The organism is Microvirga medicaginis (assembly GCF_052658925.1).
Window position 1 is genome coordinate 282570 of record NZ_JBQWEL010000001.1, and the last position, 114169, is coordinate 396738.

General features: G+C 62.5%; 106 protein-coding genes and 1 tRNA gene (2 of these 107 only partly in view). 73 read left to right on the plus strand and 34 right to left on the minus strand.

Features of this window, described 5'->3' with window-relative positions:
- Positions 1–707: the 5' portion of a DNA topoisomerase IV subunit B gene (parE, locus tag ACUXUR_RS01350; RefSeq protein WP_445500531.1), read on the minus strand. The gene continues 1357 nt to the left of window position 1, outside the view; the window shows 707 of its 2064 coding nt (coding positions 1–707); the start codon lies at positions 705–707; its stop codon lies beyond the left edge, outside the window.
- Between the two features lie 250 nt (positions 708–957).
- Between parE and ACUXUR_RS01355 the strand changes: the two genes are divergently transcribed.
- Positions 958–1143: a hypothetical protein gene (locus ACUXUR_RS01355; RefSeq protein WP_445500532.1), complete on the plus strand. Its 186-nt coding sequence runs from the start codon at positions 958–960 to the stop codon at positions 1141–1143.
- Here ACUXUR_RS01355 and ACUXUR_RS01360 read toward each other — a convergent pair.
- The 3 genes from ACUXUR_RS01360 to ACUXUR_RS01370 all read right to left on the minus strand — a co-directional run bounded on the left by ACUXUR_RS01360 (position 1140) and on the right by ACUXUR_RS01370 (position 6127).
- Entirely contained in the window at positions 1140–1643 is a 504-nt protein-coding gene (locus ACUXUR_RS01360) for an MgtC/SapB family protein (protein WP_445500533.1), read from the minus strand. The two genes, ACUXUR_RS01355 and ACUXUR_RS01360, sit on opposite strands and share 4 nt — an antisense overlap.
- A gap of 1 nt (position 1644) precedes the next feature.
- Positions 1645–4350, minus strand: a complete 2706-nt coding sequence (topA, locus tag ACUXUR_RS01365; RefSeq protein ID WP_445500534.1) for a type I DNA topoisomerase — start codon at positions 4348–4350, stop codon at positions 1645–1647.
- A 136-nt stretch (positions 4351–4486) separates the two neighbouring features.
- Positions 4487–6127, minus strand: coding sequence for an isovaleryl-CoA dehydrogenase (locus ACUXUR_RS01370; protein WP_445500535.1), 1641 nt, complete (start codon positions 6125–6127; stop codon positions 4487–4489).
- Between the two features lie 108 nt (positions 6128–6235).
- Between ACUXUR_RS01370 and ACUXUR_RS01375 the strand changes: the two genes are divergently transcribed.
- From ACUXUR_RS01375 to dprA, 4 genes are read left to right on the plus strand one after another with little or no spacing between them, the layout of a single operon-like run.
- Positions 6236–7183: an aspartate carbamoyltransferase catalytic subunit gene (locus ACUXUR_RS01375; protein ID WP_445500536.1), complete on the plus strand. Its 948-nt coding sequence runs from the start codon at positions 6236–6238 to the stop codon at positions 7181–7183.
- Between the two features lie 8 nt (positions 7184–7191).
- A complete protein-coding gene (locus ACUXUR_RS01380) occupies positions 7192–8484 on the plus strand; it encodes a dihydroorotase (RefSeq protein WP_445500537.1) in 1293 nt (430 codons plus the stop codon).
- A 10-nt stretch (positions 8485–8494) separates the two neighbouring features.
- Positions 8495–9097: a glycerol-3-phosphate 1-O-acyltransferase PlsY gene (gene plsY / locus ACUXUR_RS01385; RefSeq protein ID WP_445500538.1), complete on the plus strand. Its 603-nt coding sequence runs from the start codon at positions 8495–8497 to the stop codon at positions 9095–9097.
- A 4-nt stretch (positions 9098–9101) separates the two neighbouring features.
- Positions 9102–10280, plus strand: a complete 1179-nt coding sequence (dprA, locus tag ACUXUR_RS01390; RefSeq protein WP_445500539.1) for a DNA-processing protein DprA — start codon at positions 9102–9104, stop codon at positions 10278–10280.
- A gap of 9 nt (positions 10281–10289) precedes the next feature.
- Here dprA and ACUXUR_RS01395 read toward each other — a convergent pair whose 3' ends face one another.
- Both ACUXUR_RS01395 and ACUXUR_RS01400 read right to left on the minus strand, forming a co-directional pair.
- A complete protein-coding gene (locus ACUXUR_RS01395; protein WP_445500540.1) occupies positions 10290–10445 on the minus strand; it encodes a hypothetical protein in 156 nt (51 codons plus the stop codon).
- A gap of 188 nt (positions 10446–10633) precedes the next feature.
- Positions 10634–11560, minus strand: a complete 927-nt coding sequence (locus ACUXUR_RS01400; RefSeq protein ID WP_445500541.1) for an AEC family transporter — start codon at positions 11558–11560, stop codon at positions 10634–10636.
- Between the two features lie 262 nt (positions 11561–11822).
- Here ACUXUR_RS01400 and arfB point away from each other — a divergent pair, with 262 nt between their 5' ends.
- Positions 11823–12245 (plus strand): alternative ribosome rescue aminoacyl-tRNA hydrolase ArfB, encoded by a 423-nt coding sequence (gene arfB / locus ACUXUR_RS01405; protein WP_445500542.1) that lies wholly within the window; start codon positions 11823–11825, stop codon positions 12243–12245.
- A 470-nt stretch (positions 12246–12715) separates the two neighbouring features.
- On the opposite strand, the gene ACUXUR_RS01410 is transcribed toward arfB, so the two are convergent.
- Positions 12716–13756 carry a lysine-2,3-aminomutase-like protein gene (locus ACUXUR_RS01410; protein ID WP_445500543.1) on the minus strand — a complete coding sequence of 347 codons (1041 nt, stop codon included), beginning with the start codon at positions 13754–13756 and terminating at the stop codon, positions 12716–12718.
- Positions 13753–14805: an EF-P lysine aminoacylase EpmA gene (gene epmA / locus ACUXUR_RS01415; RefSeq protein ID WP_445500544.1), complete on the minus strand. Its 1053-nt coding sequence runs from the start codon at positions 14803–14805 to the stop codon at positions 13753–13755. The genes ACUXUR_RS01410 and epmA overlap by 4 nt, the downstream gene beginning before the upstream one ends.
- 153 nt (positions 14806–14958) lie before the next feature.
- On the opposite strand from epmA, the gene efp reads away from it, so the two are divergent.
- From efp to ACUXUR_RS01440, 5 genes are all read left to right on the plus strand, one after another.
- Complete coding sequence (efp, locus tag ACUXUR_RS01420) at positions 14959–15525, plus strand: elongation factor P (protein ID WP_445500867.1); 567 nt, start codon at positions 14959–14961, stop codon at positions 15523–15525.
- A gap of 119 nt (positions 15526–15644) precedes the next feature.
- Complete coding sequence (locus tag ACUXUR_RS01425; protein WP_445500545.1) at positions 15645–16829, plus strand: aminotransferase; 1185 nt, start codon at positions 15645–15647, stop codon at positions 16827–16829.
- 145 nt (positions 16830–16974) lie between these two features.
- The gene (locus tag ACUXUR_RS01430; protein ID WP_445500868.1) at positions 16975–18066 is read left to right on the plus strand and encodes a Ppx/GppA phosphatase family protein; all 1092 of its coding nucleotides are present in this window, start codon (positions 16975–16977) and stop codon (positions 18064–18066) included.
- Positions 18063–18755: an RlmE family RNA methyltransferase gene (locus ACUXUR_RS01435; protein WP_445500546.1), complete on the plus strand. Its 693-nt coding sequence runs from the start codon at positions 18063–18065 to the stop codon at positions 18753–18755. The genes ACUXUR_RS01430 and ACUXUR_RS01435 overlap by 4 nt, the downstream gene beginning before the upstream one ends.
- Positions 18756–18802: 47 nt before the next feature.
- Positions 18803–19738, plus strand: coding sequence for a Gfo/Idh/MocA family protein (locus ACUXUR_RS01440; protein WP_445500547.1), 936 nt, complete (start codon positions 18803–18805; stop codon positions 19736–19738).
- 114 nt (positions 19739–19852) lie between these two features.
- Here the strand turns inward: ACUXUR_RS01440 and ACUXUR_RS01445 are convergent, their stop codons facing one another.
- Positions 19853–20710: a dienelactone hydrolase family protein gene (locus ACUXUR_RS01445; protein WP_445500548.1), complete on the minus strand. Its 858-nt coding sequence runs from the start codon at positions 20708–20710 to the stop codon at positions 19853–19855.
- Between the two features lie 40 nt (positions 20711–20750).
- Positions 20751–22208, minus strand: a complete 1458-nt coding sequence (locus ACUXUR_RS01450) for a DHA2 family efflux MFS transporter permease subunit (RefSeq protein WP_445500549.1) — start codon at positions 22206–22208, stop codon at positions 20751–20753.
- Between the two features lie 268 nt (positions 22209–22476).
- On the opposite strand from ACUXUR_RS01450, the gene guaB reads away from it, so the two are divergent.
- Together guaB and ACUXUR_RS01460 are read left to right on the plus strand one after the other, a co-directional pair.
- Complete coding sequence (guaB, locus tag ACUXUR_RS01455; protein ID WP_445500550.1) at positions 22477–23970, plus strand: IMP dehydrogenase; 1494 nt, start codon at positions 22477–22479, stop codon at positions 23968–23970.
- A gap of 21 nt (positions 23971–23991) precedes the next feature.
- Positions 23992–24423: an MAPEG family protein gene (locus ACUXUR_RS01460; RefSeq protein WP_445500551.1), complete on the plus strand. Its 432-nt coding sequence runs from the start codon at positions 23992–23994 to the stop codon at positions 24421–24423.
- A 40-nt stretch (positions 24424–24463) separates the two neighbouring features.
- Here the strand turns inward: ACUXUR_RS01460 and ACUXUR_RS01465 are convergent, their stop codons facing one another.
- The gene (locus tag ACUXUR_RS01465) at positions 24464–24607 is read right to left on the minus strand and encodes a hypothetical protein (RefSeq protein ID WP_445500552.1); all 144 of its coding nucleotides are present in this window, start codon (positions 24605–24607) and stop codon (positions 24464–24466) included.
- Positions 24608–24731: 124 nt separating this feature from the next.
- Here ACUXUR_RS01465 and ACUXUR_RS01470 point away from each other — a divergent pair, with 124 nt between their 5' ends.
- The 3 genes from ACUXUR_RS01470 (at position 24732) to ACUXUR_RS01480 (ending at position 28490) form a co-directional block, all read left to right on the plus strand.
- The gene (locus tag ACUXUR_RS01470) at positions 24732–26027 is read left to right on the plus strand and encodes an RsmB/NOP family class I SAM-dependent RNA methyltransferase (RefSeq protein WP_445500553.1); all 1296 of its coding nucleotides are present in this window, start codon (positions 24732–24734) and stop codon (positions 26025–26027) included.
- Positions 26028–26569: 542 nt separating this feature from the next.
- Entirely contained in the window at positions 26570–28126 is a 1557-nt protein-coding gene (gene guaA / locus ACUXUR_RS01475) for a glutamine-hydrolyzing GMP synthase (protein WP_445500554.1), read from the plus strand.
- Positions 28127–28130: 4 nt separating this feature from the next.
- Positions 28131–28490, plus strand: coding sequence for an ArsC family reductase (locus ACUXUR_RS01480; RefSeq protein WP_445500555.1), 360 nt, complete (start codon positions 28131–28133; stop codon positions 28488–28490).
- Between the two features lie 289 nt (positions 28491–28779).
- Here the strand turns inward: ACUXUR_RS01480 and ACUXUR_RS01485 are convergent, their stop codons facing one another.
- Both ACUXUR_RS01485 and ACUXUR_RS01490 read right to left on the minus strand, forming a co-directional pair.
- Complete coding sequence (locus ACUXUR_RS01485; RefSeq protein WP_445500556.1) at positions 28780–30669, minus strand: TRAP transporter large permease; 1890 nt, start codon at positions 30667–30669, stop codon at positions 28780–28782.
- Positions 30670–30707: 38 nt separating this feature from the next.
- Positions 30708–31340 (minus strand): TRAP transporter small permease subunit, encoded by a 633-nt coding sequence (locus ACUXUR_RS01490; protein WP_445500557.1) that lies wholly within the window; start codon positions 31338–31340, stop codon positions 30708–30710.
- 308 nt (positions 31341–31648) lie between these two features.
- Here ACUXUR_RS01490 and ACUXUR_RS01495 point away from each other — a divergent pair, with 308 nt between their 5' ends.
- From ACUXUR_RS01495 to der, 3 genes are all read left to right on the plus strand, one after another.
- Positions 31649–32239, plus strand: a complete 591-nt coding sequence (locus tag ACUXUR_RS01495; RefSeq protein WP_445500558.1) for an NnrU family protein — start codon at positions 31649–31651, stop codon at positions 32237–32239.
- An 81-nt stretch (positions 32240–32320) separates the two neighbouring features.
- Complete coding sequence (locus ACUXUR_RS01500) at positions 32321–32998, plus strand: tetratricopeptide repeat protein (RefSeq protein ID WP_445500559.1); 678 nt, start codon at positions 32321–32323, stop codon at positions 32996–32998.
- 18 nt (positions 32999–33016) lie between these two features.
- On the plus strand, positions 33017–34360 hold the full coding sequence (der, locus tag ACUXUR_RS01505; RefSeq protein WP_445500560.1) for a ribosome biogenesis GTPase Der: 1344 nt from the start codon (positions 33017–33019) through the stop codon (positions 34358–34360).
- Positions 34361–34486: 126 nt separating this feature from the next.
- Here the strand turns inward: der and ACUXUR_RS01510 are convergent, their stop codons facing one another.
- Positions 34487–36229, minus strand: a complete 1743-nt coding sequence (locus ACUXUR_RS01510) for an ABC transporter ATP-binding protein/permease (protein WP_445500561.1) — start codon at positions 36227–36229, stop codon at positions 34487–34489.
- A gap of 326 nt (positions 36230–36555) precedes the next feature.
- On the opposite strand from ACUXUR_RS01510, the gene ACUXUR_RS01515 reads away from it, so the two are divergent.
- A complete protein-coding gene (locus ACUXUR_RS01515; protein WP_445500562.1) occupies positions 36556–37185 on the plus strand; it encodes a Rossmann-fold NAD(P)-binding domain-containing protein in 630 nt (209 codons plus the stop codon).
- Positions 37186–37225: 40 nt separating this feature from the next.
- Here ACUXUR_RS01515 and ACUXUR_RS01520 read toward each other — a convergent pair whose 3' ends face one another.
- From ACUXUR_RS01520 to rpsF, 11 genes are all read right to left on the minus strand, one after another.
- The gene (locus ACUXUR_RS01520; protein WP_445500563.1) at positions 37226–37969 is read right to left on the minus strand and encodes an SDR family NAD(P)-dependent oxidoreductase; all 744 of its coding nucleotides are present in this window, start codon (positions 37967–37969) and stop codon (positions 37226–37228) included.
- Between the two features lie 101 nt (positions 37970–38070).
- On the minus strand, positions 38071–39558 hold the full coding sequence (purF, locus tag ACUXUR_RS01525) for an amidophosphoribosyltransferase (protein ID WP_445500869.1): 1488 nt from the start codon (positions 39556–39558) through the stop codon (positions 38071–38073).
- 114 nt (positions 39559–39672) lie between these two features.
- Entirely contained in the window at positions 39673–40284 is a 612-nt protein-coding gene (locus tag ACUXUR_RS01530; protein ID WP_445500564.1) for a CvpA family protein, read from the minus strand.
- Positions 40285–40465: 181 nt separating this feature from the next.
- Positions 40466–41635 carry a cadherin repeat domain-containing protein gene (locus ACUXUR_RS01535; protein ID WP_445500565.1) on the minus strand — a complete coding sequence of 390 codons (1170 nt, stop codon included), beginning with the start codon at positions 41633–41635 and terminating at the stop codon, positions 40466–40468.
- A 143-nt stretch (positions 41636–41778) separates the two neighbouring features.
- The gene (gene radA, locus ACUXUR_RS01540) at positions 41779–43182 is read right to left on the minus strand and encodes a DNA repair protein RadA (protein ID WP_445500566.1); all 1404 of its coding nucleotides are present in this window, start codon (positions 43180–43182) and stop codon (positions 41779–41781) included.
- Complete coding sequence (gene alr / locus ACUXUR_RS01545; protein WP_445500870.1) at positions 43182–44297, minus strand: alanine racemase; 1116 nt, start codon at positions 44295–44297, stop codon at positions 43182–43184. Before alr ends, radA begins: the two co-directional genes overlap by 1 nt.
- Positions 44298–44341: 44 nt before the next feature.
- A complete protein-coding gene (locus tag ACUXUR_RS01550) occupies positions 44342–45835 on the minus strand; it encodes a replicative DNA helicase (RefSeq protein WP_445500567.1) in 1494 nt (497 codons plus the stop codon).
- Positions 45836–46103: 268 nt separating this feature from the next.
- Positions 46104–46667 (minus strand): 50S ribosomal protein L9, encoded by a 564-nt coding sequence (rplI, locus tag ACUXUR_RS01555; protein WP_445500568.1) that lies wholly within the window; start codon positions 46665–46667, stop codon positions 46104–46106.
- A gap of 26 nt (positions 46668–46693) precedes the next feature.
- On the minus strand, positions 46694–47656 hold the full coding sequence (locus tag ACUXUR_RS01560; protein WP_445500569.1) for a DUF2232 domain-containing protein: 963 nt from the start codon (positions 47654–47656) through the stop codon (positions 46694–46696).
- A gap of 126 nt (positions 47657–47782) precedes the next feature.
- Positions 47783–48040, minus strand: coding sequence for a 30S ribosomal protein S18 (gene rpsR / locus ACUXUR_RS01565; RefSeq protein ID WP_047187140.1), 258 nt, complete (start codon positions 48038–48040; stop codon positions 47783–47785).
- Between the two features lie 2 nt (positions 48041–48042).
- The gene (gene rpsF, locus ACUXUR_RS01570) at positions 48043–48441 is read right to left on the minus strand and encodes a 30S ribosomal protein S6 (RefSeq protein ID WP_445500570.1); all 399 of its coding nucleotides are present in this window, start codon (positions 48439–48441) and stop codon (positions 48043–48045) included.
- A gap of 773 nt (positions 48442–49214) precedes the next feature.
- Between rpsF and ACUXUR_RS01575 the strand changes: the two genes are divergently transcribed.
- The 5 genes from ACUXUR_RS01575 (at position 49215) to era (ending at position 52963) form a co-directional block, all read left to right on the plus strand.
- Entirely contained in the window at positions 49215–49973 is a 759-nt protein-coding gene (locus tag ACUXUR_RS01575; RefSeq protein ID WP_445500571.1) for a pyridoxine 5'-phosphate synthase, read from the plus strand.
- On the plus strand, positions 49970–50401 hold the full coding sequence (gene acpS / locus ACUXUR_RS01580) for a holo-ACP synthase (RefSeq protein WP_445500572.1): 432 nt from the start codon (positions 49970–49972) through the stop codon (positions 50399–50401). Before ACUXUR_RS01575 ends, acpS begins: the two co-directional genes overlap by 4 nt.
- A 191-nt stretch (positions 50402–50592) precedes the next feature.
- Positions 50593–51348, plus strand: a complete 756-nt coding sequence (gene lepB, locus ACUXUR_RS01585) for a signal peptidase I (protein WP_445500871.1) — start codon at positions 50593–50595, stop codon at positions 51346–51348.
- Positions 51349–51351: 3 nt separating this feature from the next.
- Entirely contained in the window at positions 51352–52062 is a 711-nt protein-coding gene (gene rnc / locus ACUXUR_RS01590; protein WP_445500573.1) for a ribonuclease III, read from the plus strand.
- A complete protein-coding gene (gene era, locus ACUXUR_RS01595) occupies positions 52049–52963 on the plus strand; it encodes a GTPase Era (RefSeq protein ID WP_445500574.1) in 915 nt (304 codons plus the stop codon). The genes rnc and era overlap by 14 nt, the downstream gene beginning before the upstream one ends.
- A gap of 26 nt (positions 52964–52989) precedes the next feature.
- Here the strand turns inward: era and ACUXUR_RS01600 are convergent, their stop codons facing one another.
- Together ACUXUR_RS01600 and ACUXUR_RS01605 are read right to left on the minus strand one after the other, a co-directional pair.
- The gene (locus ACUXUR_RS01600) at positions 52990–54600 is read right to left on the minus strand and encodes a methyl-accepting chemotaxis protein (protein ID WP_445500575.1); all 1611 of its coding nucleotides are present in this window, start codon (positions 54598–54600) and stop codon (positions 52990–52992) included.
- A 292-nt stretch (positions 54601–54892) separates the two neighbouring features.
- Positions 54893–56713, minus strand: a complete 1821-nt coding sequence (locus ACUXUR_RS01605; RefSeq protein ID WP_445500576.1) for an OmpA family protein — start codon at positions 56711–56713, stop codon at positions 54893–54895.
- Positions 56714–56912: 199 nt separating this feature from the next.
- Here ACUXUR_RS01605 and recO point away from each other — a divergent pair, with 199 nt between their 5' ends.
- On the plus strand, positions 56913–57644 hold the full coding sequence (gene recO, locus ACUXUR_RS01610) for a DNA repair protein RecO (RefSeq protein WP_445500577.1): 732 nt from the start codon (positions 56913–56915) through the stop codon (positions 57642–57644).
- Positions 57645–57711: 67 nt separating this feature from the next.
- Entirely contained in the window at positions 57712–59958 is a 2247-nt protein-coding gene (gene parC / locus ACUXUR_RS01615) for a DNA topoisomerase IV subunit A (protein ID WP_445500578.1), read from the plus strand.
- Between the two features lie 200 nt (positions 59959–60158).
- Here parC and wrbA read toward each other — a convergent pair whose 3' ends face one another.
- The 6 genes from wrbA to hemB form a co-directional block, all read right to left on the minus strand.
- Positions 60159–60839: an NAD(P)H:quinone oxidoreductase gene (wrbA, locus tag ACUXUR_RS01620; protein WP_445500579.1), complete on the minus strand. Its 681-nt coding sequence runs from the start codon at positions 60837–60839 to the stop codon at positions 60159–60161.
- A 103-nt stretch (positions 60840–60942) separates the two neighbouring features.
- The gene (locus ACUXUR_RS01625) at positions 60943–61689 is read right to left on the minus strand and encodes an arginyltransferase (RefSeq protein ID WP_445500580.1); all 747 of its coding nucleotides are present in this window, start codon (positions 61687–61689) and stop codon (positions 60943–60945) included.
- Positions 61690–61792: 103 nt separating this feature from the next.
- Positions 61793–62278 (minus strand): RDD family protein, encoded by a 486-nt coding sequence (locus ACUXUR_RS01630; RefSeq protein WP_445500581.1) that lies wholly within the window; start codon positions 62276–62278, stop codon positions 61793–61795.
- A gap of 12 nt (positions 62279–62290) precedes the next feature.
- Complete coding sequence (locus tag ACUXUR_RS01635; protein WP_445500582.1) at positions 62291–63532, minus strand: threonine ammonia-lyase; 1242 nt, start codon at positions 63530–63532, stop codon at positions 62291–62293.
- A 27-nt stretch (positions 63533–63559) separates the two neighbouring features.
- Complete coding sequence (locus tag ACUXUR_RS01640; RefSeq protein ID WP_445500583.1) at positions 63560–64915, minus strand: branched-chain amino acid ABC transporter permease; 1356 nt, start codon at positions 64913–64915, stop codon at positions 63560–63562.
- A gap of 16 nt (positions 64916–64931) precedes the next feature.
- Entirely contained in the window at positions 64932–65972 is a 1041-nt protein-coding gene (gene hemB / locus ACUXUR_RS01645; protein WP_445500584.1) for a porphobilinogen synthase, read from the minus strand.
- 204 nt (positions 65973–66176) lie between these two features.
- Here hemB and ACUXUR_RS01650 point away from each other — a divergent pair, with 204 nt between their 5' ends.
- From ACUXUR_RS01650 to ACUXUR_RS01705, 12 genes are all read left to right on the plus strand, one after another.
- Positions 66177–67229 carry an enoyl-CoA hydratase/isomerase family protein gene (locus ACUXUR_RS01650; protein WP_445500585.1) on the plus strand — a complete coding sequence of 351 codons (1053 nt, stop codon included), beginning with the start codon at positions 66177–66179 and terminating at the stop codon, positions 67227–67229.
- The gene (locus ACUXUR_RS01655; protein WP_445500586.1) at positions 67229–67687 is read left to right on the plus strand and encodes a DUF6163 family protein; all 459 of its coding nucleotides are present in this window, start codon (positions 67229–67231) and stop codon (positions 67685–67687) included. The genes ACUXUR_RS01650 and ACUXUR_RS01655 overlap by 1 nt, the downstream gene beginning before the upstream one ends.
- A 308-nt stretch (positions 67688–67995) precedes the next feature.
- Positions 67996–69252, plus strand: coding sequence for a L,D-transpeptidase family protein (locus tag ACUXUR_RS01660; RefSeq protein ID WP_445500587.1), 1257 nt, complete (start codon positions 67996–67998; stop codon positions 69250–69252).
- A gap of 176 nt (positions 69253–69428) precedes the next feature.
- A complete protein-coding gene (glyA, locus tag ACUXUR_RS01665) occupies positions 69429–70733 on the plus strand; it encodes a serine hydroxymethyltransferase (RefSeq protein ID WP_445500588.1) in 1305 nt (434 codons plus the stop codon).
- Between the two features lie 15 nt (positions 70734–70748).
- Positions 70749–71255, plus strand: a complete 507-nt coding sequence (gene nrdR / locus ACUXUR_RS01670) for a transcriptional regulator NrdR (RefSeq protein WP_047187156.1) — start codon at positions 70749–70751, stop codon at positions 71253–71255.
- Positions 71252–72367: a bifunctional diaminohydroxyphosphoribosylaminopyrimidine deaminase/5-amino-6-(5-phosphoribosylamino)uracil reductase RibD gene (gene ribD, locus ACUXUR_RS01675; RefSeq protein WP_445500589.1), complete on the plus strand. Its 1116-nt coding sequence runs from the start codon at positions 71252–71254 to the stop codon at positions 72365–72367. The genes nrdR and ribD overlap by 4 nt, the downstream gene beginning before the upstream one ends.
- Positions 72367–73002: a riboflavin synthase gene (locus ACUXUR_RS01680; RefSeq protein WP_445500590.1), complete on the plus strand. Its 636-nt coding sequence runs from the start codon at positions 72367–72369 to the stop codon at positions 73000–73002. Before ribD ends, ACUXUR_RS01680 begins: the two co-directional genes overlap by 1 nt.
- A gap of 92 nt (positions 73003–73094) precedes the next feature.
- The gene (gene ribH / locus ACUXUR_RS01685; RefSeq protein ID WP_445500591.1) at positions 73095–73583 is read left to right on the plus strand and encodes a 6,7-dimethyl-8-ribityllumazine synthase; all 489 of its coding nucleotides are present in this window, start codon (positions 73095–73097) and stop codon (positions 73581–73583) included.
- Between the two features lie 5 nt (positions 73584–73588).
- Complete coding sequence (nusB, locus tag ACUXUR_RS01690; protein ID WP_445500592.1) at positions 73589–74071, plus strand: transcription antitermination factor NusB; 483 nt, start codon at positions 73589–73591, stop codon at positions 74069–74071.
- Between the two features lie 28 nt (positions 74072–74099).
- Entirely contained in the window at positions 74100–75089 is a 990-nt protein-coding gene (gene thiL, locus ACUXUR_RS01695; protein ID WP_445500593.1) for a thiamine-phosphate kinase, read from the plus strand.
- Positions 75064–76266, plus strand: a complete 1203-nt coding sequence (locus tag ACUXUR_RS01700; RefSeq protein WP_445500594.1) for an MFS transporter — start codon at positions 75064–75066, stop codon at positions 76264–76266. The genes thiL and ACUXUR_RS01700 overlap by 26 nt, the downstream gene beginning before the upstream one ends.
- A 157-nt stretch (positions 76267–76423) precedes the next feature.
- On the plus strand, positions 76424–78550 hold the full coding sequence (locus ACUXUR_RS01705) for a sodium-translocating pyrophosphatase (RefSeq protein ID WP_445500595.1): 2127 nt from the start codon (positions 76424–76426) through the stop codon (positions 78548–78550).
- 120 nt (positions 78551–78670) lie between these two features.
- Here ACUXUR_RS01705 and ACUXUR_RS01710 read toward each other — a convergent pair whose 3' ends face one another.
- Positions 78671–79126, minus strand: coding sequence for an outer membrane protein assembly factor BamE (locus tag ACUXUR_RS01710; RefSeq protein ID WP_445500596.1), 456 nt, complete (start codon positions 79124–79126; stop codon positions 78671–78673).
- 101 nt (positions 79127–79227) lie between these two features.
- Here ACUXUR_RS01710 and ACUXUR_RS01715 point away from each other — a divergent pair, with 101 nt between their 5' ends.
- The 34 genes from ACUXUR_RS01715 to ACUXUR_RS01880 all read left to right on the plus strand — a co-directional run.
- Positions 79228–79773 (plus strand): ubiquinol-cytochrome C chaperone family protein, encoded by a 546-nt coding sequence (locus tag ACUXUR_RS01715; protein ID WP_445500597.1) that lies wholly within the window; start codon positions 79228–79230, stop codon positions 79771–79773.
- Complete coding sequence (locus ACUXUR_RS01720; protein WP_445500598.1) at positions 79770–80285, plus strand: YceD family protein; 516 nt, start codon at positions 79770–79772, stop codon at positions 80283–80285. Before ACUXUR_RS01715 ends, ACUXUR_RS01720 begins: the two co-directional genes overlap by 4 nt.
- A 144-nt stretch (positions 80286–80429) precedes the next feature.
- Positions 80430–81464: a phosphate acyltransferase PlsX gene (gene plsX / locus ACUXUR_RS01725; RefSeq protein WP_445500599.1), complete on the plus strand. Its 1035-nt coding sequence runs from the start codon at positions 80430–80432 to the stop codon at positions 81462–81464.
- On the plus strand, positions 81439–82455 hold the full coding sequence (locus tag ACUXUR_RS01730) for a beta-ketoacyl-ACP synthase III (RefSeq protein WP_445500600.1): 1017 nt from the start codon (positions 81439–81441) through the stop codon (positions 82453–82455). The genes plsX and ACUXUR_RS01730 overlap by 26 nt, the downstream gene beginning before the upstream one ends.
- 127 nt (positions 82456–82582) lie before the next feature.
- A complete protein-coding gene (locus ACUXUR_RS01735) occupies positions 82583–82894 on the plus strand; it encodes an integration host factor subunit alpha (RefSeq protein WP_445500601.1) in 312 nt (103 codons plus the stop codon).
- 22 nt (positions 82895–82916) lie between these two features.
- Positions 82917–83411: a MerR family transcriptional regulator gene (locus ACUXUR_RS01740; RefSeq protein WP_445500872.1), complete on the plus strand. Its 495-nt coding sequence runs from the start codon at positions 82917–82919 to the stop codon at positions 83409–83411.
- Positions 83412–83574: 163 nt separating this feature from the next.
- Positions 83575–83651 (plus strand) — tRNA-Asp (locus ACUXUR_RS01745).
- Positions 83652–83838: 187 nt separating this feature from the next.
- Positions 83839–84264 carry a low affinity iron permease family protein gene (locus ACUXUR_RS01750; protein WP_445500602.1) on the plus strand — a complete coding sequence of 142 codons (426 nt, stop codon included), beginning with the start codon at positions 83839–83841 and terminating at the stop codon, positions 84262–84264.
- A 174-nt stretch (positions 84265–84438) separates the two neighbouring features.
- Positions 84439–84804, plus strand: a complete 366-nt coding sequence (locus tag ACUXUR_RS01755; protein WP_445500603.1) for an NADH-quinone oxidoreductase subunit A — start codon at positions 84439–84441, stop codon at positions 84802–84804.
- Positions 84795–85379, plus strand: coding sequence for a NuoB/complex I 20 kDa subunit family protein (locus tag ACUXUR_RS01760; protein ID WP_445500604.1), 585 nt, complete (start codon positions 84795–84797; stop codon positions 85377–85379). Before ACUXUR_RS01755 ends, ACUXUR_RS01760 begins: the two co-directional genes overlap by 10 nt.
- A 15-nt stretch (positions 85380–85394) precedes the next feature.
- Positions 85395–85997 carry an NADH-quinone oxidoreductase subunit C gene (locus ACUXUR_RS01765; protein WP_445500605.1) on the plus strand — a complete coding sequence of 201 codons (603 nt, stop codon included), beginning with the start codon at positions 85395–85397 and terminating at the stop codon, positions 85995–85997.
- Between the two features lie 18 nt (positions 85998–86015).
- On the plus strand, positions 86016–87206 hold the full coding sequence (locus tag ACUXUR_RS01770) for an NADH-quinone oxidoreductase subunit D (protein WP_445500606.1): 1191 nt from the start codon (positions 86016–86018) through the stop codon (positions 87204–87206).
- Positions 87207–87326: 120 nt separating this feature from the next.
- A complete protein-coding gene (nuoE, locus tag ACUXUR_RS01775) occupies positions 87327–88379 on the plus strand; it encodes an NADH-quinone oxidoreductase subunit NuoE (RefSeq protein ID WP_445500607.1) in 1053 nt (350 codons plus the stop codon).
- 16 nt (positions 88380–88395) lie between these two features.
- The gene (gene nuoF, locus ACUXUR_RS01780) at positions 88396–89697 is read left to right on the plus strand and encodes an NADH-quinone oxidoreductase subunit NuoF (RefSeq protein ID WP_445500608.1); all 1302 of its coding nucleotides are present in this window, start codon (positions 88396–88398) and stop codon (positions 89695–89697) included.
- 7 nt (positions 89698–89704) lie between these two features.
- Positions 89705–91783: an NADH-quinone oxidoreductase subunit NuoG gene (gene nuoG / locus ACUXUR_RS01785; protein ID WP_445500609.1), complete on the plus strand. Its 2079-nt coding sequence runs from the start codon at positions 89705–89707 to the stop codon at positions 91781–91783.
- 14 nt (positions 91784–91797) lie between these two features.
- Positions 91798–92823: an NADH-quinone oxidoreductase subunit NuoH gene (nuoH, locus tag ACUXUR_RS01790; protein ID WP_445500610.1), complete on the plus strand. Its 1026-nt coding sequence runs from the start codon at positions 91798–91800 to the stop codon at positions 92821–92823.
- Between the two features lie 14 nt (positions 92824–92837).
- Positions 92838–93326 carry an NADH-quinone oxidoreductase subunit NuoI gene (nuoI, locus tag ACUXUR_RS01795; RefSeq protein ID WP_445500611.1) on the plus strand — a complete coding sequence of 163 codons (489 nt, stop codon included), beginning with the start codon at positions 92838–92840 and terminating at the stop codon, positions 93324–93326.
- Between the two features lie 141 nt (positions 93327–93467).
- Entirely contained in the window at positions 93468–94082 is a 615-nt protein-coding gene (locus ACUXUR_RS01800) for an NADH-quinone oxidoreductase subunit J (RefSeq protein ID WP_445500612.1), read from the plus strand.
- Between the two features lie 11 nt (positions 94083–94093).
- Positions 94094–94402, plus strand: coding sequence for an NADH-quinone oxidoreductase subunit NuoK (gene nuoK / locus ACUXUR_RS01805; protein ID WP_116529820.1), 309 nt, complete (start codon positions 94094–94096; stop codon positions 94400–94402).
- A 24-nt stretch (positions 94403–94426) separates the two neighbouring features.
- On the plus strand, positions 94427–96460 hold the full coding sequence (gene nuoL, locus ACUXUR_RS01810) for an NADH-quinone oxidoreductase subunit L (protein ID WP_445500613.1): 2034 nt from the start codon (positions 94427–94429) through the stop codon (positions 96458–96460).
- The gene (locus ACUXUR_RS01815) at positions 96460–97971 is read left to right on the plus strand and encodes an NADH-quinone oxidoreductase subunit M (RefSeq protein ID WP_445500614.1); all 1512 of its coding nucleotides are present in this window, start codon (positions 96460–96462) and stop codon (positions 97969–97971) included. The genes nuoL and ACUXUR_RS01815 overlap by 1 nt, the downstream gene beginning before the upstream one ends.
- 7 nt (positions 97972–97978) lie before the next feature.
- Positions 97979–99418 (plus strand): NADH-quinone oxidoreductase subunit NuoN, encoded by a 1440-nt coding sequence (gene nuoN, locus ACUXUR_RS01820; RefSeq protein ID WP_445500873.1) that lies wholly within the window; start codon positions 97979–97981, stop codon positions 99416–99418.
- A complete protein-coding gene (locus ACUXUR_RS01825; protein WP_445500615.1) occupies positions 99418–100212 on the plus strand; it encodes a biotin--[acetyl-CoA-carboxylase] ligase in 795 nt (264 codons plus the stop codon). The genes nuoN and ACUXUR_RS01825 overlap by 1 nt, the downstream gene beginning before the upstream one ends.
- Before the next feature lie 39 nt (positions 100213–100251).
- The gene (locus ACUXUR_RS01830; protein ID WP_445500616.1) at positions 100252–101925 is read left to right on the plus strand and encodes a ribonuclease J; all 1674 of its coding nucleotides are present in this window, start codon (positions 100252–100254) and stop codon (positions 101923–101925) included.
- A 33-nt stretch (positions 101926–101958) separates the two neighbouring features.
- Complete coding sequence (gene mce / locus ACUXUR_RS01835) at positions 101959–102363, plus strand: methylmalonyl-CoA epimerase (protein ID WP_445500617.1); 405 nt, start codon at positions 101959–101961, stop codon at positions 102361–102363.
- A 10-nt stretch (positions 102364–102373) separates the two neighbouring features.
- Positions 102374–102709 (plus strand): DUF1467 family protein, encoded by a 336-nt coding sequence (locus ACUXUR_RS01840; RefSeq protein ID WP_445500618.1) that lies wholly within the window; start codon positions 102374–102376, stop codon positions 102707–102709.
- A 481-nt stretch (positions 102710–103190) separates the two neighbouring features.
- The gene (gene proS / locus ACUXUR_RS01845) at positions 103191–104519 is read left to right on the plus strand and encodes a proline--tRNA ligase (protein ID WP_445500619.1); all 1329 of its coding nucleotides are present in this window, start codon (positions 103191–103193) and stop codon (positions 104517–104519) included.
- Positions 104520–104525: 6 nt separating this feature from the next.
- Positions 104526–105800, plus strand: a complete 1275-nt coding sequence (locus ACUXUR_RS01850; RefSeq protein ID WP_445500620.1) for a lipoprotein-releasing ABC transporter permease subunit — start codon at positions 104526–104528, stop codon at positions 105798–105800.
- Between the two features lie 2 nt (positions 105801–105802).
- A complete protein-coding gene (locus ACUXUR_RS01855; RefSeq protein ID WP_445500621.1) occupies positions 105803–106498 on the plus strand; it encodes an ABC transporter ATP-binding protein in 696 nt (231 codons plus the stop codon).
- Between the two features lie 387 nt (positions 106499–106885).
- Entirely contained in the window at positions 106886–110359 is a 3474-nt protein-coding gene (gene dnaE, locus ACUXUR_RS01860; RefSeq protein ID WP_445500622.1) for a DNA polymerase III subunit alpha, read from the plus strand.
- 186 nt (positions 110360–110545) lie between these two features.
- A complete protein-coding gene (locus tag ACUXUR_RS01865) occupies positions 110546–111598 on the plus strand; it encodes a type III polyketide synthase (RefSeq protein WP_445500623.1) in 1053 nt (350 codons plus the stop codon).
- Complete coding sequence (locus ACUXUR_RS01870; RefSeq protein WP_445500624.1) at positions 111595–112101, plus strand: isoprenylcysteine carboxyl methyltransferase family protein; 507 nt, start codon at positions 111595–111597, stop codon at positions 112099–112101. The genes ACUXUR_RS01865 and ACUXUR_RS01870 overlap by 4 nt, the downstream gene beginning before the upstream one ends.
- Before the next feature lie 4 nt (positions 112102–112105).
- Positions 112106–113662, plus strand: coding sequence for a DHA2 family efflux MFS transporter permease subunit (locus tag ACUXUR_RS01875; protein WP_445500625.1), 1557 nt, complete (start codon positions 112106–112108; stop codon positions 113660–113662).
- Between the two features lie 385 nt (positions 113663–114047).
- A protein-coding gene (locus ACUXUR_RS01880; RefSeq protein WP_445500626.1) for a 30S ribosomal protein S2 crosses the window boundary here: on the plus strand, positions 114048–114169 show its 5' end (the start). 895 nt of this gene lie beyond the right edge of the window; 122 of the gene's 1017 nt are visible here — the first part of the coding sequence; its start codon is at positions 114048–114050; the stop codon falls past the right edge of the window.

The following is a 114169-nucleotide window of genomic DNA, read 5'->3' on the forward strand; positions in this document are numbered from 1 at the left end:
TAGGCCTTGGAACGGGCCATCTTAAACAGGCGGCGGGGCTGGAAATGGGCATCCTTGCCGAAGATCTGGTGATCGGGCTTGAAGCGCACCTTCGTGCCGCGCCGGTTGAGCACCCGGCCTACGGTTTCGAGCTTGCCCTGCGGGATTCCTCGGGAGAAGACCTGGCGATAGAGCTGCTGGCCGCGCGCGACCTCGACCTCAAGCGTTTCAGAGAGCGCGTTCACCACCGACACGCCGACGCCATGCAGGCCGCCGGAGGTCTCATAGACCTTCGAGTCGAACTTACCGCCCGCGTGCAGGGTGGTCATGATGACTTCAAGCGCGGACTTCTTCGGGAACTTGGGATGCGGATCGACCGGAATGCCGCGGCCGTTATCGGTGACGGACAGCCAGCCGCCTTCCTCCAGCTCCACCTCGATGAAGGTCGCATGGCCCGCGACCGCCTCGTCCATGGAGTTGTCGATCACCTCGGCGAAGAGGTGGTGCAGGGCCTTCTCGTCCGTGCCGCCGATATACATGCCCGGACGGCGGCGGACAGGCTCCAGCCCCTCGAGCACTTCGATGGCAGACGCGTCATAGCCAGCCTCGCCCGGCGTGCCTTGCTGCGGTGCAGGCGCGGCGCGGGAGGCTTTCACGGTAGCTGTTCTGGCCGTAGCAGGCGCCGCGCGCTTGGCAGCCGCGCCTCCGAAGAGATCGTCGTTATCCATTGGGACCTTGGCCCGTTTCAGTGATTCGCGTTTGTTTACACTATTTCTCATTCCGTTTTTATACGAGAACAAAACGGAAACTTGAAGGTGGCTTGGGGTCACAAGCCACAAAAACTAAGGCCTGGGAACCCCCATTCGGGCAGTATCCCAGCAGCCTCTAAAGGATGTCTTTCAACTGTCATCAGGAACTGTTTAGTTCCCATTCACGTTGGCTGGTTAAGCATGAGCTTAACGGAGATCGAGGGCGACGATGCGCACGACTGTAGGACCGGCACGGAAGCTCCACCTGGACCGCGCGGCGCGCATCGCCGGGGAAGCCTTCGCCTTCGACGAGCCGGACACCACCCCGGCCGTTAAGAGCAGTACCTTCGGGTCGAGCGTGCTCTGGCTCTCCATCGCTGCCGTTGCTATTCTGGGCCTCGGCTTCGCCTTCTAACCATCCTCGTCCTGCACAGTCTTGGGCCGGCCCGAGAACAGGCGGGTCAGCTTGGCTTCTAGCGGCTTGCCGAAAGTCAGCACGATCAGAGTCATCACGGTTCCGGCAACAGTGATGAACCAGGCGCCAAGCCCCGCCGTCACGCCGAGAGAGGCTGCAATCCAGACTGTCGCTGCCGTTGTCAGGCCATGGACCTCGCTGCCGTCCTTGCCCCTGATGATGGCCCCGGCACCCAGGAAGCCGAGGCCGGTCAGGATGCCCTGGACGACCCGACTCACCGCGTCCTGGCCGAAGTGTAATCCCTCGTAGACCGAGCCGGAGAGGATCACGGTCGCAGACCCAAGTGCGACAAGTCCCAGCGTCCTCATGCCGATGGGCTTGTTGTGGATGTCTCGGTTGAGTCCGACGGCCATGCCGGCGATCGCCGCTACGCAGAGGCGCACGGCAATCTCAACTTGATCGGCATGGTCCACCAGAATCCAGGACAACCACTCGCTCATTTCATTCAGCCGCCTTTGCCGCCTTCTTGGCTGCAGTCTTGGTCGTGGCCTTCTTGGCGGCAGGCTTTTTCGCTGCCGTTTTCTTGGTGGCTGTCTTGGCCGCGGTTTTGGTCGGCGCCTTCTTCGAGGCAGCGGCCTTCTTGGCCGGAGCCTTGCGGCCACGGGCGGGCTTCTTGGACGGACCGGCCGCGCGACGGGCTTTCAGCAGCGCGACGGCCTCATCCAGCGTCACCGCTTCCGCGGCCATGGCCCGTGGCAAGGTGGCGTTGGTCTCGCCGTCCGTCACGTAAGGCCCGAAACGCCCGGCCTTCACCACGATGGGCTTGCCGGATTCCGGATCGTCGCCCAGCGGGCGGCCCGGATCGGCTGCGCCACGACGCGCACCACCGCCGCTTTCCTTCGTGACGATGAGATCGATGGCGCGGTTCGCGCCGATCTCCAGCACGTCGTCGCCTGGACCGAGATTCGCGTAGGTCTTCCCATGCTGAACATAGGGTCCGTAGCGACCGATGCTGGCGAAGATCGGCTCGCCCGTTTCAGGATGCGTGGCGACCTGGCGTGGGAGCGAGAGGAGCTTGAGCGCCTTCTCCAGATCCACTTGCGACGGAGCCAAGCCCTTCGGCAGAGAGGAGCGCTTGGGTTTCTCGCCTTCGCCGAGCTGCACGAACGGGCCGAAGCGGCCGTCGCGCAGGGTGACCTGCTCGCCCGTGTCCGGATCGACGCCCAGCACCTTCACGCCAGGCTGGCCGCCATTCTCGGATGAGCCCTCACCGTCGCCCTCGGCGCCGGTCGCGGCGAGCTGGCGGGTATATTTGCACTCAGGATAATTCGAGCAGCCGATGAAAGCGCCGAACTTGCCGAGCTTGAGCGATAGCTGGCCCGTACCGCAGGTCGGGCAGGTGCGTGGATTCGAGCCGTCGCCCCTGTCCGGGAAGATGTGGGGCCCGAGCAGCTCGTTGAGCGCGTCGAGCACTTCTGCGGTGCGCAGCTCCTTCGTCTCGCCGATGGCGGCGGAGAAGTCGCGCCAGAAATCGCGCATCACCTGCTTCCAGTCGATCTCGTTGTTCGAGACACGGTCGAGCTGCTCTTCCAGGTCCGCCGTGAAATCGTATTCCACATAGCGGCGGAAGAAGCTCTCCAGGAACGCCGTGACGATGCGGCCCTTGTCCTCGGGTACGAGGCGCTTCTTCTCGATGCGCACGTATTCGCGGTCGCGCAGCGTCTGCAGCACGGCGGCATAAGTGGAAGGACGGCCGATGCCGAGTTCTTCCATACGCTTCACGAGCGAGGCTTCCGAATAGCGCGGCGGCGGCTCGGTGAAGTGCTGGGTCGCGTTGATGCGGCGGCGCTCGAGCGGGTCTCCCGCCTTCATGGGAGGCAGGCGGCCCTCGTCCTCGTCAGCCTCGTCATCCTTGCTCTCGTTGTAGAGCGTCAGGAAGCCGTCGAACTTGATCACCTGACCGGTGGCGCGAAGGTCGAGCTTGCGCGGGCCGACTTGGGCGGTGATGTCGGCGGTGGTGCGCTCGAGCTCGGCCGATTCCATCTGGCTCGCCACGGTGCGGGTCCAGATGAGGTCATAGAGACGGGCCTGCTCGGGCTCCAGATACTTCGCCACGTATTTCGGCAGGCGGCTCATATCCGTGGGGCGGATGGCCTCGTGCGCTTCCTGCGCATTCTTCGCCTTGGTCGAGTACTTGCGCGGTGCCGACGGCACATATTGATCGCCGTATTCCTTGCCGATCACGCGGCGGGCGGCCTGCACTGCTTCCGGCGCCATGTCGACGCCGTCCGTACGCATATAGGTGATGAGACCCACCGTCTCGCCGCCGATATCGACGCCTTCATAGAGACGCTGCGCGATGCGCATGGTCTGCGCGGGCGCGAGGCCCAGCTTGCGCGAGGCCTCCTGCTGCAGGGTCGAGGTGGTGAAGGGCGGATAGGGATGGCGCTTGGCGGGTTTCGCCTCGATATTCGCCACCGAGAAGGTCGCCAGCTCCAGGTCCTTCTTGAAGGCTTCGGCGTCCTTGCCGTTGCCGATATCGAGACGCTGGATCTTCTTGCCGTCCGCGCCGACGAGGCGCGCGTCGAACACCGCGCCTGCCTTCGTCGCGAGCGTCGCGATGAGCGACCAGTATTCGCGCGGCTTGAAGGTTTCGATCTCAAGCTCGCGGTCGCAGACGAGGCGAAGCGCCACAGACTGCACGCGGCCGGCCGAGCGCGCGCCGGGGAGTTTCCGCCAGAGAACGGGAGAAAGGGTGAAGCCCACGAGATAGTCGAGGGCGCGGCGGGCCATGTAGGCATCGACCAGCGCTTGGTCGATCTCGCGCGGCTGGCGCAAAGCCGTCTGCACCGCATCCTTGGTGATGGCGTTGAAGGTCACGCGCTCGATCGGCAGGTCCTTGAGCGCGCGCTTTTCGCGCAGGGCCTCGACGACGTGCCAGGAAATTGCCTCGCCCTCGCGATCCGGGTCGGTGGCAAGGATGAGCTTTTCGGCTCCCTTGATCGCCCTGGCGATCTCGGAGACCCGCTTCGAGCCCTTGTCCTCGAGCGTCCAGATCATGCGGAAATCGGCATCTGGGTCGACCGAGCCGTCCTTGGCGGGCAGATCGCGGATATGCCCGAAGGAGGCCAGAACCTCATAATCCTTGCCGAGATATTTGTTGATCGTCTTGGCCTTCGCAGGCGACTCGACGACGACGACTTTCATGAGCGACTTTCCCGTAGATGGCCGCGAGCAGATGCTCTTAATGTCAAGGTTGGAGGCGGTCAGCCCCCTGACAGCCAAGGCGCGATAAGTGGTGGATCACGGCGGACAAGTCAAATCGGCTCTTCCGCCTAGACCGTTATATGGTGACGAAAGCCCTATCCAACAAGGGTTTCACGGCTTGACCTAAATCGTTTGCCCCGGTCATCCGGGCGGGCTGAGCCAGTCGGGTGAGGGCATAGGCTTCAGTGATGGCAGACGGTGCGGAGCCGGCCAAGGCCGCCGCCGCTGCCAGGGTAAACAGCCGCTCGGCGATGAACCGGGCCTTGGCTTCTGCTTCGGGGGACTGGAGGGCGAGAACGATGTCCCTGGCCGTTTCCGAGGCTCCCGGCAAGTCGCCCGCATCGGCCATCAGACGCTCCAGGACGGAGGCGGCCAACTCCGGCTCACGGCTCTCCACGCGCAGGAGATCGAGGGCAATCACGTTGCCCGAGCCCTCCCAGATCGCGTTGACCGGGGCTTCGCGGTATAGCCGGGGCAGGGGGCTCTCCTCCACATAGCCGTTGCCGCCGAGGCTCTCCATGGCCTCATAGAGGAGCCGGGGCGCTGCCTTGCAGATGCCGAACTTGGCGGCGGGCGTCATTAATCGGGAATAGGCCGCCTCGTGCACATCTTGGGAGGCCAAGTCGAAGCTGCGAGCGGTGCGCAGGGCCAGGGTCGTCATGGCCTCGTTTTCGAGGGCAAGATCGGCCAGCACCATCCGCATGGCGGGCTGGTCGATGAGCTTCTTCTGAAAGACGCTGCGGTGATGGGCGTGATGCATGGCAAGCGTCAGCCCCATCCGCACGAGCCCGGCGGAGGCCACCGCGCAATCGAGGCGGGTGAGCTGCACCATAGTGATGATGGTCCGAACCCCAGCTCCTTCCTCGCCGATTCGCCAGCTGAGAGCCTCCACGAACTCGACCTCGGAGGAGGCGTTGGAGCGGTTCCCCAGCTTGTCCTTCAGGCGCTGCAGACGGAGCCCGTTGAGGGAGCCGTCAGGCCGGAAGCGGGGCACGAGAAAGCAGGTGAGGCCGCCCGGTGCCTGGGCAAGGACCAGGAAGGCATCGCACATGGGGGCGGACATGAACCATTTGTGCCCCGTGAGCGCATATTCATCCCCGTCTGTCGGCTTGGCGCGGGTGCTGTTGGCGCGCACATCCGTTCCGCCCTGCTTTTCCGTCATGCCCATGCCGACGGTGACGGAGCACTTTTCCCATGACGGGAGAAAACGGGAATCGTAGTCGCGCCACCGGATCTTCGGCAGCCACTCCTTCAGGCGGTTGGGGGCCGCCGAAAGCGCCGCCACGGAGGCGTGCGTCATGGTGATGGGACAGACATGGCCGCTTTCGACGCCCGCCACGGTATAGATCCGGGCTGCACGCGCCACATGTTCACGACCTGATTTCGGCTCGTCCCATGTCGAGCAATGGAGCCCGTCCGCCATGCTGGCCCGCAGGAGCGCATGATAGGCGGGGTGGAATTCCACAGCGTCGATTCGATAGCCCCGCGCATCGTGCGTGCGCAGCTTCGGCGGGTTCTCGTTGGCGAGCCGCCCGAGATCGAGCCGCTCCGCGCTGCCCCAGGCCTCGCCGAAGGCGATCAGCCCCTCGGCTTCGGGATCCACGCCGTTGCTCTTCAATGCATCGAGCAGAGGCCGGTCGCCCGCGATCAGGCTCACATCGCCGAAGGGCGGCGCTTGGTTGAAGACCTCATGGGTCTGGAATGCGGTCATGACCATCGACCCCCGGCAGCGCATCTTAAACCTTAAATCTAGGGTGAAAATGCATCCGGCGAAGACAGGCAGCTTGCTGCCCTTACGCAGACCGCCTATAGCGATGGCTTTAAGATGACAGATACCCCCCGATCCGTTTTTTCCCACCGGCATCTCCTCGGAATCGAGGGGCTGTCTCCTTTGGACATTCAGGCATTGCTCGATTTGGCCGACCAACAGGTCGAGGTGAGCCGCCAGATCGAGAAGCGGAAGACGACCCTTCGCGGCCGCACGCAGATCAATCTCTTCTTCGAGCCCTCCACCCGCACACAATCGTCCTTCGAGATCGCCGGCAAGCGCCTTGGCGCCGACGTGATGAACATGGCGGTGGCGTCTTCGTCCGTGAAGAAGGGCGAGACGCTCATCGATACGGCGGCGACGCTGAACGCCATGCGCCCCGACATCATCGTCGTGCGCCATCACGCGGCGGGCGCGGTGCATCTGCTGGCGCAGAAGGTCGATTGCGCCGTGGTGAATGCGGGCGACGGCGCGCACGAGCATCCGACCCAGGCGCTCCTCGACGCGCTCACCATCCGCCGCAACAAGGGACGGATCGAAGGCCTCACTGTCGCGATCTGCGGCGACATCCTGCATTCGCGCGTGGCACGCTCCAACATGATTTTGCTGGCTGCGATGGGCGCGCAAGTACGTCTGGTTGCGCCGACGAATCTCCTGCCGCCTGGCATTGAGCGTCTCGGCTTCCCGACCTTCACCGATATGCGCAAGGGCCTGGAAGGCGCGGATATCGTAATGATGTTGCGTCTGCAGCGGGAGCGCATGAACGGCTCCTTCGTGCCGTCCGTGAAGGAGTATTTCCGCTTCTACGGTCTCGATCAGGAAAAGCTCTCCTACGCCAAGCCGGATGCGCTCGTGATGCATCCGGGTCCGATGAACCGGGGCGTGGAGATTTCCTCCGATGTCGCGGATGGCGCGCAATCGCTGATCCGTGAACAGGTCGAGATGGGCGTGGCCGTCCGCATGGCGGTGCTCGAGGCTCTCGCGAGCCATCTGCCGAACGGGTGAGACGCGCGATGAGCACGAAACCTCTTCTTTTCAAGAACGCACGCCTCGTCGATCCCGAGACCGGACGCGAGGACAAGGGCGGCCTGCTGGTGCGCGAAGGCGTCATCCAGGATCTCGGCCCGCAACTGACGCAGGCCGCCGATGCGGATGTCGTCGATTGCGATGGGCAGGTGCTGTCTCCAGGTCTTATCGACATGCGCGCCTTCATCGGCGAGCCGGGCGGGCCCTACCGGGAGACGCTGAAGAGCGCCGGTGAGGCAGCGGCTGCGGGCGGCGTGACGACCGTCGTCTCCATGCCGGATACGAGCCCGGTCCTCGACGATCCGGCGGTCATCGATTTCATCGTGCGCCGGGCGCGCGATACCTCCATCGTCAATATCCTTCCCGCTGCCGCTCTCACCAAGGGGCTGAACGGCGAGGAGATGGCGGAGATCGGGCGGCTGAAGGAAGCCGGCGCGATCGCCTTCACCGATGGCGCGCGCTCCGTCACCAATGCGCAGGTGATGCGCCGGGCGCTCACTTATGCCCGCGATTTCGATGCGCTGATCGTCCACCACGTCGAGGATCCGGACCTCGTAGCGCAGGGGGTAATGAATGAGGGCGAGTTCGCCTCCCGCCTCGGGCTTCCGGGCATTCCGCGCGAGGCCGAGACAATCATGCTGGAGCGCGACATGCGCCTCGTGCGTCTCACGGGGGCGCGCTATCACGCCGCTATGATCTCCTGTGCCGATTCGGCGGAGATCGTGCGGAGCGCGAAGGCCAAGGGGCTTCCGGTCACCTGCGGCGTCTCCATCAATCACCTGTCTCTCAACGAAAACGACATCGGCGATTACCGCACCTTCCTGAAGCTCTCACCGCCTCTGCGGCACGAGGACGACCGGCAGGCGATGATCGAGGCGCTGGCTGACGGGACCATCGACGTGATCGTTTCGGACCATAATCCACAGGATGTCGAGAACAAGCGGCTGCCCTTCGCGGAGGCCGCCGACGGGGCTGTTGGGCTCGAAACGCTGCTCTCGGCGGCGCTGCGCCTCGTCCACTCGAACCGTATTTCACTGCCGAAGCTCCTGCGCGCTCTGTCCACGAAACCCGCGGAAATCCTGGGATTGCCGGCCGGGCGGCTAAAAATCGGCGCGCCTGCCGACCTGATCCTGTTCGATCCGGATGCGCCTTACGTGCTCGACAAGCGCCAGCTGAAATCCCTGTCCAAGAACACGCCCTTCGACGAAGCCCGTCTGGAAGGACAGGTGACGATCACGATGGTTGCGGGCAGGATCGTATTCGACCGCCGCTCAATGTGACGAGAAGCGAATGCCTGAAGAAGTGAATCTGCTTTACCTGCTCGGGGCGCTGGCCTTCGGCTATCTCCTGGGCTCCATCCCCTTCGGGGTGATCTTTACCCGCATGGCGGGGTTGGGCGACATCCGCAATGTCGGTTCCGGCAACATCGGCGCAACCAACGTTCTGCGCACCGGCCGAAAGGGCCTCGCTGCCGCGACCTTGGTCGGAGACGCCCTGAAGGGCACGGTCGCCGTGCTGGTCGCCGCCCGGTGGGGCGAGCATTTCGCGACTCTCGCCGCGCTTGGCGCTTTTCTCGGTCATCTCTATCCGGTCTGGCTCAAGTTCAAAGGCGGCAAGGGGGTTGCCACCTTCATCGGCGTGCTGATCGGCTTGAACTGGATCGCCGCGCTGATCTTTGCCGCCATCTGGCTCGCTGTGGCCTTCGCCTCGCGTTATTCGTCGCTTTCCGCTCTTGTCGCCAGCGCCGCGACGCCGGTTGTCTTGTGGCTACTCGGCCAGCCCGGCACGGCCGGCATGGCGGTGATTCTCGTCGCCCTGCTCTGGTGGAAGCACAGCGCCAATATCAGCCGCCTGCTTGCCGGAACGGAAGGCAAGATCGGCCAGAAGGGCTGAAGCCGTGAATCTGACGGACGAGCAACGCCTGGACTGGCTCCGGCTTATCCGTTCGGAGAATGTGGGGCCGCGCACGTTCCGCGCCCTCATCAACCAGTGCGGTGGAGCAGCCGCAGCGCTCGAGGCCTTGCCCGATCTCGCTCGCCGTGGCGGTCGTCTGATGCTCAAGGTCACGAGTCGGGCGGAGGCTGAGAAGGAAATGGCCGCCGCTGCGCGCCTCGGCGTGCATTTCATCGCCATGGGCGAGCCGGACTATCCGAAAACCCTGCAGGCCATCGACACCGCGCCACCGCTGATCGCGGTGCGTGGCTCCACGGAAGTGCTGGCCCGGCCTGCGGTCGCCATGGTCGGCTCCCGCAATGCGTCCGCATCTGGATTGACCTTCACCGAGCGCCTGTCGCGCCAGCTGGGCAAGGCGGGTTATGTGGTGGTTTCAGGGCTTGCCCGAGGCATCGATACGCGAGCCCACAAGGCGACGCTGGAGACAGGCACGATAGCCGTCCTCGCAGGCGGCCATGACAAGGTCTATCCCTCCGAGAACGAGCCGCTGCTGCGCGCCATCGTTGAACAGGGCGGCGCGGTGATCTCCGAAATGCCCATGGGCTGGGAGCCGCGCGGGCGCGATTTTCCGCGCCGAAATCGCATCGTCTCTGGCCTGTCCTATGGTGTCATTGTCGTGGAGGCTGCGCGCCGCTCCGGCTCGCTGATCACCGCGCGCTTTGCTCTGGAGCAAGGGCGGGAGGTCTTCGCCGTTCCAGGCTCACCGCTCGATCCCCGCGCCGAGGGCACGAACGATCTCATTCGCGAAGGGGCGACGCTCTGTGCAGGCTTGGAGCATGTGACAAGCGTGCTGGAGCCGCTGATTGCCTCTGGGCCTCGCCTCGACACGGGGGCAGAGGAGCCTCAGCACCTGTTGGGCACCGAGGAGCTGTGGGACGAACTGGATCTGCCGGATATTCCCCGGGCACCCTTGGGCTCTGTTCTGCCGAGTGCAGGCCTTGATGACGAGCGGATGGATTCCGCGTCCGGCCTGATTGAGCTTCTTGGGCCATCACCGATTGCTATCGATGATCTGGTGCGCCAGTCCGGGCTGTCGATCCGCGCCGTGCAGATGACCCTGCTGGAACTCGAAATCGCTGGGCGACTGGAGCGCCACGGCGGCAATGCCGTGTCCCTGATCTGAGGGCGCGGATCAGGGCTCGCGTTGTTTCGCTTGCAGCACGCGCGCCGCTTCGAGACGAGCCATATCAAGGAGATAGGCCAAGAGATCGAGCCTCGTCTGGCGGGCGAGGTAGGACAGCTCCGCCGTGAACTCAGCGATATACTGGGCCGTCTCGGCCGCGCTCATGCCTTTTTTGTCCTGGTTGGGGGCAACCTCCTGGTCGTGAGGTGAGGGAGCAGAGAGAGCGTGGCGCGGGGCTTTGGGCATGAAGATGAAGTTGTGTCTCAGTTTCGTTAGAGACAAATTAGCAGTGCAACCAAAAATAATACAAGAGCGCATCATATAACTTTAGGTTGTAAAAACATGCAGAGCCATCAACCCAGAAGGGTGATTACAAGCGGCATGGAGCCCAGCGCGATCAAAGTCTGAAGGGTCAGAATCTCGGCCATGAGAGGCGCATTCCCGCCCATCTGGCGCGCCAGCACATAAGCTGCGGAGGCTGAGGGAACGGAAGAGGCAATGATCGTGACGATCAGGTCATCGCCGCTCACGCCCGCAAAGCTCGCAAAGAGCACGGCCGTGACGGGCATCAGGAAGAGCTTGAGACCGACTGTCAGCACATGGGGCAATCCGGGCTTGGCGAGACGTCGGATATCAAGGCCCGCTCCCACGATCAGGAGACCTGCCGCAAGAGCAGCTCGCCCCATGAGATCGATATAGGCGGAGATCGGCTTAGGAAGAGGCGGAACGATCAGATTGAGTGCCAGACCGATGGCACAGGACCAGATGAAGGGATTGGTCGCGAAGGAGCGCAGGATGTCTTTCGGGCTCTGTCGCGGCCTGCCGGCAAAGCGGATGAATATGGAGAAGGCGAGCAGATTGAGAAGCGGCACCATGGCGGCAATCGCCACTGCGATCAGGGCGATGCCGCGCTGCCCGAAGAGGCTTCCCGCCACGGCAAGGGCGACGAAAGTATTCCAGCGTGTCGCTCCCTGAAAGATCGAGGTGAAGCTCGGGCCATCGATGCCCGCATAGCGCGCGAGCAGGGGCCTGAGCGCCAGCACGAGACCTGCCATGAACAGGATGGATCCGACAAGCGCACCCCCGACGCCAAGAACCGGCACGGATGAGAGATCTGCGTGGGCGAGCGTACTGATAATCAGTGCCGGAAAGAAGAGCACGTAAGTTGCGCGCTCAAGTCCGGCCCATTGCTGCTCGCTCACGAAATTGGTGGTCCGGCATAGCCAGCCGGTCGCAATGATCAGGAATGTCGGAATGAGGCTGGCGAAGACGGCGGACATGGAGGGCGCTTGAAAGGTCGGGCTCAAGCCCGGCAAAAGGGAGGGTACTAGGCGCTTAAGGCTTCTCGCCAAGCTCGACAAGCGCCGGTTATGCCCGCATGGACGGCGTCGGCCCCAAAAGTGGAATGGATTTTGGGATTCGATCCGATGCTTCTTCTTTGATGAGCGCATCGTTGATTGCGGAAAACCGGGTCCACTTTTCCGCACGATGCGCTAGAAGCGCTCACGCTCCACTTAATCTTTCCATCCTGCCCGAGGCCCCATGATCCAGGTGACGAACAGCATCGCGCTCGATGAAGCGGAGCTTCAGGAGAGCTTCATCCGCGCCTCTGGCCCTGGCGGACAGAACGTCAACAAGGTGGAATCCGCCGTTCAGCTGCGCTTCGACGTGCGCAACTCGCCGTCCCTGCCGGAGGACGTGAAGGCGCGGCTGGAGCGGATTGCGGGAAAGCGGCTGACGAACGAGGGCGTGCTCATCATTACGGCGCAGCGCTTCCGCACTCAGGAGCGCAACCGCGAGGATGCGGTGGATCGGCTTATCGAGCTGATCCGTCTGGCCACTGAGCGCCCGAAACCGCGAAGGCCCACGCGCCCAACGCTCGCCTCGAAGAAGCGCAGACTGGAGGCGAAGGGCCGGCGCTCGGAGATCAAGAAGGGACGCGGCGCGAAGCCGGGTTTCGATTAAGGTCGGATGCTGCTCTTAGCCCTGCAGGACGATGCCGCGAAATCCAAGAAGATCGGCAAAGATCGCGAGAATGACGCCCGATCCGACAAGGGTCAGGCCTGTCAGAAAGATCCAGATCGAACGGTTGTAGCGCTTGAGCTGCAGAGAGGAGAGCAGCAGCAGATCCGCAAGCGACTTGATCTGCAGAGAGAGCCCTAATGTGATCAGGACGACGGAAGCGAGATCGGAATGGGTCCATTCTCCGGGAAGCGCGGACCAGCGGCTTAAAAACCCAAGGAGAAGCCGACGACGACACCGATGGCCGTAATCGAGCCGTTCCGGAACGTGGCTTCGATGAGCTCCTGCTCCCTTGCCTTCCCGGGTTCTAACGGGTCATCCGCCATGGCCGGCCTTGCCTCTCGCCAGAAACGGCATTCTGACGCTGGATTAAGGCACAGTTTGTGTGGGCTCGAGAACTCTTTTGGAGGCTTTCAAGCCTCGGGCGGATAGGCGTGTTCGCCACCTCGGAAATCCGAGATCGTATAGCAGCCGCCTCGCTCACTGACCGTGTCGGGGGCGATGACCGCTTTGCCGTAGCCGCCCGGAATGTCGAGAACATAGGTTGGCTGGCAGAGCCCCGAGATGCGCCCGCGAAGACCTGCCACGAGCGCGCGACCTTCCTCGAGCGACAGGCGGAAATGGCTGGTGCCGGGGGCGAGGTCCGGGTGGTGCAGGTAATAAGGTTTGATGCGCGTCTCCACAAAGGCGCGCATGAGGGCGGCGAGCGTGTCCGGGTCGTCGTTGATGCCCTTGAGCAGCACCGATTGGCTGAGCATGACGATGCCCGCATCCACGAGCCGGGCGCAGGCGGCGCGGGCCATGGGCGTGAGTTCTCGCGGATGATTGGCGTGGAGCGCCACGTAGGCGGGCTTGCCGCTCGCCTTCAGAGCCTCGATCAGCGCCTCGTCGATCCGCTCCGGCTCCATCACGGGAACGCGCGTATGGAAGCGGACGATCTTCACGTGTTCGATGGCGGCAAGGCGCTGCATCAGCTCGGAGAGGCGTCTGGCCGAGAGCACCAGCGGGTCACCTCCGGTAAGGATCACCTCCCAGATCTCCGAATGCTCGGCGATATAGGCGAAGGCCTTGTCGAGGGCATCAGGCGTGAGCGTGCCGAGGCCCTGGGGGCCCACCATCTCGCGGCGGAAACAGAAGCGGCAATAGACCGGGCAGACATGCACGGCCTTCAGCAGCACCCGGTCGGGGTAGCGGTGCACGATGCCCTCGACCGGCGAATGCGCCAGATCGCCAATGGGGTCCTCGCGCTCCTCGGGCGTGGTTGTCAATTCGGCCGCTTGGGGCACGAATTGCAAAGCGATCGGATCGTTGGGATCGGCTCTGTCGATGAGATCAGCCATGGCGGTGCTGATCGCGATGGCATAGCGTTCAGCGACGCGCTCGATTTCAGCCAGGCCCTCAGGGGCGACCAGGCCGTTGTCGACCAGCTCTCTCGGGGTGCGAAGCGTGCTCAATGGCCTGTCTCCGGCACGGGAGCCCAGATCACCTGATTGATGCGCGATGCCCCTGTGGCGAGCATGATGAGGCGGTCGAAGCCCAACGCAATGCCGCTGGCCTCGGGCATATGCGCGAGCGCCGCCAGGAAATCCTCGTCCACGGGATAACTTTCTCCATAAACACGCATCTTTTCCGCCATTTCAGCCCCGAACCGGCGGCGCTGCTCCTGAGCGTCGGTCAGCTCGCCGAAGGCGTTCGCCAGTTCGACGCCGCAGGCATAGAGCTCGAACCGCTCGGCCACGCGCGGATCGCGGGCCGTGGGCCGGGCGAGCGCTGCCTCAGCCACCGGGTATTCATCGAGGATCGTGGCGCGCCCGAGGCCGAGATGGGGCTCGACCCGTTCCACGATGACGCGGCTGAAGAGGTCGGACCAGGTGTCGTCCTCCGCCACCCGCATGCCGGCTTGGCGAAGGCTCTCGGCCAGATGGTCCCGGTCCGTTTCGCCGCTTCGGTCGATGGAGGCGAGGAGGTCAATGCCCGCGAAGCGCTGGAAGGCCTCCGCTACGCTCAGGCGCTCCGGCTCCTGGAAGGGATCGGTCTCTTCTCCACGATAGGTAAGGGTGCGGGTGCCAGCCGTTTCGGCGGCGAGCGCCAGCAGGGCGGCGCAGTCCTTCATCAGGCTTTCGTAGCTTTCCCCAGTCCGGTACCATTCGAGCATCGTGAATTCCGGGTGGTGCAGGGGGCCGCGCTCCCGGTTGCGGTAGACATGGGCAAAGCAGAAAATCCGGGTCTCGCCTGCCGCTAAGAGCTTCTTGCAGGCGAATTCCGGGGAGGTGTGAAGGTAAAGCGGCGTCCGCGCCCCGCCGAGACCAATCGCTTCCGTGGCAAAAGCGTGCAGGTGCGCCTCGTTGCCGGGGGAGGTCTGGAGCGTGGCGGTATCCACTTCTACGAAGTCCTGCCCCGCGAAGAAGCTCCGGAATGCCGCCTGGATTCGATTGCGGCCTAGCAAAAAGGGTCGCCGGTCGGCATGGACATGCGGCATCCACCAGGGCGAGGGGGCGGGCATGGTGTTTTCCATTCCAAAAGCTTCCTGACAGGTGAGGCTGGCGATTTGCGCCAAGATAGGCTAGTTGCGGCAGCGAAACCGAATTTCGGCGTCGCCGGGGCTGGGCTGCCCGGCCCTCGCGGCGCGTCCTATCTGTCACAAGGAACGCTTCCCGTGAAGGTCATCGCCTCTACGCTCCGCAAAGGCAATGTCGTCGACATCGACGGCAGGCTCTATGTCGTGCTCACTGCCCAGAATATCCACCCCGGCAAGGGCACGCCGGTCACGCAGCTCGACATGCGCCGCATCTCCGACGGCGTGAAGGTGTCCGAGCGCTACCGCACGACCGAACAGGTCGAGCGTGCCTTCGTGGAAGACCGCGAGTACACCTTCCTTTACGAGGACGGCGAGGGCTTCCACTTCATGAACCCCGAGACCTACGAGCAGGTTGCGGTTCCGGAGGACATCATCGGCGACCAGAAGGCCTACCTGCAGGAAGGCATGGCCGTGATGCTCTCGACCCATAACGGCGTTCCGATCGCCATCGAGCTGCCTGCCCGCGTCACCCTGGAAATCACCGAGACTGAACCGGTCGTGAAAGGCCAGACGGCCTCGTCCTCCTACAAGCCCGCCATGCTCTCCAACGGCGTGCGCACCTTGGTGCCTCCGCACATCACGGCCGGCACCCGCGTCGTGATCATGACGGAAGACGGCTCCTATGTGGAGCGCGCGAAGGACTAAAGTCCTTCCATGCGGGTCAGGTCCTACCTGACCTGATCGATTAGCCTTGAAGGGCAGGGAATTTCGGTGGAGGCTCACCGGGTTTCCTGCCTTTTCCTTATCCAGAGCAGAATCGTCTCATGAGCAGCGGCCTCTTCAACCCCATCAATCCCCTCGTCGCCGATGTCGGCAGCCCTCCAATCCCGGAGGCGCAGAGCTGGACCAGGCGCTATGATGGGGCTTACGGGCCGCTGATCAATCTCTCCCAGGCCGTTCCGGGCAACGCTCCGCATGCGAGCTTCCTGGAGCGCCTAGCTTCCATGGCAGGCGAGGCTAAGACTGCCCAGTATGGGCCGATCAACGGCGATGCGACCTTGCGGCAGGCTTATGCGGACGAGATGTCGCGCCTCTACGAAGGCCGGGTCGAGGCCGCCGACACGGCGATCACCGCCGGATGCAACATGGCCTTCTTCATCGCCATGATGCTGCTCGCCCATCGCGGCGAGACGGTGCTGCTGCCGACGCCGTGGTATTTCAATCATCAGATGACGCTGGACATGCTGGGCATCGAGCCGCGCCCGCTGCCGTGCCGGGCGGAGAACGGATTCGTGCCGCGCATCGAGGATGCGGAGAGGTTGATCGACGAGAGGGTGCGCGCCATCGTTCTCGTGACGCCAAACAATCCGACCGGCGCCGTCTATCCGGCTCACGTCATCGAGGGGTTTGCGGAGCTGTGTGCCAAGCGCGGCATTTACCTCGTGATCGACGAAACTTACCGAGACTTCCTGCCACAGGGCATGAACCGCTCGCACGGGCTTTTTACGGGTGAGGAGTGGCGCAGGAACGTGATCCAGCTCTACTCCTTCTCGAAATCCTATGCGATTCCAGGGCATCGCATGGGAGCCGTGACGGCGGATGCGGGGCTCATCGAGCAGATTGCGAAGATTCTCGACTGTATCCAGATCTGCGCGCCTCGCACTGCTCAAGCTGTTCTGCCCTGGGCTATCGAGGCTCTGCGCGACTGGCGGGAGGAGAACCGGGCCGAGATCAACCAGCGTGCACAGGTTTTTCGGAATGCGCTCGCGCCGCTCCCCGAGTGGCGCATCGAGTCGGTCGGCGCCTATTTCGCCTATCTGCGACATCCTTTCGCGGGGGTAAAAGCACAGGCTGTCGCCGAGAAATTGGCGACTGAGCGTGGCGTTTTGTGCTTGCCCGGCAGCTATTTCGGCCCTGGTCAGGAAGGGCATCTGCGCGTGGCAGTCGCCAATGTGGGCGCTGATGTTCTGGCGACGCTCACAGAGAGGCTGAAGGGCGTGACGCTCTAATGCTTCAGTAGGGCTGGCGTCATAATCTGCGTTGCAACCCTTGGCAGAAGCAGGAAGCGGTTGTTACTCTAAACGTAACACCGGCATTCTCGCAGAATGCCCAAGGATTTAAGTTTTGACCGTGAAAGCCGATGCGACGACCGAAGTGAGAGATCGACGCGCGGACCCATCCCCTGGGGCCGAGAACGGCTCGTCGTGGCTTTCCGGAAACGCCGATGCATTGGTGCGAAAGGACGTGAGGCGCCGCGCAACGCGCAGCTACGCGGCGCTCGATCTCGGCACCAACAATTGCCGGCTTCTGATTGCGGAGCCCGCACATTACGGCTTTCGCGTCACCGATGCCTTTTCGCGAATCGTTCGCCTCGGCGAAGGTCTCGGTCTCGGTAATTCCCTTAGCGATGATGCGATCGAACGCACAATCGATGCGCTTCGTGTCTGCCGCGACAAGATGATCGCGAAGGAGGTCATCCGCGCCCGCCTCGTAGCGACGGAGGCCTGCCGTTTCGCCCAGAACGGGCCGTCCTTCATCGAGCGCGTGCGCAACGACCTTGACCTCGACCTTGAGATCGTCGACCGCAAGACGGAAGCCTACCTGGCTGTGACGGGCTGTGCTGCTCTTGCCGATCCGAAGGCCCAATCGGTGATCGTGTTCGATATCGGTGGCGGATCGACGGAGATTGCCTGGCTCGACGGTCAGGCGCCCCATGCCTTTGCGGATCCCTGCAAGCGTATCCGTGCGTGGGATTCGCTTCCCGTCGGGGTCGTGACGCTGGCAGAACGCCACGGCGGCGTGAATGTCACACCCGAGAGCTTCGAGGGGATGGTCGAAGAGGTCTCCGAGCTCCTCATGGATTTCGCTCTGGTGGCGGCGGAGGCGGGGCGCGCCAGGGATTTCCATCTGCTCGGCACCTCGGGAACTGTGACCACAGTCGGCGGCATTCACTTGGGGCTGGCCCGCTACGATCGCCGCAAGGTCGATGGGATGTGGATGCGCAATGGGGAGATCTCGACGGTGATGCATCGCCTGCTGCATTCCAATTTCCAGCAGCGGGCGGAAAATCCGTGTATCGGTAAGGAACGGGCCGATCTGGTCCTGGCCGGCTGCGCCATTCTCGAAGCGATCCGCCGGGCTTTTCCCTCGGATCGCCTGCGCATCGCGGACCGGGGTCTGCGTGAAGGAATTCTGATGAACATGATGAGAGAGGACAGCGTGTGGCGGGAGGGAAGCCAACGGTGAGCACCAAGTCCGGCTCGGGCGTCCGCAACCTCAAGCAGCGCGTGAAAACGGCTAACAAGCGGTCCCTCTCTTCGCAGAAATGGCTTGAGCGCCAGCTCAACGATCCTTACGTCGCCCGCGCCAAGCGCGAAGGCTATCGCTCGCGCGCGGCCTTCAAACTGCTTGAGATCGACGAGAAGTACCACATCCTCAAGCCCGGTCAGCGCATCGTGGACTTGGGCGCTGCGCCCGGCGGCTGGTCGCAGATCGCGGCCAAGAAGGTGGGGCCGAAGGGCAAGGTCGTCGGCATCGACCTTCTTCCCATCGATCCCATGGCCGGCGTGGAGTTCATTCAGCTCGATTTCCTGGACGAGAGTGCCCCAGGCAAGCTCATCGAGATGCTCGGCGGGCCTGCAGACGTGGTCATGTCCGACATGGCGGCCAACACGACCGGCCATAAGAAGACCGATCACCTGCGCATCATCGGCCTCGCGGAAGCGGCGATCTACTTCGCGAGGGAGATCCTGGCGCCCGGCGGCGTCTTCGTGGCCAAGGTGTTCCAGGGCGGTACGGAAAACCAGCTTCTCACCGACCTCAAGCGCGACTTCGCCGTGGTGCGCCATGTGAAGCCTGCGGCAAGCCGGGCCGACTCGGCGGAACTCTATGTGCTGGCGACCGGTTTTCGGGGTGCGACAGACCGGACATCTTAATCGCCACGCGTACGGCGTGGCCTTTTGCACATTGAAAGACCACGCCCATGACTCCGCACAAGATCGGCATTATCGGCCTCGGCAAGATCGCGCAGGACCAGCACCTGCCGGTGATCCGGGCCAACCCTCATTTCGAGCTTCTGGCGGTGTCGAGCCAGCGAGGTATCGCGCCGGAAGACGCCAAACACAGCTTTCAGAATTACCGCGATCTCCTGGGCCTCAAGGACGTGGAAGCGGTGGCGATCTGCACGCCGCCGCAGGTGCGCCATCACATTGCCCGCGAGGCGCTGCTGGCCGGAAAGAGCGTGCTTCTCGAAAAGCCGCCTGCCGCCACTTTGAGCGAGTTGGAGGATCTGCGCCAGCTTGCGGACAGGGTGGGCAAAACGCTCTTCACCACCTGGCATTCGCAATACAACAAGGCTGTCGAAGAGGCGAAGAAGGCGCTCGCGGGCTGGTCGATCAAGCGCCTTCAGGTGACCTGGAAGGAAGACGTGCGTCATTGGCATCCAGGGCAGCAATGGATCTGGGAGGCGGGCGGTTTCGGTGTGTTCGATCCCGGCATCAATGCGCTCTCCATCGTCACCCGCATCATGCCGGAGCCTGTCTTCATCAAGGCGGCCAATCTGGAGTTCCCCGCGAATAGGGACGCGCCAATTGCAGCCACCCTGCAGTTCCAGACCGGTCACACAGATGGCAATCTTCAGGCTGTGTTCGACTGGCGCCAGACCGGGCCGCAGAGCTGGGACATCGAGGTGGAGACGGAGGCAGGCTTCGCCCTCAAGCTCAGGCATGGTGGCTCTTGCCTCGAGATCGACGGTCGCCTCGTGGTGAAGGAGGAGCCCGCCGAGTACCAGGGCATCTACCGCCGCTTCGACGCGCTCCTCACCATCGGCCGCTCCGAGGTCGATGATGCCCCATTCCGCCTCGTGGCCGACGCCTTCATGGTCGGCAAGCGCGTGCAGGTGGAGGCGTTCGAGGATTGAGCGTCACTCGACACTCGTCATCCCGGGCTTGTCCCGGGGATCCGCGTCTTCAATGCGCAGCATTTCCAGGACGTGAATGGCCAAGCCAAGCCCGGCCATGACATTGGCGGTCGACTAACCCAAATGCGTCTTCAGGAAGCCCACCGTGCGGCTCCAGGCGAGATCGGCGGCAGCCTTGTTGTATCGGGCGGCATTCGTATCGTTGTTGAAGGCGTGGTTGGCCCCTTCGTAGACATAGATCTCGTATGTCTTGCCCGCCTGCTTCAGGGCCGCCTCGTAGGCCGGGATGCCGGCATTGATGCGCTCGTCGAGCGCGCCGTAATGCAGCATGAGCGCGGCCTGGATCTTCGGCGCGTCCTCAGCCTTCGGCTGGCCGCCGTAATAGGCGACGCCTGCGTTGAGGTTCGGCTCGTTGACGGCGAGGTTGTTCACCGCACCGCCGCCCCAGCAGAATCCCACAGCACCGACCTTGCCGTTGCTGTCGGGGCGGCCCTTCAGATAGGCCACGGCCGCCTTGCCGTAGGCGATCACATCGGGCTGCTTCAACTGGCCGATCATCTCGCGGCCCTTGTCCTCGTCGGTAGGCGTGCCGCCCATGGGCGAGAGATAGTCGAGGCCGAGCGCTAGGAAGCCCTCCGTCGCCATGCGGCGGGTCACGTCCTTGATGTGCGGGTTGAGGCCCCGGTTCTCGTGAATGACGATCACGGCGGGCAGTTTGTCGCCGCCTTCCTTCGGCTTCACGAGATAGCCCTTGAGACTCTGCGCACCCGGAATGTCGACAGTTTCCGTCGCGATCCGCGGGTCGCTCTCCGGCACCGTCTGCGCCATGGCGTAGTTGTTCTGCAGGATCGGCAGAAGGGCGCTTGCGGCGGCGGTGCTTCCGGCAAGCGCCGCAAGCTTGTCGAGGAAGGAGCGGCGGCTCATGCCGCCGTGAGTGAAGTCGTCGTAGAGGTCGATGATGCGTTGATCCATGGTGGCCTCCTGATCTAAGACCTAGCATGGTAACGCAGTCCTATCGGCGTTCTACCTCTTCACCGAGATTTGTAGTGCCGTCGCCGAGCCCGGTGGAGGGAGGCTTGCTCTCGACGGCGCGGTGACCCGACATCTCCGCGCCCGCTGTCGGTTCGAGATGTGCGAAGGCAAAACCGGCAAGGGCGGAAACCGCCGCCACGGCCCAGAAGGCGGGGCCGAAATCCTCTGCTGCGATGGCTGTTCGCCCATGCATGTGAGCGACCGCCTCAACCACGAAGGCGCCGAAGGCCACGCCAATGCTCAGCGCCACCTGCTGGGCCGCGCTCGACAGGCTCGTCGCATAGCTCATGTCGCGCTTCGACACTTCTGCAAAGGCGATGGCGTTAAGGCTCGTGAACTGGAGCGAGCGGAAGCAGCCGCCGATCAGGAGGATCGCCATGATCAGCCAATGGGGCGTCGAGGCCGTGAAGAGCCCGTTGAAGGCCACAAAGGCCGCTCCGATAAAGGCATTGATGGTCAGCACTTGGCGGAAGCCGAAGCGCTCCAGGATCCGCTTGGCCATGGTCTTCATGAACAGCGCGCCCACCGCCGCAATGAAAGTGAGCGATCCCGAAGCAACGGGGCTCAATCCGAAGCCAACCTGAAGCATCAGCGGCAGGAGGAAAGGAATTGCGCCGATGCCGATCCGGAACAGCGAGCCGCCGATAATGCTGATGCGGAAGGTCGGCACTTTGAGGAGATCGAGCCGCAGAACCGGGTGAGGCGTCCGCTTCGCGTGCCAAACATAGGCCGCCACACAGATGACGCCGACGATCACGCAGCCGAGCGAAACCTGCTCCGGGATGAGATGCCGTCCGCCGGAGGCCAGTCCCAGCATGAGAAGGGCGAGGCCGATGCCTGAGAGCAAGAATCCTGCGACATCGAGGGGTGGGGTATCATCTTCGCGGATGTTCGGAACGAACATCGTGGCGAGGACGATACCGAGGATGCCGATGGGGATATTGATGAAGAAGATCCAGCGCCAGTGGAAATAGGTGGTGATGAAGCCGCCGAGAGGCGGACCGACCACGGGGCCGATGAGGGCAGGAACGGTCAGCATCGCCATGGCCTGCACCACCTCGTTGCGGGAAACGCTGCGGAGGATCACAAGGCGCCCGACCGGCACCATCATGGCTCCGCCCATGCCCTGGACGAAGCGGGCAATGACGAAGCCTTCCAGCGAACCTGCTCCGGCACTGGCGAGCGAGCCGGCCATGAACACGCCGATGGCGGCGGTAAAGATGGTCCGCGCGCCATACTTGTCCGCCATCCAACCGGAAATCGGGATGAAGATCGCCAGGCTCACCAGATAGGAGGTCAGGGCCAGCTTCAGCGCGATGGGATCGGTGCCCAGGTCCAGTGCGATCATCGGAAGCGAGGTGGAAATCACCGTCGAATCCATGTTTTCCATGAAAAGGGCGGTGGCGATGATCAGGGGGAGAAGGCGGACCTGGCGCATGACTGGTGGGACTTAGCTCTGTCTCTCGCCATTGGCAAAGTATTTTGCCTCACAACCAGGCGAGGGACTAAGCCCCGCCTTTCCAATTGCACCTTCGGTTTTCCCTCCTCTTGTGTGGGGAGGGTTTGTGTCGGCGCTGATTGCACGGCACATCTTCTGTGAATGCGCCTCTCGCCCCTTTGCGAAAGCGAAAGCCCGTGCTACGGACCCGTGCCAACCCGACAAAGCGTTATCACTTCATCCGCCGCGCACATTCAAGGAGTTGGCCATGGCCTCAATCGTTACGGATAAGATCATCGAGGGATTGACCTTCGATGACGTGTTGCTCCGCCCCGGCCGCTCCGAGGTTCTGCCCGGCGATGTGAATGTCGCCACCCGGCTGACCCGCACCATCCATCTGAACATGCCGATCATCGCCTCCGCCATGGATACGGTGACGGAAGCACGCATGGCCATCGCCATGGCCCAGAACGGCGGCCTCGGCGTGATCCACCGCAATCTCGAGCCTGAAGCCCAGGCCGAGCAGGTGCGCCTCGTGAAACGCTATGAATCGGGCATGGTGATGAACCCCATTACCATCTATCCGGACGAGACGCTGGCCGATGCGCTGGCCATGATGAAGCATCACGGCATCTCCGGTATCCCGGTGGTCGAGCGCGGCCCCAGCGGAACCAAGGGCAAGCTTGTCGGCATCCTGACCAATCGTGACGTGCGCTTCGCCAATAATCCAGATCAGCTCGTCTCCGAGCTGATGACGAAGGACCGGCTCATCACCGTCCGCGAGGGTGTGAGCCAGGACGAAGCCCGCCGCCTGCTCCATCAATTCCGCATCGAGAAGCTTTTGGTCGTCGACGACCATTTCCGCTGCATCGGCCTCATCACCGTGAAGGACATCGAGAAGCAGGTGGCCTATCCGAATGCGGCCAAGGATGTTCAGGGCCGCCTTCTCGTGGCTGCCGCCACGACCACGGGCGAGCAGGGCTTCGAGCGTGCCGAGCGCCTCATCGATGCGGGCTGCGACGTGGTCGTGGTCGATACAGCTCACGGCCATTCCGTGAAGGTTCTGGAGAGCGTTACCCGCGTGAAGAAGCTCTCCAACGCCGTGCAGGTCGTGGCCGGTAACGTGGCAACGCGCGAAGGCGCTCAGGCGCTTATCGATGCCGGCGCGGATGCGATCAAGGTCGGTATTGGCCCGGGCTCCATCTGCACGACCCGCATCGTGGCGGGCGTCGGCGTGCCCCAGCTCACGGCCATCATGGAGGCGGTCGAGGCCGCTCACGCGGCGGACATTCCGGTGATCGCCGACGGCGGCATCAAGTTCTCGGGCGATCTCGCCAAGGCGCTGGCCGCCGGCGCATCCTGCGCCATGGTGGGCTCGCTGCTCGCCGGCACCGACGAGACCCCCGGCGAGGTATTCCTCTACCAGGGCCGTTCCTACAAGGCCTATCGCGGCATGGGCTCGGTGGGCGCCATGGCCCGCGGCTCGGCGGATCGGTACTTCCAGGCGGAAGTGCGCGACACCCTCAAGCTCGTGCCGGAAGGCGTCGAGGGCCAAGTGGCCTATAAGGGCCCGGTCTCGGGCGTGCTGCACCAGCTCACCGGCGGCCTTCGTGCCTCCATGGGCTATGTGGGCGCGGCGAACCTGGAGGAGTTCCGCGAGAAGGCCCGGTTCATCCGCATCTCCAGTGCGGGCCTTCGCGAGAGCCACGTCCATGACGTGACGATCACCCGCGAGAGCCCTAACTACCCGACGCGTAGCTAAGGTTCGCACGAGTCCTCGCCCATGAGCATCACCGCCGTTCTCCTGCCCGTCTTTGTGCAAGTCGGGCTCACCTTCGTTCTGCTTCTCTGGCTAGGACGTTCGCGCGTCGCGTCTCTCAAGGCGGGCGAGGTGAAGATGGGGGACATCGCTCTGGGCGAGCGCAACTGGCCCAAGCGTCTGCTGCAGATCCAGAACGCGTATCACAATCAGTTCGAGCTGCCGGTGCTGTTCTATGTGCTGGTGGTTCTGGCGCTGATCACCCGGAAGGCGGATATGGTCTTCGTGGTGCTGGCGTGGATGTTCGTGGCAAGCCGCCTGGTCCACGCCTACATCCATACCACGTCCAACAAGGTGCTCCGGCGCTTTCAGGCGTTTGTCGTCGGAGTGCTGATCCTCGCCGTCATGTGGATCATCTTCGGTCTTCGCGTCTTCTCTTCGGAAGTCGGAATTTAAAAGGCGGGACGGGCGCACTCGCCCATCCCGCTCTTTTCGATTAGTACTTCCTGCCGCTTTCGAGCTGGGTCTTGGCGTCGGTCATCTTGCGCGGGGGTGGGGTCAGGTCGGCAGCCGGGGCCGTGGCGCAAGCGGCAATGGCGAGGGTGAGGCCGAGGGCCACGAGGCGAGAGAGAAACGACATCGTCAGAAGCTCCGAGAGAGAAACCGTGCGGAACTGCACGTGCTTCTTGAATCCACTTCTGAACGAGTCGGAAAATAGGAAATAATGTGCCGTTTATACGGCCAAGCTTAAGTGTGCTTTTTCGATGACACCTGCAGCCCGCATCTCCGCCGCTATCGAGGTCCTCGGTGACATCGAGGCCCGCCGTCGCCCGGCCGCGGACGCCCTCAAGGATTGGGGGCTCTCGCATCGCTTTGCCGGCTCGAAGGACCGAGCTGCGATCGCGAGCCTTGTCTACGACGCCTTGCGCCGCAAAGCCTCCGCGACCTGGATCATGGGGGAGGGTATGCCCCGCGCCGTGGTTCTCGGCATGCTGCGGCTCCAGCGCGGTATGACGCCTGATGCCATTGCGGCTCTCTGCTCGGGCGAGCGCTTCGCACCAGAGCCGCTGTCGGATACCGAGCGTCAGAAACTGGCAGATGCCAGCCTTGAGGATGCTCCTGCCCATGTGGCGGGCGATTTCCCTGAATGGATCGAACCCTCGCTCCAACGCCTCTTTAGGGAGGATCTGATCCCGGAGATGCGGGCTCTGACCACCCGCGCGCCGCTGGACCTGCGGGTGAACACCCTGAAGGTGGCCTCCCGCGAGGAGGCCCACGATGCCTTGCCGCATCTCGGTGCTGTCGAGACGCCTCTCTCGCCTTTGGGCCTTCGCATCGCGCCGAGCGAGGACGGGCGCGGGCCGGCCGTTCAGTCGGAGCCCGAGTTCATCAAGGGCTGGATCGAGATCCAGGACGAGGGCTCGCAATTGGCGGCTCTGCTCTCCGCCGTGAAGCCCGGCGAGCAGGTGGTCGATCTCTGCGCGGGCGGCGGCGGCAAGACGCTGGCCCTTGCCGCCATGATGGAAAACCACGGGCAGATCTACGCCACCGACGGCGATGCGCGACGGCTTGCTCCCATTCATGATCGTTTGACCCGGGCGGGCGCGCGCAATGTCCAGGTTCGGACGCCGAGGGGCGGCGCAGATGCGGTCTCCGACCTCGATGGCAGGATCGACTGCGTATTGGTGGACGCGCCTTGCACGGGCATCGGCACTTGGCGACGGAATCCTGATGCGAAATGGCGCCTGCGTCCCGGCAGCCTGGAGGTACGCCGCAAGGAACAGACGACCGTTCTCGACCGTGCCGCAGCCTTGGTGAAGCTTGGCGGGCGTATCGTTTACATCACCTGCTCGATCCTGCCGGAGGAGAACGACGAGGCTCTCGACAGCCTGCTCCAGCGCAATCCCGGCTTTGAGGTCATGAAGGCGAATGAGCTGCTGGCCGCAGCGGGGCTGTCGAACTTGCGCCCTTTCGTGCGCGTGACGAAGAACGGGCTTCAGCTGACACCCAAGACAACCGGCACGGACGGCTTCTTCGTCTCCTGCCTGAAGCGCCGTTGAACACAAACCGTAGCCCAGGGGTAAAAACTAAAACCCGGCATCCGCCGGGGCCGGCCGCTGGTTGGGTTTGCCGGCGCTAGGAACGTATGGAGCTGTCGCGCCGGAGGCAGAAACCATCATCCCGCTGGCCGCATCGAGAGCATTGATGGAGGCCCTGTGCCCTGAGTAAGCCTTGCGCAGGAAAGCCTCGTTCTCTTCGAGCGTGCTGCATCTTAGATGTTTGACCGCTCGCTTCACTTCTGCGGTTTGGAGCCTCTCCCGATTAGTCACGGTTTCCCAATGGGAGCATCCGAGCTTTCGCGTAATGAATTCGCGGATCTCGGGGAGGGCGCCTTGGCTGAGCGCCTCAATCTTTTCCAGAGACAGCCCCTGTGCCATGCCTGCAATCGGAAACGAGAGCGCAAGGGTTGAGAAAAGCGTTATAAACCCGTAACGCAGCATGGCAGCCCCATCAAAGGGCATGACACCTCGGCAGGGTTGACGGTAAAGCACCTGTGAAGACCCCAGCTCGAGATCTGCCCTCCTACCTGTCGAGATATGAAATGGCCCAGACGCACGACAAGATACTCATTGTGGACTTCGGCTCTCAGGTAACCCAGTTGATCGCCCGCCGGGTGCGTGAAGATGGTGTTTATTCGGAGGTAGTCCCTTTTCAGAAAGCGGCTGAAGCCATTCGGACCATGAAGCCGAAGGGCGTGATCCTCTCCGGCGGCCCTGAATCGGTGACGACCGATACGTCGCCTCGTGCTCCCAAGGAGCTGTTCGAGACAGGCCTTCCGATCTTCGGCATCTGCTACGGTCAGCAGACCATGGCGGCGCAGCTCGGCGGTGAGGTCGAGGGCGGGCATCATTCCGAGTTCGGTCGCGCGGAAATCGAGATTTACACTGAAAGCCCGCTCTTTCAGGGCGTGTGGCAGGTCGGCAAGAAATATCCCGTGTGGATGAGCCATGGCGACCGGGTCACCAAGCTCCCGGAGGGCTTCCAGGTGCTGGCGGCATCCGAGAACGCGCCCTTCGCCGTTGTCGCTGACGAGGAGCACAAGTTCTACGGCGTCCAGTTCCACCCGGAGGTGGTGCACACACCTCAAGGCGCGCAGCTGATCCGCAACTTCGTGCGCGACATTGCGGGCTGCAAAGGCGACTGGACCATGAAGGCCTTCCGTGAGGAGGCCATCGAGCGCATCCGCGCCCAGGTAGGCCAAGGCCGTGTGATCTGCGGCCTCTCCGGCGGCGTCGACTCTGCTGTCGCTGCGGTGCTCATCCACGAGGCCATCGGCGACCAGCTCACCTGCGTCTTCGTCGATCACGGCCTGCTGCGCGCCTCGGAGGCCGAGCAGGTGGTGACTCTCTTCCGCGATCACTACAATATCCCGCTCGTTCACGTGCAGGCGCAGGATCTCTTCATCGGTGCGCTGGAAGGCGTGTCCGACCCGGAGGTCAAGCGCAAGACCATCGGCAGGCTCTTCATCGACGTGTTCGACGAGGAAGCGAAGAAGATCGGCGGCGCTGACTTCCTGGCGCAAGGCACGCTCTATCCCGACGTGATCGAGAGCGTGTCCTTCACCGGTGGGCCTTCCGTCACCATCAAGAGCCACCACAATGTGGGCGGTCTCCCCGAGCGCATGAAGATGAAGCTCGTGGAGCCGTTGCGCGAGCTGTTCAAGGACGAGGTGCGCGTGCTCGGCCGCGAGCTTGGCCTGCCGGATGCCTTCGTCGGCCGCCACCCATTCCCGGGTCCGGGCCTCGCCATCCGCGTGCCGGGCGAGATTACCCGTGAGAAGCTCGAGATCCTGCGCAAGGCCGATGCGATCTACCTCGAAGAGATCCGCAATGCCGGCCTCTACGACGAGATCTGGCAGGCCTTCGCTGTGCTGCTCCCGGTGAAGACCGTCGGCGTCATGGGCGATGCCCGCACCTACGATCACGTGTGTGCGCTCCGCGCCGTCACCTCGATCGACGGCATGACGGCGGATTTCTACCCCTTCGACATGACATTCCTCGGCCGCGTTGCCACCCGCATCATCAATGAGGTGAAGGGCATCAACCGCGTGACCTACGACATTACGTCGAAGCCGCCAGGCACCATCGAGTGGGAGTAAGAGAATGGCGTCGAAGCCGGCTGTCACTCTCTACGGCATCAAGAACTGCGACACGATGAAGAAGGCGCGCGCCTGGCTCGATGCCAACGGCGTCGCCTACTCGTTTCATGACTACAAGACCCAGGGAATCGATCGCGCGCGGCTCGAGGGCTGGGCTCGCGGTGTCGGTTGGGAGACGCTTCTCAACCGCTCCGGCACGACCTTCCGCAAGCTGCCGGAAGCGGAGAGGATCGATCTCGACGAGAGCAAGGCCATTGCGTTGATGCTCGACCAACCTTCGATGATCAAGCGTCCTGTCCTCGACCTCGACGGTCGCCTGATTGTCGGGTTCAAGGCGGATCAATATGAAGAGGCGGTCGGTTAAGGCCGAAAACCTCGATCCAAGTGCTCTGCTTCGTCATGGCCGTCCTCGGACTTGATCCAGGGACGGCCATCTCGTTTTGTGTTCTTCATCGCTTCCTCGTCATGGCCGCACTCGTTGCGGCCATCCACGTCTTAAACCCCGCGTGTAAAAAGACGTGGATCCCCGGCACAAGGCCGGGGATGACGGCGGGCGTGGTGGCTGAGGCAGCAGCTGAGTGAGTGTGCGTCTTCTGCGCAAAACAAAAGACGGGCTGTTTGGCCCGCCTTTTGTCGTTGTAGCGTGATCCGCCTTACTGGATCTTCGGCGGATCGCCGAAGTTCAGGTCGGGCAGGCCGCCGTCCCCAGGGCCACCAAGGCCGGGGACGAGGAGCTCGTCGAGCTTCTTCTGCACCGCGGCCGGATCGACGGCCGGGCCTGCGGCCTTGTAGTGCATCACGATCTGCGGGAACAGCACCACGATGGCGACCATGATCAGCTGGATGATCACGAACGGAATGGCGCCCCAGTAAATCTGGCCGGTGGTGACTGGCTCCATCGTCTTCCCCGTCACACGGTCGATATAGGCCTGCTTGGGCGCGACCGAGCGCAGGAAGAACAGGGCAAAGCCGAAGGGCGGGTGCATGAACGAGGTCTGCATGTTCACGCCCAGAATCACGCCGAACCAGATCAGGTCGATACCCAGCTTCTCCGCCGCGGGGCCGAGCAGAGGCACCACGATGAAGGCCAGCTCGAAGAAGTCGAGGAAGAAGGCCAGGAAGAAGACCAGGACGTTCACCACAATCAGGAAGCCGACCTGGCCGCCGGGAAGCGACGTCAGCAGGTGCTCCACCCACACGTGGCCGTTCACGCCATAGAAAGTCAGCGAGAACACGCGTGCACCGATCAGGATGAAGAGAACGAAGGCGGAGAGTTTCGCTGTCGCTTCCGTCGCCTGGCGGACGATGGTGAAATTGAAACGGCTCGGGTTGTTGTCGAGCTTGCGCTTGATGGCTGCGAGGATCACCGAGCCGAGCGCGCCCATGGCGCCGCCTTCCGTCGGCGTGGCAAGACCGATGAAGATGGTGCCGAGCACGAGGAAGATGAGCAGCAGCGGGGGCACCATGACGAAGGTGGTCTGCTGCGCCATGTTCGACATGAGGCGAAGACCCGTGAAGCGCTCCATGATGCCGACCACCAGCGCATAGATCGCGCCCGCGAGCACCATCTCCATGCTCAGCGCGAAGCCTTCATGGCCCTGGTTGTGCAGGACGACATAAACGCCCACGAGCACGGCAACGACAGCCGCCGAGATTGCGATGCGCTTAGCGCCGAGAAGCTTATTCATGACGGCGCAGATGAGCGCCACGACGGTCGCCACGCAGATCGTGAGGATGACGAAGTCCGCGCCGGCCTTGGTATTGGTCTGCGAGAGAACGTAGTAGCCGACGAGGCCGGAGAACACGACCAGGATGCCGAGCTGCCACACGCCGCGCGAGCCATTGGGTTCACGATAGCCGACAGCGTCCAGCGGAAGACCGGGAGCGGCCTTGGGGTCGATGAGCGAGGCCAAAAGCACCCAGCCGGCATAGAGGCCGGAGAGGATCAGACCTGGGAGGAACGCGCCCTCGTACATGTCGCCCACCGAGCGGCCGAGCTGGTCGGCCATCACGATGAGAACGAGCGAGGGCGGAATGATCTGGGCGAGCGTTCCGGATGCCGCGATCACGCCCGAGGCGAGACGGCGGTCATAGCCGTAGCGAAGCATGATCGGCAGGGAGATCAGGCCCATCGAGATCACGGAAGCAGCCACGACACCCGTGGTGGCGGCGAGCAGCGCGCCCACGAAGATCACCGCATAAGCGAGACCGCCGCGCAGGGGACCGAAGAGCTGGCCGATAGTGTCGAGCAGGTCTTCCGCCATGCCCGACCGTTCAAGGACATAGCCCATGAAGGTGAAGAACGGGATGGCGAGCAGCACCTCGTTTGACATGGTGCCGTAGATGCGGTCGGGCAGCGCCTGAAGGAGAGGCCAGGAGAGGTTGATGCTCTCAGGAGCCAGAGGAGCAAGCTCCACCGCGATGAAGAAGAACAGCAGGCCGTTCGCCGCCAGCGAGAAGGCAACCGGGTAGCCGAGGAGAAGAAATACCACCAGCGCCGCGAACATGATCGGCGCGAGGTTCTGGGCAATCAATGCAGCCATGGACGAAAACTCCGAAATTCAGATCTGGGCGATGGGGATCAGCGGATGCCGTCACCCGGAGGTTCGCCGCCCGTGGTGGCATTGGTATCGACCAGCTCTGCGATGAGACGCTCGGCCTCGGCCTCGGCTGCACCATGCCCGCCGACGACATGATCGTGCTCGTCGGTGAGCTTGCCCTGCATGATGGCCACGCGCTTGATGAGTTCGCTCAGCCACTGGAAGGCCATGGAGATGAAGCCCAGCAGGATCAGGCCCTTCGCCGGCCAGATCAGCAGGCCGCCGGCATTGGAGGAGACTTCGCCCGAAGCATAGGACTTCTCGAAATAGGGTACGGAGAGCCACAGCATCAGAGCCACGAAGGGGAAGAGGAAGAGCAAGTGGCCCATCAGGTCGATCCGGTCACGCCCGCGCTTCGTGAGCCTGCTGGAGATGATGTCGATGCGGATATGCTCGTTGGCCTTCAGCGTCCAGGCGGCGCAGAGCATGAACACGGCACCGAAGAGATACCATTGCAGTTCGAGCCAGGCATTGGACGAGACGCCGAAGATCCGGCGGATGATGGCATTGATGGCGGAAACCAGGATGGCCACCACGATGGCCCAGGCCGCGACTTTGCCGATGCGTTCGTTGATCGAGTCGATGACACGAGATAGCTTGATGAGCGCCGTCACCTGTCTGTCTCCCCCTTGAAAACCATTGTTGGCTGAATGTGGCGGCGTAGCTATCGGGTTCGAAACCCTTTCACCATCCCGCCTTAGTCTATAGCGACGTTTACCGGGTCACTACCCGGGAAATTTTCGTGCTGCAAGATACCATAATGTTAAAAGTTTAGGCAGTTCAGGCCCTTGCTGACAGTCTGAAACTTGCCGCATGGGAACTCCGGGCTTCGAGGGAGCTTGCCCCTATCCTTTTGAACGGTCTCCGAGTGGCCAGGAAGGAATGGCGCGGCTATACTTTCCTATCCCTTAGGAGAGTAAACGTGACGCTGCTTGTTCTGGGCCTTATCCTGTTTCTCGGAACGCATTCCTTCCGCATGGCCCGCAAGAGCCGCTCGAACCTTGTCGAGCGGATCGGCGAGGGGCCTTACAAGGGGCTCTATTCGCTTCTGGCGCTTGCCGGAATCGTGCTGATCTCCATCGGCTACGGACAATACCGGGCCAATGGCTATATTCCGGTCTGGGATCCGCCAGTCTGGACCCGGCATCTCTCGCTTCTTCTCGTGCTCATCGCCTTCATCTGCATCGTGGCGGCTTATCTCCCGGGGCACATCAAGTATCGCCTGAAGCATCCCATGCTGGCGGGCGTGAAGATCTGGGCCTTCGCGCATCTGATCGCCAATGGGGACTTGGGTTCCATTCTGCTCTTCGGCGCGGTCCTGGCCTGGGCGGTGGTGGCGCGCATCAGCGTGAAGCGCCGGGATGTGGCGGCCCAGCATGGCGGAACGGCCGCGCCCGCTGGCTGGCGCAACGACATTCTGGCCGTCGTGATCGGCACTGCCGTCTATCTGGCCTTCGCTTTCTGGCTCCATCCGCTGCTGATCGGCGTTTCCGTCCTGCCCACAAGAGCGTGAAACCTCTCGCCTTAGGCGGGGGTGTATGCTAGGCGACCCACTTCTATTGAAGGAGGCGGCCCTCGGGCCGCATGAGGGACGATGGCTACGAACCAGAACGACGAGTTCATTCGCGAAGTCGATGAGGAATACCGCCGCGACCAGCTGGCGAAGATTTGGGCCCGGTATAATGGCCTCATCATTGCCGTCGTCGTCCTCGTCGTCGGTGGCATTGGCGGCTGGCGTTATTGGGAGCACGTACAGGAGACCCGCGCACAGGCTGCCGCCGCCCGCTATGAGGCTGCCCTGAAGCTCTCCGACGAGACCAAGACCCAGGAAGCGGAGGCCGCCCTCGAGGCTCTCGCGAAGGAAGGCGACACCGGCTACGGCCTGCTCGCCCGTTTCCGCGTCGCGGCCGAGCGCGGCCAGCAAAACGCGGAGCAGGGCGCCGCGGCCTATGATGCCTTGGCGAACGATTCCGGGATCGCGCCGCTCTGGCGCGACTTGGCCCGTCTGCGCGCTGCATGGCTGCGCCTCGACACGGCCGAGCCCGCCAAGATCCGCCAGGCTCTCGAGCCCATGGCTGCACCCTCGAATGCATGGCGTCATTCGGCTCGGGAACTCTTAGGGTTGTCGGGCCTTAAGGCAGGCGACATGGATTATGCCGGGCGCTGGTTCGACCAGATCGCGGCTGACCGTGAAACGCCTCCCGCCCTGAGGCAGCGGCTTGCCATTTATACCGCTCTCGTGGCGGGCGGGCCTGTTCAAGTCACTCAGTAAAGGCGGAGTACCAGGGACATGACGCCTACCGTCGCCATTGTCGGGCGGCCGAATGTCGGCAAGTCGACTCTCTTCAATCGTCTCGTGGGCAAGAAGCTCGCCCTCGTGGACGACCGTCCGGGCGTGACCCGCGACCGGCGCGAAGGCGAGGCGCGTCTCGGCGATTTGGAATTCCGCATCATCGACACCGCAGGCCTCGAGGAGGCGACGGAAGAGTCGCTGCTCGGCCGGATGCGCGCGCAGACGGAAGCGGCTATTGAGGATGCTGATGTCATCCTCTTCGTGGTCGATGCCCGCGTGGGCGTATTGCCTGCCGACCGGCCCTTCGCCGAGATGGTGCGCCGCTCCGGCAAGCCCGTGATCCTCATCGCCAACAAGGCGGAAGGCGGTGCCGGCATGGCCGGCGCCTACGACGCCTTCTCGCTCGGTCTCGGCGAGCCGATTCCGCTCTCCGCAGAGCACGGCGAGGGCATGGCCGATCTCTTCGAGGCCCTGATGCCTCTCTTCCCCGAGCCGGGAGAGGAAGAGGAAGAGGAAGACCCCAACAAGCCGCTTCAGGTCGCCATTGTCGGCCGTCCCAATGCGGGCAAATCGACGCTGATCAACCGCATGGTCGGCGAGGATCGCCTGCTCACGGGTCCGGAAGCCGGCATCACCCGCGATTCCATCTCTCTCGATTGGGAATGGCGCGGTCGCCTGGTGAAGCTGTTCGACACGGCTGGCCTGCGCAAGCGAGCCCGCGTCGAGGACAAGCTCGAAAAGCTCTCCGTGGCCGATGCGCTGCGCGCCGTGCGCTTTGCCGAAGTCGTGGTGGTGCTGCTCGATGCCACAATTCCGTTCGAGAAGCAGGACCTCTCCATCGTCGATCTGGTGGAGCAGGAGGGCCGCGCCCTCGTCATCGGCCTCAATAAGTGGGACCTCGTCGCCGACAAGCCGGGCCTGCTGGCGGAGCTGAAGGAAAAGGCTGCACGCCTGCTGCCGCAGGTGAAGGGCGCGCCCGTGGTGCCGCTCTCGGGCCTTGCCGGCAGCGGCATCGATCCGCTCATGAAGGCGGTGTTCCAGGTCTATGAAACCTGGAACCGGCGCATCTCCACCGCGAAGCTCAATCAGTGGCTTCAGGAGGCGATCGACGCCAACCCGCCGCCCGCGGTCTCAGGGCGCCGCATCAAGATCCGCTATATGACGCAGGTGAAATCGCGCCCGCCTCATTTCGCCATCTTCGGGAACCAGCTCGACGCCCTGCCGAAGAGCTACACCCGCTACCTCGTCAACAATATCCGCGAGGCCTTCGACTTGCCCGGCGTACCGATCCGCGTGTCGCTTCGCATGGGGCAGAACCCATACGACAAGGAACGGAAGTAAGGCGTTTCTCCCGGGGCATCGTCACATCGTGGCCGTATTTGTTGCGGCCATCACGTCTTGCAAACACCGCACCAAAAGGCGTGGATGCCCGGGACAAGCCCGGGCATGACGCGTCACCAAAAGCATTCAAGCCGCCGTTTTCATCACGAACGTGGTGTCATGAAACTGCGCCAGGGTCGAGCGGTGACCGATGCTGAGGATGGTGGGCTTCCACTCGGCCTCCCGTAAAAGCGTATAGACCTGCCGCTCGGTGTCTTCGTCGAGCGCGGAGGTCGCCTCGTCGAGGAAGATTGTGCGGGGTTTGGCCAGCAGCACGCGGGCAAAGCCGAGGCGCTGCTGCTCGCCGCCGGAGAGGCGGTGGCTCCATTGATCCACCTCGTCGAGACGCACGATAAGATGGCCGAGGCGCACGGCTTCGAGAACACGTGCGATCTCCGCATCGTCTGTCGAAGGTGCTGCCGGATAGAAAGCCGCCTGACGCAGAGTGCCGAGTGGGAGGTAAGGCTTCTGCGGCACGAAGAACACGTCGCCTTCAGGGAATGAGACCTGGCCTTTCGCGTGAGGCCAGATGCCTGCCACGGCGCGCAGCAGGGTGCTCTTGCCGGCACCTGACGGTCCCTTGATGAGAACTGCCTCGCCGGAGGCCGCCTCCATGTTCAGGCCGGCCGTGATCGTGCGCTGATCGGGCAGTGAAAGTTCGAGATCGCGCACGATGAAAGCCTCGCCCTTGCGCTGCGCCTCGATGGAGGAGGTGGCCGTTGTCTTCAGAATATCGATCTGATCGCGGAAGCTCCTGAGGCGCTCTGTCGTTGCGCGCCATTGCGCGATCTGCCCGTAGCTCGTGATGAAGAAGTTCAGGCAGGCCTGCACGGCTCCGCAAGCCGCTGCGATCTGCATCACTTGCGCAAATCCGATCTGTCCGTAGAAATAGCGAGGTGAAGCGAGCAGGAAGGGCAGGATGATGCTGAACTGGCCATGCGCATGGGCGAAGAGACCGATGGCGCGCTCGCGGCGCATGATGCCCCAGAAATTCTGCACCACCTTCGCCCAACGCTCGTCGATGACCGCTGCCTCACGCTCCTCGCCGCGATAGAACGCGATGGTCTCGGCATTCTCACGCAGACGCACCAGGCTGTAGCGGAAATCGCTTTCCAGGTTCTGGTTCTTGGTGTGCAGCTTCGCGAGCGGATGGCCGATGAGATGCGTGAACCAGCTCGCGAGGAACGTATAGCCGAACACGGCAAAGACCATGTAACCGGCGATCGAATAGCCCGCGATGGTGACTGTGCCGCTCAAGGACCAGAGAATGGCGGTGAAGGCGACAAGGCTCACCGCCACATCGAGGAAGCCGACGACGAGATTGATCGTCTGCCCGGCAAAAAGGCCGAGATCTTCCACGATCCGCTGATCGGGATTGACGGCAGGTGCATCACTGATCTGCAGGCGGTAATAGGCGCGGTCGTCCAACCAGTCCTTTGTATAGCGGCGCACGAGCCAGTCGCGCCACCGCAGTTTCAGGCTCTCTGCAATCCAGTGGGAATAGACGAGGGTGGCGACGAAGCTGCCGGCGATCAGCGCGAAAATGCTGACCTGCTTGAAGAATTCCGTGATTTCATGATGCTCGATGGCGGCATAAAAGCCCGCATACCAGTTGTTCTGCTGCACGCAGATCCAGATGGTGGTGAACTTGATGGCGAGCAGCAGCGCGAACATGCGCCGTGCGTAGGATTTTTCTTCCGATTGCCAGTAGGGACGAGCGAGCGCCCAGACATCCCCGAAGAAGGCGTTGCGCTGCGTCAGGTGAAAGAGGAGAGCGGCCAGCCGCCCCCGTTGCGCCGCAGGTGCCGGCGCTACCGCTTGGATAAACATGGTCTGCCCCACGCAACCCGCAGCGTCGGAACTCTTTTCGGCCCTGTACGCAGCGTGTCGCTTTAGACCTTATCCGAACGCCGCATTTTGCGTGTCTGTCCGGACAAGGGCTTTTGATGTATTTTGAATAAATTCCGATGGTGAGAAGGCGTTCTCTCAAGAATTCGCTGGTGAGGCAAGGTCTTGATGAAGAAATCGATTATCGCTTCCAATATGAACTTCTGCTGAAACGACTAGTGTAATATTGCAACACACGCTAAACTTAGGAAGTAAACTGGTGTTTTCAGCATTGTCCGGACGTGATCCGGAAATCGAGAGGGCTGTCAATGAAGCTTCTTCTTGTGGGGGCGACAGGACTCGTGGGGCACAGCGTTCTCAATCTGGCGCTCGCCGATCCACGCATTTACGGTGTCGTCGCTCCAGTGCGGCGCCGTCTGCCGGAGCATCCGAAACTGATCGCACCGATCGTCAATTTCGAGCATTTGCCTGAAGGTGCAGAATGGTGGCGAGTTGATGCGGTCATCTGCACTCTCGGGACGACCATGAAGACGGCTGGATCCCAAGAGGCCTTCCGGCGTGTCGATCACGATTATCCGCTCGCCGTCGCCCGTCTTGCCAAGCAACACGGCACGCCGACTTTCGTTCTCAATTCGGCGATGGGGGCGGATGCCTCGTCACGCTTTTTCTACAATCGCGTGAAAGGCGAAGTGGAACGGGACCTTGCCACCATCGGCTTCCAGTCCCTGACCTTCGTGCGTCCAGGGCTGATCGGCGGGAAACGAGACGAATTACGCCTCGCTGAAAGGCTGGCCTCGGTTGCTCTCGGGATCATGAAACCGGTTCTGCCGCGGCGTCTGCGTATCAATCCGGCCACGAAGATTGCGGAAGTCTTGGTGGAAGCTGCCGTCGTGCCACGTCCCGGCACACACGTCGTAACCTCTGCGGAACTCGCGTAACCTTTAGCAGGCGTCCTCAACCAGAGGCAGCTAGCTCTCCTTAGGCTGGCGGCTGCGGCTCGATGACTTTGCCGTCGTGCGTGAAATCGTAGATCTTGCCCGTCTCGGTCCACGAGGGCAGGGCGAGCTTGACGATGTGAGGTGCGAGATCCTCGGGCGTCTTCAGCGTCAGCGGATCCTCGCCGGGCATCGCCGCCTTGCGCATGGAAGTGCGCAGGGGGCCGGGGTTGATGAGCATGGCCCGAACAGGGGTCGTCACCGTTTCGGCGGCGTAAGTCCGCACAAGTGCTTCGAGGGCAGCCTTCGATACGGAATAGACGCCCCAATAGGCCTTGTGCTTGTGGGCCGCGCCGGAGGTCACGAAGATGGCGCGTCCGGCATCGGAGGCGCGCAGCAGCGGGTCGAAAGAGCGAAGCAGGCGATAATTTGCCGTCACGTTGACGGTCATCACCTCGTCCCAGACCGGCTGATCGATGTGGGCGATCGGCGCGAGCTCACCGAGCTGGCCTGCATTGCCGAGGAGGATGTCGAGCTTGCCCCAGCGCTCGTAGATCGCGGCTCCCAGGCGGTCGATGGCGTCGAGGTCCTTGAGGTTCACCGGCACGAGGGTTGCGGACGAACCCTTGGCGCGGATCTCGTCATCCAGGCTCTCGAGCGCGCCCTGTGTACGGGCGAGAGCGATGATGTGCGCGCCGGCTTCCGCGAGGGCCAAAGCCGCTGCTCGGCCGATGCCGCGCGATGCGCCGGTGACGACCGCGACGCGGTTGAGAAGGGGCTTGTCCATGAGACGTCCTCAGAGCATTTTTCGGCGAAGTGGATCCGGTTTGCCGTCAAGAAATGTGCCAAACCAAGAAGAGAGATGATTCCACGCAGGTGGAAGCAGCTCTAGTCGGCTTCGGCCAGGAGGGCGAGGCGGCGCGGCGTGGCGACGGAAAGATCCGTCAGCGGTGTCGGGTAATCGCCCGTGAAGCAATGGTCGGTGAATTGCGGCTGAGCCGGGTTGCGGCCCTTCTCGCCCATGGCGCGATAGATGCCCTCGATGGAGAGGAAGGCCAGCGAATCCGCGCCGATATACTGGCGCATCTGCTCCAGATCATGGGTGGCGGCGAGCAGCTTTTCCTTCTCCGGCGTATCGATGCCGTAGAAGTCGGGATGGGTGATCGGCGGGCTTGCGATGCGGAAGTGAACTTCCTTCGCGCCGGCTTCGCGCATCATGCGCACGATCTTCACCGATGTCGTGCCGCGCACGAGGCTGTCGTCCACGAGCACGATGCGCTTGCCGGCAATCGCTGCGCGGTTCGCCGAGTGCTTCATGCGCACGCCGAGTTCGCGCACCGACTGCGTGGGCTGAATGAAGGTGCGGCCGACGTAGTGGTTGCGGATGATGCCGAGCTCGTAAGGAAGGCCGCAGCTCTGGGCGAAGCCCAACGCCGCCGGAACGCCGGAATCCGGCACCGGAATGACCACGTCCGCGTCGACCGGTGATTCCGTGGCAAGCTCGCGACCCATGCCTTTCCGGACTTCATAGACGCTGCGGCCGTTCACGATGGAATCGGGGCGGGCGAAATAGATGTATTCGAAGACGCAGGGGCGCGGCGGAACCTTCTCGGCGAAGCGGAAGGACTCGACGCCCTCGTCCGAGATGACCACGCATTCGCCGTTCTCGATGTCGCGAACGAAGCGGGCGCCGATGATGTCGAGCGCACAGGTCTCGGAGGTGAGGATATAGCGGCCGTCGAGTTCGCCGAGCACCAGCGGGCGGATGCCCATGGGGTCGCGGGCGCCGATCAGCTTCTTGTTGGTCAGCGCCACGAGCGCATAGGCGCCTTCAATCTTCTGGATTGCTTCGACGAAGCGATCCACCACCTTATCCTTGCGGCTGCGGGCCACGAGGTGGACGATCACTTCCGTATCCGTGGTGGACTGGCAGATCGCGCCGTCGCGGATCAGGTTGCGGCGAAGGGTGAGGCCGTTCGTCAGGTTGCCGTTATGGGCCACTGCGAAGCCGCCGCCGTCGAGTTCTGCGAACAGCGGCTGCACATTGCGCAGCACGGTCTCGCCGGTGGTCGAATAGCGCACATGGCCGATGGCGGAGAGGCCTTCGAGACGCTCGATGGTTGCGCGGTCTGAGAAGCTGTCGCCGACAAGGCCCAGTTTGCGCTCGGAATGGAACACATCGCCGTTGAAAGAGACGATGCCCGCCGCCTCCTGGCCGCGGTGCTGCAGGGCGTGGAGCCCCAGGGCGGTGATTGCCGCCGCATCCGGATGACCGTAGATGCCGAAGACACCGCATTCTTCACGCAGGGTATCGCCGTCGAGGTCGAGGTCCACCTTCTTAGGGGTGACCTGCCACGTCTCAGACCTGGAAGACATCATGATTTCCTTGGGATCCGCGCCCCTACCGGCGCTGGCCCTATGTAATCGCCTTGAGGCCAAACGCCAATGGGTTTTCCTGTCGCTCTTCGAAAGTGTGAACAGGAGGGAGGATCAGCCCCGACGCTGCGGGGGCTGCACCTGCGGGGCAGGAGCGGGAGCCGCGCCGCCGCGCTGCGGATCAGGCTCAGCCGGCTCGGCGGGTTCGCCCTCCGGCGTCGGCTTCTTGAGCTTCTGGATCAAGGCTTCGGCATTCTCCGGCAGCATGGCGATGATGCTGTCGCGGGTGTTCTCCATGGCCGGGCGCGTGCGGGAGGCGGTTGCCCATTCGGGCTCCTTGCCCTGGAGCAGCCAGCCCAAGAAGGCCCAGCCGATCACGCAGATCAGGAAGCCGCGGGCCGCACCGAAGAACAGGCCCAGTGTCCGGTCGAGAGCGCCGATGCGGGAATCGAGGATCAGATCGGAGATCTGGACCGTGATGATCGAGACGATGATCAGGGTGATGACGAAGATGCCGCCGATGGAGGCGACCAGTGCCACCGTGCCGCTGCTGATATATTGCTGCGCGATGGGCAGGGCGGCAGGGTGCAGATACCAGGCCGCAGCGGCGGCCACGACCCAGGCCACGATGGCCAGGACCTCGCGGGTGAAGCCGCGTACGGCAGCCAGGAGGGCCGAGATCAGGACGATTCCGATGACAACAAGGTCCAGGACAGAAAAGGGCATGAGCCGAGCCTACGCAGAAACAGGGACAAGGGCCGCATTCGCGGATCGAGGCCAGGCTGTATAGCCTTAAGAGACGCTTTCGTCACCCCTGCCTGAAGAGCTGTGAAAGTGGAGCTGAGGAGCGGCCAATAAAAAACCCCGGCGAAGGCCGCCGGGGTCGAGGGGAGGAGAGAGGATCTTTTTAGATGAAGACGAAGTCGTCAGCCTGAACGTAGGTGCCCGGCTTCAGCTTGGCGATCGCAAAGCCCTTGCCGCCGCCAGAGCCGTCCAGGTCGAGGTAAACGAAGCCGGTCTTGCTGTCGTAAGTGACAAAGTCATAGACGTCCTTGGCATGGCCTTTGGCGAAGAACTTGCTCTCCAGCTTGCCCTTGTCGAACACCTTGTCGAGGCTGAAAAATCCCTTCTGCTTGCCGGCCCGTGTGCCTTCGAGCGACTCGTAGACCTCTTCCTTGGCGACCTTCACCTTGTAGGCCTTGAGGGCCGACAGGCTGATCTGGATCGTATCGTCCGCCGAGGTGAAGTCGGCAATGTGGTCGAAATGGCCCTTCTTGACAGGGTTGTCGAACACGAAGGTGTCCTTGCCGGCTCCGCCGTAGAGGAAGTCCTTGCCATAGCCACCGGCGAGCACGTCGTCACCGGCCATACCGTAGAGCTTGTCGTTGCCGGAGAGGCCTTTGATCATGTCGGCGCCGGCCGTGCCGACAAGCCTGTCGTTCTTTGCCGTGCCGTTCATGAAATCGAAGGCATCGGTCACGGAGATGTCCAGGGTCTTTTCGAAGACGTTGTTGTCCGCGTCCGTCACCTCGATGGTGACCTGGTGCAGGCTGTCGGTCAGGTAGTCGAGCTTCGACCCGTCAGCCACAACGAGCTTTCCGTCAACGATGGCAAAGGCGCCCGATTCGTCGGTCTTCAAGGTAAAGGTGAAGGTCTCGTTCAGATCAGGATCGATCGCAGAAAGAACGCCGACTTCCGTGCCATTCGTCGCATGCTCGGTGATCGAGGCATTCGAGAGGGTCATGTCGGTCGGAGCCGTGTTGTCGGTCACCGTGATCGTAAAGGGAGTGTCGCTGATGACGGTGCCCTTGTCGCCCGTGGCCGTCACGGAAATCGCGAATTCCTCCAATCCGGCCGTTTCGAAATCGAACAGGCTGCTGCCACCTGTCTTCACAACCAGTTCGTAGAGACCCGACGTCGTGTTGAGCGTGATCTCGAAACGGTCGCTCAGACTATCGGCGAGCGAGAAGGTGAAGGTCTCGTTTCCGCTGATCTCGGAGACGCTCAGCGTGCCGATGACCGTACCGGCCGGTGCGGTCTCAAGGACGGTCAGGTTTGAGAGAAGAACTGCAGCCATATTTTCCTCTGACGGCCCGAGGGCCCGTTCTGGCTCCCACCGCGGGGTACACCGGCAGGGCTATGGCTTCAGTGATACAAGATGGCCGAGAGGGATCAATTAGACCGGGTGGCCTATGGAATTTGGCTGAGGGGGAGGGTGTCTTAGGATGCCTTGCGGCGGCGGGCTGCAATTCCCGCAACGAGATCAGTGATATGGCCGATCGAAGATGTCGCAAGGGGAAGCTTCTCCGGTTTGTTCTTGTCCAGGCGCGGGGCCGGGGAGACCGCACTGGAAAAGCCGAGTTTTGCAGCTTCCTTCAGCCGCGCCTGCTCCTGAGCCACGGGGCGAATGGCCCCGGAGAGGCCCATCTCGCCGAAATAGACCGTATCGGGCGGAAGCGGATTGCCGGACAGGGACGAGACGAGAGCTGCCGCTGCAGCGAGGTCGGCGGCGGGCTCGGTGATCCGCAGGCCACCGGCCACATTCAGATAGACGTCATGCATCCCCAGCTTCAGGCCGCCATGGGCCTCCAGCACGGCGAGGACCATCGACAGGCGATTTTGATCCCAGCCGACCACGGCCCGGCGCGGCGTGCCGAGAGACGAGGGGGCGACGAGCGCCTGGATCTCCACGAGCAGCGGGCGGGTGCCTTCCATGCCGGCAAAGACCGCCGTACCCGGTGTCGCCATATCGCGTCCGGCGAGGAACAGCTCGGAGGGGTTCGGAACTTCGCGCAAGCCCTGGTCCGACATCTCGAAGACGCCGATCTCATCGGTGGGACCAAAGCGGTTCTTCACCGCGCGCAGGATTCGGAAATGGTGGCCCGTATCGCCCTCGAAGGACACAACCGCATCGACCATGTGCTCGACGACGCGGGGACCTGCGATCTGGCCGTCCTTGGTCACGTGGCCGACGAGGATGACGGCAGTGCCGGTCGTCTTCGCGAAACGGATCAGCGCCTGCGCCGAGCCGCGCACCTGTGTGACCGTACCGGGCGCCGATTCCACCGTCTCGGTCCACATGGTCTGGATCGAGTCGATGATGGCGAGCGCCGGAGGACGTCCCTGGCCCAAGGTCGCGACGATGTCCTCCACATTTGTCTCGGAAGCGAGCTCCACTGGAGCTTGGCCGAGGCCAAGGCGTTCCGCGCGCAGACGCACTTGCGCCACCGCCTCTTCGCCCGAGATATAGGCCACGCGCTCGCCGCGATTGGCGAGAGCGGCGGAAGCCTGCATCAGCAGCGTCGACTTGCCGATGCCGGGATCGCCGCCGAGCAGGATGATGGAGCCGTGCACGAAGCCGCCGCCGGTGACGCGGTCCAGTTCTGCGATGCCGGAGGGTGTGCGCGGAGCCTCCTTGGATTCGCCGGAGAGACCTTCGAGCGGGAAGATACGCCCCTTCGCACGAGACGGGCGCGTGGCGGCGGGGCCCGACATCGGGCTTGCGGAGCCTGCTTCCTCGACGATGGTGTTCCAGCCGCCGCAGGCCTCGCACTTGCCTTTCCAGCGGTTATAGACCGCGCCGCATTCCTGGCAGACGAAAGAGGGGTGACGCTGTTTGGCCATCAGCCCTGCTTCCCGCGATAGCTGCGCGCATAACGCCGGCCCAGATTGGTGAGGATCTCGTAGCCGATGGTGCCGGCCCTGCGACCCACTTCGTCCAAGCTGAGAGAGCCGCCGATCATCGTCACGGTGTCGCCGCGCTTGATCTCGCTGTCCGGGATGTCGGTGACGTCGATCGTGATCAGATCCATCGAGACGTTGCCGGCGAAGGGGCAGGGGCGTCCGGCTACCAGAACTGTGCCTGCAAGAAGCTCCTCGCCGCTTTTACCGCGTGCGCTTGCGGAGCGCGGATAGCCATCCGCATAGCCGACAGAGAGCGTGGCGATGCGGCGGCGTCCGAGCGCGAGCCAGCGCGCGTTGTAGCCGACAGTGTCGTCAGACTCGACCCAGCGCAGCTGCACGATGCGCGCCTCAAGGCCGACCACGGCACTCATGGGATTCTGGCGATCCGGCGTCGGGTTGCCGCCATAGAGTGCGTAACCTGGACGCACGAGATCGAAGTGCGGCTTCTGCTTCAGGAAGATGCCGGAGGAGTTGGCGAGCGATGCGCGCACGCCGGGAAGTGTCTCGCGAACAGCCTTGAAGGATTCGATCTGCCAAATGTTGAGCGGGTTTTCGCTCTCTTCCGCGCTGACGAAATGGCTCATGAGAAGCGCGGTCTCGAAGTCTTTCACCTCCTCGCGATCCTTCAGCGTCAGGCCTTGTGCCACGGTGAGGCCGAGGCGGTTCATGCCGGTATCGACATGGATGGCAGCTTCACGCTTCTGGCCTTGAGAGCGGCAGAACGCCGCCCATTCCTCGATCTCCTCGAAGGAGCCGAGAACGGGGCGCAGCTTGTGCTCCGCATAAACCGGAGAGGTGCCGGGAAACAGACCGTTGAGCACATAGATCGTGGCATCGGGCGCAACTGCGCGCACGCGGATCGCCTCGCTCAAATGCGCGACGAAGAACGTGCGGCATCCGGCTTGGCGCAGAGCAGGCACGGCCTGCTCGATGCCGGTGCCGTAAGCATCCGCCTTGACGACGGCTGCGGCTTCCGCGCGGCCCGCGTTGTCGCGCAACGTGCGCCAGTTTCGGCTAAGCGCCGAGAGGTCGATGTGGAGGAGGCCGCCGGCCATCTCCGCAGGAATGTAGCTGGCGGTGCTGGTCTGTTCTGTCTTGGTCAATCGCCGATCCGATCGGGAAGTTTGTCTTCGTCTGCGAGGTTGGTGAAGCGGGTGATGTCGGCCTGGAAGGCCAGCTGCACGGTGCCTGTGGGACCGTGACGCTGCTTGCCGATGATGACCTCGGCCTTGCCGTGGACCTGATCCATTTCCGTCTGCCACTTGAAGTATTCTTCGGTGCCGGGTTTCGGCTCCTTGTTCTTTAGATAATACTCCTCGCGGTAAACGAACATGACCACGTCGGCGTCCTGCTCGATCGAGCCCGATTCACGAAGGTCGGCGAGCTGCGGCCTCTTGTCGTCACGCGCTTCCACCTGACGGGAAAGCTGGGACAGGGCGATGAGCGGAACCGCGAGTTCCTTGGCGAGCGCCTTCAATCCCGTGGTGATTTCGGTCAGCTCCTGCACGCGGTTCTCGCCCTTCTTGGCGGAGCCGGAGAGAAGCTGGAGGTAGTCGACGATGAGAACGTCGAGGCCGCGCTGGCGCTTGAGACGCCGTGCGCGGGCGGTGAGCTGCGCGATGGAGATGCCGCCGGTCTGGTCGATGTAGAAGGGGATCGACTGCATCTCACGGGCAGCTTCGGTGATCTTGTAGAAATCGTCCTCGCGCATATCGCCGCGGCGGATCTTGTAGGACGGAACGCCCGACTGCTCGGCGATGATACGGGTGGCGAGCTGCTCCGCCGACATTTCGAGTGAGAAGAAGCCGACGATGCCGCCATTGACCGTCTTCAGTGAGCCGTCCTGCTGCTTCTCGGCCTTGTAGGCCTTGGCGATGTTGAAGGCGATGTTCGTCACCAGCGAGGTCTTACCCATCGCCGGGCGGCCTGCAAGGATGATCAAGTCGGAGGGCTGAAGGCCGCCGAGAGACTTGTCGAGATCGATGAGCCCCGTTGAAACGCCGGACAGTGCGCCTTCGCGCTTGTAGGCGGCGGCGGCCATGTCGATGGCGGCGGTGAGCGCATCGGAAAAGCGTTGAAACCCTCCGTCAGCACGGCCCGTTTCGGCAATGGAGTAAAGACGCCGTTCTGCTTCCTCGATCTGGTCGCGGGGGGGGCTGTCGACGGGTGCGTCGAAGGCCTTGTTGACGATGTCTTCGCCGATATTGATGAGGCTGCGGCGGATCGCGAGATCGTAGATCGTGCGGCCGTAATCCTCGGCATTGATGACCGTGGTCGCCTCCGCCGCGAGGCGAGCGAGATATTGCGAGACGGTGATGCCGCCCAGATCCTGATCCCCTAAGAAGGTCTTCATCGTGATCGGGGTCGCGACCTTGCCGGCTTTGATCAGGCTGGTGGCGACCTCATAGATGCGGCGGTGCAGATCCTCGATGAAGTGCTCGGCCTCGAGGAAGTCGGAGACACGGTAATAGGCGTCATTGTTGACCAGGATCGCACCCAGCAGGGCCTGCTCGGCCTCGAGATTGCTGGGAGGCGTGCGAAACTGCGGCTCGGCGGTTTCAAGACGGGCGATCAGGGCATTGGCGGTGGCCATCTGGCGCTCCGGGAACAGAATTGAGGTTTAGAGGCTCTTAGACCGCAATTGGTGTCCTAACCGTTGCTGATCAGGGACAGGCAGAGACTTCGCGCAGGCTGTCCTCGCTGTCCTCGATTCTCACAAGCGCATCTTTTCGCCGGCCGCTCCGCTTGACTCTTGGACAAGCCCGAACCCCAACGAAAAAGCGCTCCCCATCGAATCGATGAGGAGCACTCATTCTGGAACAAAACATGAACCGGAGCAAGGCTCAGGTTCGCGTAAAGCCTTACAGCTCCACGTCGCCGGCGTCGGCCAGAGCAGCGCCGACTTCGAGGCCGAGATCGTCGAGGTTGGTCTCTTCGCGGGCGGTGACCGCCTCGCCGCGAGCCTGACGCTCGGCTTCCTCAGGGCTGCGGGCGATGTTCGCCGTCACCGTAACCTCGACCTCCGGGTGGAGGGCGACCGGCACATTGTGCAGGCCGAGGGTCTTGATCGGGGTGTTGAGGACGATCTGGTTACGATCGACCGTGAAGCCGTTCTGGGTCATCACCTCGGCGAGGTCGCGGGTCGAAACCGAACCATAGAGCACGCCCGTCTCGCCGGACTGGCGGAGGAGGATGAAGCTCTGGCCGTTCAGCTTCTCGGCAACGGCCTCGGCTTCCTTGCGGCGCTCGAGATTGCGGGCCTCGAGCTGGGCGCGCTGCTGCTCGAAATGCTTCTTATTGGCCTCGGTGGCGCGCAGAGCCTTGCCGCGCGGGAGGAGGAAGTTGCGGGCATAGCCCGAGCGAACCTTAACGGTTTCGCCCATCTGGCCGAGCTTTGCGACGCGCTCGAGAAGGATCACTTCCATCGGTTTTTCTCCTTTAATGTTCGTGATCAGGTTGAAGGGGTTGGCGGTTGATTCGGCCTGTTGCCGCCAAAGCGGCGGCGAAGGCCAAAAAGCGTGTCGGCGAGGCCGAAGAGGGACAGGGCGGCGACCATGACGCCCTGCGTCAGGAATAGCAGCACATAGAGACCTGCCAGAATGAAGCCGCGTCCCGGCTTGCCCTGGGTGCGTTCATGAATGGCGGCGAGGCCCTGCAGGGTGAACGCCATCAGGAAGGCACCGAAGATCGCGTAGCCGAGAGCGCCGATGAAACCGTCGAACTGGACCAGGACGAAAGCCAGAACCGGGGCCAGCAGAGCGGAGCGCGGCATCGCCAGTTCCGGCATCGGAGACCAGGGGCGCGGCAGGCGCTTGGACACGGAGACGACCTTTGCCGCGAGCCAGAGATAAAAGGCCAGGAACATCGTGAAGCCGAATGCGGACAAAGCAGGTGTCGCGGTGGCAAAGGCGTCGATCATGGCTTCGCGGGCGTCCTGGCTGCCTTGCTCAGGGACTTCGAAGAACATGTCGACGAAGGCTTCCGAAATCTGGCGCGCCCTGGTCTGGAAGGCGCTGTAATCGCCGTCGGACGAGATGATGCCAGTGGCCACGATGGTGAGAGCAGCTGTCGCCGCAACCCAGGCCAGAAGACGTCCGACCGGGTACCACTCCATCGCGCCTTCAGCCGTCGGGCGTCCCAGCAAAGCCAGATAAGCGAGCCACCAGGCGGGCAATCCGGTGATGACCGCGAAGCCAAGGGCGCTGACGGGCGAGGCGGTGAAGACAGCAATCGCAAGCGCGCCGACGAGCGTGGCCACGAGCCCGGAGCGATGATTCCAGCCGAGCGAGACGATCAGGACGGGCACGGGAGCGAGCATGTACAGGACGGCAGCAAGCGGCGTCGCTTTGACGACCACCACTGTCAGAAGGGCCGATACGAGGCCCGCGCCGATGCCTGTTGCGATAAAGTTCATGGTTCTCGCTGTCCCGCTGCTCACTGGCAGGGTTAGGGGCCCTTTGCCCCAACTGACCCGGCGGGGTTTCACCGCTGGGCGAAAATTGGAAAAGCGGGCTGCACGCGGCAGCCCGCTGAAGGCTTATTAGCGGATCACGTAGGGCAGCAGGCCCAGGAAGCGGGCGCGCTTGATCGCCTGAGCGAGCTCACGCTGCTTCTTGGCCGACACGGCCGTGATGCGCGAAGGAACGATCTTGCCGCGCTCCGAGATGTAGCGCGACAGGAGCTTCGTGTCCTTGTAATCGATCTTCGGCGCGTTCGGGCCCGAGAACGGGCAGGTCTTGCGACGACGGAAGAAGGGGCGACGGCCGCCGCCAGCGCCACCAGTAGCACCAAATGCCATGATCAGATCTCCTCGCCTTCGCCGCCTTCGAAGCCGCCATCGCGCTCACGGCGCTCGCGGTCCTTGCGCTCGTCACGGTCGCGCTTCTGCATCATCACGGACGGCTCGGTCTCGAGCTCGTCGACCTTGATGGTCATGAAGCGAAGGATGTCTTCGTTGATGCGCATCTGGCGTTCCATCTCAGCCACCGCAGCTGCGGGAGCATTGAGGTTGAACATCGTGAAATGCGCCTTACGGTTCTTCTTGATACGGTAGGCGAGGGACTTCACACCCCACATCTCGGTCTTCTCGATGTTGCCGCCGTTCTGCTCGATAACGCCCTTGTACTGGTCGACCATTGCTTCGACCTGCTGGGGCGTCACGTCCTGGCGAGCCAGGAAGATATGCTCGTAGAGAGGCATAATGGGCCTTTCTCAGGTTTGAGGTTCAGGCCTGAAGCACTGTTTTAAGTGTTCAGGCCGGTTTCGCGCGTCCGATCGGCGCCAAGCCCTTCGAGCCTGCAAGGCCCGAGCGGTTGTCGAAGGCGGAGACACGGGACGACGGGAGTTAAAGCCCCTATGCGGCAAGCCGCACCGTCCGTTCAGCCCCCGGCCGGAGCGAACGCGAAGCGGGGGCTATAGTCGATTTGGTCTGGAATGGCAAGGGAGACGAGGGGCTGCGCCTGCATTTCCGGCCGCCCCGACTGTGAGAAGCCTTGCATTCCAGAAGGCGCGGCTCATCCTCTTCCAGAGGTGAGAGGGCAGCGGAAGCGGCAAGCAAGAATGTTCTCACTTTGTTCTTGACTGCCGCTGCAAGCTCGGCTATATCGTTTCCTGTCCTGGTTCACCGAGGGGCGCGCTCGCGAGGCGTCGTGACTGTGGAGCCGGGGCACGGTCCTGCCGGATGAGCTGACCGCACAGCCGCCGGGCAGGAGGCCGCCCGCATGTCGCAAGTGACCGATGCGGTGTCCGCCTAAAGAAGCCGTGCGCGAGGAGCCGTTCGGTTCCACGCTTCCACCTCAGATCGAGCCGGACCGCTCCTCGCGCGACCCCTCGACCCATTCACCCTCGGGCCACCACGCCGCGAGGACGCTGCCGCGCGCCCGCAGGCTCTTTGACATTCATCCAGAGCTAAGAGGGCTCCAGCCTGGGTTCAGGGCCTAGGAAATGAGCGGCTCTCTGCTACAAAAGATTCTATGAAAGCTCCTCCTCTTCGCCTTGGCGTCAATATCGATCACGTTGCCACCGTCAGGAATGCCCGTGGAGGCATCCATCCGGACCCCATCCGGGCCGCCCATATGGCCGTGCTGGCAGGCGCGGACGGGATTACGGCCCATCTTCGGGAGGACCGGCGGCATATCCGCGACCAGGATATGGAGCGCCTGAAGCGCCAGCTCTTCGTGCCGCTCAATTTCGAGATGGCAGCGACGCCGGAGATGATCGAGATTGCCACCCGCATCCACCCCCATGCCTGCTGCCTCGTGCCGGAAAAGCGAGAGGAGCGGACGACGGAAGGGGGTCTCGACATCATCGGCGGCGCTTCCCATCTGCGTCCGATGATTCAGCAGTTGAAATCCCAGGGTATCCGGGTGTCCCTGTTCGTCGAACCCGAGGTTGCGGTCATGGATGCCGCCTGCGACCTGGGCGCGCCCGTGGTCGAGCTTCATACCGGCACCTATTGCGAGGCCGTCGCCGCTGGCGATGAAGCCAGGGTCGCTCACGAACTGGAGCGCCTGCGCCGCGCCGCGGCTCATGGGGCGGGCATCGGCCTCGAGATCCATGCGGGTCATGGGCTTGCCCTCGATTCGGTTCGCCCTGTCGCGGCCATTCCGCAGATCGTGGAGCTGAATATCGGCCATGCTCTGATCGGCGACGCTATCTTCATGGGGCTCGACGAGGCCGTTCGCTCCATGCGCGCCGCCATGGACGAGGGCAGGGCGCAGGTGGCGGCATGATCCTCGGAATCGGGTCAGACCTCTGCGACATTCGCCGAATCGAGCGCTCCCTCGACCGCTTCGGCGACCGCTTCACCCACCGCATCTACACGGAGGGCGAGCGGGTCCGCAGCGATCGCCGCGCCGCCCGCGCGCCTTCTTACGCCCGGCGTTTCGCCGCCAAGGAGGCCTGCGCGAAGGCCCTCGGGACGGGCTTAAGCCAAGGCGTGTTCTGGCGGGACATGGAGGTGGTCAATCTGCCGAGCGGTCGCCCGACGATGCGGCTGACCGGCGGGGCCCTGGAACGGCTGTGGAAGATGACGCCGGAGGGGTACGAGCCGTTCGTCCATGTCTCTCTGACCGATGATCCGCCCCTGGCTCAGGCCTTCGTGATCATCGAAGCCCTCTCCATAGCGGAGGCGTCTACATTGCGGCGAACCCCGCCATAGGCTAGAGCATGGCCTGAGCGAAGGGCAGGCGCCGGCATCTGGCGCCCGGCTGCTCGAATTCTCGAGAGCGGTTTGCACTTGGGGGCACTGAAGTGCAAACCGCTCTCGACTTTGCGACAACATAGGCGGCTCATGCCGCCACGTTCCTCAAGCATAGGTCGATCGACGTGAGCGACAACGCCAAGCAAACCATGAGAAATTCCGTGAAGAAGAAGGAAGAAGAAGGCCTTTGGGAAACCATCAAGGTCATCATCCAAGCGCTTTTGATCGCGGTGGTTGTCCGCACCGTCCTGTTCCAGCCCTTCAATATTCCCTCGGGCTCTCTCATCCCGACCCTGCTGATCGGCGACTACCTTTTCGTTTCCAAGTATGCCTATGGCTACTCGAAGCACTCGATGCCCTTCAGCCCGCCGCTCTTCTCCGGTCGCATCTTCGGTTCCGAGCCGAAGCGCGGCGACATCGTCGTATTCAAGCTGCCGAAGGACAACTCGACCGATTATATCAAGCGCGTGGTGGGCCTGCCGGGTGATCGCATCCAGGTGATCGCGGGCGTTTTGCATATCAACGGCCAGCCGGTTCAGCGCGAGCGTGTCGAGGATTACAAGACAACGGACGAATACGGTCGTCCCACCGCCGTTCCTCGCTACAAGGAGACCTTCCCTGACGGTTCGAGCCATTTTGTGATCGAGCTGAAGGGGGACCGCGCCTATTGGGACAACACGGATGTCTACACGGTGAAGCCTGGTCATTACTTCATGATGGGCGACAACCGGGACAATTCCACCGACTCCCGCGACGAGGCGAATGTGGGACAGGTCCCGGCGGAGAATCTCGTCGGTCGAGCGGAGATCATCTTCTTCTCCATCGATGAAGGCGCGTCCCTGTTCCGCTTCTGGGAATGGCCGCAGCGCATTCGCTGGGATCGCATGTTCGAGCGGATCCATTAAGCCGTGGCCCGTCGCAAGCCGAACTATGACGAGTTGCTGAAGAAGCTGGAATATCAGTTTCAGAAGCCCGAACTTCTCGATGAGGCTCTCACCCATGTGAGCGCCCCCAAGGCCAGCGGAAAGAGCTATCAGCGTCTCGAGTTCCTGGGCGACCGGGTGCTCGGCCTTGCCATTGCCGCGACGCTCTACGAGACGTTCCCGAGTGCGCCCGAAGGCGAACTCTCGCGTCGACTGGCGGAACTGGTGCGCCGTGAAAGTTGCGCCGAGATCGCCGTTGCCTGGGATGTGGGACCTTACCTCAAGCTGGGCGCGGGCGAAGCGCATTCCGGGGAGCGGCGCAATCAGACCATCCTGGCGGATGTGTGCGAAGCGATCATCGGGGCCGTATTCCTCGACGGCGGCTATGAACCTGCAAAAGCCCTCGTGGAACGCTCGTTCAAGGCGCTGCTCGAAGCGCCGCGCCGTCCCCTGCGCGACCCCAAGAGCGCGTTGCAGGAATGGGCGCAAGGACGAGGCCTGCCGCCTCCGACCTACACCATCGCGGAGCAGACCGGCCCCGATCACGCGCCCAAGTTCCGCGTCATGGTGAAGGTGAAGGGCACGGAAACCGAATTCGGGCTCGGCACATCGAAGCGTATTGCGGAACAGGCCGCCGCGCGTAGTCTTCTCCTCAGAGAGGGCGTCTGGACGGAGGACGAGCATGGAAAATCTTGAGCCGACCAACACCAAGGCAGGTTTCGTCGCGCTCATCGGCGCGCCCAATGCGGGCAAGTCGACGCTGCTCAATGCGCTCGTGGGCTCCAAGGTCTCCATCGTCTCGCGCAAGGTTCAGACGACGCGCGCTCTGGTGCGTGGCATAGCGATCGAAGGCGATACGCAGATCGTGTTCGTGGACACGCCCGGCATCTTCAAGCCGAAGCGTCGCCTCGACCGCGCCATGGTCACCTCAGCCTGGGGTGGAGCTGGGGACGCCGACGTCGTTGCGCTGCTGCTCGACGTGCGCAAAGGGATCGACGAGGAGGCCGAGGCGATCCTCGACAAGCTGCCCGAGCTGAAGCAGCCGAAGGTCCTCATCCTCAACAAGATCGATCTGATCGAACGCTCGAAGCTTCTGGAACTCGCCGCGAAGCTCAACGAGAAGGTGCCATTTGCCCATACCTTCATGATCTCGGCCCTGAAGGGTGATGGCATCAAGACGCTTAAAAGCCAGCTTGCCGCCATGATGCCTCCAGGCCCCTGGCTCTATCCGGAAGATCAGATTTCCGACGCGCCGCTGCGCATGCTCGCGGCCGAGATCACCCGCGAGAAGATCTACGAGCGCTTGCACGAAGAACTGCCGTATCAATCAACTGTCGAAACGGACCAGTGGCAGCAGCGTCCGGACGGCTCCGTGCGCATCGAGCAGACGGTGTTCGTGGAGCGCGACAGCCAGCGCAAGATCGTGCTCGGCAAGGGCGGCCAGACCATCAAGGCCATCGGCCAGGCGGCCCGCAAGGAGATCGCCGAGATCGCGGAGGCACCCGTGCATCTCTTCATCTTCGTGAAGGTGCGCGAGAACTGGAGCGACGATCCCGAGCGTTATCGCGAGATGGGATTGGAATTCCCGAAGGGCTGAATCGTTTGAGGATTATCGCGCTCTTATCAAGCGCGGTAAGCCGTTCTCAAGCCGCCCCAATGACGTCCGAGGACGCGGATCGGAGTGTCCACTTCCTGCATCATCACGATCTTTCCGCCGCCCATGTCGCGGGCATAGGCCTGCACGATAAAGGGACGTGTCGAGCGCGCAGCCGTGATGCCGGCGCGGTCATCAAAGATGCGTTTGTTTCGGCAGTTGGCGGCGTTCCAGACCGGATCGTTCGCGCGCTGGGGCTGTGAGTAGATTCGGTTATGCACCGGGATGTAGCCGTTGCGGTCGATTGCGAGGCAGAAGGCCATCGTAGCGTCGGAGGCCAGTACCTTTTCGAGCACGGACGGCAGGATTTTCTCGAACACGGGAAGATAGGCGGTGCTGTACTGCGCAGGATCGGTGCCGGAGAGGGGCTGGTAATCCGTATCGAAGACGGCATCACGGGAAATGCTCCCGTCCTTCACAGCCTGCTCGATGAGGGTCTCGACCTGGCGCGCGGTTTCCTGGGCCAGCAGGATGCGCGGCTTATAGGCTGCCTCGACTTGGCCGACGAAGCTCTCGATACGGCTGCGGGCCTCAGTGGTGGGATGATCGAAAGCGCAATGAAGGCCCATGGGGCTTGAAGCGATGATCCGAATGTCAACGCGGCCCATCTCCTGCGTCTCGATCTCGGCACGCTGACCGGGGGCCATGCGCACCGTGTCGGTCCCTGCCAGAAGCATGCCGCCAGTGCTGATATCGATCAGCCGTGAGGTGATGCTGTTCGCGCCGATCCGGATTGTGACGGGACGTTCGACAGGGAAGCGATCCGATTGCCGCCTGTCGCCGAGTTCGCTCTGGCGAATGACCGTGACGAAACGCTGCCCCAGAGCCTTTGCCAAGCCGTCTGCTGTCTTCGTGGCCTGATCGGCCTGGTTCGCACGCTGGCTCGCATCGAGAGAGATGGTGTCCACGTCGCCCGCGCGGTCGCTGACCTTGCCCACGCTGCTCGACGTAACATTCGCGAGGCGCGAGACCTCATCAATGGCTACATTCTGTTCGCTGACTGCCTGGCGCACGGTATCGAAGACGGGACGGACACCCTGCACGACGTCGACGACCGATGTCACGGCGCTCGTGGAAGCCTCCGCCGTTTCGCGCAAATGGTCGATGCGCTGGCGGATGTTGTCAGCAGCCTTGGCGGTTTCTGTCGAGAGGGCCTTCACCTCGCTGGCGACGACTGCGAAACCGCGTCCGGCCTCGCCAGCGCGCGCCGCCTCGATGGTGGCGTTGAGCGCCAGAAGATTGGTCTGGCGGGCAACGGCGGAAATCGTATCGACGATGCCGACGATCTCAGCGGTCGCTGAGGAAAGCTGGGTAATGAGAGCACCCGCTCTTTGCGCCGCCAGGACCGCATTGTCGATCTGCTCGTTCGCGTGATCCATCGCTCGGCCGATCTCGGAGGCCGTCGTGGCGAGTTCTTCCGTCGAGGAGGCCAGCGAGAGCGTCTCACTCGAAGCGGTGCGTCCTGAAGCTGCGAGTTCCTCTGCATGCGTGCGGATCTCGACAAGATCCTTCTCCACCGCCGCGACGTCGGCTGCGGCTACGGCAATGGCTTGGGTGACTCCCTGAATCGCTTTCAGCACGTCTGCTTCCAGCGAGTTTACGACCTCTACATCCCGTACATCCCGCTTCCTGTCGCTCACGGGAATGGGATCAGGTGTAGCCAATGGCTCAAAGGCCGCAATGTCTTGAGAGGATTCTTGAGGCGTGCGACGTCGCAGAAGACCGAGCATTATCGTCCCGTTCTTATGATTATTGATTCCCTGGCGTCATTGTGGTGATCGAAGCCTGCGCGAAGCTGGCGCGGATAAGAAGAAATCCCGGCGATTGTCACATCGCCGGGTGATAGTGTTTCAAGAATCTCAACCGCGCGTGTTACTGCTGGTTCTGGCCTTGCAGCAGCGGTGTGATGCGACGGAGAGTGACGCGACGGTTCTCCTGTTCGGGACCCTGCGTATTCACCTTCAGATACTGCTCGCCGTAGCCCTGTGTGGTCAGATTCTCGGCGGGGATCTGGAACTGCTGCGTCAGGATCGTCGCAACCGTTTCCGCACGGCGATCGGAGAGGGTGAGGTTGTCCTCGTCCGAGCCGACCGCATCGGTGTGACCTTCCACGAGGAAGATCTCGTTCGGGTTGCGGGAGATGGCCTGACGCAGACCTTCGGCGATGACACTCAGAGCGTTCACCTGATCCGGCGGCAGTTCCCAGGAGCCGAACTCGAAGTTGATCGTGTCCAAGTCCACGCGGCGCATGCGCTCACGCAGCGGCTGACTGCGGCGGACCTCGTCGAGAGTATACGCGCGATCGATGCGCTCCACCGGCGGGGCAGTGAAGGCTTCTATGATCTGCGTCGGGGAAGCACGCTCCGTTTCCACGATGTATTCCTCGCGCGGAATGCGGACCACCGGCGGCGGCAGCCTGAGCACGTCCTCTTCCACGTAGCCATAACCGGGGCGCACGCCGATGCCGCTGCGCCGGTTCTCGATGAGAACGACCTCGCGACCGGCAGGCTCGCGCCTCACGCGGCGGATGAGATTACCGTATTCGTCGCGCACCGTGACGATCTCCGAGCCATCGGGCCGACGAACGATGGTGACCTCCTCATTGCCGCCGCGCCGTTCCACGCGGACGTCATCGGCACCGTAGATACGGCGGAAGCGTTCCGTTTCGTCGTGGCGGATGATGATGTCGTTGCCCTCGCGGACGATCTCGCGGTTGCCCGGCTCCTCGATGATGACGCGGTTGCCCTCCCTGCGCTCACGCCGTTGGCTGCGCAGATCCTCGATTCGTACACGCGATGCATCGAGCGGCTGTTGAGTTGCCTGGGGAGCTGCAGGGGCCGGAGCAGCGGCTGCCGGTGGCTGGGTACGGGGGGCCGCAGGTGCTGCCGGAGCGGGCGCAGTCTGAGCCGGAGCAGGGGGCGTCGGCGCAGGCTGCGTGCGGGGCGCCGGAGCCTGCGTCGGAGCCGGGGGCGTGGGCTCGGTTCGTGGCTGTGTCGCCGTTGGCGGGGTGCGGCGCTGCTCACGTTCGGGCTGCGGTACATCGCGGGTACTTGGCGGGCTCGGTGCAACGCGGGGCTGGGCTGGTGCCGGCGGTGTCGCAGGCTGCACGGCCGGAGGCGTTGCAGGACGTGCCGGTGTTTCAGGTTCCGGCTGGCGCTGGCGCTCCGCCGGGCGCTGGTCGCGCTCCTGAGCGCCGGGACGGGCGGGACGCTCCGGCGTCTCGACCGGCGGGCGAGTCCGCTCGGCAGGAGCCTGTCCAGGGCGAGCCGGGGTCGCCGGTTCGGCACCGGATGGCGGTGTCGGGCGTGCAGGGCGTTGCTCTTGGCGCTCGGCCGGCTGGCGCTGCTCGCGGCCTGGGCGCTGAGCCGGGCGCGTTTCTTCCTCAGGGCTCCCGGCGCGGGGCAGCCGCGGGGCCTCGGGGGCTGTTTCCTGACCACCGCCACGGCGTGGACGCTGGCCGCCTTCCTCATCCGCTCCGCGCCGCTCCTGACGGCGCTGCTGGCCGGGAGGGGCCTGCTCATCCTGTCCCTGCTGACTCTGGCGGGCTCTCGGAGGCAGCTGGGGCTGGTCGCCGGACTCGGCCTGAGCGAGAGTGATAGGAGCTGAGGTCTGCGGTTGGAGCGCCGAAGCGTTTGCCGACAGCATCATCAGCGGGAGAGCGGTGCTTGCAAGAAATAGATTGGTGATTTTCATGATACTCAATTCACGTTCTGAGATTTAAGCTGATCGGGAATGCTAAGGTTGTCGCTTTGGTTCCATTTTGGGGTATTTCGGATCTTTGGAAATATCTTAACAATTTTGCGCGATGCTGTTGTAAAACCTGGCAAAAAGCCGGCTGAATGCTTACATCAGGACTTCAGCCGATTGGGCTTGAAGAAAGCACCCGCTCCCGATGCGCTGGACCGATGAAGGCGTCGTTCTCGGCGTCCGCAAACATGGCGAGACGAGCGTCATCCTCGAACTGATGACGCGCGAGCACGGCCGCCATTCGGGCCTCGTCCATGGTGGCCGCTCAAAGACTCTCCAGGCCGTGCTCCAGCCGGGCAACACCGTGCAGGCCACATGGCGGGCGCGGCTCGATGAGCATCTCGGCAATTTCCAGGTCGAGGGATTGAGCTTAAGGGCCTCTCGTCTCATGAACTCGTCTATGGCGCTCTATGGTCTTGCCGCGCTGGCGAACCTGTTGCGCTTCGTGCCGGAACGGGATCCGCATTTTGGTCTCTACGAAACCTTGACCGTTCTGGTCGACCACCTGGACGACCCGGACCTTGCCCCGGCCCTCTTCGTGCGGTTCGAGCTCGCCATGCTGTCCGAACTCGGCTTCGGGCTGGACCTGTCCTCCTGCGCAGCGACAGGCACGGAAAGGGACCTCATCTATGTGTCCCCGAGAAGCGGACGGGCGGTGAGTGCGGCGGCGGGAGAACCCTACAAGGACCGCCTGCTCAAACTTCCCGGTTTCCTGATCGGCCAGATGAAAGCCAACCGCCCGAGCGAGAGTGAAATCCGGGCCGGATTTGCACTCACGGACTTCTTCCTGCATCAGAACGTCTTCGACCCTCAGGGGCAGCGGGCACCGGAGGAACGGGCGCGTTTCGTCGCACTTGCGACAGCTGGGGATGAATAAGGTTTGTTTCTGTTATGTTCTCATTTCAGGTGATAAAGAAGCGATTCGCTATTGAGGAATTCAGGTAATGGGTAAGCCGGTCAATCCACCGTCTGGCGGCGACATCGAGAACATCAATCTCAAGGACGCCTTGGAAGAGCGTTATCTGGCCTATGCGCTCTCCACTATCATGCACCGTGCCCTGCCGGACGCGCGAGACGGGTTGAAGCCCGTCCACCGCCGTATCCTGCACGCCATGCGGCTGTTGAAGCTCGATCCGAAGTCCGCGCCGAAGAAATGCGCCCGCATCGTCGGCGACGTGATGGGTCAGTACCATCCGCATGGTGACCAATCGATCTATGACGCCCTGGTGCGCATGGCGCAGGATTTCGCCCAGCGCTATCCGCTGGCGGACGGGCAGGGCAATTTCGGCAATATCGATGGTGATGGCGCTGCCGCCATGCGCTACACCGAAGCCAAGCTGACGGAAGTTGCGCGCCTGCTTCTGGAAGGCATCGATGAGGATGCCGTCGATTTCCGCGAAACCTACGATCAGGCGAACGAAGAGCCGGTGGTGCTGCCCGCCGCTTTCCCGAACCTGCTCGCCAATGGCTCGCAGGGCATCGCGGTCGGCATGGCCACCTCCATCCCGCCACATAACGCGGCGGAGCTGTGCGATGCCGCGCTGCATCTCATCTCGAAGCCCAACGCGACCTCCGAGCAACTGATGCAATTCGTGCCGGGGCCGGATCTTCCGACCGGCGGCATCATCGTCGACACGCCGGCTTCCATGGCCGAGACCTACAGCACGGGCCGTGGCTCGTTCCGCGTGCGTGCCCGCTGGCACAAGGAGGATCTCGGACGCGGCAACTGGCAGATCGTTGTTACCGAAATCCCGTATGCGGTGCCGAAGTCCCGCCTGATCGAGAAAATCGCGGAGCTGCTGCAGGAAAAGAAGCTGCCGCTGCTGGCGGACGTCCGCGATGAATCGGCCGAGGATATTCGCGTGGTCCTGGAGCCGCGCGCCAAGACCGTCGACCCGATCATCCTCATGGAGTCGCTCTTCAAGCTTACCGAGCTTGAAAGCCGCATTCCCATGAATGTGAACGTGCTCGCCGGCGGCAAGGTGCCGAAGGTGTTGAGTCTTGCGGAATGTCTGCGCGAATGGCTCGACCATCGTCGCGAGGTGCTGATCCGCCGCTCCAAATTCCGCCTCTCTGCCATCGACAGGCGCTTGGAGATCTTGGGCGGTCTACTCATCGTCTATCTCGATCTCGACAGAGTGATCAAAATCATCCGCGAGGAGGACGAGCCGAAGGCGGAGCTGATGCGCGTCTTCAAACTCACCGAGGTTCAGGCCAACGCCATCCTCGACACGCGCCTGCGCTCGCTTCGCAAGCTCGAGGAAATGGAGCTCAAGCGCGAACAGAAGAATCTGCAGGAAGAGAAGGCCAAGATCGAGGAACTGCTCGGCTCCGAGAAGATCCAGTGGAAGGCCGTTGCCGCCGATATCAAGGAGGTCCGTAAGACCTTCGGTCTCGATACTGCTCTCGGCAAGCGTCGCACCACCTTCGCCGAGGCGCCGGACACCTCCGACATCGACTTCGCGGAGGCCATGATCGAGCGCGAGCCGATCACGGTCATCGTCTCCGAGAAAGGCTGGGTCCGCGCGATGAAAGGACATCAGGAGGATCTCTCCTCGCTGCAGTTCCGAGGCGACGACAAGCTCAAGACGGCCTTCTTTGCGGAGACTACCTCCAAGATCATCGTGGTGGCGAACAACGGCCGCTTCTTCACGCTCGATGCATCGAAGCTTCCGGGTGGTCGCGGTTTCGGTGATCCGATCCGCCTGATGGTGGATCTGGAAGAAGGCGCGGATTTCATCGCAGCCTTCCCGTACAAGGCGGGTTCGAAGCTCCTCGTCGTAAGCTCCGATGGCCGCGGCTTCATCGTGCCCGCCGATGAGGTCACGGCGAATACGCGTAAGGGCAAGCAGATCCTCAACCTCGATGCACCGGCGACCACGGTCGTCTGCACCGATGCTCAGGGCGATCACGTTGCGATCATTGGCGAGAACCGCAAGCTCCTGATCTTCCCTGTCAAGCAGGTGCCGGAGATGACCCGCGGCAAGGGCGTGCGCCTCCAGCGCTACAAGGATGGCGGCGTCTCCGACGCCAAGGTCTTCACATTGAAGGAAGGCCTGACCTGGAAGGACACGTCCGGCCGCACCTGGACAGTTGCCAAGGAGGATCTGCGCGACTGGATGGGCGACCGCACCGAAGCCGGCCGCCTGCCGCCGAAGGGCTTCCCGAAGTCGAACAAGTTCGGGGAGTGAGCGGCACTCCCGTGTCTTTCTGTTAGGTCGGTCATGAGCGATCCCGGATGGTGTGAGCCAGTCCGGGATCGTACAGAGGATACTTTCCACGTCATGGCCGTCCCCGGACTTGATCCGGGGATCAGCCGGCCATCCTGGTTTAGAAGAGCGCTGCGCTTCTCGTCATCGAGATCACGGCACAAGGCCGGTGATGAAGTGTCTTAGCCCTGATCCGCCGTCCCGCCGGTCGTCTCCGTCGGATTCTGCATGTCGGCTGGTACGGGGCCGCGTTCGCCGGCCCCGCGTTCCAATCTGGCTGCGATTTCCGCCACGTGTCGTCCCTGGAAGCGTGCGCCTCCAAGCTCGTTCTCGCTCGGCTGGCGAGAGCCGTCGCCACCTGCGAGCGTCGTCGCACCATAGGGAGTGCCGCCCGAGATTTCGTCCATCTTGGTCTGGCCCGGATAGGAATAGGGTAAGCCGACGATGACCATGCCGTGATGCAGCAGCGTGGTGTGGAACGAGGTGATCGTGGTCTCCTGGCCACCGTGCTGGGTGGCGGTGGATGCGAACACGCTGCCAACCTTGCCGACGAGCGCACCCTTCACCCAGAGGCCGCCGGTCTGGTCGAGGAAGTTGCGCATCTGTGCCGCCATGTTGCCGTAGCGCGTGGGAGTGCCGAAGATGATGGCGTCGTAGTCAGCGAGTTCGTTCGGGCTTGCAATAGGCGCGTTCTGGTCGATCTTCATGCCGGACTTGCGCGCGATCTCCTCAGGCACAAGCTCAGGAACTCGCTTGACGGAAACCTCGGTGCCGGGCACCGAGCGGGCGCCTTCCGCAATGGCCTGAGCCATCGTCTCGATGTGACCGTAGGAGGAATAGTAGAGGACCAGGATCCTCGCCATTGCGCATCCCTTCATGCTCGAGGGTCTCGCAACGAACGAGCGGCTCGTGCCGTTGTTCCAGCCGTTTTTTGCAGAGGGCCTTATGCTCACGTTTGGGCGAGGCCTACCCCACTCGCACCCAGCCATGACCTCCTAAGCGCTCTTGCGGGGTGAAGCGGGCCTTGTAGCCCATCTTCTTCGAGCCCTCGACCCAATAGCCGAGATAGAGATAGGGCAGGCCCATCATTCGCGCGCGCCGGATGTGATCGAGAATCATGAAGGTGCCGAGGCTTCGATCCTGTTGGTCCGGGTCATAGAAGGAATAGACCATCGATAGGCCGTCGCTCATCACATCCATCAGACTGACGGCGATGAGATTACCTTCACCCCTACCCGTGATGCCGCTGTCGATGCCACGCCGACGATACTCGATGAGCTTCGTATCAACATGGCTGTCCTCGACCATCATGGAGTAGTCGAGCACCGACATGTCCGCCATGCCGCCATCGGCATGGCGCGCGTCCACGTAGCGGCGGAAGAGCGCGTATTGCTCCGAGGATGGGCGGTTGGGAATCTCGTGGCCGATCAGGTCGACATTGTTTTTCAGAACGCGTTTCAAATTTCCCGAGGGTTCGAATTCATCGACGAGAACGCGAACCGACACGCAGGCGCGGCAGGTGTCGCAGGCCGGTCTGTAGGCAATCGTCTGCGAGCGTCGGAAGCCGCCTTGGGTGAGGATCTCATTCAGCTCGCGGCCGCGCCGGCCGACGATATGCGTGAAGACTTTCCGCTCCTCCTTGCCCGGCAGGTACGGACACGCTGAGGGCGAGGTGAGATAGAATTGCGGTGCGTCGCGGGAGTGACTCGTCAAGCCGGAAAGCCTTGTGGAGAAACCTTGAGCGCTGATTCAACGCTTAGAGAATAACATTGGTGCCCGCCCCGTCCAGGAAAAGAGGAGGGATGTCGCAGTCTCCTTAGTCGACGCGGATGATCATCATGCCCGTGAGCAGATCGCGGATGAAGCGTCCGTCATTGCGCAGGAAGCCGACGAGCACGTCGCAGAGCCAGAGCAGGAAGGTCGAGATCGCAACGTAGAAGAACAGGGCGTGCACGGCCGCGGCAAGCATGGAGACGCGTCGTCCCGTCGTCGGATCGATGACGCGGAGGCCCATGGTGCGCATGCCGACCGTCGCCTGATTGGGACCGCCGATGGTCACTGCGTTGTAGACGATGAAGATAAGGGCAGTGAGGGGCAGAGCGAAGAACAGGCCCCACCCGAGCCCCAGGGTGATGATGCCGAGGAAAAAGATACCGATGGAAATCAGCACCACCCAGAGCGCGATCACGAACAGGTCGATGAGATAGGCCCAGAACCGGCGCGCGATGACACCTTCCGTCAGGCGGGTATCGGCCTGATAGGCGTTGTACTCGATGGTCGGCGGGTAGGGCCGATTGACCATTGTCGTAAATCCTCAATAGGCGGTCTCAGAGAGGCAGCGGGAGTCGATCCGCTGCGGAGCGAGCCCCTCCGCCTTCAGGGTCTCGAACACCTCCAATGTATGTTGTCTGTCGCGAGTTTCGATAGTGATGTCGATCGAAACACCCTTCGCAGGCACATCGAGGAAGAGACGGCCGTGCGAGACCTCGAGGATGTTCGCGCCGAGACTGCCGAGGAGGCTCGCGACGCGGCCGAGAAGTCCTGGCCTGTCATGGGAGGTGATGCGGAAGGAGGTGATACGGTCGTCGCGCTCCAATTCGCGCACCATGACGGACGCAAGGATGCGCGCATCGATATTGCCGCCGCAGAGCACGAGACCCACCTGCTTGCCCTCGAAGCGCTTCGGCTCGGCCAGCATCGCGGCAAGGCCCGCCGCACCCGCTCCTTCGGCCATGGTCCGCTGCAAGGTCGCATAGGCGTTGACCGCGCGCTCGATCAGGGGCTCCTCAACGAGGATGATATCGGAGACGAGATCGCGCACGATGGGCAGAGGCAGCTGCCCCACGGTCTTCACCGCAATGCCTTCAGCCAGCGTCGCGCCGCCGATAGGCCGGTCCTCGCCCTTGATGGCGTTGGTGAAGGAGGGGTAGAGCGATGCCTCCACGCCGACGATCTCGATGGAAGGCTTGATGGCCTTTGCCGCGACGGTGATGCCCGAAATCAGACCGCCGCCGCCGATGGGCACGATGATCTGGTCGAGGTCGGGCGCATCCGCCAGCATCTCCATCGCGATGGTGCCCTGGCCGGCCATCACCTTCGGATCGTCGTAAGGATGGACGAGAACCGGGCCTTCCGCCTCGATGATCTCGCGGACGCGGTGAGCGGATTCGTAGAGGGTTTCGCCGTGAAGGATCACGCGCGCACCGTAAGACCGGGTGTTCTCTGCCTTCACCAGGGGGGTGCTTTCCGGCATGACGATGGTGGCTGGAATGCCGAGGCGGCGAGCGTGGTAGGCTACAGCCTGAGCATGATTGCCGGCCGACATGGCAATCACCCCGCGCTTGCGCTCCTCTGGGGTGAGGCTCTCCAGCTTGTTCACCGCGCCGCGCTCCTTGAAGGAGCCCGTGGGCTGCATGTTCTCGTGCTTCACGTAGACATTGGCGCCCGTGCTCTGCGACAGGCGCGGGGCGGGCACGAGCGGCGTGCGCAGTACCTGACCAAGGATCATGCTGGCTGCGTGCTCCACATCCTGCAGGGTGATGGCGTAATCGGCCAAGGTTTCCTCCAGATTTTTATTATACCCCTAAACGGGCCTTGGTGTTGGTTCTTGAAAGCCCAGTAGGCCTCCGGGCCGGAAGATCAGAAAGACGACGAGCGCAGCATAGAGAGCGATGTCACGCGCTTCGATCGGTAGATAAGCCGACCAGATGGTTTCAAACAATCCTATAATGAAACCTCCTAACAGGGCACCGGGAACCGAGCCGATACCCCCAATGATTGCGCCGATGAGAGCTTTGAGGCCATATTGGAAGCCGCCGGCGAAGCCCAAGCCTCCATATTGCGCTACGATCAGCATGCCGGAGAGTCCGGCCATTCCGCCTGCCAGCGCCAGCGTCTCGGTGAGAAGGCGGGGGCCGTTGACGCCCATGAGGGCCGCGGCCTTGGCATCATCTGCATAGGCGCGCCAGGACCGCCCAAAGCCTGTTGCCTTCATCAGCCAAAGAAGGGCGAGCGCGGCAGCAAGGCCCAGACCAGATGTGAAGAGGCTGATCGGCGTAAGGCTGACCAGAAAGTCCTCCGAACGGGCAATGGGCAGGGCTTCCGACCAGATCGGGGGCAGCCAGACCGTTACGGGGCTCTGCACGAGGCGTAGGTATTCCATCAGCGCGAGCGACAGGCCGACGGTGGCGATGAGGCTCGGCTGGGTGCTGGCAGTCGTGATGCGGCTGATGGTGAAATATCCGCCGACGGCACTGTGCATGGCGCCTGCGAACAACGCGCCGACGAAGCCGATCGCGATGCCAAGAAGCGGAGAGTTCAGGCCTGACGCCAGAACCAGAGAGGCTCCCGTGACCGTTGCCGCCGAACCGATCGCTGCCAACTCGCCAAACGCCAGATTGACTCGTCCGCTCAGCCCGAAAACGAGAGCGAAGGCGACGGAGAGGAGCGCGTAGATGGCGGTGCGCGGCAGGCTGACCAGGATCTGCTGCGCCCAATAGGCAAGGCCGGCGGGAAGCTCGATCACATCCGCCGCAGGCGGGCTCCCGGGATCGGCGGCGACGCCTTCCGGTGTGTTGAGATAGTACTGTTTCAGGAGATAGAGACTCGCGCCCGAGATCGGCCCTTCCTCCGTGGCAAGGCCGGTCAGTTCCGCTTTGTTGAGCGAAAGTCCCGCTGCGGCGAAGGTGCAGACGGCAAAGCGGTCGAGCGGTGGGCGATCTGGATATTGGGCCGTATAGAGGACCCTCAAGCTCTGCGGAGTGGGGCCTTCTTGGATGCGATGCACGACGATCGCCGCGCCTGGATTGAGCGCGGGCAGGGCGGACCGGCACACGCGCGCCTGATCCGCGTCGATGGACAATCCGCATGCCGCAAGGAAAAGCAGACCCGCAAGACAGGCAATCGGACGCCACGCCCTGAGGAAACCTGCCCCCTTCATGTGCGGCCTTGCGCGGTCAGGCTTGAGCCTTCAGCTTCTCGGCCACCCGCGGCGCGAAATAGGTCAGGATGCCGTCGGCGCCCGCACGCTTGAAGGCGAGCAGACTTTCCATCATGGCGCGCTCGCCATCGATCCAGCCGTTGTTGGCGGCACCCTGGATCATCGCGTACTCGCCCGACACCTGATAGGCGAAGGTTGGAACGGCGAAGGTCTCCTTCACCCGCTGCACGATATCGAGATAGGGCATCCCCGGCTTGACCATGATCATGTCCGCGCCCTCTTCGAGATCGAGGGCGACCTCGCGCATGGCCTCGTCCGTGTTGGCCGGGTCCATCTGATAGGTGCGCTTGTCGCCGACGAGCGTGGCATTGGTGCCGATGGCGTCGCGGAACGGACCATAGAAGGCCGAGGCGTATTTTGCCGCATAGGACATGATCTGCACGTCCTCGAAGCCTGCATCGTCGAGTGCAGCGCGGATCGCGCCCACGCGCCCGTCCATCATGTCGGAGGGCGCAATGATGTCGGAGCCGGCTTCAGCCTGAAGAACGGCTTGCTTGGCCAGAAGCGCCACCGTCTCGTCATTGAGGATTTTCTCGCCATCGAGCACGCCGTCATGGCCGTGGCTGGTGTACGGATCGAGCGCGACGTCCGTGATCACGCCGATCTCGGGCGCAACGCGCTTGATCTCACGCACGGCGCGGTTGACGAGGTTTCGAGGATTGAGGGCTTCGGAACCCGTATGGTCGCGGAGCGCCGGGTCGGTATAGGGAAAGAGCGCGATGGCGGGCATGTTGAGACTTGCAGCCCGCTCGGCTTCTATCGCCACCTCGGCAATGGTCAGGCGCTCCACACCCGGCATGGAGGCGACCGGCTGGCGGCCGCTTGCTCCCTCGACCACGAAAAGTGGCCAGATGAGGTCGTTCGTCGTCAGCACGTTCTCCCGCACGAGCCGCCTGGACCACTCGGCCTTGCGGTTGCGTCGCAGGCGGTGGGGCAGTTTCAGGGAGGAAGCAGCTTCCTGGACCGCGGGGCGGGGGAACGGCGACAGTTTCGACATGGTCCTCATCCGACGTCGGCTTCGCTGCGCCGACGAATATGGAAGAGGGGTAGCACATTTAAAACGCTCTAAAAAAGGGCTCGGCGTCGCATCAGGAACAATACGGAGGGAAAACCGGCTCAGGGCAGCCATGCATTGACGGTAACCTTGCACCCTGTTTAATCCGCAAGCAGGCTTTAGAGAGACAAGCGAGGGGAGCGCTCCATGGACGAGAACGCGGAAGTCATTTGCGAAAAGCAAGGCCAGGCCGGTGTCCTCACCCTCAATCGACCGCGCGCCCTCAATGCCTTGACCCTCACCATGGTTCGCGAGATGCGCCAGGCCCTGGAGACCTGGGCCAAGGATCCGCAAATCACGCGCGTGATCGTGCAGGGGGCAGGCGAGAAGGCTTTCTGCGCAGGGGGCGATATCCGCCGCCTGACCGATCTCCTGCAGGCGGGGGAGCGCGACGAGGCGCTCGCGTTCTGGAGGGAGGAGTATCAGCTCAACATTCTCATCAAGCGCTACCCGAAGCCGTACATCTCTCTCATCGACGGCATCGTGATGGGCGGTGGCGTCGGCATATCCCTTCATGGTTCATACCGGGTCGCGGCCGAGCGCTATCTCTTCGCGATGCCGGAGGTCGGCATCGGCTTCTTTCCCGACGTAGGCGCGACTTATGCCCTGCCACGCCTTCCAGGCCAGACGGGCATGTATCTCGCACTCACAGGCGAGCGGGTGAAGCGGGCTGATGCCGTGATGCTGGGTCTTGCCACCCATTCCGTCGCGAGCGAAGTCATCGAGTCTCTGCGTCAGACACTGATCGCCGGCGAACCAATCAATGAGGCCCTGGCGAAGGCCGCGAGCGATCCAGGTCCCGCGCCTCTGAGTGAGCATCGTGCCGTTATCGATTCCTGCTTCTCTGCCGAGAGCGTGGCCACCGTGCTTCAGCGCCTCGACGAGGCGGCGGGCAAAGGCTCGGAATTCGCCGCCAGGACAGCGGCAGGTATGCGCACGAAGTCGCCCACAAGCATGTGCATCGCCTTCGAGCAGGTGCGCCGAGGCGCGTCCCTCGATTTTGAGGAGGCCATGAAGACGGAGTTCCGGATCGTCTCCCGCATCGGCGAGGGCAAGGACTTCTTCGAGGGCGTTCGCGCGGTCCTGATCAACAAGGACAACCAGCCTCGCTGGGAGCCGGCCTCTCTCGATGCCGTGAAGCGTGAGGCCATCGACCATCACTTTGCGAGCCTCGGTCCGCACGAACTGGAGACCGCTTGATGCCCCGCAACGGCAACCATGGCGTACCGAACGACGCAGCCCGGGATTATCTTTCCGACAGGATTGAGGAACGCCCGTCGGCTCCGGCCGCCATGCGCTGGAGCTTCATTCTCACTTGGTTCATGCGGGTGCTTGCGATCCTCTGGATCATGAAGGGGTTGAGTTCCTGGGCGGTTATCCTCGGCATCTGGACGCCGGCCGGCCAGTTCGAGGCCCGCACCATGGGCTATCAGACCACTATTATCTATTTCGCCCTGATCGACCTCGTCGCCGCTGTGGGCTTATGGATGGCGAGCACCTGGGGTGGAATCATGTGGCTGCTGGCCGTCATGAGCCACCTGATTCTTGCGGCCTTCTTTCCCACTATTGTCGCGAGCAGCCTTCTGACGATCCTGTTCTTTCTGACCTTGATCGCCATCTACATCGCGGTGTCCTGGCTGGCAGCTCGGGAAGAGTAGGAAATATTTTCGGGATCAAAGACTTACCAAGATGCGGAGAGATTTTTGTTGAGACCCGTGCAGCTTTGTTGAGGCGCATGCAGCTCTGCCATGCGCTTAAGGTCAAGCTCCTCACAGAGAAGTGTATCCTCAAGAACACAGTTCAGAGTTACATCCCTCTTCAGCCAGGTTTCGGAGGCTGAAGATGCAATTAAGGAACATTTTGCCACAAAACGGCCCCGATGTTCTTGGTTTTCGATACCGTTCGTTAATCCAATCCCGGCAGTTTCCGAAGCCGACCCACAACTAACCGAGAAGAGCCTGCGCTCATGTTGTCCCGCCGTGCCCTCCTGACAGGATCGCTCGCCCTTATCCTGACCCCCGCCACCATTGCCATGGCGCAGACCCAGGCCGAGTGGTCGCAGAATTACGAGGCTGTCTCCCGCACCCGAGTGCAACGGACCTCGACTCCGATGCTTTCGGCTGAATCCCTGGCCGCCACCGAGCAGATGATCGAGTATTACCGCAACATCGCCGCCCGCGGCGGATGGCAGCCGGTTCAGGGCGTACAGGGCCTGCGCGTCGGCTCCAAGAGCCCCGCGGTCGTTGCCCTGCGTCAGCGCCTCATCATCACGGGTGACCTCGATCCGGCTGCCGGCGAGTCGCCGATTTTCGACTCTTATGTCGAGGCAGGAGTGCGTCGCTTCCAGGCCCGCCACGGGATCAGCTCTACCGGCACTATGACGGCGGCCACGGTGGCCGCCATGAACGTGCCGGTCGACATCCGTATCCGCCAGCTTGAGATCAACGTGGCGCGCTTGCGCAGCCTCGTGGCCGGGGGCATGCCGAACCGTTACGTGGTCGCGAACATCCCTGCCGCGCTCGTCGAGACGGTGGAGGGTGGCATGGTTCATACCCGCCACGCTGCCGGCGTCGGCAAGATCGACCGTCAGTCGCCGCTCCTGAACTCCAAGGTGGTCGAGGTCAACTTCAACCCGTTCTGGACGGTGCCCGCTTCGATCATCAAGAAGGACCTGATCCCGAAGATGCAGAAGGAGCCGAACTACCTGACGGACAACAAGATTCGCATCTTCAACGGCAATCAGGAGCTCTCGCCGTCCCAGGTAAACTGGTTCTCGGACGAGGCCACCCGCTACCGCTTCCGCCAGGATCCGGGCGGCGAGTTGAACTCCATGGGCTTCGTGCGTATCAACATTCCTAACCAGCACGGCGTCTACATGCACGACACGCCCTCGAAGGGCATTTTCGGCGACGATTTCCGCTTCGTCTCCTCAGGCTGCATCCGCGTGCAGAACGTGCGCGACTACATCGAATTCCTCCTGAAGGATACGCCCGGCTGGAGCCGCGAGCAGATCGACGCGGCCTTCAAGTCGGGCGAGCGTATCGATGCCCGTCTTGCCCAGCCGGTTCCGATCCACTGGATCTACATGACCGCCTGGGCCACCCCGGATGGCCTCGTGCAGTTCCGCGACGACATTTACAATAAGGACGGGCTCGGCAGCTCCATTCCGGTGGCAAGCCGCACTCCGACTGAACCGGATGAGGAAATGTTCCTCCAGAACTAAGGCCACAGGCCTATGCCGACAGCAGCCCGCCCTTGAGGCGGGCTGTTGCCTTTCTGAAGCCGGGTCAACATGTCTCCAGAGCGGGTTGGCGCGCTTGGGGTGCCATGATAAAGGCCAAGGCCATCGGGAACTCTGAGCGCCAGCCAGGCGGGGCTCACAGCAAGGCGAGAATGACCATGAGCGCGAGCGAAGCAGCAAGAAATCACCTCTCCAACAGCTTTTTCTCGGCAAGCCTCGCCGACAGCGATCCTGAGATCGCCCGTGCCATCGGGCTCGAGCTCGGCCGCCAGCGCGATGAAATCGAGTTGATCGCTTCCGAAAACATTGTTTCCCGCGCCGTCCTGGAGGCTCAGGGCTCGGTGATGACGAACAAATACGCGGAAGGTTATCCGGGCCGCCGCTACTATGGCGGTTGCCAGTTCGTCGATATGGCCGAGGAGCTCGCCATCGAGCGGGCCAAGCGCCTCTTCGACTGTAAATTCGCGAACGTGCAGCCCAATTCCGGCTCCCAGGCCAATCAGGCCGTGTTCATGGCGCTCATGAAGCCGGGCGACACCTTCATGGGTCTCGATCTTGCCTGCGGCGGCCACCTGACCCACGGTTCGCCGGTCAACATGTCCGGCAAGTGGTTCAATGTCGTGAGCTACAAAGTCCGCGAGAGCGACCAGATCATCGACATGGACGAGGTCGCCCGCTTGGCTCGTGAGCACAAGCCGAAGGTGATCGTGGCCGGCGGCTCCGCCTATTCCCGCTTCTGGGACTTTGCCCGCTTCCGCGAGATTGCCGATGAGGTCGGCGCCTTCTTCATGGTCGACATCGCGCATTTCGCGGGTCTCGTGGCCGGTGGCGCACATCCGTCTCCGTTCCCTCACGCTCACGTGGTCACCACCACCACCCACAAGACCCTGCGCGGCCCGCGCGGCGGCATGATCCTCACCAATGACGAGGACATCGCCAAGAAGGTGAATTCCGCAATCTTCCCCGGCCTCCAGGGTGGCCCCCTTATGCACGTGATCGCTGCGAAGGCCGTGGCCTTCGGCGAGGCACTGCGTCCCGAGTTCAAGCTCTATGCCCGCTCGGTCGTCGAGAACGCCAAGGTGCTGGCCGACACGATGCTGGCGAACGGCTATGCGATTGTGGCCGGCGGCACGGATAACCACCTTATGCTTGTGGACTTGCGCCCGAAGAAGCTGACCGGCAAGGCTGCCGAGGCGGCTCTTGGCCGTGCCCACATCACCTGCAACAAGAACGGCGTGCCCTTCGACCCCGAAAAGCCGATGGTCACCTCGGGTGTCCGTCTCGGCACCCCGGCTGCCACATCGCGCGGCTTCGGCGTGGCCGAGTTCAAGAAGGTCGGCGAGCTGATCGTCGAGACCCTCGACGGACTTACCAAGCACGGTGAGGAAGCCAATGCCTCGGTTGAGGAATCGGTGAAGACCCGTGTTCACGAGCTGACCCGCCGCTTTCCGATCTACGCTTAACACTCGGACCGATCGATGCGCTGTCCCTATTGCGGGAGTCTCGACACGCAGGTGAAGGATTCCCGGCCGACGGACGATTCCTCCTCCATCCGCCGCCGCCGCATCTGTCCGGATTGCGGCGGTCGCTTCACGACCTTCGAGCGCGTGCAGCTGCGCGAGCTGACGGTGGTGAAGCGCTCGGGTCGTCGTGTGCCGTTCGACCGCGACAAGCTCCAGCAATCGGTGGAAGTGGCCTTGCGCAAGCGCTCGGTGGATCCCGAGCGCGTGGAGCGCATGATCAACGGCATCGTGCGCCAGCTCGAGAGCATGGGCGACGGCGAGGTGCCGAGTGAAACCGTGGGCGAACTCGTCATGGAAGGCCTGAAGGGCCTGGACGACGTGGCCTATGTCCGCTTCGCCTCCGTGTACAAAAACTTCCGCGAGGCCAAAGACTTCGAGGAAATCCTTGGCAAGTTGGCGGAAGAGCCGGAACCGGAGGAGACTCCGCGCCTGAAGAAGAAGCCGGCGCAATCCGAGCAATGAGCGCAGGCCAAACCCAACAGGATGAGCGCTTCATGCGGCTTGCCATTGCCCTTGGTGAGCGCAATCTCGGCCTGACCTGGCCCAACCCTTCCGTTGGCTCCGTCGTAGTCGACAAGAGCGGGGATGCTCCCGTTATTATCGCGCAAGGCGCGACACAGCCGGGGGGGCGTCCCCACGCCGAACGTGTTGCGCTCGCTGCAGCCGGAGGGCGCGCGAAGGGTGCCACGCTCTATGTCTCGCTGGAGCCGTGCTCCCATCATGGCAAGACGCCACCCTGCGCCGATGCGGTGGTGGAGGCGGGCATTACCCGCGTCGTCTCCGCTCTCGAGGACCCCGATACCCGCGTCGCCGGTCTCGGCCATGCCCGCCTTCGCGCGGCCGGCATAGAAGTGGTGACGGGTTGCCTTCAGCCGCTGGCCCGTCGCGCCCATCGTGGGCACATCACTCGCGTGACGAAAGGTCATCCCGCCGTCATCGTCAAACTTGCCCGCACGACGGAGGGGCTCGCCGGGGCGCGTCAGGGACCGCGCCTGATGATCACGGGCGGGATTGCGAATGCCAAAGTGCATCTGATGCGAGCTCATGCGGATGCCATCATGGTGGGGGTCGGCACGGTTCTTGCCGACGATCCGCTGCTGAACGTGCGTCTGCCGGGTCTCGAAAGCCATTCCCCGATCCGCATCGTTATCGACTCTCATCTGCGCACGCCGCTCGCCTCGCGCCTCGTGACCAGCGCACGTGACATCCCGACCTGGATCATCACCACCATTGAGGCGCCCATCGCGGCCGAGCATGAGCTCGTGGCGCAGGGGATCGAGGTTCTGCGCGCCCCGACGGATCAGGCGGGGCATGTGTCCTTGCCCGATACCCTTCAGCTTCTCGGCACACGTGGCCTGACTCGCGTCTTCTGCGAGGGAGGACCGGGTCTGGCGGATGCCCTGGCGCAAGCCGATCTCATCGACGAGCTGATCCTCATCACGGGCCGTTCCGCCCGCGATCAGGGCGATGTACCGGCCCTCGGACTTGCGCTGCAGGATCGCATGGATGCCCTTGACCTTTATGCTGACGAGCAGGTCGGCCCCGATCTTTTCATGTTTTGGGAGAAGCCCTGATGTTTACGGGTATCGTCACCGATGTCGGCGAGGTCGTGTCCGCCGAGGGATCGCAAGGCACTCTGAAACGCCTGCGCATCCGCTCGTCCTACGATCCCGCGACGATCACGCTCGGCGCTTCCATCGCCTGCGGCGGACCCTGCCTGACGGTCGTGGCCGTTGGCCCGCGTGACGGCGGTTGCTGGTTCGATGTGGATGCCGCCGCCGAAACGCTCGAGCGCACCACGGTCGGCAACTGGGAGCCCGGCACGAAGATCAATTTGGAACGCTCGCTCAAGATCGGCGACGAGCTCGGCGGCCACATCGTCACCGGTCACGTTGATGGCTTGGCCACCATCGTGAAGGTGGAGGCGATCACGGCAGGCGATGATCCTTGGGGGCCGACTGCCCGGTTCACCATCAAAGCTCCGTCCAATCTGGCTCCCTTCATCGCCGAGAAGGGCTCCGTCTGCCTCGACGGCACGTCGCTGACCGTGAACTCCGTTGATGGCGATCTCTTCTCCGTGCTCATCATCCCCCATACGCTCGCGGTGACCACCTGGGGCGAGCGCAAAGAGGGCGACAAGCTGAATATCGAGGTCGATCTCATGGCCCGCTACGCCGCACGCCTTGCAGACGCTCGTCGGGCGGGGTAGGGAACGCGCAACTCATTCCTGTTCCAACCATCTCCGGCGCCGCCTGATCGGCGCCAAACCTCTCCATTGAGGAGAGGCTGAAGGACTGCCTCATGGTCTCGCATTCCGCAAAGCCGCAAAGCTCCCGCCCGCCGGTTCCCGGCGCACGCATCCTCATCGTCGAGGCTCGGTTCTATGACGATATCGCCGACGAGCTGCTGCGGGGCGCGCAGACCTCCGTCGAGGCCGCCCAGGCGACCATGGATCTGCTGACCCTGGATGGCGCCCTCGAAATCCCGTCAACCGTCGCCATCGCTCTCGATGCCGCCGAGAGGGCCGGCAAGCCCTACGATGCCGTCGTGGCGCTTGGCTGCGTGATCCGTGGCGAGACGGGGCATTACGACATCGTGGCGGGCGAGAGTGCCCGCGCCCTCATGGATCTGTCGGTCGCCCGCAAGATCCCGCTCGCCAACGGCATCCTGACCGTGGAGAATGAGCAGCAGGCTTGGACCCGGGCGAGCGTGAATGAATTGAATAAGGGTGGGGGTGCGGTGGAAGCAGCGCTCGCCGTTCTGCGCATCAAAAAGAATCTGGAGGCCTGATCATCATGGCAAAGCCTGCAGAGCGTTCTGCCGCTCGTCTTGCCGCCGTCCAGGCCCTCTACCAGATGGATCTTTCCGGCAAGACCGTCGTCGATGCATTGGCCGAGTTCGAAGCCTTCTGGATCGGCCGCGAGGTCGAGGGCATCGAGTTCAAGCCATCCGATATCGAGTTCTTCCGCAATGTGATCTCCGGCGTGGTGCAGAACCAGCGCGCCATCGACGTGAAGATCGACAAGGCTCTCGCCGAGGGCTGGCCCCTGCGCCGTGTCGAGGCCGTGCTGCGCGCCATCCTGCGCGCCGGCGGCTATGAGATCATGTTCCGCAAGGACGTGCCCGCCCGCGTCGTCATCACAGAATATGTGGAAGTGGCCCACGGCTTCTACGGCGAGGACGAGCCGGGTCTCGTGAACGCGGTTCTCGACACACTCGCCCGCGACGTTCGCCCCGGAGAGCTGGAAAAAAAGGCAGCCGGACAGGCGAAGCGGTAAGCCTTCACATGGTAGGGATCGTCAGGCCATGACCTCGCGGGAGCGCCCCAATGAGGACGGGCTTATCGCCCGTTTCTTCGCGCCTCTGGCGGGCGAGGGCGCTCTTGGCCTGAAGGATGACGCCGCCTGCCTGTCTCCCACGCCGGGGCACGATCTCGTGCTCACGACGGACGCGCTGGTCGAGACGGTTCATTTCCTCCCCGAGGACTCGCCCGGTTCCATCGCCCGGAAGGCGCTAGGGGTCAATGTCTCGGATCTTGCGGCCAAGGGCGCGGATCCGGCAGGCTTTCTCTTAAGTCTCGCGCTTCCTGAGAACTGGACCGAGGAGTGGCTGGCTGCTTTCGCCGCCGGTCTCGGAGAGGCCGCGCGAGATTTTGCCTGTCCGCTGCTCGGGGGCGATACCGTGAAGGCGAGGGGGGCTCTCACGCTGTCCGTGACCGCCATGGGAGAAGTGCCGACGGGGTGCATGGTCCGGCGTACCACGGCACAAGTCGGAGATATCATCTGCATCACCGGCACCATCGGCGATGCGGCCCTCGGCTTGAGACTTCGGAAAGCTCCAGCCTGGGCTGAGAGCCTGTTGCCGGAGGAAAGGGCGCATCTCGCCGACCGCTACCTTCATCCTCAGCCCCGTCATCAGCTTGCTCGGGCGTTGAGAACCCATGCGCACGCGGCCATGGACGTCTCCGACGGGCTTGCGGGTGATCTCGCCAAGATGGTGCGGGTGAGCGGCGCGTCGGCCGTCGTGGAGGCGGACAGGGTGCCGCTCTCTCCAGGGGTGCGGAAGGCCATCCAAGTCGATCCAAGCCTCTACGATCTGGCCGTCACGGGCGGCGATGATTATGAGATTCTCTGCACGGTTCCGGAAAAGAATCTCGACAGTTTCATGAAAGAGGCCGATAGCGTGGGCATAATATTGTCCGCCATAGGCCGAGTCGTTCAAGGGCATGAGATCCCGGTCTTTCGGATGCAAGCTTCTGAAAGACGCTACGATGCAGGTTCATTCTCACATTTCTGACACCCTCGCCAAACGCAACGCACTCGTGCTCGCCTGCGCCCAGGCGCTCGGCGGATCGAGCCCGGCTATCGTGGTGTCGCTTGGCGGTCTCGTGGGACAGAACCTTGCCGAGAACAAGGAACTCGCTACGCTTCCCGTCAGCCTTCTCAATCTCGGACTGGCGCTCGGCACCATTCCCGCTGCCATGCTGATGCGGCGGGCGGGGCGGCGCATCGGCTATATCGTGGGCGCCGGGATCGGTCTGCTCGGAGGGTGCCTTGCGGCGCTGGGCATCGCCTCTTTCAGCTTTGTGCTCTTTTGCCTTGGCACCATGATCATCGGCATGTACGGCTCGTTCAACCAGAGCTACCGCTTTGCCGCGACCGATGCGGCCTCCGATTCCTTCAAGCCCCGGGCGATTGCCTGGGTCATGACCGGCGGGCTCGTTGCTGGTGTCCTCGGTCCTCAGACGGTGATCTGGCTCAGGGATGCGGTCCACACCGCGCCATTTTCCGGTGCCTTCCTGGGGCAGGCGGCCCTGGCTCTGATGTCCATGGTGGCCGTCTCGTTCTTGAGGCCCGTGCCTGTCGGCATCGCACCGAAGGCCGGAGGCGGCAGGCCGCTGGGCGAAATCGTCCGGCAACCCCGCTTCGTCGTCGCGGCGGTGGCGGGCCTCGTTTCCTATGCCCTCATGAGTTTTGTCATGACGGCCGCTCCCATGGCCATGGTCGGGTGCGGTCTTCCCATCGAGGCAGCGGCGCTCGGCATCCAATGGCACATCCTGGCCATGTTCGGCCCGAGCTTCTTCACGGGACGCCTGATCGGCCGCTTTGGCAAGGAGCGTGTGACGGCTGCCGGGTTGTGCCTGATCGCTCTCTCATCGGCCGTCGGCCTGTCGGGTATCGAGATCGCCCATTTCTGGGCGACCCTCATCCTCCTCGGCATCGGCTGGAATTTCGGCTTCATCGGTGCAACCGCCATGGTTACCGATTGCTACCGCCCGGAGGAGCGCACGAAGGTTCAGGCTGCCAACGACTTCCTGATCTTCGGGTCCGTCGCCGCCGCATCGTTCTCTTCCGGTAGGCTCCTCAATGCGGGCGGCTGGGATACCGTGAACTCTATGGTCTTCCCGCCCGTCGTCGTTGCTCTACTTCTGCTAGCTTGGCAGCATAGGGCACGAGCAACTATACCCGCTTAAAGTCTTACAGGGTTCCTGTGAGTAAAAAGGCAGGTATCATTGCGAACGGCCTAGTTTTTTGCCACCAAATATAAAGTTCGCTGGGGGTGGAGGCCGTTCAGGGCCAAAAATTCAGGCTTTGAAAACCGGCTTTCTGCCTTCCCATAACAAGGATGGCATGATGGCACTCACCCTAATTATCTTGGGCGGGCTTCTCTCGATTGCGTACGGCCTCTGGGCCATCAGCGACGTGATGAAGCGGGACGCCGGTTCTCAGCGCATGCAGGAAATTGCAGGCGCGGTCGCTGAAGGCGCGAAAGCCTATCTCCGCAGGCAATATACGACGATCGGCATCGTAGGGATGGTCCTCTTTGCCATTATCGCCTACTTCCTCGGCATTCGCGTCGCGATCGGCTTTGCCATCGGGGCCCTCCTTTCCGGCGCTGCAGGCTTCATCGGCATGAACGTTTCCGTTCGGGCCAATGTCCGCACCGCCCAGGCCGCCACGCAATCGCTCGGCGGCGGTCTGGACGTGGCCTTCAAGGCAGGCGCCGTTACGGGCATGCTGGTAGCGGGGCTCGCGCTTCTCGGCGTTGCGCTCTACTTTGGCTATCTCACCCGCATCGCCGGCCTCAACTCCGCCGACCGCGTGGTGATCGACAGTCTCGTGGCTCTTGGCTTCGGCGCTTCGCTTATTTCGATCTTCGCCCGTCTCGGCGGCGGCATCTTCACCAAGGGTGCGGACGTCGGTGGCGATCTCGTGGGCAAGGTGGAGGCGGGCATTCCGGAAGACGATCCGCGCAATCCCGCAACGATTGCCGACAACGTGGGCGATAATGTCGGCGACTGCGCCGGCATGGCCGCCGACCTGTTCGAGACCTATGCGGTAACGGTAGTCGCCACCATGGTGCTGGCTGCGATCTTCTTCGCCGGTCAGCCGCTCCTGGAAACGATGCTGCTCTACCCGCTCGGCATCGGCGCGGTCTGCATTCTCACCTCGATTATCGGCACCTTCTTTGTAAAGCTCGGTCAGAACGAGTCCATCATGGGCGCGCTCTACAAGGGCCTCATCGTGACGGGCATTCTCTCCATCGTCGCTATCGGCGTCGTGACCTGGCAGATGATCGGCTTCGGACCGATTGCGGGCACCGAATACACGGGCCAGTCACTGTTCTGGTGTGCCGTCATTGGTCTCGCGGTCACGGCGTTCATCGTCGTGATCACCGAGTACTATACCGGTGTCGGTTTCCGTCCCGTGCGCTCCATCGCCCAGTCCTCCGTGACGGGCCATGGCACGAATGTGATCCAGGGCCTTGCGGTGTCCCTCGAATCGACGGCGCTGCCGACCATCGTGATCATTGCAGGCATCATCATCGCCTACAAGCTCGCCGGCCTCTTCGGCATCGCGATTGCGGTGACCGCCATGCTGGCGCTCGCCGGCTTGATCGTGGCACTCGATGCTTTCGGTCCGGTGACCGACAACGCAGGCGGCATCGCCGAAATGGCGGGTCTTCCGAAAGAAGTGCGCAAGTCGACGGACGCGCTCGACGCGGTCGGCAACACCACGAAGGCCGTCACCAAGGGCTATGCCATCGGCTCGGCAGGTCTTGGCGCTCTCGTGCTCTTCGCGGCCTACACCTCCGACCTCAACCACTTCACGCAGAATGCGGCTCAGTATCCGTACTTCCAGGACGTGAAGCCGGACTTCTCTCTAGCGAACCCGTACGTGGTTGTTGGTCTCCTCTTCGGCGGCCTGATCCCGTTCCTTTTCGGGGGCATCGCCATGACGGCGGTGGGCCGTGCGGCGGGTTCCGTGGTGGAAGAGGTGCGCCGTCAGTTCCGCGACAAGCCGGGCATCATGCAAGGCACCGACCGTCCCGATTACGGACGTGCGGTGGACATGCTCACCCGCGCTGCGATCAAGGAAATGATCGTGCCCTCGCTCCTGCCGGTGCTGGCGCCGATCGTGACCTACTTCGTGATCCTCTGGATTGCGGGCAAGTCGCAGGCCTTCTCGGCCGTGGGTGCGATGCTCCTCGGCGTGATCGTGACGGGTCTCTTCGTCGCGATCTCCATGACCTCCGGCGGCGGAGCCTGGGATAATGCGAAGAAGTCCTTCGAGGACGGCTTCACGGATGCTTCCGGCACGACGCACCACAAAGGTTCCGAAGCTCACAAGGCATCTGTGACGGGTGACACCGTCGGTGATCCCTACAAAGATACGGCAGGCCCTGCCGTGAATCCGGCGATCAAGATCACCAACATCATCGCTCTGCTGCTGCTGGCGATCCTGGCGCATTCGTAACGCCAAACAAGTGCCCCCCTGCAAACCCGCGGCACAAACCGCGGGTTTTCGATTTTCGCAGAGGCGCAAAAAAGGCCGGGACATGAGCCCAGCCTTCTTCTGTCGAGATGAGAAGTTTTCTTATGAGCCGAACGGGTTGAAGTTGTTCGTGCCACGGAGGATTTGTCCGAGGAAGCTCGTCTCCTGGCCGCCAGCCGGAGTGGTGCGGCTGATGAAGTCGAACACCTGGCCATCCTGGATGCCGTAGAGACCGACGCGCTCGACGCGCAGGTTGTTGTCGAAGTAGACCGCAGTGACCCGCTGGTCCACGACCGTCTCGTTCATGAACCGTAGGGGGCGGCGGGACTTCTGGCTGATATAGTACCAGCTCTTGTTGCCGACGGTGGACACCGTTGAGGGAGTGCCGAGGGTCTGGAGCACCTGATCGGCACTCATGCCCTTCTTGACCTGGGCCACGGCGTTCTCGTCCAGCTGGTATCCACGGGCATACTCCTCGCCAATGGTGCAGGCGGCAACGGAGGTGGCAAGGAAAGTCGCAGTAGCCAAGCGTACCAAAAGGGTATGATATCGACGCATCGTACGGTTCTTCCAGGAATGCGGCGCGGATACTTGCGCCTGTGGATCGTGATGGCGTAACCCGAAGGTTCGATTTTTACAAGCTTAGAAGGGAAAGGGCTGTGATCTTCAGTCTCTTCCGCAAGGACCCCCGGCGCACGACCATCGCGGCTCTCTATGCGAGAATCGCCAATGCCTCCCGCAATCCGGGTCTCTACGCGGCACTCGGCATTCCGGATAGTCTCGAGGGACGGTTCGAGGCCCTCTCACTCCACATGATCCTTACTTTGCGCGCTCTGAGGGAGCTTCCTCCCCCGGCGGATGATGTGGCCAAGGACCTGACGGACGCCTTTTTCCGGGACATGGACGCCTCTTTGCGGGAAATGGGCGTCGGCGACACGGTTGTGCCCAAGCGCATGAAGAAGGTGGCCGCGGCCTTTTATGGCCGGACCCAGGCCTACGACCCGGCCTTCAATACCGGGGACGAGAGCGCATTGGCCGAGGCGCTCGGCCGGAACGCCTTGGGGGGCGATGCGCCTGCCGCTTCGCTGGCGCGTTATGCCCTGGCGGCGGACAAGGGTCTTAAGGCCGTCACGCTTGACGTGTTACTCGAAACCGGGCCCGCTTTCCCAACGCCCGAAGCCTTCACAGAGGAGGGAAGCCGATGACACCTGAAACCGTAGGTCCCCTGTCGCGCCTCGTGGATGTCATGAACATTCCGCCTCGAGGGCAGGAAGTCCATGTTGAGGCGAGCGCCGAGGAACGCGCCGCTTTGGCGAAGGATTTCGGGCTCCCCGGCATTCAGGCCCTCTCTGGGGATTTCAAGCTGAGCACCTCCGCCAAGGGCATTCATGTGACGGGCGTGGTGAAGGCCTCCATCACCCAGATCTGCGTCGTGACCCTCGATTCGTTCGATTCGGATATCGAGGAGGAGGTCGAGGTGGATTTCGCGGAACCCTCAGGGATGCCCGCGGAGCCGCCGACGGACATCAACGAATACGAGCCGCCGGATGAGATCACCAACGGTCAGATTGATCTCGGCGCGCTCACCGCGGAGTTCCTGGCTCTCGGCCTCGATCCCTATCCGCGCAAGCCGGGGGTCGATTTCGACTACCGCGACCTCCGGGACGAGAAGGATTCGCCCTTTGCTGCTCTGGGCAAGCTGAAGACGGACAAGTAAAACGATCCCTTGGAAAGGATGGCTTTCAGAGGCTCTCCAGCCTCTGAGCCCTGTTGTGCCGAGGGCTACAGAATTCGGTTGCGATGCCAACGCAAACCGGTATTTTCCGCCCCCTGTTCAAGCCGAAAGAAAGAAAAACCGGTTATGTCGAAGCCAGTGCGTATTTCGCTCGATGCGATGGGGGGAGATCACGGCCCGTCAATCGTCATCCCTGGTGCGGCCCTGGCCCTCGAGCGGCATCCCGATATCCGTTTTCTCATGTTCGGCAGCGAGGCGGTGATTGCGCCCCTTCTGAATGCTCATCCCAAGCTGAAGGCCGCGACCGAGCTCCATCACACCGACATCGCCATTGCGATGGACGAGAAGCCGAGCCAGGCGATCCGTATGGGTCGCGGCAAATCATCCATGTGGAAGGCGGTGCAAGCCGTCCGGGACGGGGAGGCGGATGCCTGCGTCTCCGCCGGCAACACCGGTGCTCTGATGGCAACAGCCAAGATCTGCCTGAAGACCATGGTCCATATCGAGCGCCCAGCGATTGCCGCCATGTGGCCGACCATGCGGGGTGAGAGCATCGTGCTCGATGTGGGCGCCACCATCGGTGCGGATGCGGGGCACCTCGTCGACATGGCCATCATGGGTGCCGCCATGGCGCGCATCGTGTTCGACCTGGAGCGCCCCACCGTGGGGCTGCTCAATGTGGGCACTGAAGAAATCAAGGGGATCGAGGCCGTCAAGGAAGCCGGCCGCATTCTCAAGGAGATGAATGCTCCTTATCTGGAGTATCGCGGCTTCGTGGAAGGCGACGATATCGGCAAGGGGACCGTCGACGTGGTGGTAACCGAGGGCTTTACGGGCAACATTGCCCTGAAGACCGCGGAGGGCACGGCCAAGCAGATCGGACAATACCTGCGTTCAGCCATGAGCCGCACGCTGATGGCTAAGATCGGCTATCTGTTCGCGAAACAGGCCTTTAACGCTCTCAAGGACAAGATGGACCCGCGCAAGGTCAATGGCGGCGTCTTCCTTGGCCTCGAAGGCGTGGTCGTGAAGAGCCACGGCGGCACGGACGATCTCGGTTTCGCTAGTGCCATCGACGTGGCCTACGACATGGCGCATTTTGAATTGATGAACACAATTCGGGGCATGCTGGAGCATGATCCGGTCGGGCACTCGGCCTGAGGAAAGTATTACCTTGAAACGTATCCGTTCCATCGTACGCGGCGTTGGGTCCTACCTGCCGAAGCGAAAGCTGACCAACCAGGACCTCGAGAAAATCGTGGACACCACGCACGAGTGGATCGTGCAGCGGACCGGTATCGAGCAACGCTATATCGCGGATGACAGTGAGACCACGTCGGTTCTCGGCATCAAGGCCGCGGAGGCTGCGCTCGCCGATGCGGGTCTGACGACGCAGGATATCGATCTCATCGTCTGCGCCACCTCGACGCCGGACCATACCTTCCCGTCCACTGCGACGATGATCCAGAACGGTTTAGGGATCACGCATGGCGCGGCCTTCGACCTGCAGGCCGTCTGCACCGGCTTCGTCTATGCGGTTGCGACCGCCGACAAATTTCTCCAGTCCGGCTCGCACAAGCGTGCCCTCGTGATCGGTGCGGAGACCTTCTCGCGCATCCTCGACTGGAACGATCGCACCACCTGCGTTCTCTTTGGCGACGGTGCCGGCGCGCTCGTTCTTGAAGCCCAGGAGGGCGAGGGGACCTCTGCCGACCGGGGGGTTCTGACTTCGCAGCTGCGCTCGGACGGTCGCTACCGCGAGAAGCTCTATGTCGATGGCGGCCCGGGCTCCACGAAGACCACCGGTGTCCTGAAGATGGAGGGCAGGGAGGTGTTCAAGTTCGCCGTCGGTATGGTCACCGATGTCGTGCAGGACGCCTTCACGGCCAGCGGAACGACGCCCGAAGAGCTGAAGTGGTTCGTGCCGCATCAGGCTAACAAGCGCATTATTACCGCCAGTGCCGACAAGCTCGGCATCGCGCCCGAGAAGGTGGTGATCACCGTCGACAGGCACGGTAATACCTCGGCGGCTTCGATCCCACTGGCTCTCGATGTCGCCCGCAAGGACGGGCGGATCAAGGATGGCGACCTCGTCATGATCGAGGCCATCGGCGGCGGCTTCACGTGGGGCAGCGCGCTCATTCGCTGGTAGGAATATAGACCGTATGGCCTATATGGTAACCGCTTGACGCCAACTCTAAGGTTGACCATACGGAGCCATCTGCATAGCGTCTTAACTGATTGAAAGACCAAAGAACTCATTCTTGCTGGGGAGCTCAATGGCTGGCAAAACTGTGACGAGAGCGGATCTGAGCGAGGCTGTCTACCAGAAGGTGGGCCTCTCGAGGACCGAATCGGCCGAACTGGTCGAGAGGGTTCTGGCGGAGATCTGCGACAGCCTAGCTGCCGGTGAGACCGTGAAGCTCTCGTCCTTCGGCTCCTTCGTCGTGCGCAGCAAAGGCGAGCGCGTCGGCCGCAACCCGAAGACGGGTGTCGAGGTGCCGATCGATCCGCGTCGGGTCATGGTCTTCAAGCCGTCCAACGTGCTGAAGGCCTATATCAACGGTGAAATCGTCGAGGGCGAGGATTAACGCCTCGATGCCGGGCGGCGCTATGGACAAGAGCCCTGACGCGTTCCGCACCATCAGCGAGGTGGCCGAGGACCTTGATTTGCCGCAACATGTGCTGCGCTTCTGGGAAACCCGCTTCACTCATATCAAGCCTCTGAAACGCGGCGGTGGGCGTCGTTATTACCGTCCGGATGACGTCGATCTCCTCAAGGGCATCCGCCATCTCCTCTATGGCGAGGGCTACACCATCAAGGGCGTGCAGCGCATCCTCAAGGAGGAGGGTGTCCGCTTCGTCCAGGCCGTCGGCCGGGGCGAGGAGAGCGTGGCTGCGCCGCGTCCCGAGCCAAGGGAGACGGTTGCCGAGGAAGATGAGGATTTTGTCGCGTCCGGGAACTCTGACCCCGTTATCGTGGCCTCCGAATCTCTTCTGTCGGATGATGCCTTGCACAAGCTGCGAGCAGCCCTGGATGAGCTGGTCGAATGCGATCGTGTTCTGAGGTCCCTGAAGACCCCGACTGAAACGCTTGCGTCTGAATAGGCCGGAGCCCTTTTCCGCGCCTGACTTCGCGAAGGAGTCGGGAAGGTTCGGATGCGTTATGCAGGTTTTTGCCGTCGATCCAAAAATGCTTGCAGGGGACGCTTGACAGGGGGCAGGGCGGCCCTTAAACCGCACCCCACACACCGCTTCGGCGGTCCGATGCGCGGGCGTAGCTCAGTCGGTTAGAGTGCCGGCCTGTCACGCCGGAGGTCGCGGGTTCGAGCCCCGTCGCCCGCGCCACTTCTCTCCAGGACAATTCGAACGTAACGAAGGTTCTGAGCCTTGGCTTCGGGCGGTTGCTCTGCGTCTGCATTCCCGCCCAAGTTCCGAAGCGTGGCACTTTTTGGGGTCTTGAGCATTTCCCCAGAGTTCCAGCGTCTCGTCCCCAAAGCGGTCTGGAAAAGAGTGCAGGGTAGGGTTTGTCCTGATGATTTCGAGGCTTTTTACCAGCTTTTCCAATTGGGTGGCCCAGATATCCGGGCGCCCGATGTCCTTTGCCGTCAGCCTGATCGTCATTCTTCTCTGGGCTTTGAGTGGTCCGATCTTTGGATTCTCCGATACGTGGCAGCTGGTGGTGAATACCGGGACCACGATTGTGACCTTCCTGATGGTGTTTCTGATTCAGAATACCCAGAACAGGGACGGGGCAGCGATTCAGGCCAAGCTCGATGAACTGATCCGGGTAAGCGCTGCTCAGAATGTGTTCATTGGTATCGAGCACCTGACGCAGGAGGAACTCGATGAGATTCGGGCCAAATGCGAGGCCAGGGCCAAGACTGAAACCGCCGCAAATCAGGCAGAACACAGGGCTAACCGCAAGGCAGCCCAGGCTGCGGAAAAGGCCACATCTTAGTTTGGAATGGTTCTTTTTACGGCATCGCAAACACTTGTCAGGGAAGGGGATCTCGGATAAGCCTCCCGCCACAACCGCCGTTTGTCGCAGGGTCTGTCTTCGGGCCTTTTTGTGGCTTAAATGCGTGGCATGTCGCCGGCCTTCCGGCCGCGCTCCGTTCCTTCTGGGTGTCGTATGACGAATCTCCTCGCCGACTACCTGCCTCTCGTGATCTTCATCGGCGTGTCGCTCCTGATCGGGGTGGCGCTGCTTGTGGCGCCGTTCATCGTCGCCTACAGCAAGCCTGATACGGAAAAGCTGTCCGCTTACGAGTGCGGGTTCAATGCCTTCGATGACGCACGCATGAAATTCGACGTGCGGTTCTATCTGGTCGCCATTCTTTTCATCATTTTCGATCTGGAAGTCGCCTTCCTGTTCCCCTGGGCCATCGTGTTCGGGAATCTGGGCTGGTTCGGCTTCATCTCGATGATGATCTTCCTCGGCGTCCTGACCATCGGCTTCGTCTATGAGTGGAAGAAGGGAGCCCTGGAATGGGATTGATCTCCGATAACCAGTCTGCCCTGGTGGCTCCCGCCCCGCGCGGCATCATCGATCCCAATACCGGCAAGCCGGTGGGCTCGACCGATCCCTATTTCGTCTCCATCAACGACGAGCTGTCCGACAAGGGCTTCCTTGTGACCTCGACCGAGGACCTCATCAACTGGGCGCGTACTGGCTCGCTCATGTGGATGACTTTCGGCCTGGCCTGCTGCGCCGTCGAAATGATGCAGATGTCCATGCCCCGGTACGACGCCGAGCGCTTCGGATTCGCGCCCCGCGCCTCACCGCGCCAGTCGGACGTGATGATCGTTGCCGGTACGCTCACCAACAAGATGGCCCCTGCGCTCCGGAAGGTCTATGACCAGATGCCGGAGCCGCGTTACGTCATCTCCATGGGCTCCTGTGCCAATGGCGGCGGCTACTATCATTATTCCTATTCGGTGGTTCGTGGCTGCGACCGTATCGTGCCGGTCGACATCTACGTGCCTGGCTGCCCCCCGACCGCGGAGGCGCTCCTCTACGGCGTTCTGCTTCTTCAGAAGAAGATCCGCCGTACCGGTACCATCGAGCGCTGAGCAAAGGTCTGACTGATGAGTGCTGAGCTCCAAGCCCTGAGCGATCATATCGCCTCGTCCCTCGGCGAGGCAATCGAGGATCGCGCCATTGCCTATAATGAGCTGACGGTCGTTGCCCGCCGCGAGGATATCGTGCAGGTGATCTCGTTCCTGCGGGATGATCCTCAGTGCCGCTTCGTCTGCTTCATCGATATCTGCGGTGCGGATTATCCGGCCCGCGAGAAGCGTTTCGACGTCGTCTACCACCTGCTGTCGCCTTACAAGAACAGCCGCATCCGGGTGAAGGTCGAGACGGACGAGGTGACCCCAGTCCCCTCGCTGGTCGAGGTGTTTCCGGCAGCGAACTGGTTCGAACGCGAGGCCTATGACCTCTACGGCATCCTGTTCTCAGGTCATCCGGACCTGCGCCGAATCCTGACCGATTACGGTTTCGAGGGTCATCCGCTGCGCAAGGACTTTCCGCTTACGGGCTATGTCGAGGTTCGCTACGACGACGGTCAGGGCCGTGTGGTCTACGAGCCGGTGAAGCTCAGCCAGGAATTCCGCAACTTCGACTTCCTCTCTCCCTGGGAAGGCACGGACTACGTGCTGCCCGGCGACGAGAAGGCCAAGGCATAAAGGCGGAAAGGGCCACCCATGGGCGAGCATAATATCCGCAACTTCACGATCAACTTCGGTCCTCAGCACCCGGCTGCGCATGGCGTGCTCCGCCTCGTGCTGGAGCTCGACGGCGAGGTGGTCGAGCGCGTCGATCCGCATATCGGTCTGCTCCATCGCGGCACCGAGAAACTGATCGAGTACAAGACCTACGTTCAGGCCAATCCCTATTTCGACCGGCTCGACTATGTCGCGCCGATGAATCAGGAGCATGCCTTCTGCCTGGCGACCGAAAAACTCCTCGGCATCGAGGTTCCGCGCCGCGCGCAGCTGATCCGTGTGCTGTTCTCGGAAATCGGACGTCTGCTTTCGCACCTTCTCAACGTGACCACGCAGGCCATGGACGTCGGTGCACTCACGCCGCCTCTCTGGGGCTTCGAGGAGCGTGAGAAGCTGATGATCTTCTACGAGCGCGCATCCGGCGCCCGCATGCACGCCAACTACTTCCGTCCCGGCGGCGTGAACATGGATATTCCGCCGGAGCTGATCGATGACATCGAGGCTTTTTGCGATCCGTTCCTGAAGGTGCTCGACGATCTCGATACGCTCGTCATGGGCAGCCGTATCTTCAAGCAGCGTAACGTCGACATCGGTGTCCTGACGCTCGAAGATTGCTGGAAGTGGGGTTTCTCGGGCCCTATCGTTCGCAGCTGCGGCGTTCCGTGGGACCTGCGCAAGTCGCAGCCCTACGAGTGCTACGAGGAGATGGAATTCGACATCCCCGTAGGCAAGAACGGCGACAACTACGACCGTCAGATCATCCGCATGGAAGAGATGCGTCAGTCCGTGCGCATCATGCGCCAATGCATCGACAAGCTACGGGCACCGGACGGACAGGGGCCTGTCACCACGCTCGACGGCAAGGTCGCTCCGCCCTCGCGTAGGGACATGAAGCGCTCCATGGAGGCGCTGATCCATCACTTCAAGCTCTACACGGAAGGCTTTCACGTCCCCGCAGGTGAGGTCTATGCCGCCGTTGAAGCGCCGAAGGGCGAGTTCGGCGTGTATCTTGTGTCGGACGGCACCAACAAGCCGTACCGCTGCAAGATCCGTGCTCCGGGTTTCGCGCACCTGCAGGGCATGGATTTCATGTGCCGTGGCCACATGCTGGCCGACGTCGCTGGCATCCTGGGTGCCATCGACATCGTGTTCGGTGAAGTGGACCGGTAAGTAAAAATCCGGACTCGATTTCAGGTCCGGCGCCACGCTCTGAAGAAAGCGTGATGGAAGAGTTCAAGTCGTGAATGGCCGGGTTCAAGCCCGGCCATGACGATGAGGAGAAGAGTCAAAATGGCCGTTCGTAAGCTCGCGCCTGAAGAATTGCAGCCCGAGAGCTTCGTGTTCTCGTCCGAGACGGAAGCTTTTGCTGAGCAGCAGATCGCCAAGTACCCGCCCGGCCGTCAGGCCTCGGCGGTGATCCCGCTGCTGTGGAAGGCGCAGGAACAGGCCGGTGGCTGGCTGCCGCGCAAGGCCATCGAGGCTGTGGCTACCCGGCTCGACATGCCCTTCATTCGCGTGATGGAAGTGGCGACCTTCTACACGATGTTCAACCTGGAGCCGGTTGGAAAATATTTCATCCAGTTCTGCGGCACCACGCCCTGCGTGCTGCGCGGCGCGGGCGACATCAAGAAGGTGCTCGAAAAGCGCATCGGCGACCAGAACCACGTCACTGCCGACGGCAAGTTCTCCTGGCTCGAAGTCGAATGCCTGGGCGCGTGCTGCAACGCTCCGATGGTGCAGATCAACGACGATTACTACGAGGACCTGACGACGGAGAACTTCGAGAAGCTTCTCGACGATCTCGCAGCAGGTCGTCCGGTGAAGACCGGTTCCCAGAACGGACGCAAGAGCTCCGAGCCGCTCGATGCCGTCAAAACCCTGCAGGATCCCTCGCTCTACGACGGTTCCCTGGTCGGTGCTTGGCGCAAGCGTTTCGAGGAGCAGGCCCAGCCTGCGGCTACGAGCGAGCCCGCTGCGGCCGCCGCATCCATTCCGCAGCAGGCTAAGGCTGCAAAGCCTGAAGCTGGCCGTCCCATCGAGAGCAACGCCGCCGATACGCCCGCCAAGCGCGCCAAGGAAGGCGAGGCTCCCGTGAACCCGGTCGACCAGAAGGAAGCGGCTGACCCGTCACGCGCGACCAAGGTCGAGCCGCGCACGGAAGACGCTGCCAAGCCTGCCCCGCAGAGCGGCAAGTCCTATGTGGCCTCGCCTGGTGAGGACGCTACGCCGACAAGCCCCACGACGCCGAACGCTGGTACGCCTCCGGCTGAAGCCCAGACGCGTCGCGACGGCAGCGAAAGCAAGCCGGGCGTGGTCGTCGACAAAGACAACAAGACGTCCTGAGGGGGAGTGAACTGAGATGCTTCACGATAGAGATCGCATTTTCACCAACCTCTACGGCTTCCATTCGCCGAGCCTCGACGCCGCGAAGATGCGCGGCGCGTGGGATGGAACCAAGTTCCTCCTCGAGAAGGGCCGCGACTGGATCATCGACGAGATGAAGGCATCGGGACTGCGTGGCCGCGGCGGCGCAGGCTTCCCGACGGGCCTAAAATGGTCCTTCATGCCCAAGCAGTCGGATGGCCGTCCGCATTACCTCGTCGTCAATGCCGACGAGTCGGAGCCGGGCACCTGCAAGGACCGCGAGATCATGCGGAATGACCCGCATCTTCTCATCGAGGGCTGCCTCATCGCCTCCTTCGCCATGGGTGCGCACGCGGCCTACATCTACATCCGCGGCGAATACATCGCCGAGAAGCATGCGCTCCAGCGTGCGGTGGACGAGGCCTATGCCGCGAAGCTCATCGGCAAGGACAACGTCCACGGCTATCCCTTCGACCTCTACGTCCACCATGGCGCAGGCGCCTACATCTGCGGTGAGGAGACGGCGCTCATCGAGAGCCTGGAGGGTAAGAAGGGCATGCCGCGCCTGAAGCCTCCGTTTCCGGCGAATATGGGCCTCTATGGCTGCCCGACCACGGTGAACAACGTGGAGTCTATTGCGGTTGCGGGCACGATTCTGCGTCGCGGCGCCTCCTGGTTCTCCGGCATCGGCCGGCCGAACAACGTGGGCACCAAGCTCTTCTGCGTGTCCGGTCACGTGAACAAGCCCTGCAATGTGGAAGAGGCCATGGGCCTGACCTTCCGCGAGCTGATCGACACACATTGCGGTGGCATCCGCGGGGGATGGGACAACCTGCTCGCCGTGATCCCTGGCGGTTCGTCCGTGCCTTGCGTGCCCGCCGATCAGATCATTGATGCACCGATGGACTTCGACACCCTGCGCAATCTGCGCTCCGGTCTCGGCACCGCTGCCGTGATCGTCATGGACAAGTCCACCGACATCGTCCGCGCCATCGCTCGCATCTCGTATTTCTACAAGCACGAGAGCTGCGGCCAGTGCACGCCGTGCCGCGAAGGCACAGGCTGGATGTGGCGCGTGCTCAACCGTATGGCCGAGGGCCGCGCCCAGAAACGCGAAATCGACATGCTGCTCGAAGTCTCGACCCAGATCGAAGGTCACACCATCTGCGCGCTCGGTGACGCGGCGGCCTGGCCGGTGCAGGGCCTGATCCGCCACTTCCGTCATGAGATCGAGAAGCGGATCGACGACTACGCGGCGAACCCGCATTCAGAATCCGTCATGATCGCGGCGGAGTGAGATAAAGATGGCTAAAATCATCGTTGATGGCGTCGAAGTCGACGTTCCCGCCGAATACACGCTGCTCCAGGCCGCCGAGGCCGCAGGCGCGGAAGTCCCGCGCTTCTGCTTCCACGAGCGGCTTTCGATTGCCGGCAACTGCCGCATGTGCCTCGTCGAGGTGAAGGGCGCGCCGAAGCCGGTCGCATCTTGCGCCTGGGGCGTACGCGATTGCCGTCCGGGTCCGAACGGCGAGCCGCCGGAAATCTCGACCAAGTCGCCGACCGTCAAGAAGGCGCGCGAGGGTGTGATGGAGTTCCTCCTGATCAACCACCCGCTCGATTGCCCGATCTGCGACCAGGGCGGCCAGTGCGACCTGCAGGATCAGGCCATGGCCTATGGCGTCGACACCAGCCGCTACCATGAGAACAAGCGCGCGGTCACCGACAAGTATCTCGGTCCGCTCGTGAAGACCTCCATGAACCGCTGCATTCACTGCACCCGCTGCGTGCGCTTCACCGCCGAGGTGGCGGGCGTGCCGGACATGGGCGCTCTGTGGCGTGGCGAGGACATGGAGATCACGAGCTATCTGGAAAGGGCGCTCGGCTCCGAGCTGCAGGCCAACATCGCGGATCTCTGCCCGGTCGGCGCGCTCACCCATAAGCCTGAAGCATTCCACTTCCGTCCGTGGGAGCTCACCAAGACCGATTCCGTCGACGTGATGGATGCGGTCGGCTCCTCGATCCGTGTCGATTCCCGGGGCCGCGAGGTCATGCGCATTCTGCCTCGTGTGAACGAGGCTGTGAACGAGGAATGGATCTCCGACAAGACCCGCCAGGTCGTCGACGGCCTGCGCCTGCAGCGCCTCGATCGTCCATTCGTGCGTGAAAACGGCCGTCTGCGTCCGGCTTCCTGGCAGGAGGCTTTCGCCGCCGTCGCTGCCAAGGTGAAGGGCACGTCGCCTCAGAAGATCGGCGCCATCGTCGGCGATCTCGTTGCGGTCGAGGAAATGTTCGCTCTGAAGCTCCTCATGCAGAGCCTCGGCGTCACGAACATAGACGCCCGCCAGGACGGCACCGTGCTGTCGCCGGCCTATGGCCGCGGCTCCTATCTGTTCAACACCACCATCGCGGGCATCGAGGATGTGGACGCGATCCTGATCGTGGGCTCTAATCCGCGTATCGAGGCTTCGCTCGTCAATGTGCGTATCCGCAAGCGTTGGCGCATCGCTCCCCCGCCGATTGCCCTCATCGGCGAGAACGCGGACCTGACCTATCCTTACGAATATCTCGGTGCGGGTCCCGATACCCTCGCCGAGCTGGTCGCAGGCCGGAACGGCTTCGTCGAGAAATTGCGCGCCGCCGAGCGTCCGCTGATCATCGTGGGGCAGGGTGCGCTCTCGCGTCCGGACGGTCTCGCGATCCTCTCCGCCGTTGCGCAGCTCGCTCGCGACGTGGGTGCGGTGAAGGACGGCTGGAATGGCTTCTCGGTTCTGCACACCGCAGCATCCCGCGTCGGTGCGCTCGATCTCGGCCTCGTGCCGGGCGAGGGCGGCCTGACCGCCCAGCAGATGGCTCAAGGCGCGGTGGAGGTGCTGTTCAACCTTGGCGCCGACGAGATTGATGTCGCCCCCGGCGCCTTCGTGATCTACCAGGGCACCCACGGTGATCGTGGCGCTCACCGCGCAGACGTGATCCTGCCGGCGGCCACCTACACGGAAAAGTCCGGAACCTACGTGAATACGGAAGGCCGAGTGCAGATGGCCAACCGCGCGGCCTTCGCGCCGGGCGAGGCCCGTGAGGACTGGGCGATCCTGCGCGCTCTGTCCGACGTGCTGGGCCATCGCCTGCCGTTCGACTCGCTCAACGCGCTGCGCGCCAAGCTCTATGCGGCTTACCCGCATTTTGCAGCCATCGAGACTATCCAACCGGCTGATACGGCTTCCGCCATCCAGGCGCTTGCCGGCATCGGCGGCACCGCCGGCCGCGAAGCGTTCTCGAGTCCGGTGAAAGACTTCTACCTGACGAACCCGATCGCCCGCGCCTCCGGCGTCATGGCCGAGTGCTCCGCACTCGCCCGTGAGCTGAAGCTCGAAGCGGCCGAGTAAGAGAGGAGCGGATCATGGAAATGGGAGATATCCTCCTCGCAGTCGCGATCATGCTGGGCAAGAGCCTGCTCATGCTCGTCGCGCTTCTCATCTTCATCGCCTATGCACTCTATGCCGACCGCAAGGTCTGGGCTGCGGTTCAGCTGCGGCGCGGTCCGAACGTCGTCGGCCCCTGGGGCCTGCTCCAGTCCTTCGCCGACCTCCTCAAGTTCGTGCTGAAGGAGCCGGTGATCCCGTCCTCGGCCAATAAGGGCATGTTCCTGCTGGCCCCCCTGGTGATGTGTACGCTGGCGCTCGCCGCCTGGGCGGTCATTCCGCTCAATGCCGGCTGGGCGATTGCCGACATCAACGTGGGCATCCTCTATATCTTCGCGATCTCGTCGCTCGGCGTTTATGGCGTCATCATGGGCGGCTGGGCCTCAAACTCGAAGTATCCGTTCCTCGGCGCGCTCCGTTCGGCGGCGCAGATGGTATCCTATGAGGTCTCCATCGGCTTCGTCATCGTGACGGTGCTCATGTGTGCCGGCACCCTGAACCTGTCGCAGATTGTGGAAGCGCAGAATACGCGCCTCGGCATCCTCGGCTGGTACTGGCTGCCGCTGTTCCCGATGTTCGTGGTGTTCTTCATCTCGGCCATGGCCGAGACGAACCGCCCGCCCTTCGATCTGCCGGAAGCTGAATCGGAGCTCGTGGCAGGCTACATGGTGGAATATTCCTCCACCCCGTACCTGCTGTTCATGCTCGGCGAATACGTGGCCATCATGACCATGTGCGCGCTCGGCACGATCCTGTTCCTCGGCGGCTGGCTGTCCCCGATCCCGTTCGCGCCCTTCACCTGGGTGCCGGGCGTGATCTGGTTCGTGCTGAAGGCGAGCTTCCTCTTCATTCTCATCGCCATGGTGAAGGCCCTGGTGCCGCGCTATCGCTACGATCAGCTCATGCGCCTGGGCTGGAAGGTATTCCTTCCGCTGTCTCTCGCCATGGTCATCATCGTGGCGGGCGTGCTGATGGCAACCGGCCTCGCGCCGGGTATGCGCTAAAGGAGTTTGGCGACATGAAGATCGCTCAGTTCTTCAACGCCCTTCTGTTGAAGGAATTCGTGGCCGGATTCGTCCTGACCACGAAGTACTTCTTCAAGCCGAAGGCCACGCTCAATTATCCGTTCGAGATGGGCCATCGCGGTCCGCGCTTCCGGGGTGAGCACGCGCTGCGCCGCTACCCCAACGGGGAAGAGCGCTGCATCGCCTGCAAGCTCTGCGAGGCGATCTGCCCCGCTCAGGCCATTACCATCGAGGCCGGTCCGCGCCGCAACGACGGAACCCGCCGCACCACGCGCTACGACATCGATATGGTGAAGTGCATCTATTGCGGCATGTGCCAGGAGGCCTGCCCGGTGGACGCCATCGTGGAAGGGCCGAATTTCGAGTTCTCGGTGGAGACCCGCGAGGAGCTTCTCTACGACAAGGCCAAGCTGCTTGCGAACGGCGAGCGCTGGGAGCGGGAAATCGCCCGTAACATCGCGAAGACCGCACCTTATCGCTAACAACCGCTTCCTGCCCGCAAAGGGCAGGGGGCAAGCATGTCCGGCGGGTTGTTCCTGTCGGGTTCGGAATCTATAGACAGGCCGTCAGATTCGTACGGCCACGTCGGAAGGGGCCGCTCTTAGGGCGGCTTGTGTTTGAGCATGACGGTTACCGCCGCCTTCTTCTATCTGTTCGCGACGATTACGATCGCTTCCGGTTTCATGGTGATTGCCTCGCGCAATCCCGTGCAGTCGGTGCTCTTCCTCATCCTGGCCTTCGTCAACGCGGCGGGCCTGTTCCTGATGATGGGAGCCGAATTCCTCGCGATGATCCTGGTCATCGTCTATGTGGGCGCGGTCGCGGTGCTCTTCCTCTTCGTCGTCATGATGCTCGACGTTGACTTCGCGGCGCTCCGCCAGGGCTTTCTGCAGTACCTGCCGTTCGGAGCCCTGATCGGCATCGTGCTGCTGATCGAGCTGATTTTCGTGGTGAGCGCCTATGTGATCGACCCGGGCCTCATCCGCACGCCAGCCGTTCCGATTCCAGCTGCTGACGTGATGACCAACACCGAGGCGCTCGGCCAGGTGCTCTACACCCGTTACTTCTACTTCTTCCAGACCGCCGGCCTGATCCTGCTGGTGGCCATGATTGGCGCCATCGTGCTGACGCTTCGCGAGCGCGTCGGCGTGCGCCGTCAGGACATCACGAAGCAGAACGCCCGCACACAGGAAACCGCCGTCGAGGTTCGGAAGGTTCCCTTCCGCCAGGGCATCTAAGGAGACACGCGATGGTTATCGGACTGGGCCATTATCTCACCGTCGCCGCCGTGCTCTTTACGCTCGGCGTGTTCGGCATCTTCATCAACCGGAAGAACGTCATCGTCATCCTGATGTCCATCGAGCTCATCCTGCTCTCGGTGAACATCAACATGGTGGCCTTCTCGACACATCTGAACGACATCGTCGGCCAGGTCTTCGCTCTGCTGATCCTCACGGTCGCGGCGGCAGAGGCGGCCATCGGCCTAGCCATTCTGGTGGTCTTCTTCCGCAACCGCGGCTCCATCGCGGTTGAAGACGTGAACATGATGAGGGGCTAAGCCCTAACGGCAAAGTAGACGACAATGTACCACGCAATCGTTTTTCTGCCGCTCGTCGGCTTCCTCATCGCAGGCCTCCTTGGGCGCGTCATCGGTGCCCGACCGAGCGAGATCATCACCACGGCGCTGCTTGCCGTGGCGGCGGTGCTCTCCTGGGCGGCCTTCATCCATGTGGGCTTTGGCGAAGAGCCGATGACCCGCGTGCAGGTGGCCCAGTGGATGTCCGTCGGCGACCTTCAGGTCGATTGGGCGTTCCGCATCGACACGCTCACCGCCATGATGCTGGTGGTGGTCAACACCGTGTCGGGGCTCGTGCACCTCTACTCCATCGGCTACATGCACGAGGATCCGCACCGTCCGCGCTTCTTCGCGTATCTCTCTCTCTTCACCTTCGCCATGCTCATGCTGGTGACGGCGGACAATCTTGTCCAGATGTTCTTCGGCTGGGAAGGCGTGGGCCTGGCGAGCTACCTGCTCATCGGTTTCTGGTACAAAAAGGACTCGGCCAATGCGGCGGCCATGAAGGCCTTCATTGTCAACCGCGTCGGAGACTTCGGCTTCCTGCTCGGCATCTTTACCCTTTTCGTGCTGTTCAACGGCGTCACCTTCGATGCGATCTTCCCGCGCGTCGGGGAGTTCGCCAATGCCCGTTTCACCTTCCTCGGCATCGAGTGGCACGCCCTGACGATCGCCTGCCTGCTGCTCTTCATGGGCGCCATGGGCAAGTCGGCGCAGTTCCTGTTGCACACTTGGCTGCCGGACGCGATGGAAGGCCCGACCCCGGTCTCCGCGCTCATCCACGCCGCCACGATGGTGACCGCCGGCGTGTTCATGGTCGCGCGCCTGTCGCCGGTCTTCGAATATGCGCCTGCCGCTCTGACCGTCGTGACGGTGATTGGCGGCATCACGGCCTTCTTCGCCGCGACCGTGGGTCTCGTGCAGAACGACATCAAGCGCGTGATCGCGTATTCGACCTGCTCGCAGCTCGGCTACATGTTCGTGGCGCTCGGCGTAGGCGCCTACAGCGCCGGTGTGTTCCACCTCTTCACGCACGCCTTCTTCAAGGCTCTCCTCTTCTTAGGGGCTGGCTCGGTCATCCATGCCATGCACCACGAGCAGGACATGCGGAACATGGGGAACTTGCGCCGCTATATCCCGCTGACCACAGCGATGATGGCGATCGGCACGCTCGCGCTCACCGGCTTCCCGTTCACAGCAGGCTATTACTCCAAGGATGCGATCATCGAGGCGGCCTATGCCTCGCATAATTCGGCAGGCTCCTTTGCCTTCCTTGCAACTGTAGTCGCAGCCTTCATGACCTCGTTCTATTCCTGGCGTCTGTTCTTCATGACCTTCGAGGGCAATGCGCGCTGGGCGAATTCCCACCACCATGCTCCGAGCGATCATGAAGGGGTCGAGCACGACGAGCACGGTCATGACGTGGAGCCCGCCACTCACGCCCAGCATGAGCACGGCCACCATGGGGCTCATACGCCTCACGAGAGCCCGCTGGTGATGGTGCTGCCGCTCGTCGTGCTGGCTATCGGTGCCGTCTTTGCCGGCTACCTCTTCCACGAGGCGTTCCTGGGCGAGGGCTATCAGGAGTTCTGGAAGGGCGCGCTCTTCACTGGGCCGAACAACCACATCCTCGAGGAGATGCACCATCTGCCGGGCTGGGTTCCACTGCTCCCAACCCTCATGATGATCGGTGGCTTCGTGCTCGCCTACTACATGTACATCATCGACGCCAAGCAGCCGGCACGGCTCGCGGCGGATCACCCGATCTTGTACCGTTTCCTGCTCAACAAGTGGTACTTCGACGAACTCTACGACGCGATCTTCGTGCGTCCCGCCATGGCCATCGGTCGCTTCTTCTGGCGCACAGGCGATCAGAAGATCATCGACGGGCTCGGGCCTGATGGCATCTCCGCCCGGGTGCTGGACGTGACGCGCGGCGCAGTGCGGTTGCAGTCCGGCTACGTCTATCACTACGCCTTCGCAATGCTGATCGGCGTTGCGGCTCTCGTGACCTTCTATCTCTTCAGGGGAGCCCACTAATGCTCGGCTTCGGCATCCTCTCTGGCCTTCTCATCCTGCCGCTGGTCGGTGCGGCCTTCATCCTGACGCTGCGTGGTGACAGCGAGGCGACCCGCTCCAACGCACGCTGGGCGGCGCTTGCCACCACGCTCGCGACCTTCGTCCTCTCGCTCGTGGCCTGGGGCCGCTTCGACACGGCAACCGCCAGCTTCCAGCTGGTCGAGAGCCACGCCTGGCTGACGGAAACCATTCGCTACAAGCTCGGCGTCGACGGCTTCTCCATGCCGCTTATCCTGCTCACCACGTTCCTGATGCCGTTCTGCATCCTCGCTTCGTGGGAATCCATCGGGCACCGGGTGAAGGAATACTACGTCGCCTTCCTCGTCCTCGAGACCACCATGATCGGCGTGTTCTGCGCGCTCGATCTCGTGCTCTTCTACCTGTTCTTCGAGGCGGGCCTCATTCCGATGTTCCTCATCATCGGCATCTGGGGCGGCAAGCGGCGCATCTACGCCAGCTTCAAGTTCTTCCTCTATACGCTGCTCGGTTCGGTGCTGATGCTGCTCGCCATCATGGCCATGTACTGGCAGGCGGGCACCACGGACATCCCGACGCTGCTCGCGTTCAAGTTCCCGTACAACCTGCAGATCTGGCTATGGCTGGCCTTCTTCGCCTCCTTCGCCGTGAAGATGCCCATGTGGCCGGTCCATACCTGGCTGCCTGACGCACACGTGGAGGCGCCGACGGCCGGCTCCGTGATCTTGGCGGGCGTGCTCCTGAAGATGGGCGGCTACGGCTTCATCCGAGTGTCGCTGCCGATGTTCCCCGACGCCTCGGTGTATTTCTCGGCCCTGGTCTTCGCTCTCTCGATCATCGCGATCATCTACACCTCGCTGGTCGCGCTGATGCAGGAAGACATCAAGAAGCTCATTGCCTATTCCTCGGTGGCGCATATGGGCTTCGTGACCATGGGCCTGTTCAGCATGAACGAGCAGGGCATCCAGGGCGCCATGTTCACCATGGTTTCCCACGGCCTGGTTTCCGGCGCGCTCTTCCTTGGCGTCGGCGTGATCTACGACCGGATGCATACCCGCGAGATCAAGGCCTATGGCGGCCTCGTGAACCGCATGCCCATGTATGCAGTGGTGCTCATGATCCTCACCATGGCCAACGTTGCGCTCCCGGGCACATCGGGCTTCATCGGCGAGTTCCTGACCCTCATGGGTGCGTTCCGCTCCAATACCTGGGTGGCCTTCTTCGCCGCCACGGGCGTGATCCTCTCGGCGGCCTATGCGCTCTGGCTTTACCGCCGGGTGGTCTATGGAGAGCTGGACAAGCCCGCGCTTCAGACCATCACGGATCTGAACCGTCGCGAGATGATCATCTTCGCGCCGCTCATCCTGCTGATCATCTATTATGGCGTACAGCCCGGCCCAATCCTCGACGCCTTTGCGGTGCCGACGGATCAGCTCCTGAAGAGTGTCCAGGCCGCGCTCACCACTGTTAAAACGGCGGCTCTCACCGCACACTGAGGTCATGATGAACCCCGTCCTCACCATTCCCGCTTTCGGACCCGTTTTGCCGGAGATCATCCTGGCAGCGGGCGCTCTCGTCCTGGTTCTCTTCGGTGCAATCCGCGGAGAGCGCTCCGGAGAGAGCATGAACATCATCGCCCTCGCTCTTCTGGCCGTTACCTTCGTAGCGGTACTAATGCTGCCCGGCGAGCGCATCGAGACCATGAACGGCTCGTTCGTGATCGACGGATTCGCGAAGTTCATGAAGTCGCTTACCCTCGTTGCCTCGGCGGGCGGTGTGATCCTCTCCATGGATTACATGCGTCGCGAGGGCATCAGCCGCTTCGAGTACCCGATCCTGATCGTGCTCTCGACGCTCGGCATGCTGATGGTGATTTCGGCGAACGACCTGATCGCTCTCTATCTGGGGCTCGAGCTGCTCAGCCTCTCGTCCTACGTGATCGCCGCCTTCGACCGCGACAACGTGCGCTCGACGGAAGCTGGCCTGAAGTATTTCGTGCTGGGTTCGCTGTCCTCGGGCATGCTGCTCTATGGTGCGTCGCTGGTCTATGGCTTCACCGGCACCGTATCGTTCCCGGCGATTGCTGGCGTACTTCAGGGCCAGGTAGGCATCGGCGCGATCATCGGCATCGTGTTCGTCGCCGCCGGTATCGCCTTCAAGATCTCCGCCGTTCCGTTCCACATGTGGACGCCGGACGTGTACGAAGGCTCGCCGACCCCGGTGACTGCCTTCTTCGCCGCCGCTCCCAAGATGGCCGGCATGGCGATGGCCACCCGTGTGTTCATCGATGCCTTCCCGAATATCGTCGGCCAGTGGCAGCAGATCATCGTCTTCATCTCCATCGCTTCCATGGCGCTGGGTTCTTTCGCGGCCATCGGCCAGCGCAACATCAAGCGCCTGATGGCCTATTCCTCCATCGGCAACGTGGGTTATGCGCTGATCGGACTTGCCACCGGCACGGTCGAGGGCATTCAGGGCGTCGTCGTCTATATGGCGATCTACCTCGCCATGACGCTCGGCACCTTTGCCGTCATCCTCGGACTTCGCCGCGGCAAGGTGATGTTCGAGAACATCGAAGATCTGTCGGGTCTTGCCCGCACGCATCCGGTCCTGGCCTTCTGCCTCGCGATGATGATGTTCTCGCTTGCGGGCATTCCGCCGCTCGCTGGCTTCTTCGCGAAGTTCGCGGTGTTCAACGCGGCCATCAACGCCAACCTCGTGGCACTCGCCATCATCGGTGTCGTGACCAGCGTGATCGGCGCTTACTATTACCTTCGCATCGTGAAAGTCATGTACTTCGATGAGCCCGCTGCCACCTATGACACGATGCCTGCCGGCGTGAAGCTGGTGCTGGCTCTGTCCAGCATCTTCGTGGTGCTGTTCGGCATCGTTCCGGCTCCGCTGGTTGCGGCTGCGGGCGCCGCTGCGCGTTCCCTGTTCTGATGGTGAATCTGTCGCCGGAAGCCGAGGCCGCCGGTTATCGGCTCATCTCGCTCGAAGCGACAGAATCGACCAACGATGATGCGCTCCAGGCTGCGCGCTCCGGCGATCCGGGTCAGCTGTGGATCGTGGCGGCCGAGCAGCACGCGGGCAGGGGACGGCATGGCCGGCAATGGTCATCGCCTCCAGGCAATCTCTATGCCAGCCTTGTGCTGATCGATCCTTGCGAGCCGCAGCACGCTCCACAGCTCGGCTTCGTCGCCGGGCTCGCCTTGCACGAGGCGATCGAGACAGTCACGGGTGTGAGCGCTCCTCGTCTTTCCCTGAAATGGCCGAACGATCTCTTACTGGATGGAGCGAAGGTTTCGGGCCTCCTCCTCGAAGGGCACCGGCTCCAGGGCAGCGGGCCCCTTGCGATCATCATCGGCATGGGCGTGAACGTAGCCTTTGCCCCAACCGGCACGCCGTATCCAACCAAAGCCTTGCAAAGCGTGAGACCCGGATTGACACGTGATGATGTGTTCCAGGCCCTGTCTGCAAGCTTCGCCCAGACCTTTTCCGCCTGGCGCAATGCGGCGCGCATGAACGCCAACGACCCGTTCGGGCCCATCCGGCGGCTCTGGCTGGAGCGGGCGGCAGGGTTAGGGCAGGAGGTGACCCTTCGCCTTCCGTCCGGCGAGAAGCGCGGTATCTTCGAAGGGCTCGATCGGTTCGGTCGCCTGCAGCTGAAAACGGTCTCAGGGGCGGAACTCATCGATGCAGGCGATCTTTATTTTCCTCAATTGCTGCACGAATAGCCAAGCCCTAGAGCTGGCATGACAGGGTCTCAATCAAGCATGGCATCCCCCCAGGACGAATTGGTGTTTCTGCCCCTCGGCGGGCTTGGCGAAATCGGTATGAACGCCGCCCTCTACGGTTTCGGGCCGGAGACGGACCGGCAGTGGATTCTTGTCGATTGCGGCATGGGCTTCGGCGGCGAGGAGCAGCTTCCGGGGATCGACCTCGTCTATCCCGACCTTCGCTTCATCGAGGAAGAACGTCACAACCTGCTCGGCATCTTCATTACCCATGCGCACGAAGATCACATCGGCGCGCTGGTCGAGATGTGGCCGCGCCTGCGCGCGCCGGTCTATGCCACGAAGTTCGCCATTGGCCTTCTGGAAACGCGCCGTTTGTCCGAATCGGATGCGCCAAAGATCGAGCTCAACGAGATCGTACCCGGTCAGCGCCTGAAGCTCGGCGCCTTCGATATCGAATACGTGCCCGTTGCTCACTCGATTCCGGAATCGAATGCGCTCGCCATCCGTACGCCGCATGGCCTCGTCGTGCACACGGGCGACTGGAAGCTCGACCCGACGCCCTATCTCGGCAGCCTTACCTCGGAAGAGACCTTCCGGAAGTTGGGTGAGGAGGGCGTTCTCGCCCTCGTCTGCGATTCCACCAACGTGGTACGCGAGGGCACGAGCCCGAGCGAAGCCGATGTTGCCAAGAATCTCGCCGCTCTCATCAAGGACGCGCCGCATCGCGTCGCCATCACGACCTTCGCCTCCAACGTTGCCCGCATCCGCTCGGTAGCGGAAGCGGCGCGCGAGTGCGGGCGTGACGTGGTGGTGGTTGGCCGAGCTATGGATCGCGTCGTCGATGTCGCACGGGAGTGCGGTTATCTCGACGATCTGCCGGAGTTCCGTTCGGCCGAAAACTTCGGCTACATGCCGCGCGACAAGGTCGTTGCCGTTCTCACCGGCTCCCAGGGTGAGCCTCGCGCGGCGCTTGCGCGGATTGCCTTCGACGAGCATCCTGACATCGCATTGTCCGCAGGTGACCGCGTGATCTTCTCGTCCCGTGCGATTCCCGGCAATGAGAAGGCTGTGGGCGCCATCATCAACAGCCTGATCGAGCAGGGCATCGAGGTCATCACCGATCGCACGGAACTCGTGCACGTATCCGGGCACCCGCGGCGGGGCGAGCTTGCACAGATGTATGAGTGGACGAAGCCGCGCATCGCCATCCCCGCTCATGGCGAGCCGCTGCATCTGGCCGAGCACGCCAAGTTCGCGCGCCAGCAGGGCGTACCGGAAGTGGTGCGCGCGAAGAATGGTACCCTGGTGCGTCTGGCTCCCGGCAAGGCGGAGATCATCGACAACATCCCGGCAGGTCGCGTCTACAAGGACGGCAACATCGTCATTCCGGCCGGCGAGCGCGCTTTGCTGGAACGCCGCAAACTCGCCTTTGCCGGTATCGTGACAGTGGCGATTGCCATCGACGATCGAGGCGAGATCGCAGGTGATCCTGTGGTGGATGCCATGGGGCTTCCTGAGAAGAACCGGCAGGGGCGGGATCTCACCGACATCATCGCCGACACAGTGGCCGATACACTCGATGGTCTCCCCAGGGCCAAGCGTCGCGATCCGGAGGCGGTCGAGAACGCCGTCCACCGGGCGGTTCGCGCCGCCGTCAATCAGGAATGGGGCAAGAAGCCGGCCTGTCATGTCCTTGTGATCGAGGTATAAGCCGGCCGAGATTTACTCGAAGGGGAAGCCAACATGCTCGGTCGTTTGAACCACGTTGCCATTGCTGTGCGCAATATCGCGGCGGCTTCAAAGCTCTACCGCGACACTCTCGGGGCCGAGGTATCCGAGCCGGAGGCGCTTGCAGAGCATGGGGTCACGGTCGTGTTCATCACTCTGCCGAACACCAAGATCGAGCTTCTGGAGCCCCTCGGCGCAGATTCGCCCATCGCCAAGTTCCTGGAGAAGAACCCGGATGGCGGCATTCATCACGTCTGCTACGAGGTGGAGGACATCCTCGCGGCGCGGGACCGGCTTGTGAATTCCGGGGCCAGGGTGCTGGGTTCGGGCGAGCCGAAAATCGGAGCCCATGGCAAGCCGGTGCTTTTCCTGCATCCGAAGGACTTCAACGGTACCCTCATCGAACTTGAGCAAGCCTGAGGACAAGTTGTTGATAAGATTTGTAAAAGCTCTGGCATTCTCGCTGTGGTCCACGCTCGCCGTCGTGGTTGTTGTCTCTGCCCTTGCCGTCGCCATTGCCGTCAACGTCTTCGGCCTGCGTGTGGCCGGAGGGCTCGCTCTTTACTTCGTGATTTGGTGGATCCTGCTTTTCGCCATCCTGCCCTTCGGCGTCCGCAGTCAGGCGGAAAGTGGAGAGGTCGCGGCTGGGACGGAGCCGGGAGCTCCGGCGGTCCATGGGCTCCAAGAGAAGGCGATTTGGACGACGCTCGTGGCATCCGTCGTCCTGGTGATCGCGGCCGCCGTGTTCCCGCTGGCGGGGCTTTGAGGATTTAGCCCCGGAGCTTTCATCGTCATGCCCGGTATCGCCCCTGGACATCCGCATTTAAACCCTGCTTGCCCCAGACGGGATGATGCCTTGAAGAAGGGGAGAAACAAAAGAAAAAGCAAGGCTTTCGCCTTGCCTGAACTGCCTTTTGGCGTTGTTTAGATCCCTGGCTTTTTGGCGCCGGCGCCTGCTTGGCGCTAGGAGATCGCGTTCCTCCCGAAACTCGGACCGCAGCCTCTGCCTCTTTGAAGGTCTGAGACGTTAGCTGCTCGTTTATATGTGACTTACCTTACGTTGTCATCTTTTTTAGGCACTCTGTGATGCATTTTGCGACACTTGTTGTATCAATCTTTGGTCTAATCCATTGCGTCGCAGGCCGGGACAAGCAATGGCAGCTTGTGTTTTCGCTATGGCCTGTGTTGTGTGCTGGAAACGAGTCGTGACTCACTGTTCCATTCCTGACCGAGACTGAAGGCGTCCTATGCGTTTGAGCCGCTATTTCCTCCCCATTCTCCGCGAGACGCCGAAAGAGGCGGAGATCGTCTCCCATCGCCTGATGCTGCGCGCCGGCATGATCCGCCAGGAGGCTGCGGGCATCTATGCCTGGCTGCCGTTGGGCCTGAAAGTGCTTAACAAGGTCAATGCCATCGTCCGCGAGGAACAGAACCGTTCGGGCGCCATCGAGCTGTTGATGCCCACGATCCAGTCGGCGGATTTGTGGCGCGAATCGGGCCGCTACGATGCCTATGGCAAGGAGATGCTGCGCATCCAGGACCGTCACGAGCGCGAGATGCTCTTCGGCCCCACCAATGAGGAAATGATCACGGAGATCTTCCGGGGCTACGTGCGTTCCTACAAGGACCTGCCGCTGAACCTTTATCACATTCAGTGGAAGTTCCGTGACGAGGTGCGCCCGCGCTTCGGCGTCATGCGCTCCCGCGAGTTCCTGATGAAGGACGCATACTCCTTCGACCTGGATCAGGCCGGTGCCGTCCATTCCTACAACAAGATGTTCGTGGCCTATCTTCGCACCTTCGCCCGAATGGGCCTGAAGGCGATCCCGATGCGCGCCGATACCGGCCCCATCGGCGGCAACCTGAGCCACGAATTCATCATCCTTGCCTCCACTGGCGAGAGTGAGGTGTTCTGCCACGCGGATTATCTCAGCTACGAGATCCCGCCGGCCGACACCAATTTCGACGACATTCCGGGCCTCCAGAGCACTGTCGACAAGTGGACAGCGCTCTACGCCGCGACTTCGGAAATGCACGATCAGGCTGCTTTCGATGCCGTCCCCGCCGACAAGAAGATGTCCGCACGCGGCATCGAGGTGGGACACATCTTCTATTTTGGCACCAAGTATTCCGATCCCATGGGCGCGAAGGTCATGGGGCCGGACGGGCAGGAGAAGCCGGTCCATATGGGCTCCTACGGCATCGGCCCGAGCCGTCTCATCGCCGCCATCATTGAAGCGAGCCACGACGAGAACGGCATCATCTGGCCGGAGGCCGTGGCGCCGTTCGATGTGGCTATCCTGAATCTGAAGGTCGGCGATTCCGGCACGGATGCCGCGAGCGAGCGCCTCTATCGTGAGATCTCCGCCGCCGGCCGCGATGTGCTCTATGACGACCGCGACGAGCGTCCGGGCGGAAAGTTCGCCACTGCCGATCTCATCGGCGTTCCGTGGCAGGTGCTGATCGGGCCGAAGAGTCTCGCCGAGGGCAAGGTGGAGCTGAAAAACCGCGCCACCGGCGAGCGTGAGCTTTTGTCGGTCGATGATGTGGCCGCGCGGCTGACGGCACATAAATAAGCGTCCATGGCTAAAGAAGCACCGACCGGAACCAAGCCTTTCTCGCTCTTCGAGTGGATGCTCGCCGGGCGTTATTTACGCACGCGGCGGCGGGAAGGGTTTGTTTCGGTCATCGCGGGCTTCTCGTTCCTCGGCATCATGCTTGGCGTCGCCACGCTCATCGTGGTGCTCTCTGTCATGAACGGCTTCCGCAAGGAGCTGCTCGACAAGATCGTAGGTATCAATGGCCACATCTTCGTGGCGCCTATCGAAAGGCCGTTGACCGATTATCCGGAGGTATCCGCGCGCATTGCCGCCGTTCCCGGCGTGAAGCGGGCGATCCCGCTCGTGGAAGGCCAAGCCTTCGGCTCCTCGCAATATAGCGGCAGCGGCGTGCTGGTGCGTGGCATCCGGTCGAATGACCTGCGCCAGATCGAACATATCGCCGGCAATATCCGCCAAGGCTCGCTCGACAAATTCGATGAAGGCGAGGGCGTCGCCATCGGCCGCCGTCTTGCGGAGGCCTTGTCCATCCAGGCGGGCGATACCCTGACGCTGATCACGCCACGCGGCGCCGCAACGCCCTTCGGCACCGCGCCACGCGTGAAGGGCTATCCGGTCAAGGCCGTGTTCGAGATCGGCATGTCGGAGTTCGATTCCACCTTCGTTTTCATGCCGCTCACCGAGGCGCAGAACTATTTCAACCGCCAGGGCGACGTGCAGCTGATAGAGGTCTATCTCAACGATGCCGACAAGGTGGACGAAGCCCGTGCCGCCATCGAAGAGGCAGCAGGCAGGCCTGTTCTCATGACTGATTGGCGGCAGCGCAACCGGACATTCTTCGGGGCGCTGGAGGTGGAGCGGAACGTGATGTTCCTGATCCTTACGCTGATCGTTCTGGTCGCCGCCCTGAACATCATTTCCGGGCTCATCATGCTCGTGAAGGATAAGTCAAGCGATATCGCGATTCTGCGCACCATGGGCGCGACGCGCGGTGCGATCATGCGCATCTTCCTGATCACGGGAGCATCGATCGGGATCGTCGGCACGATTGCGGGTTTCGGGCTGGGGCTTCTTCTGGCGCTCAATGTCGAGACCATCCGCGATTTCATCTCGACACTCACGAGCACCAACCTCTTTCCGGCGGAACTCTATTTCCTGAGTCGCCTGCCGGCTGATGTGAACCCGGCCGAGGTCGCCACCATTCTCATCATGGCGATGGTCCTGTCGCTCCTGGCGACTCTCTATCCCTCCTGGCGGGCCGCGAAGCTCGATCCCGTCGAAGCGTTGCGTTACGGTTGATCATGGCGTCCGGACAAACCCAGCCCGCTCTCCACCTTTCCCAAGTCGAACGTCGCTATCCCCAGGGAGACACCTTCCTGGAGGTGCTGCGCGGGGCCGAGCTCGCGATCTGGCCGGGAGAGATCGTGGCCCTCATCGCGCCATCGGGCACGGGTAAATCGACACTCCTGCATGTGGCAGGCCTTCTTGAGAAGCCCGATGGCGGCGAGGTCTATGTAGGTGGCAAGCCCACGTCGCATATGAACGATCAGGAGCGCACACGCATCCGCCGTGAAGAGCTCGGCTTCGTCTATCAATTCCACCACCTGCTGCCCGAGCTGTCGGCCCTGGAGAATGTGGTGATACCACAGCTCATTCGCGGCTTATCGAAGCCGGAGGCCGAGGACCGGGCGAGCCAACTCCTGACCTTCCTCGGATTGGGCAAGCGCCTCAAGCATCGCCCCGGCGAACTCTCGGGCGGTGAGCAGCAGCGCGTGGCGATCGCCCGTGCGGTCGCCAATGCGCCGCGCCTCCTTCTGGCCGACGAGCCCACCGGCAATCTCGACCCACACACCGCGGACCGGGTGTTCCAGACGCTCGTCGCCATCGTGCGGGCTTCACGACTGGCGGCACTGATTGCCACGCACAACATGGATTTGGCCGCCCGCATGGACCGCCGCGTAACCATCCGCGATGGCCTGATCCTCCAGCTGCCTTAACTGGTTTTCCACAGCATCCGACAGCTGATGTCCCTAGGATAGCCAAGGGCACGCATTCGCGCGTCTTAAGGCTTTGTTGACTCCATCCGAACAGCCGGTCCACAGCCGCTTTACAAGGAACATTCAACGAACATAAATGAACGCATAGAGAACACGGAGATCCAACATGCTTCGCATCATCCTCGAAACCGCCGCTGAAATCACCTCTATCGCTATGTTCGGTTCTGCCGTGGCAATCTGGGCTCTGGTTCTGGCACCCGTCGCCTGATACCCGCAATCCACAAAGATCCACGGGATTCACAGGAAAGGTAGTCCTTCCCAAGCCCCGTTAGACATTCAGGGGCAAGAATCGTGGCAATATGCGCGCCATTCGTCGAGTAGAGTTTCATGGCGCGCATTCTCCAAGACATCGGCTTCGTCCACCTTCACGTGCATTCCTCGTATTCGCTGCTCGAGGGGGCCCTGAAGATCGCGCAGCTGCAGAAACTCGCCGCCGCCGACAAACAGCCCGCACTGGCGCTCACCGACACCAATAATCTCTTTGGCGCGCTCGAATTCTCGGAGAAGATGGCCGGTTCCGGCATTCAGCCAATCGCTGGCGTACAGCTCTCGGTCTGCTTTGAAGAGGCCGACCCCGTCGCCCGCGTGGTGCCGGCGCCTTCCAATATCGTGCTGCTCGCGCAGAATGAGGAGGGCTATCGCAACCTCATGCGCCTTGTCAGCCATGCCTATTTCGGCGTGCCGCTCGGCGAGGAGCCGCGTGTCGCCGCACCCATTCTCGCAAAGCACAGCGAGGGCCTCATTGCGCTCACCGGCGGCTTCACAGGGCCGCTCGATTGTGCGCTTCGCAACGGCGGTCGCCAGGAATTAGCGCAGGCGCGCCTCGACATTCTGAAGAACGCCTTCGGCCACCAGCTCTACGTGGAGATACAACGGCACGGCCTCGATGAGCAGCGGCTGGTGGAGGGCGAGCTGATTGGTCTTGCCGATCGCAACGGCCTGCCGATTGTCGCCGCCAATGAGCCGTTCTTCGCCTCGCCGAAGGATTACGAGGCGCATGACGCACTGCTCGCCATCGCGGAAGGCCAGATCGTCTCCAACGATGACCGTCGGCGTCTGTCGCCGGAGCATTACTTCAAAACACGCCAGCAGATGATGGAGCTGTTCTCCGATCTGCCGGATGCGCTGAATGCCAGTGTCGAAATCGCCATGCGATGCACAACGCGCGTGCGGACCCGCAAGCCTATCCTGCCGAATTTCGGCACCGGTCCCGATGCCGGGGCTCTCGACGAAGGCGAGGAGCTGCAGCGTCAGGCCGAGGAGGGGCTTGCCAAGCGTCTCGCAGCGCACGGCCCCGCGCCCGGCCTGACCGAGCAGGATTATCACGACCGTCTTGCGTTCGAGATCAGCATCATCCGCAAGATGAAGTTCCCCGGCTACTTCCTGATCGTGTCGGACTTCATCAAATGGGCGAAGGATCACGACATTCCGGTCGGCCCGGGCCGTGGTTCGGGTGCGGGCTCGCTGGTTGCTTACGCGCTCACCATCACCGATCTCGATCCGCTGCGCTTCAGCCTGCTGTTCGAGCGCTTCCTGAATCCCGAACGCGTGTCGATGCCCGACTTCGATATCGACTTCTGCGTCGATAACCGCGAACGCGTGATTGAATACGTGCAGAAGCGCTACGGCGAGGAGCAGGTCGCGCAGATCATCACCTTCGGTACGCTGCTTGCGCGCGGCGTAATGCGCGATGTGGGTCGCGTGCTCGAAATGCCCTACGGCCAGGTGGACAAGCTCACGAAGCTCGTGCCCCAGAACCCGGCCAATCCCGTGACGCTGGCACAGGCCATCGAAGGCGAGCCGAAGCTGCAGGCCGCGATCGAGGAAGAGCCGGTCGTCAAGCGCATGCTCGACATCGCTCAGAAGCTCGAAGGCCTCCATCGCCATGCGTCCACGCACGCCGCAGGCGTTGTGATCGGTGATCGTCCGCTGCAGGAACTGGTGCCGCTCTATCGAGATCCGAAGACCGGCATGCGCGTGACCCAGTTTAACATGAAGTGGGTCGAGCAGGCGGGCCTCGTGAAGTTCGACTTCCTGGGTTTGAAAACGCTCACCGTGCTGCGCACGGCGGTCGATCTGATCAAGCGCAAAGGCATCCACATCGATCTGTCGGCGCTACCGCTCGATGACCGCAAAAGCTACGAGATGCTCCGGCGCGGCGAAACGGTCGGCGTGTTCCAGGTGGAATCGGTGGGCATGCGAAAAGCCCTCGTCGAGATGGAGACCGACCGTTTCGAGGACATCATCGCCCTCGTCGCGCTCTACCGTCCGGGCCCGATGGCGAACATCCCGGTCTATTGCGCGCGCAAGCTCGGTAAGGACGAGCACAACAAGAAGGATTGGTATCCCCACGACAAGCTGGAACCGATCCTGCGCGAAACCTTCGGAATCATCGTCTACCAAGAGCAGGTGATGGAGGTCGCCAAGGTCCTCGCCGGCTACTCGCTCGGCGATGCAGACCTTCTGCGCCGCGCCATGGGTAAGAAGATCAAGGCCGAAATGGACGCTCAGCGCGAGCGTTTCGTGTCCGGCGCGGCCAAGGGCGGCCTCGAGAAGGCGAAGGCCAACGAGATCTTCGACCTGCTCGCAAAGTTCGCAGATTACGGCTTCAACAAGAGTCATGCGGCCGCCTACGCTCTTGTCGCGTTCCAGACTGCTTATCTGAAGGCAAATTTCCCGGTCGAGTTCATCGCCGCGTCCATGACGCTCGATCTCGACAATACCGACAAGCTCTCCGAATTCCGCCGCGAGGCCCAGCGTCTCGGCTTCAGGGTGATCCCGCCTTCCATCAACCGCTCGGGCGTGGTGTTCGATGTGGTCTATGACGAGGAGGGCAAGGGCTCAATCCTTTATGCGCTTGCCGCCGTGAAGGGCGTGGGGCGCCAGGCCATCGAGGCCGTGGTGGAGGCGAGGGGGGATAAGCCCTTCAAAGATCTCGCTGATTTCGCGCGCCGCATCAATCCGCGTGCGCTCAACAAGCGTACCATCGAGAACCTCATCGCCGCCGGCGCGTTCGACGAGCTGGAGCCGGACCGGGCGAAGGCCTGTGCCTCCATCGACGCCATGATGAGCCTCGCCCAGCAGGCTCACGAGGCGGCCAATGGCGGCATGGTCGATATGTTCGGCGGCATGAACGCGGCAGATGTGCAGTTGCGAATTCCTGCTTACGAGCCCTGGCCCTCGGCCGAGCGCCTGCAGCGGGAATACGACGCCGTCGGCTTCTTCCTCTCAGGTCATCCGCTCGATGAATACGGCGATCTTCTGCAGAAGTTGCGCGTCCAGACCTGGGTGGATTTCTGCCGCTCGGTGAAGGCCGGCAACTCGGTCGGCAAAGTCGCAGCCACCGTGCTCGACCGGCAGGAGCGCCGCACCAAGACCGGCAACAAGATGGGCATTCTCACCCTCTCGGATCAGACCGGGCAGTTCGAGGCCATCATCTTCTCGGAAGGGTTGATGCGCTATCGCGACACGCTCGAGCCGGGGACTGCCGTGCTGCTCATGCTCCAGGCGGGTGTCGAGGGCGAAGAGGTGAGGGCGCGCATCGGCACTGCCGAGCCTTTGGAGGAGGCCATCGCGAAGCACCAGAAGGGCATGCGCATCTTTCTGCGGGACGAGCGCCCCATCTGCAGCGTCTACGAGCGCCTGAGGGCGAAAGGAGAGGGCGAAGTCTCCCTGGTCCTCATTCTCGATGAAGGTGACCGCGAGGTTGAGGTGAAGCTTCCCGGCAAGTACATGGCGACCCCGCAGATTGCAGGCGCTCTCCGTGCCGTTCCTGGCGTGGTGGATGTGCAGATGAGCTAGCGTCAAAGCCGATCCGATTGCCGTCAGATCAGTGGATGATCAGAGCGGAGGTTCGGAAGCAATCCGCACGATGAGTTCAACATCTTGTGCGGTTACTCTCACTGAAATTGTTGGTATACTGATGAAAATTGGCCTGTCGAACTTCCGAGGATCGTGATCGCTTCCGCGGAAGCGTGAGAACGCCCTATGGCTCCTCGCCCAGCCCTTCTGTCGCTCGCGACCGCCGTTCCACCCTATATCCTGACACAGAGGGATATCGCAGTGGCTGCCCGGCAGGTATTCGGCGACCAATTTGGCGACTTCGATAAAGTTGTCCAGGTCTTCGAAACGGCAGGTGTCATTCAGCGCCATGCCGCACGGCCTCTCGAATGGTACCTGGAGCCGCATGGCTGGCCTGATCGGACGGAGGTCTACCTGCAGAGCGGTGCAGATCTCTTCGAGGAGGCGGCGCGCAAGGCTCTCGCCGCCGCCGGATTGAATGGGTCCGATGTCGACACGGTCATCACCGCATCCTCAACGGGAGTCGCAACACCAAGTCTCGATGCGTATCTGCTCGATCGGCTCGGCTTTCGTGAGGATGTGACGCGCATCCCGCTCTTCGGTCTCGGCTGCGCTGCCGGTGTGACCGGGCTGGCGGTCGCGACACGCCTGGCGGCAGCCTCTCCGGGAACCATCATCCTGTTCGTCACCGTCGAGTTGTCCACGCTGGCAGTCAGGCCCGACAAGCTGACCGCTGCGAACGTGGTCTCCACGGCTCTCTTCGCCGACGGCGCCGCAGCCCTCGTTATCAGGGCCGGAGATGGAGGCTTTGCCACGGCGCAGGGTTCCGGCGAGCATACCTGGCACGACACTCTCGACATCATGGGGTGGGATATCGACCCGGATGGGTTCGGCGTCGTCCTCGCGCGGGCGCTGCCGCCTTTCGCCGAAACCCATCTCGGACCCGCCATCGCTGGCATTCTTCAACGGCTCGATATCCCGATGTCGTCCATCGACCGCTTCGTGTGCCATCCCGGCGGACCGAAAATCATTACGGCACTCGAGCAGGTCCTTCATCTTGACCAAGGAACGCTCGACCATGAGCGGGAAATTCTTGCAACGCACGGCAACATGTCCGCCCCGACAGTTCTGTTCGTGCTGGAGAGAGTCCTGCGCGCTGGCCTGCCGCAGCGCTGCCTTCTGATTGCCATGGGGCCCGGATTCACGGCCACCTGCCTCGTCCTGGAACGCTGCTCATGAGTCTGGGCCTCGCTCTCCTGACTCTCGTAACGCTGCAGAGGATGGGCGAACTCGCCTGGGCTCGACGCAACACGCGGCGCCTCAAGGCGCGCGGGGCCGTCGAGGTCGCGCCGGGGCATTACGGGCTGATCGTCCTTGTGCACGCTGCATGGCTTCTTGGTCTCTGGATCCTGGCCTGGGATCGTCCTTTGGCGCTGGGCTGGGCGGGAGTGTACGTCGCCTTGCAGGTCGCGCGTTTCTGGGTTCTGGCATCCCTCGGCGAGCGCTGGACCACACGGATCGTCGTCCTGCCAAGGGCGCCGCTGGTTCGTACGGGACTATACCGGTTCATGAATCATCCGAATTATTGCATTGTCGCCGCCGAGGTCGCCGTTCTGCCCCTTGCTTTCGGGCTTATCGGATATGCCCTCCTGTTTTCCGTTTTGAACGCTGCCGTGCTGATGATTCGGATCCGAGCAGAAACGCGGGCCCTCAAAGAATTCTCTCAACCTCAGGCCACGTAGGGCGATGACGGCGGGCATTGTGCCGGACGAATTCGTTTCGTTTCGCACCTGGGCAGGTTTCTGCGCTATGGGACTCGGCATGTTCATGGCGATCCTGGACATCCAGGTCGTGGCCACGTCCCTGCCGGAAATCCGGTCTGCACTCGATATCCCGCCAGATCAGATGAGTTGGGTGCAGACTGCCTATCTCATTGCCGAGGTGATCTCGATTCCGCTGACTGGCTGGCTGACACGCATGCTGACCATGCGCGGTCTGTTCACGATCGCCGTCGCCATCTTCACGACGGCCTCCATCGGCTGTGCCGCGAGCACCGGATTCGCTTCGCTGACGACATGGCGGGTGCTGCAAGGGTTCGCGGGAGGGACGCTGATTCCTTTGGTCTTTTCAGCGGTCTTCCTGCTTTTTCCGAAAAACATCGAGCCGGTTGCGACCACCATCGCCGGCGTCCTTGCCGTCCTGGCACCGACACTGGGTCCCGTCGTCGGCGGCTGGATCACGCAGACCTATTCCTGGCATTGGCTGTTCCTGATCAACGTCGCTCCCGGCCTTGCCGCCGGCCTGGTCGGCCTGTTCTGCATGCCGCGGGACCGTTCGAACCTCGGCTTGGCACGTGCATTCGATTGGCTCGCATTGGTCAGCATTGCTTTATGCCTTGCCGCCCTGGAAATAGGATTGAAGGAAGCCCCCCACCGTGGGTGGCTGTCGCCGGGTGTCTTTGCGATCTTCGCTCTCTGTATTGTTGCAGGAAGTCTTTTTGTCACCCGTTCATTGCGGACCTCAGAGCCTGTCGTGGACCTGTCGGCTCTCCGCGATCGGCGCCTTGTCGTCGGGTGCGCATTGAGTTTTCTCACCGGCATCGGACTTTATGGTTCTGTCTACCTCATGCCTGTCTTTCTCTCCTTCGTACGGGGCCATGGGGCGCTGCGTATCGGAGAGATCATGTTGGTCACCGGTGTCGCACAACTCGTGTCCGCTCCTCTCGTCATTCGGGCGGAACGCCGGGTCAACGCTGTCGTCCTCACAATCATCGGATTTGTACTCTTCGGCCTTGGCCTCGGTCTGAGCGCATTTCAGCCGCGTGATGCAGACTTCTATGAGATGTTCTGGCCGCAGATAATTCGCGGCATTGCGATCATGCTCTGTCTTCTGCCTCCGACGCGCGTCGCGCTGGGGCATCTTTCGCCCGAGCGCGTGCCCAATGCGAGCAGCCTGTTCAATCTCATGCGCAATCTCGGTGGCGCGATCGGTCTTGCCCTGATCGACACGGTGATTTGGACCCGTGCTCCCGAGCATTCACGGGTCCTGCTGGCCCGTCTCACGACAGGGGATCTTGAGGCCGCGCGTGCCATCGGTATTCCCGAAAGCTTCCTGTCGGGACCCTTGCCGTCTCCCGATAATCCCATGGTTCAGGCCTATGTGCGTCCGCTGCTCGAGCGTGCGGGGCTGGCCGCGGCAACGAACGAAGCCTGGGCGATGATTGCCTCCTTCGCTCTTATGGGCCCGATCATTCTCATCCTGTCAGGCTTGACGAGGGAAGCGGCCTCTATCGCTGAGCCATAGTTCCGCAATTGCCGGTAACGATGTGAAAACGAGGTGGGGGCGGGGAAGCGGGCGATTCGACCTTTCGCATCATGGCGGAGCATGTGAGCCGGGGCATCTGGAGAGGGGACCCGCTGACCAGATCCCTGAAAAATGAGACAAAGCGCAAGGCTCTGGGGACAAGCAGAGCCCTAGGAACCCAGGGATAGGCCAGACATTCGCGATCTTCCGCAGACCTTTGTCTCCTGTGGGCTCTTACCTTGCCATTTCAGCTTGCGTTTTGAGCCGTTTACCCCTATATGCGCCCCCATTCCACACGCGGAAACCGCCTCGTGAGCCCATGAGGTATCCCGGTGGCCGGCAGGGCCGGTCCACTGTTCCGCGGAGGCTTAACCGGAGAAAAACTATGGCGCTTCCTGATTTCTCGATGCGTCAGCTGCTGGAAGCTGGCGCTCACTTTGGCCACCAGGCCCACCGTTGGAACCCGAAGATGGGTCAATACATCTTCGGCACCCGCAACAACATCCA

Excerpts from the sequence above, each read along its gene's own strand:
- rpsF (WP_445500570.1), bottom strand. The coding sequence starts at position 48,441 with ATGCCTCTCTACGAGCATATCTTCCTGGCTCGCCAGGACGTGACGCCC.
- acpS (WP_445500572.1), top strand. The coding sequence starts at position 49,970 with ATGATCCTCGGAATCGGGTCAGACCTCTGCGACATTCGCCGAATCGAG.
- nuoE (WP_445500607.1), top strand. The coding sequence starts at position 87,327 with ATGGCCGTTCGTAAGCTCGCGCCTGAAGAATTGCAGCCCGAGAGCTTC.
- ACUXUR_RS01875 (WP_445500625.1), top strand. The coding sequence starts at position 112,106 with ATGACGGCGGGCATTGTGCCGGACGAATTCGTTTCGTTTCGCACCTGG.
- guaB (WP_445500550.1), top strand. The coding sequence starts at position 22,477 with ATGGCCTCAATCGTTACGGATAAGATCATCGAGGGATTGACCTTCGAT.
- ACUXUR_RS01460 (WP_445500551.1), top strand. The coding sequence starts at position 23,992 with ATGAGCATCACCGCCGTTCTCCTGCCCGTCTTTGTGCAAGTCGGGCTC.
- ACUXUR_RS01710 (WP_445500596.1), bottom strand. The coding sequence starts at position 79,126 with ATGCGTCGATATCATACCCTTTTGGTACGCTTGGCTACTGCGACTTTC.
- ACUXUR_RS01800 (WP_445500612.1), top strand. The coding sequence starts at position 93,468 with ATGACGGTTACCGCCGCCTTCTTCTATCTGTTCGCGACGATTACGATC.
- rplI (WP_445500568.1), bottom strand. The coding sequence starts at position 46,667 with ATGGAAGTGATCCTTCTCGAGCGCGTCGCAAAGCTCGGCCAGATGGGC.
- purF (WP_445500869.1), bottom strand. The coding sequence starts at position 39,558 with ATGTCTTCCAGGTCTGAGACGTGGCAGGTCACCCCTAAGAAGGTGGAC.
- ACUXUR_RS01865 (WP_445500623.1), top strand. The coding sequence starts at position 110,546 with ATGGCTCCTCGCCCAGCCCTTCTGTCGCTCGCGACCGCCGTTCCACCC.
- ACUXUR_RS01440 (WP_445500547.1), top strand. The coding sequence starts at position 18,803 with ATGACTCCGCACAAGATCGGCATTATCGGCCTCGGCAAGATCGCGCAG.
- ACUXUR_RS01500 (WP_445500559.1), top strand. The coding sequence starts at position 32,321 with ATGGCTACGAACCAGAACGACGAGTTCATTCGCGAAGTCGATGAGGAA.
- ACUXUR_RS01515 (WP_445500562.1), top strand. The coding sequence starts at position 36,556 with ATGAAGCTTCTTCTTGTGGGGGCGACAGGACTCGTGGGGCACAGCGTT.
- plsY (WP_445500538.1), top strand. The coding sequence starts at position 8,495 with ATGCCTGAAGAAGTGAATCTGCTTTACCTGCTCGGGGCGCTGGCCTTC.
- nuoG (WP_445500609.1), top strand. The coding sequence starts at position 89,705 with ATGGCTAAAATCATCGTTGATGGCGTCGAAGTCGACGTTCCCGCCGAA.
- nuoI (WP_445500611.1), top strand. The coding sequence starts at position 92,838 with ATGAAGATCGCTCAGTTCTTCAACGCCCTTCTGTTGAAGGAATTCGTG.
- nuoL (WP_445500613.1), top strand. The coding sequence starts at position 94,427 with ATGTACCACGCAATCGTTTTTCTGCCGCTCGTCGGCTTCCTCATCGCA.
- ACUXUR_RS01375 (WP_445500536.1), top strand. The coding sequence starts at position 6,236 with ATGACAGATACCCCCCGATCCGTTTTTTCCCACCGGCATCTCCTCGGA.
- ACUXUR_RS01730 (WP_445500600.1), top strand. The coding sequence starts at position 81,439 with ATGATCCGGTCGGGCACTCGGCCTGAGGAAAGTATTACCTTGAAACGT.
- ACUXUR_RS01530 (WP_445500564.1), bottom strand. The coding sequence starts at position 40,284 with ATGCCCTTTTCTGTCCTGGACCTTGTTGTCATCGGAATCGTCCTGATC.
- ACUXUR_RS01760 (WP_445500604.1), top strand. The coding sequence starts at position 84,795 with ATGGGATTGATCTCCGATAACCAGTCTGCCCTGGTGGCTCCCGCCCCG.
- era (WP_445500574.1), top strand. The coding sequence starts at position 52,049 with ATGGAAAATCTTGAGCCGACCAACACCAAGGCAGGTTTCGTCGCGCTC.
- ACUXUR_RS01425 (WP_445500545.1), top strand. The coding sequence starts at position 15,645 with ATGAGCAGCGGCCTCTTCAACCCCATCAATCCCCTCGTCGCCGATGTC.
- ACUXUR_RS01550 (WP_445500567.1), bottom strand. The coding sequence starts at position 45,835 with ATGGCCACCGCCAATGCCCTGATCGCCCGTCTTGAAACCGCCGAGCCG.
- thiL (WP_445500593.1), top strand. The coding sequence starts at position 74,100 with ATGACCTCGCGGGAGCGCCCCAATGAGGACGGGCTTATCGCCCGTTTC.
- ACUXUR_RS01815 (WP_445500614.1), top strand. The coding sequence starts at position 96,460 with ATGCTCGGCTTCGGCATCCTCTCTGGCCTTCTCATCCTGCCGCTGGTC.
- ACUXUR_RS01480 (WP_445500555.1), top strand. The coding sequence starts at position 28,131 with ATGGCGTCGAAGCCGGCTGTCACTCTCTACGGCATCAAGAACTGCGAC.
- ACUXUR_RS01700 (WP_445500594.1), top strand. The coding sequence starts at position 75,064 with ATGCAGGTTCATTCTCACATTTCTGACACCCTCGCCAAACGCAACGCA.
- ACUXUR_RS01360 (WP_445500533.1), bottom strand. The coding sequence starts at position 1,643 with ATGAGCGAGTGGTTGTCCTGGATTCTGGTGGACCATGCCGATCAAGTT.
- nuoH (WP_445500610.1), top strand. The coding sequence starts at position 91,798 with ATGGAAATGGGAGATATCCTCCTCGCAGTCGCGATCATGCTGGGCAAG.
- epmA (WP_445500544.1), bottom strand. The coding sequence starts at position 14,805 with ATGCCCGCCCCCTCGCCCTGGTGGATGCCGCATGTCCATGCCGACCGG.
- parC (WP_445500578.1), top strand. The coding sequence starts at position 57,712 with ATGGGTAAGCCGGTCAATCCACCGTCTGGCGGCGACATCGAGAACATC.
- ACUXUR_RS01370 (WP_445500535.1), bottom strand. The coding sequence starts at position 6,127 with ATGGTCATGACCGCATTCCAGACCCATGAGGTCTTCAACCAAGCGCCG.
- topA (WP_445500534.1), bottom strand. The coding sequence starts at position 4,350 with ATGAAAGTCGTCGTCGTCGAGTCGCCTGCGAAGGCCAAGACGATCAAC.
- ACUXUR_RS01510 (WP_445500561.1), bottom strand. The coding sequence starts at position 36,229 with ATGTTTATCCAAGCGGTAGCGCCGGCACCTGCGGCGCAACGGGGGCGG.
- ACUXUR_RS01485 (WP_445500556.1), bottom strand. The coding sequence starts at position 30,669 with ATGGCTGCATTGATTGCCCAGAACCTCGCGCCGATCATGTTCGCGGCG.
- ACUXUR_RS01450 (WP_445500549.1), bottom strand. The coding sequence starts at position 22,208 with ATGCGCCAGGTCCGCCTTCTCCCCCTGATCATCGCCACCGCCCTTTTC.
- ACUXUR_RS01380 (WP_445500537.1), top strand. The coding sequence starts at position 7,192 with ATGAGCACGAAACCTCTTCTTTTCAAGAACGCACGCCTCGTCGATCCC.
- nuoK (WP_116529820.1), top strand. The coding sequence starts at position 94,094 with ATGGTTATCGGACTGGGCCATTATCTCACCGTCGCCGCCGTGCTCTTT.
- ACUXUR_RS01850 (WP_445500620.1), top strand. The coding sequence starts at position 104,526 with ATGGCTAAAGAAGCACCGACCGGAACCAAGCCTTTCTCGCTCTTCGAG.
- lepB (WP_445500871.1), top strand. The coding sequence starts at position 50,593 with ATGAGAAATTCCGTGAAGAAGAAGGAAGAAGAAGGCCTTTGGGAAACC.
- ACUXUR_RS01560 (WP_445500569.1), bottom strand. The coding sequence starts at position 47,656 with ATGAACTTTATCGCAACAGGCATCGGCGCGGGCCTCGTATCGGCCCTT.
- ACUXUR_RS01520 (WP_445500563.1), bottom strand. The coding sequence starts at position 37,969 with ATGGACAAGCCCCTTCTCAACCGCGTCGCGGTCGTCACCGGCGCATCG.
- ribD (WP_445500589.1), top strand. The coding sequence starts at position 71,252 with ATGAGCGCAGGCCAAACCCAACAGGATGAGCGCTTCATGCGGCTTGCC.
- nrdR (WP_047187156.1), top strand. The coding sequence starts at position 70,749 with ATGCGCTGTCCCTATTGCGGGAGTCTCGACACGCAGGTGAAGGATTCC.
- ACUXUR_RS01705 (WP_445500595.1), top strand. The coding sequence starts at position 76,424 with ATGATGGCACTCACCCTAATTATCTTGGGCGGGCTTCTCTCGATTGCG.
- proS (WP_445500619.1), top strand. The coding sequence starts at position 103,191 with ATGCGTTTGAGCCGCTATTTCCTCCCCATTCTCCGCGAGACGCCGAAA.
- nusB (WP_445500592.1), top strand. The coding sequence starts at position 73,589 with ATGGCAAAGCCTGCAGAGCGTTCTGCCGCTCGTCTTGCCGCCGTCCAG.
- ACUXUR_RS01765 (WP_445500605.1), top strand. The coding sequence starts at position 85,395 with ATGAGTGCTGAGCTCCAAGCCCTGAGCGATCATATCGCCTCGTCCCTC.
- ACUXUR_RS01630 (WP_445500581.1), bottom strand. The coding sequence starts at position 62,278 with ATGGTCAATCGGCCCTACCCGCCGACCATCGAGTACAACGCCTATCAG.
- rpsR (WP_047187140.1), bottom strand. The coding sequence starts at position 48,040 with ATGGCATTTGGTGCTACTGGTGGCGCTGGCGGCGGCCGTCGCCCCTTC.
- ACUXUR_RS01465 (WP_445500552.1), bottom strand. The coding sequence starts at position 24,607 with ATGTCGTTTCTCTCTCGCCTCGTGGCCCTCGGCCTCACCCTCGCCATT.
- ACUXUR_RS01740 (WP_445500872.1), top strand. The coding sequence starts at position 82,917 with ATGGACAAGAGCCCTGACGCGTTCCGCACCATCAGCGAGGTGGCCGAG.
- ACUXUR_RS01870 (WP_445500624.1), top strand. The coding sequence starts at position 111,595 with ATGAGTCTGGGCCTCGCTCTCCTGACTCTCGTAACGCTGCAGAGGATG.
- nuoF (WP_445500608.1), top strand. The coding sequence starts at position 88,396 with ATGCTTCACGATAGAGATCGCATTTTCACCAACCTCTACGGCTTCCAT.
- ACUXUR_RS01655 (WP_445500586.1), top strand. The coding sequence starts at position 67,229 with ATGCCCCGCAACGGCAACCATGGCGTACCGAACGACGCAGCCCGGGAT.
- ACUXUR_RS01640 (WP_445500583.1), bottom strand. The coding sequence starts at position 64,915 with ATGAAGGGGGCAGGTTTCCTCAGGGCGTGGCGTCCGATTGCCTGTCTT.
- guaA (WP_445500554.1), top strand. The coding sequence starts at position 26,570 with ATGGCCCAGACGCACGACAAGATACTCATTGTGGACTTCGGCTCTCAG.
- ACUXUR_RS01830 (WP_445500616.1), top strand. The coding sequence starts at position 100,252 with ATGGCATCCCCCCAGGACGAATTGGTGTTTCTGCCCCTCGGCGGGCTT.
- plsX (WP_445500599.1), top strand. The coding sequence starts at position 80,430 with ATGTCGAAGCCAGTGCGTATTTCGCTCGATGCGATGGGGGGAGATCAC.
- ACUXUR_RS01750 (WP_445500602.1), top strand. The coding sequence starts at position 83,839 with ATGATTTCGAGGCTTTTTACCAGCTTTTCCAATTGGGTGGCCCAGATA.
- hemB (WP_445500584.1), bottom strand. The coding sequence starts at position 65,972 with ATGTCGAAACTGTCGCCGTTCCCCCGCCCCGCGGTCCAGGAAGCTGCT.
- ACUXUR_RS01395 (WP_445500540.1), bottom strand. The coding sequence starts at position 10,445 with ATGAGCGCGGCCGAGACGGCCCAGTATATCGCTGAGTTCACGGCGGAG.
- der (WP_445500560.1), top strand. The coding sequence starts at position 33,017 with ATGACGCCTACCGTCGCCATTGTCGGGCGGCCGAATGTCGGCAAGTCG.
- wrbA (WP_445500579.1), bottom strand. The coding sequence starts at position 60,839 with ATGGCGAGGATCCTGGTCCTCTACTATTCCTCCTACGGTCACATCGAG.
- ACUXUR_RS01445 (WP_445500548.1), bottom strand. The coding sequence starts at position 20,710 with ATGGATCAACGCATCATCGACCTCTACGACGACTTCACTCACGGCGGC.
- ACUXUR_RS01650 (WP_445500585.1), top strand. The coding sequence starts at position 66,177 with ATGGACGAGAACGCGGAAGTCATTTGCGAAAAGCAAGGCCAGGCCGGT.
- ACUXUR_RS01535 (WP_445500565.1), bottom strand. The coding sequence starts at position 41,635 with ATGGCTGCAGTTCTTCTCTCAAACCTGACCGTCCTTGAGACCGCACCG.
- ACUXUR_RS01720 (WP_445500598.1), top strand. The coding sequence starts at position 79,770 with ATGACACCTGAAACCGTAGGTCCCCTGTCGCGCCTCGTGGATGTCATG.
- ACUXUR_RS01680 (WP_445500590.1), top strand. The coding sequence starts at position 72,367 with ATGTTTACGGGTATCGTCACCGATGTCGGCGAGGTCGTGTCCGCCGAG.
- ACUXUR_RS01355 (WP_445500532.1), top strand. The coding sequence starts at position 958 with ATGCGCACGACTGTAGGACCGGCACGGAAGCTCCACCTGGACCGCGCG.
- recO (WP_445500577.1), top strand. The coding sequence starts at position 56,913 with ATGCGCTGGACCGATGAAGGCGTCGTTCTCGGCGTCCGCAAACATGGC.
- arfB (WP_445500542.1), top strand. The coding sequence starts at position 11,823 with ATGATCCAGGTGACGAACAGCATCGCGCTCGATGAAGCGGAGCTTCAG.
- ACUXUR_RS01605 (WP_445500576.1), bottom strand. The coding sequence starts at position 56,713 with ATGAAAATCACCAATCTATTTCTTGCAAGCACCGCTCTCCCGCTGATG.
- ACUXUR_RS01575 (WP_445500571.1), top strand. The coding sequence starts at position 49,215 with ATGAAAGCTCCTCCTCTTCGCCTTGGCGTCAATATCGATCACGTTGCC.
- ACUXUR_RS01770 (WP_445500606.1), top strand. The coding sequence starts at position 86,016 with ATGGGCGAGCATAATATCCGCAACTTCACGATCAACTTCGGTCCTCAG.
- radA (WP_445500566.1), bottom strand. The coding sequence starts at position 43,182 with ATGGCCAAACAGCGTCACCCCTCTTTCGTCTGCCAGGAATGCGGCGCG.
- ACUXUR_RS01400 (WP_445500541.1), bottom strand. The coding sequence starts at position 11,560 with ATGTCCGCCGTCTTCGCCAGCCTCATTCCGACATTCCTGATCATTGCG.
- ribH (WP_445500591.1), top strand. The coding sequence starts at position 73,095 with ATGGTCTCGCATTCCGCAAAGCCGCAAAGCTCCCGCCCGCCGGTTCCC.
- ACUXUR_RS01735 (WP_445500601.1), top strand. The coding sequence starts at position 82,583 with ATGGCTGGCAAAACTGTGACGAGAGCGGATCTGAGCGAGGCTGTCTAC.
- dnaE (WP_445500622.1), top strand. The coding sequence starts at position 106,886 with ATGGCGCGCATTCTCCAAGACATCGGCTTCGTCCACCTTCACGTGCAT.
- ACUXUR_RS01755 (WP_445500603.1), top strand. The coding sequence starts at position 84,439 with ATGACGAATCTCCTCGCCGACTACCTGCCTCTCGTGATCTTCATCGGC.
- ACUXUR_RS01825 (WP_445500615.1), top strand. The coding sequence starts at position 99,418 with ATGGTGAATCTGTCGCCGGAAGCCGAGGCCGCCGGTTATCGGCTCATC.
- ACUXUR_RS01470 (WP_445500553.1), top strand. The coding sequence starts at position 24,732 with ATGACACCTGCAGCCCGCATCTCCGCCGCTATCGAGGTCCTCGGTGAC.
- alr (WP_445500870.1), bottom strand. The coding sequence starts at position 44,297 with ATGGCCGGCGGCCTCCTCCACATCGACCTCTCGGCGCTTAGCCGAAAC.
- ACUXUR_RS01855 (WP_445500621.1), top strand. The coding sequence starts at position 105,803 with ATGGCGTCCGGACAAACCCAGCCCGCTCTCCACCTTTCCCAAGTCGAA.
- mce (WP_445500617.1), top strand. The coding sequence starts at position 101,959 with ATGCTCGGTCGTTTGAACCACGTTGCCATTGCTGTGCGCAATATCGCG.
- nuoN (WP_445500873.1), top strand. The coding sequence starts at position 97,979 with ATGAACCCCGTCCTCACCATTCCCGCTTTCGGACCCGTTTTGCCGGAG.
- glyA (WP_445500588.1), top strand. The coding sequence starts at position 69,429 with ATGAGCGCGAGCGAAGCAGCAAGAAATCACCTCTCCAACAGCTTTTTC.
- ACUXUR_RS01660 (WP_445500587.1), top strand. The coding sequence starts at position 67,996 with ATGTTGTCCCGCCGTGCCCTCCTGACAGGATCGCTCGCCCTTATCCTG.